At 63.5% G+C, this 110,543-nt stretch carries 120 protein-coding genes and 1 tRNA gene (2 of these 121 only partly in view); 80 read left to right on the top strand and 41 right to left on the bottom strand.

Features of this window, described 5'->3' with window-relative positions; all coding sequences use genetic code 11:
• The 16 genes from dnaG to ACNHGR_RS11175 form a co-directional block, all read left to right on the top strand.
• Positions 1-1,817, top strand: partial view of a DNA primase gene (gene dnaG / locus ACNHGR_RS11250; RefSeq protein ID WP_475286126.1) — the 3' portion only. It extends 1,408 nt beyond the left edge of the window; only the last 1,817 of its 3,225 coding nucleotides appear in the window; its start codon lies beyond the left edge, outside the window; it ends in the stop codon at positions 1,815-1,817.
• A 256-nt stretch (positions 1,818-2,073) separates the two neighbouring features.
• Complete coding sequence (locus ACNHGR_RS11245; protein WP_475286124.1) at positions 2,074-2,517, top strand: hypothetical protein; 444 nt, start codon at positions 2,074-2,076, stop codon at positions 2,515-2,517.
• A gap of 577 nt (positions 2,518-3,094) precedes the next feature.
• Positions 3,095-3,634, top strand: coding sequence for a hypothetical protein (locus ACNHGR_RS11240; protein WP_475286122.1), 540 nt, complete (start codon positions 3,095-3,097; stop codon positions 3,632-3,634).
• Positions 3,576-5,723 (top strand): terminase gpA endonuclease subunit, encoded by a 2,148-nt coding sequence (locus tag ACNHGR_RS11235; RefSeq protein WP_475286120.1) that lies wholly within the window; start codon positions 3,576-3,578, stop codon positions 5,721-5,723. Before ACNHGR_RS11240 ends, ACNHGR_RS11235 begins: the two co-directional genes overlap by 59 nt.
• A complete protein-coding gene (locus ACNHGR_RS11230; RefSeq protein ID WP_475286118.1) occupies positions 5,723-5,932 on the top strand; it encodes a hypothetical protein in 210 nt (69 codons plus the stop codon). Before ACNHGR_RS11235 ends, ACNHGR_RS11230 begins: the two co-directional genes overlap by 1 nt.
• Positions 5,929-7,428: a phage portal protein gene (locus ACNHGR_RS11225; RefSeq protein ID WP_475286116.1), complete on the top strand. Its 1,500-nt coding sequence runs from the start codon at positions 5,929-5,931 to the stop codon at positions 7,426-7,428. The genes ACNHGR_RS11230 and ACNHGR_RS11225 overlap by 4 nt, the downstream gene beginning before the upstream one ends.
• The gene (locus ACNHGR_RS11220; RefSeq protein ID WP_475286115.1) at positions 7,349-9,307 is read left to right on the top strand and encodes a prohead protease/major capsid protein fusion protein; all 1,959 of its coding nucleotides are present in this window, start codon (positions 7,349-7,351) and stop codon (positions 9,305-9,307) included. Before ACNHGR_RS11225 ends, ACNHGR_RS11220 begins: the two co-directional genes overlap by 80 nt.
• A 73-nt stretch (positions 9,308-9,380) precedes the next feature.
• A complete protein-coding gene (locus ACNHGR_RS11215) occupies positions 9,381-9,830 on the top strand; it encodes a hypothetical protein (protein WP_475286113.1) in 450 nt (149 codons plus the stop codon).
• A gap of 39 nt (positions 9,831-9,869) precedes the next feature.
• The gene (locus ACNHGR_RS11210; protein ID WP_475286112.1) at positions 9,870-10,196 is read left to right on the top strand and encodes a DUF2190 family protein; all 327 of its coding nucleotides are present in this window, start codon (positions 9,870-9,872) and stop codon (positions 10,194-10,196) included.
• Between the two features lie 2 nt (positions 10,197-10,198).
• Positions 10,199-10,555: a head-tail joining protein gene (locus ACNHGR_RS11205; RefSeq protein ID WP_475286110.1), complete on the top strand. Its 357-nt coding sequence runs from the start codon at positions 10,199-10,201 to the stop codon at positions 10,553-10,555.
• A complete protein-coding gene (locus tag ACNHGR_RS11200) occupies positions 10,552-11,235 on the top strand; it encodes a DUF6441 family protein (protein ID WP_475286109.1) in 684 nt (227 codons plus the stop codon). The genes ACNHGR_RS11205 and ACNHGR_RS11200 overlap by 4 nt, the downstream gene beginning before the upstream one ends.
• Positions 11,236-11,238: 3 nt before the next feature.
• On the top strand, positions 11,239-11,676 hold the full coding sequence (locus ACNHGR_RS11195; RefSeq protein WP_475286107.1) for a hypothetical protein: 438 nt from the start codon (positions 11,239-11,241) through the stop codon (positions 11,674-11,676).
• 12 nt (positions 11,677-11,688) lie between these two features.
• On the top strand, positions 11,689-12,624 hold the full coding sequence (locus ACNHGR_RS11190) for a phage tail tube protein (RefSeq protein WP_475286106.1): 936 nt from the start codon (positions 11,689-11,691) through the stop codon (positions 12,622-12,624).
• 12 nt (positions 12,625-12,636) lie between these two features.
• A complete protein-coding gene (locus ACNHGR_RS11185) occupies positions 12,637-12,978 on the top strand; it encodes a hypothetical protein (RefSeq protein WP_475286104.1) in 342 nt (113 codons plus the stop codon).
• Complete coding sequence (locus tag ACNHGR_RS11180; protein ID WP_475286103.1) at positions 12,978-13,562, top strand: hypothetical protein; 585 nt, start codon at positions 12,978-12,980, stop codon at positions 13,560-13,562. The genes ACNHGR_RS11185 and ACNHGR_RS11180 overlap by 1 nt, the downstream gene beginning before the upstream one ends.
• 53 nt (positions 13,563-13,615) lie before the next feature.
• Positions 13,616-13,750: a DUF7697 family protein gene (locus ACNHGR_RS11175; RefSeq protein ID WP_475286101.1), complete on the top strand. Its 135-nt coding sequence runs from the start codon at positions 13,616-13,618 to the stop codon at positions 13,748-13,750.
• Between the two features lie 3 nt (positions 13,751-13,753).
• Here the strand turns inward: ACNHGR_RS11175 and ACNHGR_RS11170 are convergent, their stop codons facing one another.
• Positions 13,754-14,089, bottom strand: a complete 336-nt coding sequence (locus tag ACNHGR_RS11170) for a hypothetical protein (protein ID WP_475286099.1) — start codon at positions 14,087-14,089, stop codon at positions 13,754-13,756.
• A gap of 36 nt (positions 14,090-14,125) precedes the next feature.
• Between ACNHGR_RS11170 and ACNHGR_RS11165 the strand changes: the two genes are divergently transcribed.
• From ACNHGR_RS11165 to ACNHGR_RS11120, 10 genes are all read left to right on the top strand, one after another.
• Entirely contained in the window at positions 14,126-17,311 is a 3,186-nt protein-coding gene (locus ACNHGR_RS11165) for a M23 family metallopeptidase (RefSeq protein ID WP_475286097.1), read from the top strand.
• A gap of 3 nt (positions 17,312-17,314) precedes the next feature.
• Entirely contained in the window at positions 17,315-18,019 is a 705-nt protein-coding gene (locus ACNHGR_RS11160; protein WP_475286096.1) for a hypothetical protein, read from the top strand.
• Entirely contained in the window at positions 18,016-18,627 is a 612-nt protein-coding gene (locus tag ACNHGR_RS11155; protein WP_475286095.1) for a hypothetical protein, read from the top strand. Before ACNHGR_RS11160 ends, ACNHGR_RS11155 begins: the two co-directional genes overlap by 4 nt.
• 2 nt (positions 18,628-18,629) lie before the next feature.
• Positions 18,630-19,031, top strand: a complete 402-nt coding sequence (locus tag ACNHGR_RS11150; protein ID WP_475286093.1) for a DUF6950 family protein — start codon at positions 18,630-18,632, stop codon at positions 19,029-19,031.
• Positions 19,031-22,159, top strand: coding sequence for a phage tail protein (locus ACNHGR_RS11145; RefSeq protein WP_475286091.1), 3,129 nt, complete (start codon positions 19,031-19,033; stop codon positions 22,157-22,159). The genes ACNHGR_RS11150 and ACNHGR_RS11145 overlap by 1 nt, the downstream gene beginning before the upstream one ends.
• A gap of 116 nt (positions 22,160-22,275) precedes the next feature.
• Entirely contained in the window at positions 22,276-24,864 is a 2,589-nt protein-coding gene (locus ACNHGR_RS11140; RefSeq protein ID WP_475286089.1) for a hypothetical protein, read from the top strand.
• 12 nt (positions 24,865-24,876) lie between these two features.
• Complete coding sequence (locus ACNHGR_RS11135; protein ID WP_475286087.1) at positions 24,877-25,701, top strand: hypothetical protein; 825 nt, start codon at positions 24,877-24,879, stop codon at positions 25,699-25,701.
• Positions 25,702-25,711: 10 nt separating this feature from the next.
• A complete protein-coding gene (locus ACNHGR_RS11130; protein ID WP_475286085.1) occupies positions 25,712-26,098 on the top strand; it encodes a hypothetical protein in 387 nt (128 codons plus the stop codon).
• A gap of 95 nt (positions 26,099-26,193) precedes the next feature.
• Positions 26,194-26,691: a hypothetical protein gene (locus ACNHGR_RS11125; RefSeq protein WP_475286084.1), complete on the top strand. Its 498-nt coding sequence runs from the start codon at positions 26,194-26,196 to the stop codon at positions 26,689-26,691.
• Positions 26,688-26,954, top strand: coding sequence for a hypothetical protein (locus ACNHGR_RS11120; protein WP_475286082.1), 267 nt, complete (start codon positions 26,688-26,690; stop codon positions 26,952-26,954). Before ACNHGR_RS11125 ends, ACNHGR_RS11120 begins: the two co-directional genes overlap by 4 nt.
• A gap of 114 nt (positions 26,955-27,068) precedes the next feature.
• Here the strand turns inward: ACNHGR_RS11120 and ACNHGR_RS11115 are convergent, their stop codons facing one another.
• Genes ACNHGR_RS11115 through ACNHGR_RS11100 form a run of 4 tightly spaced genes read right to left on the bottom strand, consistent with a single transcriptional unit; the run spans position 27,069 to position 28,015 of the window.
• On the bottom strand, positions 27,069-27,191 hold the full coding sequence (locus tag ACNHGR_RS11115) for a hypothetical protein (RefSeq protein WP_475286080.1): 123 nt from the start codon (positions 27,189-27,191) through the stop codon (positions 27,069-27,071).
• On the bottom strand, positions 27,191-27,496 hold the full coding sequence (locus tag ACNHGR_RS11110) for a hypothetical protein (protein ID WP_475286079.1): 306 nt from the start codon (positions 27,494-27,496) through the stop codon (positions 27,191-27,193). Before ACNHGR_RS11110 ends, ACNHGR_RS11115 begins: the two co-directional genes overlap by 1 nt.
• A gap of 19 nt (positions 27,497-27,515) precedes the next feature.
• Positions 27,516-27,686, bottom strand: a complete 171-nt coding sequence (locus tag ACNHGR_RS11105) for a hypothetical protein (RefSeq protein WP_475286077.1) — start codon at positions 27,684-27,686, stop codon at positions 27,516-27,518.
• A complete protein-coding gene (locus ACNHGR_RS11100; RefSeq protein ID WP_475286076.1) occupies positions 27,683-28,015 on the bottom strand; it encodes a hypothetical protein in 333 nt (110 codons plus the stop codon). Before ACNHGR_RS11100 ends, ACNHGR_RS11105 begins: the two co-directional genes overlap by 4 nt.
• 95 nt (positions 28,016-28,110) lie before the next feature.
• Between ACNHGR_RS11100 and ACNHGR_RS11095 the strand changes: the two genes are divergently transcribed.
• Positions 28,111-28,764 carry an SOS response-associated peptidase gene (locus tag ACNHGR_RS11095; protein WP_475286074.1) on the top strand — a complete coding sequence of 218 codons (654 nt, stop codon included), beginning with the start codon at positions 28,111-28,113 and terminating at the stop codon, positions 28,762-28,764.
• Here ACNHGR_RS11095 and ACNHGR_RS11090 read toward each other — a convergent pair.
• From ACNHGR_RS11090 to ACNHGR_RS11080, 3 genes are all read right to left on the bottom strand, one after another.
• Positions 28,761-28,892 (bottom strand): hypothetical protein, encoded by a 132-nt coding sequence (locus ACNHGR_RS11090; RefSeq protein ID WP_475286072.1) that lies wholly within the window; start codon positions 28,890-28,892, stop codon positions 28,761-28,763. The genes ACNHGR_RS11095 and ACNHGR_RS11090 overlap by 4 nt on opposite strands.
• A gap of 174 nt (positions 28,893-29,066) precedes the next feature.
• Positions 29,067-29,897, bottom strand: a complete 831-nt coding sequence (locus ACNHGR_RS11085; RefSeq protein WP_475286070.1) for an NYN domain-containing protein — start codon at positions 29,895-29,897, stop codon at positions 29,067-29,069.
• Between the two features lie 448 nt (positions 29,898-30,345).
• Positions 30,346-30,468, bottom strand: coding sequence for a hypothetical protein (locus tag ACNHGR_RS11080; RefSeq protein WP_475286068.1), 123 nt, complete (start codon positions 30,466-30,468; stop codon positions 30,346-30,348).
• A 1,038-nt stretch (positions 30,469-31,506) separates the two neighbouring features.
• Between ACNHGR_RS11080 and ACNHGR_RS11075 the strand changes: the two genes are divergently transcribed.
• Positions 31,507-33,624 carry a TonB-dependent siderophore receptor gene (locus ACNHGR_RS11075; RefSeq protein ID WP_475286067.1) on the top strand — a complete coding sequence of 706 codons (2,118 nt, stop codon included), beginning with the start codon at positions 31,507-31,509 and terminating at the stop codon, positions 33,622-33,624.
• Between the two features lie 2 nt (positions 33,625-33,626).
• On the opposite strand, the gene ACNHGR_RS11070 is transcribed toward ACNHGR_RS11075, so the two are convergent.
• The gene (locus tag ACNHGR_RS11070) at positions 33,627-34,622 is read right to left on the bottom strand and encodes a LacI family DNA-binding transcriptional regulator (RefSeq protein ID WP_184267259.1); all 996 of its coding nucleotides are present in this window, start codon (positions 34,620-34,622) and stop codon (positions 33,627-33,629) included.
• Positions 34,623-34,785: 163 nt separating this feature from the next.
• Here ACNHGR_RS11070 and ACNHGR_RS11065 point away from each other — a divergent pair, with 163 nt between their 5' ends.
• The 7 genes from ACNHGR_RS11065 to ACNHGR_RS11035 all read left to right on the top strand — a co-directional run bounded on the left by ACNHGR_RS11065 (position 34,786) and on the right by ACNHGR_RS11035 (position 41,612).
• Positions 34,786-34,974 (top strand): DUF4169 family protein, encoded by a 189-nt coding sequence (locus ACNHGR_RS11065; RefSeq protein ID WP_475286065.1) that lies wholly within the window; start codon positions 34,786-34,788, stop codon positions 34,972-34,974.
• 253 nt (positions 34,975-35,227) lie between these two features.
• Positions 35,228-36,229 carry a hypothetical protein gene (locus ACNHGR_RS11060; RefSeq protein WP_475286063.1) on the top strand — a complete coding sequence of 334 codons (1,002 nt, stop codon included), beginning with the start codon at positions 35,228-35,230 and terminating at the stop codon, positions 36,227-36,229.
• A 146-nt stretch (positions 36,230-36,375) separates the two neighbouring features.
• Entirely contained in the window at positions 36,376-37,593 is a 1,218-nt protein-coding gene (locus tag ACNHGR_RS11055) for an argininosuccinate synthase (protein WP_475286062.1), read from the top strand.
• Positions 37,594-37,848: 255 nt separating this feature from the next.
• Positions 37,849-38,502 carry a methyl-accepting chemotaxis protein gene (locus ACNHGR_RS11050; protein ID WP_475286060.1) on the top strand — a complete coding sequence of 218 codons (654 nt, stop codon included), beginning with the start codon at positions 37,849-37,851 and terminating at the stop codon, positions 38,500-38,502.
• A gap of 174 nt (positions 38,503-38,676) precedes the next feature.
• The gene (locus ACNHGR_RS11045) at positions 38,677-39,381 is read left to right on the top strand and encodes an EF-hand domain-containing protein (protein ID WP_475286058.1); all 705 of its coding nucleotides are present in this window, start codon (positions 38,677-38,679) and stop codon (positions 39,379-39,381) included.
• 117 nt (positions 39,382-39,498) lie between these two features.
• A complete protein-coding gene (locus tag ACNHGR_RS11040; protein WP_475286056.1) occupies positions 39,499-40,218 on the top strand; it encodes a response regulator in 720 nt (239 codons plus the stop codon).
• Positions 40,215-41,612 (top strand): sensor histidine kinase, encoded by a 1,398-nt coding sequence (locus tag ACNHGR_RS11035; protein ID WP_475286054.1) that lies wholly within the window; start codon positions 40,215-40,217, stop codon positions 41,610-41,612. Before ACNHGR_RS11040 ends, ACNHGR_RS11035 begins: the two co-directional genes overlap by 4 nt.
• 51 nt (positions 41,613-41,663) lie before the next feature.
• On the opposite strand, the gene ACNHGR_RS11030 is transcribed toward ACNHGR_RS11035, so the two are convergent.
• From ACNHGR_RS11030 to flgB, 14 genes are all read right to left on the bottom strand, one after another.
• Positions 41,664-42,599 (bottom strand): alpha/beta hydrolase family protein, encoded by a 936-nt coding sequence (locus ACNHGR_RS11030; protein WP_475286053.1) that lies wholly within the window; start codon positions 42,597-42,599, stop codon positions 41,664-41,666.
• A gap of 223 nt (positions 42,600-42,822) precedes the next feature.
• A complete protein-coding gene (locus ACNHGR_RS11025) occupies positions 42,823-43,872 on the bottom strand; it encodes a flagellar motor protein MotB (protein WP_184267252.1) in 1,050 nt (349 codons plus the stop codon).
• A 3-nt stretch (positions 43,873-43,875) separates the two neighbouring features.
• Entirely contained in the window at positions 43,876-44,739 is an 864-nt protein-coding gene (gene motA, locus ACNHGR_RS11020; protein ID WP_184267251.1) for a flagellar motor stator protein MotA, read from the bottom strand.
• 124 nt (positions 44,740-44,863) lie between these two features.
• Positions 44,864-45,706 (bottom strand): flagellin, encoded by an 843-nt coding sequence (locus ACNHGR_RS11015; protein ID WP_475286051.1) that lies wholly within the window; start codon positions 45,704-45,706, stop codon positions 44,864-44,866.
• Between the two features lie 14 nt (positions 45,707-45,720).
• Positions 45,721-47,055, bottom strand: coding sequence for a flagellar hook-associated protein FlgK (gene flgK, locus ACNHGR_RS11010; protein WP_184267249.1), 1,335 nt, complete (start codon positions 47,053-47,055; stop codon positions 45,721-45,723).
• A complete protein-coding gene (locus ACNHGR_RS11005; protein ID WP_475286049.1) occupies positions 47,052-47,378 on the bottom strand; it encodes a rod-binding protein in 327 nt (108 codons plus the stop codon). The genes flgK and ACNHGR_RS11005 overlap by 4 nt, the downstream gene beginning before the upstream one ends.
• A complete protein-coding gene (locus ACNHGR_RS11000) occupies positions 47,378-48,487 on the bottom strand; it encodes a flagellar basal body P-ring protein FlgI (protein ID WP_475286048.1) in 1,110 nt (369 codons plus the stop codon). The genes ACNHGR_RS11005 and ACNHGR_RS11000 overlap by 1 nt, the downstream gene beginning before the upstream one ends.
• Before the next feature lie 17 nt (positions 48,488-48,504).
• On the bottom strand, positions 48,505-49,182 hold the full coding sequence (locus tag ACNHGR_RS10995) for a flagellar basal body L-ring protein FlgH (protein ID WP_475286046.1): 678 nt from the start codon (positions 49,180-49,182) through the stop codon (positions 48,505-48,507).
• A gap of 9 nt (positions 49,183-49,191) precedes the next feature.
• Positions 49,192-49,980, bottom strand: coding sequence for a flagellar basal-body rod protein FlgG (gene flgG / locus ACNHGR_RS10990; protein WP_184267246.1), 789 nt, complete (start codon positions 49,978-49,980; stop codon positions 49,192-49,194).
• An 81-nt stretch (positions 49,981-50,061) separates the two neighbouring features.
• Complete coding sequence (locus ACNHGR_RS10985) at positions 50,062-50,805, bottom strand: flagellar basal body rod protein FlgF (RefSeq protein WP_475286044.1); 744 nt, start codon at positions 50,803-50,805, stop codon at positions 50,062-50,064.
• Positions 50,806-50,837: 32 nt separating this feature from the next.
• The gene (locus ACNHGR_RS10980) at positions 50,838-51,680 is read right to left on the bottom strand and encodes a flagellar hook-basal body complex protein (RefSeq protein ID WP_475286042.1); all 843 of its coding nucleotides are present in this window, start codon (positions 51,678-51,680) and stop codon (positions 50,838-50,840) included.
• Between the two features lie 48 nt (positions 51,681-51,728).
• Positions 51,729-52,388 (bottom strand): flagellar hook assembly protein FlgD, encoded by a 660-nt coding sequence (locus ACNHGR_RS10975; protein WP_475286040.1) that lies wholly within the window; start codon positions 52,386-52,388, stop codon positions 51,729-51,731.
• Positions 52,385-52,795: a flagellar basal body rod protein FlgC gene (gene flgC / locus ACNHGR_RS10970; protein WP_184267242.1), complete on the bottom strand. Its 411-nt coding sequence runs from the start codon at positions 52,793-52,795 to the stop codon at positions 52,385-52,387. The genes ACNHGR_RS10975 and flgC overlap by 4 nt, the downstream gene beginning before the upstream one ends.
• A 2-nt stretch (positions 52,796-52,797) precedes the next feature.
• Positions 52,798-53,166, bottom strand: coding sequence for a flagellar basal body rod protein FlgB (gene flgB, locus ACNHGR_RS10965; RefSeq protein WP_184272014.1), 369 nt, complete (start codon positions 53,164-53,166; stop codon positions 52,798-52,800).
• Between the two features lie 255 nt (positions 53,167-53,421).
• Between flgB and ACNHGR_RS10960 the strand changes: the two genes are divergently transcribed.
• From ACNHGR_RS10960 to ACNHGR_RS10925, 8 genes are all read left to right on the top strand, one after another.
• Positions 53,422-54,090, top strand: a complete 669-nt coding sequence (locus ACNHGR_RS10960) for a MotA/TolQ/ExbB proton channel family protein (RefSeq protein WP_475286038.1) — start codon at positions 53,422-53,424, stop codon at positions 54,088-54,090.
• Complete coding sequence (locus ACNHGR_RS10955) at positions 54,087-54,596, top strand: flagellar motor protein MotB (protein WP_475286036.1); 510 nt, start codon at positions 54,087-54,089, stop codon at positions 54,594-54,596. Before ACNHGR_RS10960 ends, ACNHGR_RS10955 begins: the two co-directional genes overlap by 4 nt.
• A gap of 63 nt (positions 54,597-54,659) precedes the next feature.
• Positions 54,660-55,250: a flagella basal body P-ring formation protein FlgA gene (locus ACNHGR_RS10950; RefSeq protein ID WP_475286034.1), complete on the top strand. Its 591-nt coding sequence runs from the start codon at positions 54,660-54,662 to the stop codon at positions 55,248-55,250.
• A gap of 43 nt (positions 55,251-55,293) precedes the next feature.
• The gene (gene flgM / locus ACNHGR_RS10945; protein ID WP_475286032.1) at positions 55,294-55,569 is read left to right on the top strand and encodes a flagellar biosynthesis anti-sigma factor FlgM; all 276 of its coding nucleotides are present in this window, start codon (positions 55,294-55,296) and stop codon (positions 55,567-55,569) included.
• Between the two features lie 15 nt (positions 55,570-55,584).
• On the top strand, positions 55,585-55,893 hold the full coding sequence (locus ACNHGR_RS10940; protein ID WP_184267236.1) for a hypothetical protein: 309 nt from the start codon (positions 55,585-55,587) through the stop codon (positions 55,891-55,893).
• 150 nt (positions 55,894-56,043) lie between these two features.
• Entirely contained in the window at positions 56,044-56,859 is an 816-nt protein-coding gene (locus ACNHGR_RS10935) for a lysozyme family protein (protein WP_475286030.1), read from the top strand.
• 9 nt (positions 56,860-56,868) lie between these two features.
• Positions 56,869-58,998 (top strand): flagellar biosynthesis protein FlhA, encoded by a 2,130-nt coding sequence (flhA, locus tag ACNHGR_RS10930; RefSeq protein WP_475286028.1) that lies wholly within the window; start codon positions 56,869-56,871, stop codon positions 58,996-58,998.
• Positions 58,999-59,012: 14 nt separating this feature from the next.
• Positions 59,013-59,744: a FliA/WhiG family RNA polymerase sigma factor gene (locus ACNHGR_RS10925; protein ID WP_184267230.1), complete on the top strand. Its 732-nt coding sequence runs from the start codon at positions 59,013-59,015 to the stop codon at positions 59,742-59,744.
• Between the two features lie 259 nt (positions 59,745-60,003).
• Here ACNHGR_RS10925 and mdoH read toward each other — a convergent pair whose 3' ends face one another.
• The 3 genes from mdoH to ACNHGR_RS10910 all read right to left on the bottom strand — a co-directional run bounded on the left by mdoH (position 60,004) and on the right by ACNHGR_RS10910 (position 64,463).
• On the bottom strand, positions 60,004-61,893 hold the full coding sequence (gene mdoH / locus ACNHGR_RS10920; RefSeq protein ID WP_475286026.1) for a glucans biosynthesis glucosyltransferase MdoH: 1,890 nt from the start codon (positions 61,891-61,893) through the stop codon (positions 60,004-60,006).
• 62 nt (positions 61,894-61,955) lie between these two features.
• Positions 61,956-63,443 carry an OpgD/OpgG family glucan biosynthesis protein gene (locus ACNHGR_RS10915; RefSeq protein ID WP_184267226.1) on the bottom strand — a complete coding sequence of 496 codons (1,488 nt, stop codon included), beginning with the start codon at positions 63,441-63,443 and terminating at the stop codon, positions 61,956-61,958.
• A gap of 210 nt (positions 63,444-63,653) precedes the next feature.
• The gene (locus ACNHGR_RS10910) at positions 63,654-64,463 is read right to left on the bottom strand and encodes a flagellin N-terminal helical domain-containing protein (protein WP_184267224.1); all 810 of its coding nucleotides are present in this window, start codon (positions 64,461-64,463) and stop codon (positions 63,654-63,656) included.
• 345 nt (positions 64,464-64,808) lie between these two features.
• Between ACNHGR_RS10910 and ACNHGR_RS10905 the strand changes: the two genes are divergently transcribed.
• From ACNHGR_RS10905 to queE, 26 genes are all read left to right on the top strand, one after another.
• Positions 64,809-66,083, top strand: a complete 1,275-nt coding sequence (locus ACNHGR_RS10905; RefSeq protein ID WP_184267221.1) for a sigma 54-interacting transcriptional regulator — start codon at positions 64,809-64,811, stop codon at positions 66,081-66,083.
• 20 nt (positions 66,084-66,103) lie between these two features.
• Positions 66,104-66,460, top strand: a complete 357-nt coding sequence (fliE, locus tag ACNHGR_RS10900; RefSeq protein WP_184272009.1) for a flagellar hook-basal body complex protein FliE — start codon at positions 66,104-66,106, stop codon at positions 66,458-66,460.
• A gap of 3 nt (positions 66,461-66,463) precedes the next feature.
• Positions 66,464-68,236 (top strand): flagellar basal-body MS-ring/collar protein FliF, encoded by a 1,773-nt coding sequence (gene fliF / locus ACNHGR_RS10895; protein ID WP_475286023.1) that lies wholly within the window; start codon positions 66,464-66,466, stop codon positions 68,234-68,236.
• Entirely contained in the window at positions 68,229-69,245 is a 1,017-nt protein-coding gene (gene fliG, locus ACNHGR_RS10890) for a flagellar motor switch protein FliG (RefSeq protein ID WP_184267217.1), read from the top strand. Before fliF ends, fliG begins: the two co-directional genes overlap by 8 nt.
• Complete coding sequence (locus ACNHGR_RS10885) at positions 69,238-69,930, top strand: FliH/SctL family protein (protein WP_475286021.1); 693 nt, start codon at positions 69,238-69,240, stop codon at positions 69,928-69,930. The genes fliG and ACNHGR_RS10885 overlap by 8 nt, the downstream gene beginning before the upstream one ends.
• A 13-nt stretch (positions 69,931-69,943) precedes the next feature.
• Positions 69,944-71,272 (top strand): FliI/YscN family ATPase, encoded by a 1,329-nt coding sequence (locus tag ACNHGR_RS10880; RefSeq protein WP_184267214.1) that lies wholly within the window; start codon positions 69,944-69,946, stop codon positions 71,270-71,272.
• Entirely contained in the window at positions 71,269-71,694 is a 426-nt protein-coding gene (locus ACNHGR_RS10875) for a hypothetical protein (protein ID WP_184267212.1), read from the top strand. The genes ACNHGR_RS10880 and ACNHGR_RS10875 overlap by 4 nt, the downstream gene beginning before the upstream one ends.
• A 2-nt stretch (positions 71,695-71,696) precedes the next feature.
• Positions 71,697-73,961, top strand: a complete 2,265-nt coding sequence (locus ACNHGR_RS10870) for a flagellar hook-length control protein FliK (protein ID WP_475286018.1) — start codon at positions 71,697-71,699, stop codon at positions 73,959-73,961.
• 28 nt (positions 73,962-73,989) lie between these two features.
• Positions 73,990-74,661: a flagellar basal body-associated FliL family protein gene (locus tag ACNHGR_RS10865; protein ID WP_184267208.1), complete on the top strand. Its 672-nt coding sequence runs from the start codon at positions 73,990-73,992 to the stop codon at positions 74,659-74,661.
• 149 nt (positions 74,662-74,810) lie between these two features.
• Positions 74,811-75,695: a flagellar motor switch protein FliM gene (locus ACNHGR_RS10860; RefSeq protein ID WP_184267206.1), complete on the top strand. Its 885-nt coding sequence runs from the start codon at positions 74,811-74,813 to the stop codon at positions 75,693-75,695.
• A complete protein-coding gene (gene fliN, locus ACNHGR_RS10855; RefSeq protein WP_056691458.1) occupies positions 75,692-76,027 on the top strand; it encodes a flagellar motor switch protein FliN in 336 nt (111 codons plus the stop codon). Before ACNHGR_RS10860 ends, fliN begins: the two co-directional genes overlap by 4 nt.
• Positions 76,028-76,114: 87 nt before the next feature.
• A complete protein-coding gene (locus ACNHGR_RS10850) occupies positions 76,115-76,378 on the top strand; it encodes a FliO/MopB family protein (protein ID WP_056691455.1) in 264 nt (87 codons plus the stop codon).
• Positions 76,362-77,192: a flagellar type III secretion system pore protein FliP gene (gene fliP, locus ACNHGR_RS10845; RefSeq protein WP_475286015.1), complete on the top strand. Its 831-nt coding sequence runs from the start codon at positions 76,362-76,364 to the stop codon at positions 77,190-77,192. The genes ACNHGR_RS10850 and fliP overlap by 17 nt, the downstream gene beginning before the upstream one ends.
• 29 nt (positions 77,193-77,221) lie before the next feature.
• The gene (gene fliQ, locus ACNHGR_RS10840; protein WP_056691450.1) at positions 77,222-77,494 is read left to right on the top strand and encodes a flagellar biosynthesis protein FliQ; all 273 of its coding nucleotides are present in this window, start codon (positions 77,222-77,224) and stop codon (positions 77,492-77,494) included.
• 28 nt (positions 77,495-77,522) lie between these two features.
• On the top strand, positions 77,523-78,305 hold the full coding sequence (fliR, locus tag ACNHGR_RS10835; protein ID WP_475286012.1) for a flagellar biosynthetic protein FliR: 783 nt from the start codon (positions 77,523-77,525) through the stop codon (positions 78,303-78,305).
• A gap of 5 nt (positions 78,306-78,310) precedes the next feature.
• The gene (gene flhB / locus ACNHGR_RS10830) at positions 78,311-79,447 is read left to right on the top strand and encodes a flagellar type III secretion system protein FlhB (protein WP_184267202.1); all 1,137 of its coding nucleotides are present in this window, start codon (positions 78,311-78,313) and stop codon (positions 79,445-79,447) included.
• 5 nt (positions 79,448-79,452) lie between these two features.
• Positions 79,453-80,625: a glycosyltransferase family 87 protein gene (locus tag ACNHGR_RS10825; RefSeq protein ID WP_475286010.1), complete on the top strand. Its 1,173-nt coding sequence runs from the start codon at positions 79,453-79,455 to the stop codon at positions 80,623-80,625.
• A 34-nt stretch (positions 80,626-80,659) separates the two neighbouring features.
• A complete protein-coding gene (locus tag ACNHGR_RS10820) occupies positions 80,660-81,127 on the top strand; it encodes a hypothetical protein (protein WP_475286008.1) in 468 nt (155 codons plus the stop codon).
• A 171-nt stretch (positions 81,128-81,298) separates the two neighbouring features.
• Positions 81,299-82,693: a flagellar filament capping protein FliD gene (gene fliD / locus ACNHGR_RS10815; protein WP_475286006.1), complete on the top strand. Its 1,395-nt coding sequence runs from the start codon at positions 81,299-81,301 to the stop codon at positions 82,691-82,693.
• 18 nt (positions 82,694-82,711) lie between these two features.
• Positions 82,712-83,110: a flagellar export chaperone FliS gene (locus ACNHGR_RS10810; protein WP_475286004.1), complete on the top strand. Its 399-nt coding sequence runs from the start codon at positions 82,712-82,714 to the stop codon at positions 83,108-83,110.
• A 153-nt stretch (positions 83,111-83,263) separates the two neighbouring features.
• Entirely contained in the window at positions 83,264-84,460 is a 1,197-nt protein-coding gene (locus tag ACNHGR_RS10805; protein WP_475286002.1) for an acetylornithine transaminase, read from the top strand.
• A gap of 113 nt (positions 84,461-84,573) precedes the next feature.
• Positions 84,574-85,500 (top strand): ornithine carbamoyltransferase, encoded by a 927-nt coding sequence (gene argF / locus ACNHGR_RS10800; RefSeq protein WP_475286001.1) that lies wholly within the window; start codon positions 84,574-84,576, stop codon positions 85,498-85,500.
• Positions 85,501-85,623: 123 nt separating this feature from the next.
• Positions 85,624-86,529: an Hsp33 family molecular chaperone HslO gene (hslO, locus tag ACNHGR_RS10795; protein ID WP_475285999.1), complete on the top strand. Its 906-nt coding sequence runs from the start codon at positions 85,624-85,626 to the stop codon at positions 86,527-86,529.
• Between the two features lie 144 nt (positions 86,530-86,673).
• Positions 86,674-87,099 (top strand): DUF3617 domain-containing protein, encoded by a 426-nt coding sequence (locus tag ACNHGR_RS10790; protein WP_475285997.1) that lies wholly within the window; start codon positions 86,674-86,676, stop codon positions 87,097-87,099.
• Between the two features lie 59 nt (positions 87,100-87,158).
• Positions 87,159-87,851 carry a 7-cyano-7-deazaguanine synthase QueC gene (queC, locus tag ACNHGR_RS10785; RefSeq protein WP_475285996.1) on the top strand — a complete coding sequence of 231 codons (693 nt, stop codon included), beginning with the start codon at positions 87,159-87,161 and terminating at the stop codon, positions 87,849-87,851.
• Positions 87,852-87,864: 13 nt separating this feature from the next.
• The gene (gene queE / locus ACNHGR_RS10780; protein ID WP_475285995.1) at positions 87,865-88,512 is read left to right on the top strand and encodes a 7-carboxy-7-deazaguanine synthase; all 648 of its coding nucleotides are present in this window, start codon (positions 87,865-87,867) and stop codon (positions 88,510-88,512) included.
• 6 nt (positions 88,513-88,518) lie between these two features.
• Here the strand turns inward: queE and ACNHGR_RS10775 are convergent, their stop codons facing one another.
• The 3 genes from ACNHGR_RS10775 to lipB form a co-directional block, all read right to left on the bottom strand.
• The gene (locus ACNHGR_RS10775; RefSeq protein WP_475285993.1) at positions 88,519-89,211 is read right to left on the bottom strand and encodes a hypothetical protein; all 693 of its coding nucleotides are present in this window, start codon (positions 89,209-89,211) and stop codon (positions 88,519-88,521) included.
• Positions 89,212-89,296: 85 nt separating this feature from the next.
• Positions 89,297-89,584 (bottom strand): hypothetical protein, encoded by a 288-nt coding sequence (locus ACNHGR_RS10770; RefSeq protein ID WP_184267178.1) that lies wholly within the window; start codon positions 89,582-89,584, stop codon positions 89,297-89,299.
• 59 nt (positions 89,585-89,643) lie between these two features.
• Entirely contained in the window at positions 89,644-90,354 is a 711-nt protein-coding gene (gene lipB / locus ACNHGR_RS10765) for a lipoyl(octanoyl) transferase LipB (RefSeq protein ID WP_475285991.1), read from the bottom strand.
• A gap of 96 nt (positions 90,355-90,450) precedes the next feature.
• Between lipB and ACNHGR_RS10760 the strand changes: the two genes are divergently transcribed.
• On the top strand, positions 90,451-91,266 hold the full coding sequence (locus tag ACNHGR_RS10760; RefSeq protein ID WP_184267174.1) for a DUF7847 domain-containing protein: 816 nt from the start codon (positions 90,451-90,453) through the stop codon (positions 91,264-91,266).
• Positions 91,267-91,270: 4 nt separating this feature from the next.
• Here ACNHGR_RS10760 and ACNHGR_RS10755 read toward each other — a convergent pair whose 3' ends face one another.
• Genes ACNHGR_RS10755 through ACNHGR_RS10745 form a run of 3 tightly spaced genes read right to left on the bottom strand, consistent with a single transcriptional unit; the run spans position 91,271 to position 93,218 of the window.
• Positions 91,271-91,861, bottom strand: a complete 591-nt coding sequence (locus ACNHGR_RS10755; protein ID WP_475285990.1) for a GNAT family N-acetyltransferase — start codon at positions 91,859-91,861, stop codon at positions 91,271-91,273.
• Positions 91,861-92,751 (bottom strand): oxygen-dependent coproporphyrinogen oxidase, encoded by an 891-nt coding sequence (gene hemF, locus ACNHGR_RS10750; protein WP_475285988.1) that lies wholly within the window; start codon positions 92,749-92,751, stop codon positions 91,861-91,863. Before hemF ends, ACNHGR_RS10755 begins: the two co-directional genes overlap by 1 nt.
• Positions 92,748-93,218, bottom strand: coding sequence for a tRNA (cytidine(34)-2'-O)-methyltransferase (locus ACNHGR_RS10745; protein ID WP_184267168.1), 471 nt, complete (start codon positions 93,216-93,218; stop codon positions 92,748-92,750). Before ACNHGR_RS10745 ends, hemF begins: the two co-directional genes overlap by 4 nt.
• A gap of 194 nt (positions 93,219-93,412) precedes the next feature.
• Here ACNHGR_RS10745 and petA point away from each other — a divergent pair, with 194 nt between their 5' ends.
• From petA to ACNHGR_RS10720, 5 genes are all read left to right on the top strand, one after another.
• Positions 93,413-93,979 carry a ubiquinol-cytochrome c reductase iron-sulfur subunit gene (petA, locus tag ACNHGR_RS10740; RefSeq protein ID WP_311266801.1) on the top strand — a complete coding sequence of 189 codons (567 nt, stop codon included), beginning with the start codon at positions 93,413-93,415 and terminating at the stop codon, positions 93,977-93,979.
• 11 nt (positions 93,980-93,990) lie between these two features.
• Positions 93,991-95,283, top strand: a complete 1,293-nt coding sequence (locus ACNHGR_RS10735; RefSeq protein ID WP_184267165.1) for a cytochrome b N-terminal domain-containing protein — start codon at positions 93,991-93,993, stop codon at positions 95,281-95,283.
• Positions 95,284-95,297: 14 nt separating this feature from the next.
• Positions 95,298-96,149 carry a cytochrome c1 gene (locus ACNHGR_RS10730; RefSeq protein WP_184267163.1) on the top strand — a complete coding sequence of 284 codons (852 nt, stop codon included), beginning with the start codon at positions 95,298-95,300 and terminating at the stop codon, positions 96,147-96,149.
• Positions 96,150-96,223: 74 nt separating this feature from the next.
• Positions 96,224-96,760 (top strand): adenine phosphoribosyltransferase, encoded by a 537-nt coding sequence (locus ACNHGR_RS10725; RefSeq protein ID WP_184267161.1) that lies wholly within the window; start codon positions 96,224-96,226, stop codon positions 96,758-96,760.
• A 44-nt stretch (positions 96,761-96,804) separates the two neighbouring features.
• Complete coding sequence (locus ACNHGR_RS10720) at positions 96,805-97,851, top strand: endonuclease/exonuclease/phosphatase family protein (RefSeq protein ID WP_475285985.1); 1,047 nt, start codon at positions 96,805-96,807, stop codon at positions 97,849-97,851.
• A gap of 4 nt (positions 97,852-97,855) precedes the next feature.
• Here the strand turns inward: ACNHGR_RS10720 and ACNHGR_RS10715 are convergent, their stop codons facing one another.
• Positions 97,856-98,485, bottom strand: a complete 630-nt coding sequence (locus ACNHGR_RS10715; protein WP_475285983.1) for a 5'-methylthioadenosine/S-adenosylhomocysteine nucleosidase — start codon at positions 98,483-98,485, stop codon at positions 97,856-97,858.
• Positions 98,486-98,593: 108 nt separating this feature from the next.
• On the opposite strand from ACNHGR_RS10715, the gene ACNHGR_RS10710 reads away from it, so the two are divergent.
• Complete coding sequence (locus ACNHGR_RS10710; RefSeq protein WP_184267155.1) at positions 98,594-98,746, top strand: hypothetical protein; 153 nt, start codon at positions 98,594-98,596, stop codon at positions 98,744-98,746.
• 66 nt (positions 98,747-98,812) lie between these two features.
• Here the strand turns inward: ACNHGR_RS10710 and ACNHGR_RS10705 are convergent.
• Positions 98,813-98,887: transfer RNA gene (locus ACNHGR_RS10705), tRNA-Val, on the bottom strand.
• Between the two features lie 129 nt (positions 98,888-99,016).
• On the opposite strand from ACNHGR_RS10705, the gene ACNHGR_RS10700 reads away from it, so the two are divergent.
• Entirely contained in the window at positions 99,017-100,348 is a 1,332-nt protein-coding gene (locus tag ACNHGR_RS10700; protein ID WP_475285981.1) for a dicarboxylate/amino acid:cation symporter, read from the top strand.
• 24 nt (positions 100,349-100,372) lie between these two features.
• Here the strand turns inward: ACNHGR_RS10700 and cpdR are convergent, their stop codons facing one another.
• Complete coding sequence (gene cpdR, locus ACNHGR_RS10695) at positions 100,373-100,759, bottom strand: cell cycle two-component system response regulator CpdR (RefSeq protein ID WP_184267151.1); 387 nt, start codon at positions 100,757-100,759, stop codon at positions 100,373-100,375.
• Between the two features lie 142 nt (positions 100,760-100,901).
• Between cpdR and ACNHGR_RS10690 the strand changes: the two genes are divergently transcribed.
• Entirely contained in the window at positions 100,902-101,795 is an 894-nt protein-coding gene (locus ACNHGR_RS10690) for an N-formylglutamate amidohydrolase (RefSeq protein WP_475285979.1), read from the top strand.
• Positions 101,796-101,798: 3 nt separating this feature from the next.
• Here ACNHGR_RS10690 and ACNHGR_RS10685 read toward each other — a convergent pair whose 3' ends face one another.
• The 3 genes from ACNHGR_RS10685 to ACNHGR_RS10675 all read right to left on the bottom strand — a co-directional run bounded on the left by ACNHGR_RS10685 (position 101,799) and on the right by ACNHGR_RS10675 (position 106,059).
• Positions 101,799-103,652: an acyltransferase family protein gene (locus ACNHGR_RS10685; protein ID WP_475285977.1), complete on the bottom strand. Its 1,854-nt coding sequence runs from the start codon at positions 103,650-103,652 to the stop codon at positions 101,799-101,801.
• A gap of 388 nt (positions 103,653-104,040) precedes the next feature.
• A complete protein-coding gene (locus ACNHGR_RS10680) occupies positions 104,041-105,060 on the bottom strand; it encodes a class 1 fructose-bisphosphatase (RefSeq protein ID WP_184267146.1) in 1,020 nt (339 codons plus the stop codon).
• 102 nt (positions 105,061-105,162) lie between these two features.
• Positions 105,163-106,059 (bottom strand): tetratricopeptide repeat protein, encoded by an 897-nt coding sequence (locus ACNHGR_RS10675; RefSeq protein ID WP_475285975.1) that lies wholly within the window; start codon positions 106,057-106,059, stop codon positions 105,163-105,165.
• Between the two features lie 142 nt (positions 106,060-106,201).
• On the opposite strand from ACNHGR_RS10675, the gene ACNHGR_RS10670 reads away from it, so the two are divergent.
• The gene (locus tag ACNHGR_RS10670) at positions 106,202-106,987 is read left to right on the top strand and encodes a TerC family protein (protein ID WP_475285973.1); all 786 of its coding nucleotides are present in this window, start codon (positions 106,202-106,204) and stop codon (positions 106,985-106,987) included.
• A gap of 66 nt (positions 106,988-107,053) precedes the next feature.
• Positions 107,054-107,386: a hypothetical protein gene (locus ACNHGR_RS10665; RefSeq protein ID WP_475285971.1), complete on the top strand. Its 333-nt coding sequence runs from the start codon at positions 107,054-107,056 to the stop codon at positions 107,384-107,386.
• Positions 107,387-107,507: 121 nt separating this feature from the next.
• On the opposite strand, the gene ACNHGR_RS10660 is transcribed toward ACNHGR_RS10665, so the two are convergent.
• The 3 genes from ACNHGR_RS10660 to ACNHGR_RS10650 all read right to left on the bottom strand — a co-directional run.
• The gene (locus ACNHGR_RS10660) at positions 107,508-108,878 is read right to left on the bottom strand and encodes a class II 3-deoxy-7-phosphoheptulonate synthase (protein ID WP_475285970.1); all 1,371 of its coding nucleotides are present in this window, start codon (positions 108,876-108,878) and stop codon (positions 107,508-107,510) included.
• Between the two features lie 129 nt (positions 108,879-109,007).
• Positions 109,008-109,355 (bottom strand): Rap1a/Tai family immunity protein, encoded by a 348-nt coding sequence (locus ACNHGR_RS10655; RefSeq protein WP_475285968.1) that lies wholly within the window; start codon positions 109,353-109,355, stop codon positions 109,008-109,010.
• A gap of 133 nt (positions 109,356-109,488) precedes the next feature.
• Positions 109,489-110,543, bottom strand: the 3' portion of a protein-coding gene (locus tag ACNHGR_RS10650; RefSeq protein WP_475285966.1) for a YceI family protein. 184 nt of this gene lie beyond the right edge of the window; the window shows 1,055 of its 1,239 coding nt (coding positions 185-1,239); its start codon lies beyond the right edge, outside the window — the gene reads right to left on this strand; the stop codon is at positions 109,489-109,491.

The raw sequence follows: 110,543 nt of genomic DNA, 5'->3' as shown, positions 1-110,543 counted from the left end.
TCGCCTGGGGCATGGGGCGGCGGGTCGGTGCCGGGATGCTCGATCGGGCGGTCGCGGACGATGCGATCGCCGTGGTGGCGCATGACGTCGACGATGTCACGGCCGAGGATATCGACAAGGCCTTCGACGCCGGCTTCGCGCGCGGTTTCGACGTTGCGCCGATGCTGCTCGACATGCGCTGCGCCGGATTCCAGCGGACCGACCTGGGCAATGCGGAGCGGTTCCAGGCGCGCTATGGCGATGCGTTTCGCTTCACCACGGCGAAGGGTTGGCTGGGATGGGACGGGCGCCGGTGGAAGGTGCTGGACCAGGACAAGGATACGTTGCCGGCGGAAGTGCAGGCGGCCGTGTTCGACACGGTGCGGGCGATCCAGCGCGAGAGCGATTTCGTGGCGGCGACGGGCTTTGTCGAGCCCGATGAGCCCTTGCCACTGGAGGGCAAGCCGCCGCTGATCCTGGTCATCCGCTGGCAGCTCTATCGCGAGAGCGGGGAACGCGCCTCGGCCATGGACCGGGTCACGGACCTGAAGAGTGGCCCGGTCATCCTGTCGGAGCAAATCGCGAAGTGGGGCAGGGCGTCGGAGGCATCCGGCAAGCTCGGCTGCATCGCGGGCCTCGCCAAGCGGTGGGTCACGGCGCCGATCGAGGATTTCGACCGTGACCCGTTCGCCATCAACGTGCTGAACGGCACGCTGCGCTTTCGGCGTGACAAGAAGAACGGGTCGACCGTGGCACTAGAGCCGCATCGGCGCGAGGATCTGAATACGAAGCTGGCACCGGTCACCTTTGATGAGGCGGCGACGTCGACCATCTATGACGGGTTTCTGGAGTGGGCGCAGCCCGACCCGGCGATGCGGCGATATCTGCACCAATGGGCCGGATATTCGGCCAGTGGCGACATTTCCGAGCAGAAACTGCATTTCTGGTACGGTTTAGGCGCGAACGGCAAGTCGACGACGATCGACCTGTGGGCGCATGTCCTGGGCGATTATAGCGGCACGATCGGCATCGAGACGTTTCTGGATCAGGGGATCAAGAAACGGGGCGAACAGGCATCGCCGGATCTGGCGCGCCTGGGTGGCGTGCGCATGTTGCGCGCGTCGGAGCCGGAGCGGGGAGCGAAGCTCAATGAGGCGCTGATAAAGGCGGCGACGGGTGGCGAGCCGATGGCCGTGCGTGCGTTGCACCGTGGCTTCTTCGACCTGATGCCGCTGTTCAAGCTGACGATCGGCGGCAATTACAAGCCGGACATTCCTGGCACGGATGAAGGGATATGGCGCCGCATGAAGCTGGTGCCGTGGAACGCGCATGTGGCCGACGGCGATCGCGATGAGCAGTTGCCCGCCAAATTGCGGGCGGAGGCCGCCGGCGTGCTGAACCATATTGTGCGCGGCCTGCTGGACTGGATGGATCATGGTCTGGTCGAGCCGGATGCGGTGCGGGAGGCCACGGCCGAATATCGCGATAGCAGCGATCCGCTCGGGCGATTCCTGCGGCTATGTACGGAGGTCGACCCGCAAGGCCGCATCCAGTCGTCGCGGCTGTACGATGTGTTCGTGGCGTGGTGCAAGGCGGCGGGCGAGCGGGACTGGAGCCAGAAGGGCTTCAGCAAGGCCATGGCCGACAAGGGCTTCAGCAAGAAACAGAGCGACGGGATGCAGTGGCTGGGCATGCGCCTGGTGCGCGAGGCGTCCGACTTCATCGATGAGCATGGGAAGGTGCGGCAGGACATGCCGGCGCCGCCGCCCGACGGCGATGGGCCTGCATCAGGCGAGCCGCCACCCGACATTGATCCGGATTGGGTGCCCGACTTCTGAGCGGCGGGTTGCGCGAAAGATTCGGATGCTTCCGGTTCGGAAGGGTGGCGGAAGCATCATTGGAAGGAAGAAAGCGCGGATTTCTGCGCCTTTGGAAGGGTTGGAAGGATTGGGCGCATATTATCATCACACATGCGTGCGCGCACATGCGCATGCGCGATGAAAATATACATATATGCTTCCAATCCTTCCGATCATTCCAACATAGAAGAATAAATAAGGCTTTTCAGTAGGTTAATAGATGGAAGGGTTGGCGATGATGGTTCCGGTGGCGGAAGGGTCGGTTTTCTGGACATTTGACGACGTCGAGGCGCGTCTGGTGGAGGCGATGCAGTTCCAATGGCGGACCGAGAGCGGGACGTGGGGCTTCGCCAGTGACGGGCCGTGGCATCTGATCGTGCGGGACTGGTGGGACTGGGCGGCGCATGAAGAGCGGCCTGTGCCTCGCATCCCTCTGTCGCGCGAGCAGTTGGCGCGGATGGAAGAAGCGTCGGCCTGGCTGGCGCATGCGCCTGAGCGCGATCGCAAGCTGGTCGTGCTGGCGGTCACGGCGCTGGCTGCGGGGCGTAAGGTGGTGCCGTGGCGGGCGCTGCTGCGGCCATTGGGGCTGAAGCGCGGTGCGGATGGGCTGCGCATGCGCTATGGCCGGGCTGTAAACCGCATCTGCGTGACGCTGAATGGCGCAGAAATGCGCGCATAGACACGGCGCAAGGGGTAGAATGTTGCGTCATGCGAATAAAGTTTGTTCGCCTTTTCCTTCAAATCGACTAGTTCAGACATACGCTGGTGGCGGGCCTGTGTTCGGGGCCAGCGTGGCGATCCTCTCCTATCCTGCAACGCCCCGCTTGGCCTCGGCCCGGCGGGGCGTTGCCGTTTCGGGCACGGTCGGTGCGGCGGTCCGGGCGGGCAGGGGGTGACCCCACCCCCGAACGGGTCCTTACCCGGCCCGGCCCCCTAGTGCGGTGGGGCGAGGCGCTGGGTTTTGGGGTTCATGCGGCCCCGATCGTTTTGAACTGCGTGAACTGAACCGCGAGCCGGTGGGTCGAGCGGGCGGTCGCCTGCGCACGGCCGGATGAGGGCCGAGAGGGCCGGGCACCCCCGCCCCCCTTGGGTCCTTCCCCGGAATAGGGGCAGTACGGAGGCCAAAGGCGCAGGACACGCGACTATGCTGAATTTTTACTTAGGCTCTTGTTTTTCTTTGGGTTTCGGTGATGCGCGGGTCTCTTTCTGAGCTTGCATCCCTTGCCGGGATGCCGTCCGAACCGACGCTTCGGAAGATGATCGGGAGCGATCCCGATTTTCCGGGGATTGTGAAGTTCGGCAAGAATGGCGACGCCTATGAGATCGATCTGGATGTGGCGGCGCGCTACATCCAGTCGCTCGACCAGGCCAAGCGCGACGCGGCCCGATCGCGGCGCGAAGAGCTGGACCTGTTCGCGGCCGATATGGGCCTGTCGGTCGCGACGACCGAACCCGGCCTGACGATCGCCGACCGAAAGGCGCTGCTGGAAGAGGAAATCGTCGCCATCAAGCTTTCGCGTCTGCGCGGCGAGATGGTCGACAAGGCCAGCGTTGAAGCCGCGATCGGGCAGGTGCTGGTCTGGTTTCAACAGACGGGCGCAAGCTTTTCGGCGCGTCTGGCCAAGCGGGCGGACGTTTCACGGGAACTACAGATCGAAATTGATACGCTGATGGCGGCCGACCAGACCGCTTTGAGCAACAGGATGAAGGAACTTGCGGAGAAGTTAGCAGGCGGCGATGGCGACGATGGTTCCGACATCCCTGCCGGCCCCGCGCTGGACGCTACCGCCCCGTGAAACCGGCGCGCATATTTTCGCCCGCTTGTCGCACCTCTATGCACCGCGCGAAAGGCTGACGGTCAGCAACTGGGCGCGGAGAAATACGGACTTCGATCTGGACGCCTTGCCTTGGCATCCGGTGGTGATGGATGCACTGGGCGCGCCGCAGACCGGCGAGGTCGGGCTGTTAGGTCCGTCGCAGGGCGGTAAATCGACCATAGGGCTGTGCTGGCTGGGATCGCTGATCGATCAGGATCCATCCGATTTCATGATGGTCCAGCCTGACCGCATTGCGACGCAGACCTTTGTCGTGACGCGGATACAGCCGTTCGTGGACAAGGTGTCGGCTCTGCGGCGCAAGCTGCTGCAGACGGCCAGCGCCAACAACATCTTCCTGAAGCAATTTCAGGGGATGTTCGTGATGTCTATCTGGCCGGTGCCGAGCCAGTTCGCCCAGCGCCCCGTGCGCTGCGGTTGGCTGGACGATTATGACCAGATGGATAGCGACATCGGCGGTACCGCCGATGAAGCGGGCCAAGGGTCCGCGATCAAGCTGCTCAGCGGCCGACAGACGACATTCGAAGGGCGCGACACGAAGTTCGTGTCGTCGTCGCCGGCGGACGAGACGGGCGGGAAAACGGAAGCGTTCGTAGAGAGCGGGACTGACGAGAGCCTGCACCCGGAATGTCCGTCGTGCGGCGACCGGTGGAAAATAGATATACGCCGCGATCTGCAGTTCGATCGCAGCGGCGGGCCTGAGCTTGCCGAGAAGACGGCGACCGTCGTCTGTTCGAACGGATGTGCCCTGCAGCCGAGCGATCGGCGCAAACTACTGAACAGTCTGAAGGTGTTGCCTGAAGCGGGCTTTGTCGCTGCCAAGCCGGAGGCCGGGCCGTGGCGCAGGACATTCCGGATTGATGGCCTGATGGCCTTCACCAGTTGGCCGACGTTGGCGCGCGAACTGCGTGACGCGGAGATCGCTTGGCAGGACCGGCAGGATGAAGGCCCGCTGCGGACCTTCTGGAATACGAAGGGGGGCAAGAATTATCGCTCGATCCTGTCGGGCGAAAAGCCGCTGAAGTCGGCCGAGCTGGCCAAGCGGCGGGAGGCCGGGTTCGCCCTGGGGACTGTACCTGCTGGCGTGAAGGTCATCGTGATCGTGGTCGATGCGCAGGCGTCGAGCTTTCAGTGCGCAGCGATCGGCTTCGGCGAGAAGCTGGAAAGCTGGATCATCGACCGCTGGTCGATCGATGTGCTGGAGGATGGGACGCCCATTCGGCCTTTCCATGAACCGGCGCATGCCGACGCGCTCTTGCCGCTGTGGCGCAAGACATGGCCGCTGGCAGATGGGTCAGGGGAAAGTCCGCCAGCGCTGTCGGTGGCGATCGACACGGGTGGCGGCGGCACGAAGGAGGATAGCTGGACGAAGTCCGCCCAGGCGCTGTGGCACAAGGCCACCGCGCCCAGCACGCGCGACGGATGGGGAATCGAGCGGCGGCGGGTGACGCTGGTGAAGGGCGGCAGCAATCCGCTGTCACCACGCCTGATGCCGCAGGGTGAGTTTGCGGACAAGAAGGTGTCGGGCGGTGCGAAACGCAATTCGCCCGACCTGTGGCTGCCCAATGTCCATCGGATCAAGAACATCATCGACGTCCGATTGCGCAAGGCGGAGCCGGGGCCGGGATATATCCATATTCCGGGTGCCGATCGGCCCGGTAGTCCGGCGCGGCACGTGTCGGAGGGTGAGCCGGGGCTGGCCGATGAATATCTGGACGAGATCACAGCCGAAGAGCTGAAAGACGGCAAGTGGAAAAAGCTGCGAGCGCGCAACGAGACGCTGGATCATCTGGTCTACGCCTATGCGTCGATCCTGAAGCCGCCATTCGCGCAGAGCCGCGATCACATGCGGTGGGTGCCGAAAGCCTATCGGGTACCGGACCAGGCGATGGGTGTGCTGCCCGCCAATGATGCACCCGCCGCGATCGTGGTGGTGAAGAAGTCTGTGGACATGACCGCACCGGGCCGACCGCGCCCGAAGCCGGCACCGGTGCCTCGCAGGGACTGGCTGACGTCAACGCGGTCGGACTGGTTACAACGGAGACGATAATGGCTTGGACCCGCGCCGATCTGGACAAGATTGATCAGGCGATCCTGGACCCGACGAAGAAGGTCACCTTCTCCGACGGGCGCAGCAGCGAGAAGCACAGCTTGGACGAACTGCGCCGGCTCCGCACGGAGATGAAGGCCGAGGTAATCGCGGATGAAAACCGCGCGATGCCCAAGAAGGGTTTCACTATCGGGCGGATCGGCCGGTGAACTTCATCGACCGCGCCATAGCTGCGGTGTCGCCGTCGCGCGCACTCAAGCGCAGCGTCGTGCGCGCCCAGCTGGAGCGGGTCGAGCAGGTCCGCGCTGTGCAGAATCGCCGGCAGAAGCGCCGCGGGGATGGCTGGGCGGTGAATGATCCGGCGTCTCGGCCGACCCATAGTGCGATCGGCGGCACGTCGATCATGGACCGGCAGAAGCTGCGCCGGATATTTCGCCTGAACCCGTTCGCGCGGAAGATGAAGGCGAACCTGCTCAACAATCTGGTGGCCTACGGAATCACGGCTACGCCGAAGGGGTCGAAGAAGCTGCAGCGCGAGTGGCGCGAGTGGATTGCGCTTGCCGATCATGACGGCGTGCAGGACCTTTACGGTCAACAAGAACTGGTCACTTGGGCCATGCTGCTGGATGGCGAAGTGTTCATCCTGCGCCGACTGATAGCCGGAGCAGGCCACCCGCTCCGCCTGCAGGTGCTTCGCGTCGATCAGCTGGACGGCGCGGTAGCGGGCCAGCGTGTTCGGGACGGTATCGAATATGGCGAGGATGGCAAGCCAACCTTCTATCACTTCCGCAGATCGCTCGATCCTATGTTCGGCACCGGTAGCGAACGAGTTCCGGCGTCCGATGTGATCCACCTGTTCCGGCGCGAGGAGCCGGGTCAGTGGCGCGGTCGCAGCCATTTCGAGTCCGTGGTCGAAGGCCTGGACGATGTCGATGACTATATCGAGGCCGAGGGCGTTCGGAAGAAAATCGAGAGTTGCTTCGCGGCCTTCGTGACCACGTCGGTCGATGCCGATCCGTCATCGGTCGGCGCGGTCGATGGTGAAGTTGATGGCCGATCGGGTCAGCCGTTCGAGTCCTTGTATCCCGGCATGATCAGCTATCTGGATCAGGGGCAGACGGTCAGCTTCGGTGAGCCGAAGGCTGCAGGCGGTTTCAGCGATTTCCTGCGCTGGGGCAACCTGCGCGTCGCTGCGGGCGGCGAAGTCACTTACGAAGGAATGACGGGTGACCTGTCAAACGTCAATTTCTCCAGCTTCAAAGCCGGGTCGAATGAGTTCGAGACCGGTATGGGGCGCATCCAGTGGTTGACGATCATTCCGCAGTTCTGCGTTCGCGTCGTCGACTGGTGGCTGGAGGCATCCTTCGCCACGGGCCGGATCGGCCCGCGCGACCTGAAGGCCGAGTTCAAGCATACGCCACCGCGCGTGAAAACTATCGACCGTGCCGGCGACGCCAAGGCGGCCCTGCTGGAAATGCAGGCAGGGATCGAGAGCCGCCGCAACCTGATCGGCGAACGCGGCAACGACCATGACGAACTGATGGACGAGATTGCGACCGATCGGGACGCCAATGCCAAACGCAGAATCGCCTTCATGGGCGACCCTAGCACGCCAGGAGCCAATAATGCCTCACAGTCCGGAAGCGGCGCAGACAGTAGCGCCGATGATGTATCGAGCGGCAGCGACGCAACCGTCGTCGTATGACGAAGCTGATAACTCTATCGAAATCTGCTGGACCACGGGTGCTGCCGGCCTGCGCTTCGACTGGTGGGACGGCGAATATTATGTCGAGGAACTGAGCCTTGACCGATCCGCCGTTCGCCTTGATCGGCTGAATAACGGTGCCTGCCTGCTCGATAGTCATAATGACTACAGCCTGCGTAATGTGCTGGGCTCGGTCGTTCCCGGATCGGTCCGGATCGGTGATGGTGAAGGCGTCGCACGGGTCCGGCTCGCCAAAACGGCTGATGTTGCCGATACCAATCAGAAAATCATCGACGGTCATATCCGCAGTGTGAGCGTCGGGTACATGGTCCATACTTATCTGCGCACCGAAAAGCAGGGCGAAAAGCCTCACATGCTTGCCACGGACTGGGAGCCGATCGAGCTTTCCATGGTGGCGGTGCCATTTGATGCCGGGTCGCAAGTCCGCGCCCGCAAAGCCGAGCAGGGCGGCCACCCCTGCATCATTCGCGGTGCGCCCGCGATATCCGAGGAAGTTATCATGCCCGAACCGATCGCCCCGGCGCCGGCGCCCGTCCCGGCACCGGTTGCCACGCCTCCCGCTCCGGTCGTGCCGGAAACGGAAATCCGCGCCGGCGAAGTCACGCTGAAGCGGATGATGGACCTGTTCACCCGTTCGTCGCTGAGCGATGCGCAGCGCACAGCTATCCTGTCCCGCCACGCTGAAAGCCCGATGACGGAAGAGCAACTGACCGACGCAATCACCGACGCCTATGTCGCCGATCGATCGCAGCCGCAGATTACCGGTACCATCACGATCAGCGCCGACGAACAGGATAAGTATCGCAATGCTATGCGCGGTGCGTTCGTCGTCCGCATGGCCAATAGCTTCGATGCGCCGGAAGACGGCGGCGAACTGTTCGGTCATATGGGGACACTGGAAATCGCGCGCCAATATCTGGAACGCTCCGGTGTGCGGACTGCGAGCTACAGCCCCTATCAATTGTGCCAGGAAGCGCTGGGTTTCCGCCATGGCGCCATGACCACCAGCGATTTCGCAATTGCTCTCCAACAGGCCGGCAATCTCGTCATCATGACCGAATATGAGGCTGCGTCGGACAACTGGAAGCTGCTATCGAAGGAGACGAGCGCCAACGATTTCCGTCCCACACCGATCGTCGGCCTGGTCGGCGCGTCCGAGTTTCAGGTCGTCGCGGAAAACGGCGAATACACCTACGGGTCGTTCCAGGACATCGGCGACAGCTACAAGCTGTGGACCGCTGGCAAGATCTACTCGCTGTCGCGTCAGTTGATCATCAACGATCAGCTGGGACTGTTCAGCGATATCTCCTCCAAGCTGGGTACGGGTGCCGCGCTGCATGAATCGAATGCTGCCTGGGCCAACATCATTGGCAACCCCTTGCTTACGGATGGCTTTGCGCTGTTTTCCTCGCAGCACGGCAATCTTGCAGGTTCAGGATCGGCGATCACCACGGCGAGCCTGGGCGTGGCACGTGCGTCGATGCGCAAGCAAAAGGACCGTGACGGTTCCACGGTGATCAACATCGTGCCGAAATATCTCGTTGTCGGCCCCGACAAGGAAACGGAGGCAGAGGCTGTATTGACGGCCGTCGCGGCGACCCAGAGCAGCAACGTCAATTTGTTTGCAAATAAGCTGACGCTGGTCGTGGAGCCTCGCATTACGGACAACAGGTGGATGTTGTTCGCCGATCCGAAGCGTGCAGCCGTCGTGCAGCATGCCTATTTGAAGGGCCAGCGCGGAGTCTACACGGAAACCCGCGTCGGTTTCGAGGTGGATGGCGTCGAATATAAGGGGCGCACGGACTTCAATGCGAAGGCGATCGACTATCGCGGCGCCTACATGAACCCCGGCGCCTGACACCCTCCCCATTCATGATGATTTCGACATGGGCGGCTTCGGCCGCCCATGTCGTTTCCGAAAGGTGAAAGACATGAAGATCGTAGCTTTGCAGCGCACCGTGATGATCGGTGGCTTGCCAAAGGGCCCGAACGACGGCCCGCAGACTGTCACGAACGCACAGGCCATCCATTTCGTTGATAATGGCGACGTGCTGCCGGAGGATGTGCTGGATACCGACATCGATAATCCCGCAGAAACCGACGGTGATTTTGACGTCAAGGCTTTCGACAAGGCCGTCAGCAAGGCCGTCAAGGCACAGCTGAAAGAATTGCGTTCCGCCGACGAAAAGGCAGTGCGTGAGCAGCTGGAGAAGCAGAAGTCGGACGGCGATGCCGCCCTGGACGCGGAAATGATCCGCATCCGCGAGGAAGGCGACAAGCTTCTGAGCGAAGCGCTCGAAAGCCAGCAGGCCGAGCAGGATGCCGCTTTTGATCAGCGCGTCGCCGATGCGGTTGCCGCTGCCGCTGCCGCTGCCGGTTAACGCCGGCCAATCCACCCCGCTTCAATTTAGGAGGTCAGAATGAAAAACTTCATCCAACGCGGTGACAATGTCGATTGCATTGCGCCCTATGCCGTCAAATCCGGCGACGGCTTCCTGGACGGCGCCGAATTCGCCGTTGCGTCGACGGACGCTGCGAGCGGTGCTGCCGTAGTCGGCGTCACTCGCGGCGTTTTCAGCTTGCCCAAGGCGGCGGTGACGGTCACGCGCAAGACGGTCGCGTATTGGGACAACGCGGCCAAGGTTGTCACCAATGTCGCCAGCGGCAATACCAAGATCGGCATCTTCCAGGCTGCCGCAGCGAGCGGCGTAGCAACCATTGCTGTAAAACTGATCGCGGCGATCTGATCGTGGTCGATCCGTTTGCCTCGGCGCTCGATGCGATCTTCAATGCGCCGGGATCCGAGGCTGCGGAGCATATATCGACAACCGGCAAATGGACGCGCGACGTGCGGATCATTCGGAGCCACAGGGACAGTGAAACCCGCTTTTCCGGCGGTGGTCGGATCGAGATGATCCGCGAGATGCAAATTCGCCAGTCTCAGCTGGAGATGATAGACGAAGGCGACACGGTGCTTGTCGGCAAGACCGACGAATCTGGCGATTTCCATCCGTCAGAAGAGCTTGTTCTGACAGGTGAGCCGCTGTCGGATGTGGAAGGACTCACATGGACGGTCGGCTATGAGCCGGTCGATGTCTCGCGGTGAAACTGAAGTCGCAGATCATATCATCTTCGCTCACCAGCCAGTTGGATGCGGTTGAGGGCGACCTAGCTCAAGACATCACCGCAGTCATGCGAGAAGAGACGGCGTCATTGAAAGATGATCTGCGGGATCAGATAATTTCAGCGGGTCTGGGATCACGCCTGTCTAAAACATGGCGCGGCGAAATCTACCCTAAAGGGTCGAGATCACTTAACCCTGCTGGCTATGTGTATTCGGCCGCACCCTTAATTGTGCAGTCCTACATCAATGGCGCCACAATCCGGCCTATGAACGGGGCTAAGTGGCTCTGGATACCGTCCAAGAATGTGCCGCCGCGTCGTCGGTCGGGAAGCTATGCGTCGTCGCTTGGGCGGCGCGCCGGCGGATCGAAAATGACGCCGGAAGAGGTGGAACTGCATTTCAACGCTGAACTCGATGTCGCGATCGAGCGTGGCAAGGGCTTCGCCTTTATCGATGTCGTGTCCGGCCTGTCGGGCGGACATCGTCAGGCGACAAAGGGCCGGGTCGCGGGCCGCCGGGGCATGGCCCCACGCAAAGCGAAGCCGGTGCTGATGTTCACGCTGGTCAAGTCGGTCCGCAAGCCGAAGCTGCTGGACCTTGACGGGCCGGCCCAGCGCGCCGCCAACCGGGTCGCGCGCCGGCTGCAAGCGAAGTGGGGCTGAGCCATGTCAAAACGGAATGATGTCGACCGCGCGATCCTCAAGCTCGTGCAGCGTGCGTTGGCCGGTCATGCGGTGATAGGCCTGGAGGATGGGGCGGAACGTCCGAAGCGGACACATAATCTGGATACCGTGCTGGTGCGGGACGGCGAACTGGATGAACCGGACATCGACCTATCGCCGCCTACCTGGCACTGGACCCATCGCGTACCGGTCGAGCTGCGGGCCTTCAAACAGGCCCGGTCCCTACGGTCGGTGCTGGACGACATGGCTGGCAAGGTGGGCGCGGCCGTGGCGGCCGACCCCTTTCTGGGCGGGCTTGTCAGCTTTCTCGACGTCAGCGGCCTTGATGTCGAACCGCTGAGCAGCTTTGGCACGCGCACCGAACTGGGCGCAAGCTTCGACATCATCGCTACCTATTCGACCATCACCCCCCTTAACTGACGGAGAACGATCATGGGTTTCGGCATGGGCATCAACGCCGTGCTGCACGCGGTCGATGAAGCGACCTACGGCACCACGCCCGCCACCGGTTTCAAAAAATTGCCGTTCGTCAGCTCGACGCTCGGCGAAGAGCGGCCGCTGATCGAAGATGATCAGCTCGGCTTCGGTCGTGAGGGACTAGATCCTGTGCAGGACGTTGCCACCAATGACGGTGACATTGTCGTTCCCGTCGACGTCGCGGCAATCGGCTTCTGGCTCAAAGGGTTTTTCGGTGCCGCAGCGGTGACCGGAACGGGCCCGTACACCCACACATTCCAGTCCGGCGCGGCGGCGCTTCCGTCTCGATCGATCGAGGTCGGCCATCCGGATGTTCCCGCCTACTCCGTCCACTATGGCGCCGTGCTCAATCAAATTCGGATTGGGATGGCGCGATCTGGCATGCTGAACGCCACATTGTCGATGATCGCGCAGGGCGAAACGACGCCGGTTGCGGCCTCTGTGGCCGGCACGCCAACGGCGCAGCAGGGTGTCCGCTTCGCCCACGCGACGGGTGTCATCAAGCGGGACGGCGTCGCCCTAGGCAACATCGTATCCGCCGATATCTCCATGTCCAACAGCCTGGAGAAAATCGAGGTTATCCGGTCCGACGGTCGCATCGGCGGCGTGGTGCCCGGTGTTGTGCAGGCCGCCTTGCGCTTCACGGCAAGATTCGACAGCCTTGCGCTGTTGACGGCCGCGACCGATGGAACGCCCGTCAATCTGGATGAAATCGGGTGGGCCAACGGGACGAACAGCCTGAAGTTCGCGCTTCCGCGCGTATTCCTCCCGCGCACCAAGCGTCCGATCACCGGACCGGGTGGCGTGATGGCAGAATTTAATTGCCAGGCCAGCGGCGCCGGCGGCCACAAGATCACGGCCAAGCTGATCAACGCCATTGCCAGCTATTGAAGGAGGTTCGTGATGACGAAGCCTAAAACCCCGGTGCCTTCGGCGGATGTCGCCGCCGAAATCGCGGCGCCGGCTGCCGCCCAAGCACCGTCCGTTAAGGAAGATGCCCCGCCCCTCTATGCCAAGCTGGGCGTCACCCCTAGCGTTGTATGTGCGCGACTGCGCATCATCGACGTCGAGACGGGCGACCGCATCGACAAGGTGATCGAAGCGGACGTCGAAAATGGCCGCGTCGTGCGCTATGCCGTCGAAAATGGCGCGCTGGTGCGGGATGGCGACCGGTTCCAGACGATCGAGGAAGAACGGAAAATCCGGATAGAATGGTCGACCGGCAATCAGAAGGACAGCTTCTGATGCTCAATCTGGATGCCGAGCGCCTGGCGCGTGAGCCATGGTGGGTCACCGTAGTGGATGCCGTGGTCGGCGAAAGCCCGGAGGACAGCAGCCCCGCGATCCGCGTTCAGTTTGCGCCGATCGGCAGGATCGCTCTGCGCGCTGCCAAGCGGGCGGCAAGCGCCTGCTACGCTGGTCTGTCCCTTGATGATAATCAGCCCTTGCCGACCGATGTCATCGAGCAGGCGGGTGACGCCCTTTCGGACAGCCTGCTGCGGTCTGGCATCATAGGCTGGGAGGGTGTTGGCGACCAGAATGGCGAGCCGGCTCCCTTGACGCCGGAAAATCTGGACCTGTTCCTCTCCGATCCTTCCCGCTGGGAAATGCTGGACAATGCCTATGTGCGTCCGTTCATGCTGCGAGAGCTGGAAAAAAACGTATCATCGCTCTCGCGGAATGGCATTTCAGCGGGGGCGATGCCGGCAAGGGATACTGCCAATCGGTCTGTCAGGCGCAGCGGGAAGGCCGATGCCAAGCGAAACCGAAAGAGGGCCGCAAAGCCTGCCCCTATGTCGAAAACGAGCCGACAACCGACGCAGGACTAGGCGTCTGGGACATTATTGCCGGATGCAATCGCCAGCTGCGCGCTGGAATCGGCATGCCGTTCGGGCTGGATTTTGGTGCAGCGCTGGCGCTGGGGCGTGCCCGGAATGTGGACATGGATTTGCTTGCGCAAGCTCTCCCTCGCGTCGAGGGCATATTGCTGGATGAATTGTCCGCTGATGCGGATTGATCATCATGCAGGGGCGCAGCCTGTAACCTGCTTCGCGCCGAACCAGGATGTGATTTTCGTTCCGTCCGCCTGGCGGTGAAGATCGACGCGGCCCAGGGTCAGACCCATGCCGCCGCGCCAAAGCAAGGTGACGTGATCGGGGCGATCAGGCTGACGATATATGGATGGCGGGAACAACCCATCCATGTCGATCAGGCATCGCTCGATATCTTCCAGCTTTCGGCTGGACAGATAGGCGGCCTCCGGCGCCTTCGCGTCGAATTTTGAAATAGGCCCTTCGGCCATCGCCGGGACGGCGGCGGCGCACATGAGCATCAATGCGATCGGAATGGCTCTCATGATCCGATCTGTAACCCGAACCGAGCGAGGCTGATAGTGGCACAACCCAAAGTTGCGATCCGCCTCGGCACCGAGGGCCGGCAAGAAGTCGTCAGCGACTTCAAGGCAGTGGGCGATGCCGGCGATGCCGCCGCCAATCGTGCATCTCGCGCATTCGACAAGGCCGCCAGCGATTTCGAGTCGGCCGAGCGCCGGATGGCAGCTGCATCGCAGAAGATCGCCGCGATCATGCCGAAAAGTGCCCTGCAAATGCAGATCGAGGCATCGAGCGGATCGGTCGCGACCGGCGGGGCAACCGAGCGCCTTCCCGGTGCCTCTTCGCTATCCTCATTGCAGGAAGGGTCGGCTAGGCTCAGCGCCGCCGCATTCCGCGAGCTGATCGCTGAACAGGAGCGCTACGAGGCGTCAGCGCAGCGTTTGCGTGCTGCGATCGACCCGGTTGGGAGTGCCCAGCAGCGCTTCAACAGCGAGATGTCTGGTGCCAAGGCCCTGATCGCCAACGGTTCCATCACGCTTGACGAATATTGCGCCAAGCTTCGCATGGAGAAAGCTGCGCTGGACGAAGTGACCAGTGCCAACGGGCGGCTTGGCTTGTCGCGCGGAGCCTTCCGCGACCAGATTGCCGAACAGGAGCGTTACGAGTCGTCGGCGATGCGCTTGCGCGCGGCGATCGACCCGGCATGGGCGGCGCAACAGCATTTCAATCAGGAGATGGCAGAGGCGCGGACGCTGATCGCCAACGGCTCCATCACGCTTGACGAATATTGCGCGAAGCTGCGCCTGGAGCGGGCGGCGCTGGACGAGGTGACGGGCGCGCATGGCCGCATAGGTGTGTCCCAAGGTGCCATGCGCAGCGGGCTGCAACAGGCCGGGTTTCAGGTGCAGGATTTTTTCGTCCAGGTGAATGGCGGGACTGACGCGCTGCGCGCCTTTTCGATGCAGGCGCCCCAGCTGATCGGCAATCTGCAAATGATGACATATGGCGCGGAAGCAGGCGCTGGCCGCTTTGCGACCTTCGCGCGCCTCTTGGGAGGGCCGTGGGGCGTAGCGCTGGGCGTCGCGATCCCGGCGGCCGCCCTGCTCGCTGAAAAGCTGATGGGCGATGCGGAAGCCAGCAAGGCGGCCGAGGAAGCGACGAAAAAGCATCGTAATGCGGTCGAAGCGCTGAACCGCGAAATGCGGCAGTCGATCCAGACGGCGGAGGACAAGGCAAGGGCCAACTACATTTTTCTGGAGTCTGAACGGCTAGCGACGATCCAGACCGAAAAGCGCCTACAGGCCGAGTTGGCGACAGCGAAGGCCGCGGCGGAACGTAAAGCGGCCGATGTGAAGATGTCGGCGCGCGGCGACCTGATCAATCCGGGTTATGTCGCGGCGATGCGTGAAGTCGAGCGGCTGGAGGCTGCGCTTGCCAAATCACGCGACGCGGTCGCGGAGCAGGAGACGGCCGCGACAACGGCGATGGGCCTGTATCAGCGCACGATCATCGACCAGATGTCGTCGCCTGCGGGCCGGGTCAAGCGCGACTATGATCAGCGCATCAATGACGCGGTAGGTCGGGGCGATGCAGAGGCCATTGCAAAACTGACGCGCGCCCGAGACGATGAGTTGAAGAAGATCGCCGAGAGTGAAAAGGCCCTGCGCGCCGGGACACAGGCCCTGACGCAATTCATATTGCCCGTGGAAGGCAAGATCACGTCCGGTTTCGGCGCCAGGACGCCGCCCAAGCCCGGCGCCAGCAGTTTCCATCCGGCCATCGATATTGCTGCACCGGTAGGCACGGCGGTCAAGGCTCCGCAGATCGGCGTTGTAGAGGCCCTCGGTTATAGCGAAAGTCTGGGCAAGTTCGTCGTCATCAATCATGGCGGCGGCACGAAGACACGCTATGGTCACCTGTCCGACAATAGCATCGTCGCCAAGGGCGATACGGTGCAGCAAGGCGAGGTCATCGCCCGGACCGGCAATACTGGCCGCAGCACGGGTCCGCATCTGGACTATCAGGTCATGGTCAACGGCAAAGCCGTCGACCCGCGCAAGGGTCTGTTCCCCACCGATGGCGCCGGCGTTGAGATCACAAAGTCGGTTCGCAGCGCCGCCGAAGCCCAACGCGATCTGGAAAGCAGCCTGGCTTCGCTCCAGCAACGGTTCGACCCGGTGGCCGAGGCAGCCCGGCGCTACCGCGAGCAAATCGACCAGATTGACGCGCTGCGCGAGAAGAAGCTGATCACGGACGATCAGGCGGCTGACTGGAAGGCGCAGGCGCGGGCCAGCGCATTTCTGCCCGGTTTTCTGGATGCGGTGAAGCCCGAGGCGGACAGCGAAAGGAAGAAGGCCGAGGACGATACGCGCCTGAACGAAGCCGTCGAGGGGGAACGATCGAGACTGTCTGCCGGGACGGCCTTGCTGCAACTGGAATGGCAGCTGCGCGGGCGCAACCGCGACGAGGCCGAGCGGCTGCTGGAGGTTGAGCGCTATCGGCTGGATATCATGCGGCAGTATCCGGCCCTGACCGCCGATCAGGTCAATGAGCTGGTCAAGGCCAAGGAGGCGCAGGACGAACTCAACCGCATGATCGAGGAATATCGCCGACAACAGGAAGAGTTTCAGCGGCTTGGCGAAAATGCAATCGACCGGCTGTTCGATCCGACCAGCGCTGAAAGCTGGGGTGACCGGGTGAAGGGCGTTCTGAGCGACATCCTTGCGGAGATGTTCAGGATGGCGGCGCTCAATCCGCTCAAAAACCTGTTGTTCGGAAGCGGGCTGACGACATCGGGCGGCGGCGGCTTCTTCGGAAGTCTGGTCAGCGGCCTTGTCGGATCGATCGGCGGCGGCGGCCTTGGCGGGGTGAGTGCATCGTCCATGTCCTACCTTAACGGTGTGGCCTCCCAACTGGGGACACCCCGCGCGCTGATAGGGTCCGCGATCGGCAATGAATACACGCCCGCCGGCGCAATGCTGGTCGGCGAGAATGGCGCCGAAATCGTCAATATGCCGCAAGGCGCCAAAGTCATGACGGCCAGCGACACGCGCCGCGCCATGGCTGGCACCGGGCAAAGCATGACCTATGCCCCGGTGTATCAGATCGATGCGACCGGGGCCGACCAGGCAGCGCTATCTCGCGTCGAGGCAAAGCTGGATGAAATCGACCGGAATTTCTCAAGCCGGACGCTCAATACCGTTCAGGAGGCGAACGATCGCCTCTACCTTCGTTTTGGGGGCTGATGCATGGCGCTGACCTATCCGATCGGAATGCCGACGCAGGGCTTTGCACAGGATTATTTCGAGCTGCTGCGCTTCGATTACGGCGCGCCGGAAGATAATGGCCGGATCGGCGGCATCACCGGGGCGCCGCCGAAATGGGAAGCGGAATGGACTATCTCCAAGACGCTGACCCCGGACTGGTCGGATGAAATTCGGGCCTGGTATACGGGCCTTCGCGGCATGCAGCGACTGTTCTTCGCCCGCGATCTGGAGCGTCCCTATCCCAAGGCTTACCGCGCCGGCTTTGCCGGGATGACGCGCGCGGGCGGGGGCAGTTTCAACGGGGCGGCGACCAGCTGGTCGCAGACGATTGCCAGCAACGGCGACGCGGACGTGGAATTGCAGGGTCTGCCCAGCGGCTTCATCCTTGGGAAGGGCGATTATGTCGGGCTGCGCTGGACCAATGCCACCGCGCCCGGCGGGACCAATAATCGGCGTGCTCTGGCGCGGGTAACGACCGGCGGGACCGCCAATGGCAGTGGTGTGTCCACCGTCACGGTCGAGCCGCCGATCGACATGCGGGTCGTACCAGGCGGCGCGGTGGCCTATTTCGACAATCCGGTCTGCCTGATGAAGGTGCGCGCGGACAAAAGCCAGCTCGCGCCCAAGGATCGGATGGGCATCATGCGTGGCGGTACGATATCGGCCGTGCAGGTCATGTTGCCATGAAATCCTATAGTGCGGCGGCGCTGGCCGCCTATGCTGACGGGACCGCCATGTCGATCGGCGCGATCGAGATCCATGGCGACACGCCCTTCTTCGCCGTGGGCGGGGATGGCATCTTGTCCATGGTCGCATCGGATGGGGTGACGCATGATTTTATCGGTCTGGGCGCCAATGCCCTCATCGAGATTGGCGGCGGTGCGCTGGGCGGCGCTGCGCAGAATATCACCCTGACCCTGTCTGGCGCCGATGCGGATGTTGTCGCTGCGGTCGACACTGCGGCGATACGCGGCGCGCCCGTAGTGGTGTGGGAACTGACATTCGACGGCAGTGGACAGGCCCTGCTGGACGGTCATATCTTTGCGCGAGGATCGGCCGACAGGCTGCCCAGAAGCGAACAGCCCGGCGGCACGGCATCAATCAAGGTAATGGTGGAAACGGCCGCCAACGGCCTGGGCCGACGGGGGTCACGGATGCGGACGGACGCGGACCAGCGGATGATCAAATCCAATGATGGCGGCTGCAAGCATGTCAGCTTTGCGGGTGAAAAGACGCTCTATTGGGGCGGCAAGCGTAGTTCGGCCAGTTCGTCGCTGACCAGCGGGCGAGGGTAAAAATGTTGAGATATGATGTCTGCGCAGCCCTCGCGGAAATCGAGGGCCGGATCGCCATGCCCTTCATCTGGGGGAGCGATGCGAATGACTGTGTCAGTGCCACGGCAGCGGTGATCCGCGCGCACACCGGGCATGATCCGATCGACGGGCTGGTCTGGGCGGACGAGGCGCAGGCCCGCGCGGTCATCGCCAGCCTGGGAGGCTTCGAAGCGGCGATATCGTCGCGTCTTACGCCGATCGAGTCCGCCATGGCGCAGCGGTTTGACGCCGCCATGGTGATGATGCCTGACGGGCCGCTGCTGGCGATCGTAGAAGGCGACAGGCTGGTCGGTCCGGGGATGGTGAGGCAGATGCGATTGCCGCGCAGCCGAATGACCCGCGCCTGGACCGTCAGGGGCTGCTGATGGCGATTACACGCCGCCTGCGTCGCCGTCTGCTGGCCGGCGCGCTGATAACCGGGCTGATGTTCCAGCCCTCGCCCGCGCGTGCAGACCCGATTACAGCAGCGGTGTTCGGATCGGCTTTCGCCGCGACCTTCGCCGGGACGGTCGTTTCATTCGTCATCACGACCGCAATCACGATCGGCCTCAACAAGCTGCTGGCCCCCGGAATCAAGTCAAACCGTCAGGCGCAGGTGGCGACGCTGCAAATCGGCGAACAGCCACGAAATGCGCTGATCGGCGAGGTTGCGCATGCGGGATCGCTGCTCGATGGGTTCAACTACGGCGGAAAGAACGGCACCGACTGGGAAATGGTGATCATCGCGGTTGCCGATCATCGTTGCCATTCGCTGTCCGGCTATTTCGTCAATGACAAATATGTCAGCCACGCGGGCAATGGCACTGTGTCGGGCTATAATGGCCAGTTGAAGGTGTGGTTCCTGCCCGGCACCGAAACGCAATCCTTGCCGTCGGAACTGCTGTTGAATTGCCCCATGCTGTCCGATGGCGTGACGCGCAGCTGGACGGCCGATGATAATTGCGCTGGGATCGCGCTGTTCATAGCCGCGTACAAGGCGGACAAGAGCAGCGCGAAAAAGCCGGTCTGGTCGGCGGGGCGGCCTCAATTCCTGCCCGTCGTCAAGGGCGCCTATCTGTACGATCCGCGCAAGGATGGCACGGTGGCCGGCGGTTTGGGCGTGCATCGTTGGGCAGACCCATCGACCTGGGAATGGTCCGATAATCTGGTCGTGGGCCGCTATAACTGGCTACGTGGCTTCTACGCCTGCGACCGGGTCGGGCAGGCCGACATGCTGCTGGTGGGGCGCGGTCTGTCTGCGGTTGAGGCGCCGCCCGAGCGCATGTTCGCCGCTGCAAATCTGTGCGATGAAATCGCTGAGGATGGCCAGAGGCGCTGGCGCTGCGACGCGGTCATCTATGCGACCGACCGGTTCATCGACACAGAAGAGACGTTCGCTGCGGCCTGTGCCGGCCAGATCGTCCAGCGCGAAGGGGGGATCGAAGTCGTACCGGGCCATGCGCAAAGTGTGGTGATGGAAATCAGCGATGCCGACCTGCTGATCGATGCGCCGGTCGAATATGAATTGCAGCGAGGTGATCGCGATGAAGAGTGGGTAAATACAGTCGTCGGCCGCTACATCGAGCCGTCGATGAAATGGGGGGATCATGCGGCGCCAGTGCGCCGCGATGTCGCCGACGTCATGGCGGACAAGAAGCCGCGAGAGGCGACGCTTTCGCTGCAATTTGTCAGCCGGGTCAACCAGGCGCAATATGTCGCTGAATATAAGCGCCGGCTTGGCCGCCTGCTGGCAACCGCGACTATCCCGCTTGGGCCGCGTTTCATGGAGCTGGAGGAAGGCGACTGGATCGGCTGGACGTCCGATCGCCGCTTTGGCGGCCGGAAGATATTCAGGATCGACAGCTGGTCGTTCGATCGAACACGCAAGAGCAAACGGGTACTGAGAGAGATTGCGGCAGACGTCTACGCACCCGTGACGCTGTATGTTGACCAGTCGGTCGCCAATCAGCCGCTGGCACCTGATCTGGATACGGCGCCCGATGCTGGCGCATGGACTTTGACCGGCGAGATCGTGACCAGCAATGGCACGCAGGTTCCCACGCTGCGCTTTGCCGGCGCGGTCGAGGATGATGGTGCTTCGGCGGTTATCTTCGACTATGCGGCCGGCGCGACGGCCCCTGATGCGGACAACGACGCGCTGTGGATCAACGGCGGCAGCGGCTATACGTCCACTACCGAATTTGTCGTTCGGGGGCTTGTTGCCGCAAATACCTATTGGGGTGCCGTATCCTATCTGGTGGGGTCGACGCGAACCGACCGGCGGGTGCTGGGGCCAGTAACGTTCGATAGCGCCGCCGTCCAACCGTCGCCGCCCACGGCGCTCACGAAGGTTTCGCAGACCGATAGTTCTGTCACCATATCGGCGCGCGCGCCCGAATATGCGCCGTTCGAACATATGCGCTTCTATGCCGGTTCCACATCGGACTTCAGCAGTGCCGTTCAGGTCGGCGGCAACCACGTCTCGTCCCTCGGTGAAACCGTCCAGATCACAGAGTCCGGGATCAGCGCCGGGCCGCGCTATTATTGGGCGGTTGCCTATAGTGCCACGGGGGTGGCTTCCGACCCGACCGGGCCGCTGGCACTGAACGTCGGCGGCTTCGACTTCTCGGGCGGTGCCATGGCGCCCGGCGCGGCACTAACGCGATCCTCGTCCGGCACACGCACCAACGCCAGCGGCACGCTGGTCACGGAAACGACCGACGCTGCCCGGTTCGACTATGACCGAACCTCCCATGCTCTGCGCGGCCTGCTGATCGAACCGGCGGCAACAAACCAGATCGCAAACAGCGTGCTTGCCGGCGGCACGGTAGGCACCATCGGCACCGGCAGCGGCGTGGTTCCGACCGGGATCGGCGTCGGCGGCAATGGCGGCCTGACGCGCGAAGTGGTGGCGCTGGCTTCGATCGACGGCATCGATTACTTCACGATCCGCTATCACGGGATCGCCAATACCGCCGGCTCGATCACGTTGGCGCTGGAGCCCGCCGTATCGGCGGCCGGCACTGAGACATGGACAGCAAGCGCCTATCTGGCGTTGGTCGCGGGCGCCCTAACCGGCGTGAACACGACCAATATGGTTATCCGCGTTGGCGGGCAGACCGGAACCGTGCTGAGCGGCCTGGATGCCACTCCGCGCCGATATTCAGCTTCCGCGACCGTATCGTCCGGCACCAATGTCACGGCCACCCTGCGCTGGAACTATCTGGCGGTGGGTGCGGGCGTCGACTTCACGCTTCTGGTCGGCATTCCCCAGCGAGAAAGTGGCGGCAAGGCAACCTCGGCAATCAGGACGAGCGGGGCTGCGGCCACGCGTGCGGCCGATCAGTTGACGTTGAATTGGGGCGCGCGCGGCGTGCCGGATGGCACGATGACCGTGCGCTACACCTTTGACGACGGATCGACGCAGGATGTTGCCACCACCGTTTCCGGCGGAATGGCAACCGTGCCGACAAACCTCAACCGATCCACATTGATGCTCGCCCAGCGGCTGTGACCGCTTCGGGCAGGATCGCCTGACCATAAGAGGATGATGATCATGAATGACAGGGGCTTTCCGCCCGCTGGCGCGCTGTGCGTCAGCGGCTCCGTCTGCATGTCGGGAGGTGCTGCATGACTGTCTTCCGGGCACTGTCTGCCGCCCTGACGATTTGGGCATCAAGCCCTCGCGCTGTTCGCTTCCTGCTCGCGCCTGGGGGCGTCGCGCAGGATCTCACGGGGCGCAGCTTCGTGCTGGTTGTGCGCCGCGCCACGATGCAGGAGCCGATCATCTTGATTAGCGGCGTGCTGAGCGTTGACGGCATGGTCTATCTGTTTCTGCTGACATCGGGGCAGTGCGATGCCATCTATGAGGAGGCACGCCACGCGTCGCTGGTCTATGAGGTTATCGAGACGACCTATGGCGGCTCGACAAGCCGCTGGTCCGGGCCCGTCGATGCCCAGATCAGCAGCTCGCTGCCACCGGGTGAGATTGCGCCGGCGGTCATCGATCTGCCTGCGGCTGACATAGTTGCCGAAACGACCAATCTGCTGATCAGCGAGCGGGGTGCGACTGGCGACGGGGTCGAGAAGCGCTTTGCCGATAAAGGCCTGATCCCCCGCGCAGACACCGACCTCATGATCGACAAGATCAAAGAATGGGGCGGCGAAGGGGGCGTGCCGTTTGCTGAAGCCGCTCAGGACGCCGCGCAGGTGGCGCAGGAGAAGGCCGCCAGCGCAACCGGTGACCGTCAGCGCGCGGAGCAGGCGGCCATATCTGCCGACGCACTGCGCGGTCAGGTGGCGGTGATTGCAGCGGGCGCGGCGGCCTATGGCACGTACAAGACGGTGGCGGAAGCGCAGGCGGATGCGGCGCTGCCGGTCGGCCGTCAGTTCTACGTGCCATCCGCTGATGGTCTGGGGCTGGACCTTTACACCAAGGGCGCCAGCAGCGCGACGAAGGAGGCGCTACAGGTTCCCGGCGCGCAGGTCGTCGGCGCTGTTAAGGAGCGGACAGGGTTCAAGGTGCCCAAGATCGGGCGCGTCGACCGCAGCGTCATCGCCTCGGGCGGGCAGCTATTCACGGACCTGACGCCCAAATTCTATGCCGTGCCCAAGATCGGGCGCGGCGCGGCGGCTGTTTCCGGAGGGCGCGTGACGCGCATTGCGGACGCGGCGTTGCTCCGCTTTGGCCCGACCGACAATTTTCTGGCTGGCGTCCCTGTTACCGTTTCTGTCGCCGGCACCATTACAGGGCTGGTCCGCTCGCAGGTATGGGTTCAGCGGAGCACCGCGATCATGGCCCCGATCACAGGCGGCCCCTATGCGTCGACGCTCATCGCGGGTGGCAATGGTTTTGCCTATGTTATGTCCCGAGGTGAAGTGCAGCGTAGGAAGTGGCGGACCACCACTCTGTTCGCCAACGCAGGGCTTCAGATGATTCTGACGCTCTTCATCGGCCAGAGCCTCCCTAATGGATACGCCGAGAGCAACGCCGCGCGCGTGGGCCCGCTGTGGCGCGATCTGGTTTGCGAACGGGCCTGGCAGTTCGATGGCAGCGCGATCGATGGTGCTGAGCGCGGGCCGCGTCCGCTGCAACTCATGCCAGAGGCCGCGAACAAAGATAATGTCATCGACCCGATCCAGCTTCAGCGGATCGTTCCGCTTCGTGGTGCTGGTCACATGGGAAATCGCGTATTCGCGCAGACCTTTGTCGAAAGCTGTGCACTGGCCCTTGTCGGGGAGCATTTGCATCCCCTGTCTCATGTGCTGGGCGTCGTCGTTGGAACGGGCGGCACCCCTATCGTGGACTTCTCGCCGGCTGAGTATCAGCTGGACGGAGACGGTAACCTTGCCCTCGACGGCAACGGCAATCCGATCCTCATCCGGGCGGCCAGTGAACATTACCAGTCGATGGAAGCGGTCATCGATGCAGCCAAGGTGCAGGCCGATCTGCGGGGGCTGTCGCTCAACGTAGTGGTCATCACCAACCAGGGTGAGGCTGATAACGGTATCGGCACCACGGCCGAGACGTGGAAAGTCCGCTGGCGCGCGATCATGGCCGGCCTCCAGGCGAAGACGGCCGGCATCGGGGCATCGTGGATCGGTTCGATCATCCACCAGTGCGGACAGCGGCCGAACGGCAATACAGGCATGGCCACGCTGGCGCAGGCTGACCTCATCCGAAATGGCGAAGCGGTGGGCCTGCCGATCAATGTGATGGCGCCGGGCTATGATGGCCCGACGCACTTGCTTCAGGAAACAAATTTCGTGCTCGGTTCGGCTACGGCCTACGCCATAGCCCGGCTGATCGAAACCGGCGGCACCTATCGCGAACCGCAAGTCGCTAACGGAGCCGCCGCCCTAACGACCGCGACCAGTACGACGGTGACGATATCTGGCGGCACCGGCTCGATGACGACCGATACCGATCAGGTTCCCGATATGCTCGACGGGCTCAAGGGCGCATCGATGGTAGATGATATGGGGGATGTGCCCATCACCAGCATGTCGCTGACAGGCAACATTCTGACCATCAATCATGCCGCCACAGAGTTGGCCCGCCACCCACTTTTCCGGCTCGGGCTGGTGGGCGGTGTCAACCCGCCGCCTGATCCCGCTGGCGCACGCGTCAACCTGCGCGACGATAGCGCATGGCCATGCGCTGTGACCGGAAAAATCGTCTCCGGCTGGATGATCCAGCAGCAAGTTGCCCTCGTTTAAGGACTTATCTCTATGGCCTTCGACCTTGCCCATATCGAAACCGTGCTGGCTGGCGGCGTTGCCGTCCCCGGAACTCCTGCCCTTCCACAGACGGCATTTGCGCTGGAGGAGGCCATTTGCGCGGCTCGGGCCGACTTGCTGTACATGTGGGCGCAGCCAGGCCGTCGCCCGCTCGGGGTCGCTGGCGACCCGATCGCGGATCAGGACGGGTTGGACGATCGGAAATATTACGTCCTACCCGCTTCCAGCGCCACGACAACCCGCGTAGATTCGACGACCTCTAAGCTCGGCTACTGGAACTGCAGTCGCGCCGGTACTGGCCACCTCAAGGAAGGTCTACAAATGGTGGCGCCGGCGAACGGCGACCTGTTGAATGCGCCGGGCTACAGCTTCCTAACGATCTTTCGCGCCACTGACCTCACTGCCCCCAATGGTATCTTCGGACAAGGGACGACGGCGAGCAGCCGCACTGGCCTTTACCAGAATACCAGCGGACAGCTCGGCATTCAGCATGGCTCTGGCGTTATCATGGTGGGGGCCAACTCTGTCGCGCAAGTGGGTTCCTGGGCGGCAGCCATGTTCTGCAATCGAGCTTCCGACCGTAAATCGCAGATATTCTGTAACAGCCTAGTGCCGACTGACGAGTTTACGATGCCGGCAGGCGTGGTTTCGCAGTCGCCCAACTTCCGTATCGGAGGTTTCCCGGATGACGGCTATTCGGCGAACGCCGACATCGCCCTTATCGTCGGCTGGCTGGGCTACCTGCCCGACACGCCCGGCGCCTGTGAAGCCATCATGAACGCCGCGATGGCCATGCGCGCACTCTGTCCGCAGTGACGGGAAAAGGATGATGCCGCTCTCTGATCCGGCGACCGCTGCGCAGGTCAAGATCATGGCCGAGCAGGCGGCGGCAATGGCGCTTGCTGAGTATGCACCCCAGCTCGGGCAACTGGAGCGCGCTGTAGCGCGCCTGAATGGGGCGGTCCCGGAAGATGGAGACAAGGTGAACAGCCCTACCCTCAAATGGCTTGCCGGCATCGCCGCCAGTTGCGCCGCCGTCATCATCACGGGGGCGATGTTCTGGGTGGCGAGCAGTGTGACCGACATGCAGCAGACCCTTGCCCGGATCGATGAGCGCCAGAAGGCTCAGACGGAAGCGCAGGACACCCGGTTCGCCGACTATGACCGCCGGATTACCCGGCTTGAACGATACCACGCGAAGGGGGGCGAGTGATGGCAACCATATCTGACGACGATTTTGTGCGGCTGTTTCAGGAGCGGACCGGCCTATCCCCTGTAGACGGCTGGGCAGGCCGCGACACGATCGCAATGCTGGACAAGCTGGCGCCGCCAAAGGCTGCTCCCGCGACAGGCCTGCCCGATGACTATTGGCCAATGCTCTCCAAGATCGAGAGCGGTGACCGGCCCTATATCAAGGCGGCTTCGTCCAGCGCGTCGGGCCTCTATCAGTTTATCAAATCGACTTGGTTGGGTGAAGGCGGCGCGTGGGGCGCTGACATGTCAAAGGCGTTCGGCGGCCTTATGCCATCGACCGATGAACAACTGACGCGTGCTAAGACCTTCACGGCCAAGAACGCGGCCTATCTTCGCGGAAAGAGCATCCCGATCAACCGCGCCTCTCTATATGCAGCGCATTTCCTTGGAGCGTTGACGGCCGGCGCAGTGATTGGTGCGCCCTTAACTGCCAGCGCTGAGGCACTGGCCGGTACGGCGGCAACCAAGGCCAACCCGACGATCCTGAAAGGGAAAACCGTTGGCCAGTTCATCGACTGGCTGGAGAAGAAGACGGGAGCGCGAGCGAAATGAACAACCGCCACAACGTCATCGCCTATCTGGCGACCCTCTCAGCCATCGTCATCATGTCGATTGTCGCAGCCATCATCTGCATCGTCGTGGAGCCGGATACGCATCTGGCCCAGATTGTCGCGGCGCTGGGTTTCATCGGTGCGGCGGTGACCGGCCTCATCGGCGTGATCGGCACCTTCAAAGCGCGCGATAGCGGCGAGGCGATGAATGAGCAGCTGATCGCCAAGCTGCCGCCTGCCGCGCCACCGGAGGAGAAGCCATGACCCGCCTCCTCCCCCTCCTCCTGCTCACCGGCTGCGCGCACAACCTCGCCACCTGCGACAACGCCCGCGCGGCTGCTCAGGCGGCTACGATGGTCATGGCGCGGATTTGTCCGATCAGTCCACAATAGCCGACCACAGCCCCCACAGCACCAGCGCGCCAAGTACGACGATCGCCAACGTGTGCCACCGCTGCGGCTGGCGAGGTTCAGGATCGCGGTCGGTCCATTCGTTCAGCATTATCCGCCTCTCATCAGCCTGATCATATTCTTCCACTCACGTTCGCCCGGAACCGGAAGGTCAATGATTGCAGGCGACGATGTGCGGCCGACGTGATTCGGCCTCACGCGACTGCCGGTCATCTTGAGGCAATATGTGCAGTAAAAGAACGGCCGCATTTCCGTGTAACGGTACGGCCACCGCTTGCGATAAAAACGCCACCACAGCCCGTTTGGATAGAACAGGCCAACCTTGCCGCAGACGCACCGCACCTCGATCGTATCATCATGCATGACCGCCTCGAAAAGGTCAGTCGTATAGATCATGTTGCCTTCACTGCGCACGTCACTCTGCCGGCGTCAGAGCCTGCACCTGTGCCAATATCAGCGCGCCGACCATAAACGGCGTATCGTCGCGACGCCCATCCCGAATGTCCTGGCGAAAGGATGGCAGTCCGATATCACGCTGCTCCAGCCCGTCCGCAACCGCTGCGCGAATATCCGTGATGTCCATCACCGATGCACCCCGAAATCTTCCGGGAAGAGAGGGCCGGTCAGCATCGAAGCATAGACCTCCGGTTGCTTGGCTTTCAGATTAAAGCCGTTGCATTCAGCGTCCGTCAGCATCGCTTCACGAGTGCGCAGGGATGCGATCACGAATTCGCGTTGATGATCCTGAAAGCGAGCCACAAACTGATCCAGGGCTGGGTTGTCAGCCGTGCCAAGGCGCAGCAGACTGATGCCCTGTTCCGCATCCTCTTCGGTGAAATGGATACGGTTCAATACCTTACAGGCGTCCTTCCATTCTGCGTAATTGGTGCCCTTCGGCAGCAGTTCATAACCCATGTTTCGTCTCCACGATTCGATGCCATGCTATAGAACGAAATGAGAACAAACGGGAGTCGGTTGACTCTCTTCTGGGTGTGAACCACCTTCCAATCATGTGTAATCGGGCAGAGCGCGGGCAGACCGACAGGGTGCTGAACCTCTTTGGTGCTCGACGTGGTGCGCGGTTCAATGAAGGCCCGATGGAAACACATCCAGCGCAGCCGGGAACGGTCATCCGCCTGGACGATGGCGCGCGTGTGCTGGAGCAGATGACCTGGGGTTTTCCGCTGCCACAGAAGAGCAAGAAGACGGGAAAGGCGCTGAAACCGAAGCCGGTCAATAATGCGCGGTTCGATAAGCTGGGCAGCTACTGGAAGCGGTGGGCGGTCGATCCCCGTAACCGCTGCCTGATCCCGACGGCGCGCTATGCCGAGGCGGTGGGGGAGCCGGGGCATATGACGGAGACGTGGCTGTCAGTTCGGGATCAGCCGATCTTCGCCTGGGCAGGGCTATGGTCGGTCAGCGATGAATGGGGTTCGGTCTATACCGGCGTGATGACGGACAATGCGCCGGAGCTGGCCGACATTCACGACCGTTCGCCGGTGATACTGGACCCGTCGGATTGGGACACATGGCTGCATGCGCCGCTGGAGGATCTGTATCGGTTCGACCGGCCCTATCCCGCAGACCGCATCATTGTGGACCACACAGACGCGCCCTGGTTCCGGAAGAAAGGCGCGCCATCGGCCGGGCCGGCGCTCCTTTAGAAGTCGAGTTGGCGGCGCTCCATTTCGGCGATCACGGCCTGCTCGTATTCCGTGAGGTTTTCCGGATCGGAAACGGCGTTCCAGATATCGATAAGGCTCTTGTCGTCCAGATCTTCGACGTCGGGCATCATATCCTCCTGTAAGGAGGAAACTCGCATGGCCGGGGTTCCGTTGCCACCAACACAAAGGGGAATCCGGTTTACAGCGCCAGCCTAAGCTATTGATCGTGAAAGGGCGCAATCTGGGCCGTTTTACACCATGGCGCCCGGAAATGCTGGATTATGCAGAGCTTGGAAGGCTGGTTAGTCTGGGACGGTTAGTCCCAAATTATGCTTGGCCCAAGCCCCGAGTGTCTGTCGATCTGGACAGGTAATTTCTAGGCCGTCCGTACTTACGGGCATGGACACGTTGGTCAGCACCATCCATCGCTCAGAAAGCTCAAACAGCTGACACGGGCCATACTTTTCGTCCGTCCAACTTGATCGGCAAGAATCTTGCAGCCCGCGCAAAATGTTTCCCGGCATCCGGCTGTAATGCGACATATTTGGCAAGGACACTTTGTTTATCGCCGTGTCGAGCCAAGCAGCGATTTGCTGGTCGTCAAGTGGTGAAGCGACGTCAGCCGCTGCGATCAGTTCCTCGTTGGTCACGCCATTCGGATAGAGCAGGTGAACGTCAATTCCGATCTCTACTAATGCCGCAATCAGCGGTCGAAAATCTAGGTCTCCAGTGACTATTGTAACTGAATTAAAAAGCCCCCTTGCTGCCATCAAAAGGGCGTCAACCGCTAAGTGCACATCGACCATTTTCTGTTCGTTTCCACGCTTCCGCCGATGGCGAACATCTCCAGTCCGAACGTGGAAACCTGGCATATGCTCGATAAACTTCAGTTCAGCGCGTTTGGGGGCAACGCGGGCTAGATAATCAACATCATTTTCATCGGCCAGCTGAACCGGAATAGCATCGTAGTAGAAAACTTTCCTGTTGGTAGCTCTTAGATTGTGCCAGGCTAGCGCGATGCTTCCGTCGTTGAAGTACCGTTCTCCGAAAAGCTTTATCTCAGCATTTAAGCTGCCGGCGTCGACGAACATATAGCTGGTAGATGCGGCATTGAGCCTGCTGTTCCCGATCATGACACCGTCCCGATAGATTGCGTTGCAATTCATTTACCGAATGAACTCAAACTGTCCAATTTCGTTACTTGGGTCAAAAAGCAAAGCTTCCAAAACGTCGCTATCGCCCAATGTCGTGAAAATCATGGCAAAGCTTGGAAGGCTGATGGAAAATCGGGCACGCTTCAGCAAAACGTGCCCGATCTGTGGCCTTCAGAAATTTGGGTGCGCCACCTGGGCCGCCCACATTTGTTTCACTTGCCCGTTTTGACGCGCTCGCGCTCGGTAGTACGCGGATGCGTCTCAGCGAAGCGCTTCGTCACGAATTGCCTGCTCTCAGAGCTGCGATGAACTGTCTTCTTTGGTTCACTGGACTTAGGCATTTTAGTTCCTTTCACGTTAGCGGTAATCAGCCTTGCCTTCCAGATGCACCAGCCACCGGATGGTGGCTGGTGCGGAAGAAGTTCGGTTAACCGTCAATCAGGATCGGAAAGGCGCGCTTGCCATATGCTTTCGCATAGACACGCTTGCCCTTGATCGTGACGTAAGGACGGAAAACCAACTTCTTCCCAGGAGGGATGTCGATCATCATGTCGAACGCCTTTCAAGGCAGGCGGCCGCTACAGAGTTGCGCGTGAATGGAGTTGTGGTATTCCCACTTGTGCAACGGTTCTCCATCAACGCGCATCCCCACCACAGGGGCCGCATTCTGTGGCGAGAATCTACTTAAGGGGCGTGCGGCATGGCTGTGCGCCCCTCTTTTTGATTGCTGCCGAACAGGGCCGGCATGGCTGATCCTATCAACTCTTAACTCCGATGCTGTGAGAGGCAGGCGCGCAGGGTCAGGGACCGCAAGCGGCCCGTCTCATCACAATTTGTTGGGTGACCCCCGTTGACCCGATACCACAGATAGTGCCTCCAACTATTGACCGGATCAAGAGCCGAATCATCGCGTCATGACAGGATGGTGAAACCTTCCGTCGACAAAATGACTCGTCTCGCCGACGGGGTATGGGCGACGCGCGGACTTGCCTTGCCCCCCCAAAAGGCAAGTGGGGTGATGTCAGACAAAAAATAAATTTCTCTTGCCACGAAATATCAACATTTCCGCGTCGCCGCTCGACTTGCGTGGGCGAAAATAGGGTGATTCGCTAAGGGTGCGTCCTCATCGGCGAGACATTGCTAGCATGGATGTCGGCGAATGATCCCCGCTCCCCGCTCAAGCGTTGACGATGGGCCTGGCATCAAAGCCTGCGGTAACGGTGCGGTAAAGCTGCCAGATGTTTTCTGATTGTTTTCGGTATGATCCGGGAATGTGCCAGCAGGCCAAACAGAAAAACCGCGTAAATCCGCGACTTCACACGCCTTCCAAGCTTGTGATGCGGGTTCGATCCCCGCTACCCGCTCCAGCAATTCCAGAATTCATCACAGATTTGCGCGCTCGGTGGCTTCCATCGGAGCGCAATGTGCGAATCTTGCCCGTCTGGCTTGATGCGGCGATCGCTGTTTGGCGCCTCCCGCTATCTTGTCCGGCGGCAATATCCGGCAATATTTGAAATATGATATTGCGAGTCATAATCATTCCTATTAGGTCCGCCCCGATTTCATCCATCTGCAAAAGGGGGCAGGCATGAACCGCTTTTCCACACTCTCCGTCAGCATGGTCGCGCTGTTGTCGATGCCGTTGGCCGGTCGCGCGGTGGCCGCGGAAGACGCTGCGCCGGTGGCAGCGCGTGACGACATCACCGTAACGGCGCAACTGCTGGACGCGCCCGTCGCGGCGAAGGCGGACATTGCGCCCCTGGAAAGCAGCCAGGCCATTTCGGTGGTGCCCCAGCAATTGCTGGAGGCGCAAGGCGTTCGCCGGATTGCCGATGCGCTGTTCAATGTCGCGGGCGTCTCGCGCAGCAACAATTACGGCTTTTTCGATGGGTTCAACATCCGGGGTTTCAATGCGTCGAGCGGTGCGACCTATCTGGATGGCCTGCTCGACGATACCGGCTATGGCACCACGGAAATGACAGCCCTGGAACGGGTGGAGGTCATCAAGGGGCCGGCGTCGGGCCTGTTCGGGCAGGGGCCGATCTCCGGCCTCGTCAATCTGGTGAGCAAGCGGCCGCAGGACGACGCCTTTCTCGACATCGGCCTTGCCGGTGGTTCCTATGACTTCAAGGAAATCACCCTTGATGCCAATGGCCCGCTTGATGAGGCCGGCACAATGCTCGCCCGCCTGCCGCTGGTCTGGCGCGATCAGGACTTCTTCGTCCATGGATCGGGCCAGCGCCGCATCTTCCTGGCGCCGTCGCTGACATGGAAGCCGGATGCCGACACGTCGCTGACCCTGCTTGGGCGTTATGTCGACGATCATATCAATCCCTGGTCGCCGACCACCGCCTATGGCACCGCGTTGCCCAATCCCAACGGCAAGATCAGCCGCCGCCTGTCGATCAACGACACTGAGTATCCGGCCGTCCAGAACAATGACTATTGGAGCCTGGGCTATGTGTTCGACCACAAGTTCAGCGATGCGGTCGCGGTGCACCAGGCGCTGCGCTATCAGGATTTCCACAATAGCTGGGACAATTGGCTGTTCATCACCGGCATCTCGTCGGATTATCGCACGGTGACCCGCGCCTTTTACGGCCCCTATGACCAGCATGGCACCTATTTCCGGGTCGATACCAATGCCAGCCTGCGGTTCGATACCGGCCCGCTCAACCATTATGTGCTGCTGGGTGTGGATTATGGCCGCCGGTCGGCGCACGATATCAATCTCTACGACAGCAGCATGCCCTATGCGCTCGACCTATATGATCCGGTCTATGGCACGGTCAGCACCCACAATCCCCTGCTGACGCCCAACAGCAATGCGGCGCGGACGCGCCAGCGCGGCTTTTATGTTCAGGATCATATCAAGATCGGGGAGCGGATCGCACTGACGATCGGCGGCCGCTGGGACAAGGCGACCAGTCGCACTGTTACTAACGGCACGGTCGGTGCGCAGGTGGAGGATAACGCCTTCAGCCCGCGAGCCGGCGCCACCTTCCAGGTCACCGACTGGGCGTCGCTTTATGTGAATTACGCCAAATCCTTCAACCCGCAGGGCAGCTACCGGTCAGCGGACGGATCGCCATTGCCGCCCGAGCGCGGGGTCAATTATGAAGGCGGGGTCAAGCTGGCGCGTGCCGATGGCAGCTTGACCGGCATGGTCACTATCTTCCAACTGACGCGCGCCAATGTCGCGACCGCCGACGCCGTGCTGCCCAACGTCTATGTGCTGACCGGCGAACAGCGGACGCGCGGCGTGGAGGCGGAAGCGGCCTGGCGGCCTGCGCCTGGCATCGAACTGACCGGGGCGTTCACCTATCTGGACGCGGTCGTCACGGCCGACAACCGGCTGCGCGTCGGGTCGCGTCTGGGCTCCATCCCGCGCACCATCGCCAATCTCTGGGCCCGTTACACGATCCAGAATGGCGCGCTGGCCAATCTGGGCGCCGGGATGGGCGTCCATCGGGAAGGCAATCGCATGGCCAGCACGGCCTCCGCGGTCACCGGCGCGACGGCGCCCTTCCTGCTCAAGGCGTATACATTGCTGGACGGCGCGCTGTTCTACAGCATGGACGACTGGTCGATTCAGGCCAATGTCCGCAACATCCTCAATGCCCGCTATTTCCCGACGGGATCGCTGACACGGACGACGCCGGGTGAACCGCGCACCTTCATGATCAGCGTCAACCGACGCTTCTGACCCTATGTCTGGGATGCGGGCGGTCCCGAACTGCCCCGTTCCACCAGCGTGAAGAGAAATTCCGGCGCATCGACCGGCCCCTTGGCCAGCGCATCAATGACGCAGCGGCCCATATCTTCGAGCGGCTGCCGCACCGTGGTCAATGGTGGCCAGGATGTCAGGCTGGCGCTGGTATCGTCAAAGCCGGTGACCGACAAATCCTCGGGCACGCGCAGGCCCACCCGGTGCGCCAGCGTCAGCACGCCCAGCGCCATTTCATCATTGGTGGCAAAGACCGCACTGGGTGGCTGGGGCAAGGCCAGCAGCTTTTCGCCGGCCTCTATGCCGGACGCGAAATCGAACTTCCCTTCCACGAACAGGCTGTCTTCGACCGCAATGTCGGCCGCCGCCAGCCCGTCGCGAAACCCCTCGACCCGGCGCAGTGCTGCCCGGTGGGTGGGCGGCGGGGTGATGACGCCGATGCGGCGATGGCCAAGGCCGATGAGATGGTCGGCGACCATACGGCCGGCGGCCCGCTCGGGCGTGTGGATGGTGAAACTGGCCGCGACCGTCGACCCGGCGATCCGGGCGCAGGGCAGATTCATCTCTGCCAATTGGGCCAGCAACCCTTCATCATCCGACAGCGGCGGCACCAGCAGCACACCGTCCGGCCGCAGCGCGCCCACCAGCCGTTCCAGCACTTCGAACCGTTCTTCCCCGCCGATGGAGATCGGTTCCACCACCAGATGATAGCCCAGTTCCCGGCAACGCCATGCCGCGCCGATCTGGATGCGGCTGACATAGCCGGGGGCAGGGTTGTTGTAGAGGAAGGCGATCATGAAGGACTTGCCGCCCGCCAGCCGCCGTGCCGACTGGTTAGGTCGATAGCCCAGTTGCTTGATCGCAGCATCCACCCGTGCCTGCAATTCGGGGCTGACATTGGGCGCCTTGTTGACGACGCGCGACACTGTCTTGATCGATACCTGGGCGAGCGCTGCGACGTCGTGAATGCTGGTCATCGGAATGTGGCCGGAGATTGAAGGGAGGGAAAGCGCCGACCATGGCGACAGCCGATGCCGGTTGGCAAGGGGCGGGGGTGAAGATTATGACGAGATTGCGGTCGTTTCGGTTCGGCCGATACGGGTCGGCCGATGTGGGTCAGACAGCCGCGAAGGAATGGGCATGAGCAACATCATTAACCTGCGTCAGGCGCGCAAGGCAAAGGCGCGAACCGACAAGATGAAGGCGGCCGAGGAAAATCGCGCGCGCTTCGGCCGGACCAAGACGCAGCGGATGGCCGATACCGCCGAAGAAGAGCGTCGTGCCGCCCTTCTGGCGGGCGCCAAACGCGATCGCGAAGATCAACAATAAATCTCGAAGTCCATTATCCTTGACTTGAACATGTTGTGGCAGATTCTATAAATGCATTGTTCATGTTAAGATGAACATCTGTTCAGCATATTCATCTTGACGCTCAACTGTAACAATTCGTCGTGATTTGGCGTCGGGCATTGCGTTGATTTTTGCAGTGGGTCGTTGACCTCCTGCTATGACTGGAAATATTCGCTCAAACCGCCCCGCCAGGGCCGCGATTGCCGCTGTTCTGGCTTTGACTGCAACCCCGTTGCTGGCCCAGACTGTCGACGTGCCTGCTGCGCCGCCGACCGCCGTTGCCCCTGCGGCACCGGTCACCGTTCCTGATGCCGCGCCGGTAACGGCACCGGCTACCGCCGCGCCGTCCATGGCTGCCCCGGCAGCCCCGGCCGCGCAGGCACCCGCAATGGAATTCACTCCCAGCCAGCCGGTCGTGCAAGCCACGCCGCCGATTGACGAGCGCATTGCTGCCGCGAAGGCTGCCGCTGAGGCGGAAAAGGCGTCCGCACCTGTCGCCGCCCCTCGTGTTGCGGCCCGCACGGCTGCCCGCACGGCTGAGCGTGTCACGCCGGCAGCCGATTCGGTACGCACCGCCGAACGGACGGCGACCCCACAAGCGGCCGCAGCCCCGGCTGCGCCGGTCGTTGCTCCTGCACCCGCGCCCGTAGCGCCGATGACGCAACCGGCACCGGAAGCAGCGCCTGCTGCCACGGAAGCGCCAGCCGATATGGCGGTGCGTACCGATCAGGCGATGCTGTGGGCTTTGGGCGGCGGCGCGCTTCTGCTGCTGGGCCTGGGTGGCGCAGCCCTTGTGCGCCGTCGTCGCAGGGATGAAGACAGCGTTGACGACCTGAACGTTGCTCCGGCTTATGAACCCGCGCTCGCACCTGCCGCGCCGATGCCAGCGATGGCCCAGCCGGCCCTGTCGCCCGCCCCGGCGCCCGTCATGTCGGCCGAATCCCGCCCCGCCATGGCCCCGGCCAGCCCGCGCCTCGCCGAGGACGCCACGCTGGAAGCGATGGTCGCCGCCGCGCCCAGTGCGGACAATCCGTTCCGGACCCGCACGAAGCGCCTGCGCCGCGCAAAATATCTGATCGCGCAGCGTGACATGGCATCGGTTGCCGCGCCGGCGCCGCAGACGATGCATGCCGAACCTGCCTCGGTGCCTGCGGTCGATCGCAGCCAGACCGTCTATCGCTTCGGCAGCCAGCGGGCGTCTTCGGGCTTCCTGCGCCCGCGTCCTGCCAAGTAAGGCAGGACCATATCCCTGATGGGGGCGGAGGATCAGCCGATCCTCCGTCCCTTTTCCCGTGCGGCTTTTGTTGCGCTTTGCTGCCTTGGCTGTTACCGGCGCGCCGGTCATTACCGCGCCCTGTTAACGGAAGAATCGCCCAGCCCATGTCAGACAAGATCAACCGCATCGTCCTCGCCTTTTCCGGTGGTCTAGACACCAGCGTGATCCTGAAATGGCTTCAGCAGACCTATCAGTGCGAAGTGGTGACCTTCACCGCCGACCTGGGGCAGGGCGAAGAGCTGGAACCCGCGCGTGCCAAGGCCCGCCTGATGGGCGTCAAGGAAGAGCATATCTTCATTGATGACCTTCGCGAGGAGTTCGTGAAGGATTATGTCTTCCCGATGATGCGCTCCAACGCGCTCTATGAAGGCCTGTATCTGCTCGGCACCTCGATCGCGCGCCCGCTGATCGCCAAGCGCCAGATCGAGATCGCCAAGATGGTCGGTGCTGACGCGGTCAGCCACGGCGCAACCGGCAAGGGCAACGACCAGGTCCGCTTCGAACTCGGCTATTATGGCCTCGCCCCCGACATCAAGGTGATCGCGCCGTGGCGCGAATGGGATCTGGCCAGCCGCACCAAGCTGATCGAGTTCGCCGAAAAGCACCAGATTCCGATCCCGCGCGACAAGCGTGGCGAAAGCCCCTTCTCGACCGACGCGAACATGCTGCACACCTCGTCGGAAGGTAAGGTTCTGGAAGATCCGTGGGAAGAAACCCCGGACTATGTCTATTCGCGCACGGTAAACCCGGAAGACGCGCCTGACGCGCCGGAATATATCACCATCGATTTCGAGCGCGGCGATGGCGTGGCGATCAACGGCGTGGGCATGTCGCCCGCGACCCTGCTCGAAACGCTGAACGAATATGGCCGCAAGCATGGCATCGGCCGCCTCGATCTGGTCGAAAACCGCTTCGTCGGCATGAAGTCGCGCGGCATGTATGAAACGCCGGGCGGCACCATCTATCACCTCGCCCATCGCGGCATAGAGCAGCTGACGCTCGACCGGGGCGCCGCGCATCTGAAGGACGAGCTGGCCCCCAAATATGCCGAGCTGATCTATAACGGCTTCTGGTTCTCGCCCGAGCGCGAGATGCTCCAGGCTGCGATTGACTATAGCCAGGAAAAGGTGACGGGGACCGTCCGCCTGAAGCTCTACAAGGGCGGCGTCTATGTCGTCGGCCGCAAGTCGCCTTACTCGCTCTACAGCGAAAAGGTCGTGACGTTCGAGGACGATGCCGGCGCCTATGACCAGCGCGACGCGGCCGGCTTCATCAAGCTCAACGCGCTTCGGCTTCGTCTGCTGGGACGGCGCGACCGCTAAGAGTCTGTTTGGAAATGCGCCTCTGGCGCATCCGCACCGGCTCACGCCCCCACCCGACCGCCCAGACATGCTATCCTGATGGGCGGTCGGTGGGGTTCAAACGAATCACGTGCCTCGTTTGACGGCCGGTGCCGCATCGAAAATGCGCTCTTTCGCGCATGTTCCAAACAGGCTCTATTCACGCCGCAGCTTCCCTTTTGGGGTTAGCGACAGTTTAACCTTTGCACGGCATATGCTCCGCAATGGAGATATTCTGTGCATGGGCTTGAACTGGAAGCGGCCACGATCTTTCGGGCGATGGATCGCTCGACGGCGATCGTGACCTTCGATCGCGACTGCCGCGTGACCGGCGCCAACGACAATTTTCTGGCGCTGTTCGGCTATCGCTTTGACGAGGTGCAGGGCCGCCACCACAGCATGTTCTGCGATGCCGCCTATGCCCGCTCGCAGGATTATGCCCGTTTCTGGCAGCACCTCCTGTCCGGCCATTTCGACACCGGCGCCTATTGCCGCCTGGACGCGCGCGGGCAACAGGTCTGGATCAGGGGCAGCTACAACCCCATCATCGGCCCGGATGGCACCCAGACTGGCGTCATCAAATTCGCCAACGATATCAGCGCAGAACACCGCGCCATTGCCGCCCGTGAAGAGGCCGAGCAACGCCTGCGTCAGCAGGAAAGCGATCGTCGCAACGTCGTGGAACATGTGCTGGGCGAAGTCAGCGGTATCGTCGATGCGATCGACGGCATTGCCCGCCAGACCAATTTGCTTGCCCTTAACGCCTCGATCGAGGCTGCCCGCGCCGGCGATGCGGGCCGCGGCTTCTCCGTCGTCGCGGCGGAAGTGAAGAAACTGGCGGTCGATACGCAGGCCGCAACCGGCCGCGCGCGCGCCATCATCGCTGGCTGAAGCCCTCTGCCGCTGGAACAGCCGACGGCGCGCAGAAGGCAAACATCAGAAAGCAGAATACAAATTGCGACATTTCTCCGCCTGACCTGACATATCTGCGGGACAAATGGCCTTCATAAACGGTTTCAAGGACGGCGCATTGCCGTCCAGCAAGACGCTCAAGAAGGACATGACATGCTTGGCAAATTCTTCACTTCGGTCGCGGTCGGATCGCTGTTCGTCGGCGGCCTCGCGGCTACGCATCTAGCCTATGCCCAGCCCGGCGCCGATGGTGGCCCCGGCCCGCGTGGCGGCCTGATCGCAATGGCCGACACCAACAAGGACGGCAAGATCAGCAAGGCGGAACTGACCGCCGCGCTCGAAGCCCGCTTCGCGAAGATGGACGTCGATCATGACGGCCAGCTGACGCAGAAGGATCGCGATCTCAAGCGCCAGCAGCGTCTGGACGAACGCTTTGCCGCGCTCGATACCGACAAAAATGGCCAGATCAGCAAGGCCGAATTCACCGCCGGTCATCAGGCCCGTGCCGAAAAGCGCGACGAGCGCCTTGCCGAGGCGGGCAAGCCTGGCGAACGCGACGGGCGCGGCTGGGGCAGGGGCGGTCATCGCGGTCCCGGTCGGGGCGGCATGATGATGCGCGGTGGCCCCGGTGGTCCCGGCTTCGGCGACGCGAACAAGGACGGCACCGTCACCAAGGCGGAATTTATGGCCGGCCCGCTCGCCATGTTCGACAAGGCCGACACCAACAAGGACGGCTTCGTCACCGCCGACGAACTCAAGGCAGCCCGTCCGCAGATGCGCGGCCCGATGGGCCATCGTGATCCGGGGCAGCGTGGTCCTGGTCATGACGGCCCGCCGCCGCCCCCGCCGGCCGACTGATAACGGCTTTCCGGCCCGGCGTTCCTCCCCTGGCGCCGGGCCGACACCTTGGAAGGGCTAAGGTTTTCCCCTGCCTTCGCCCTTCCAACCTTTCTCCAGCCATGACAGACAGGCAAGATGAGCGAACGACCCCATCTCCTGCTCGTCGATGACGAGCGCTCGATCCGCGAACCGCTGGCGCAATATCTGTCGCGCAACGGTTTTCGCGTTACCGCCGTGGAAAGCGCTGCCGAAGCGCGGCTGCGGCTCAACGCCAATGCAATCGACCTTGTCATCCTCGATATCATGATGCCGGGGGAGGACGGCCTGTCCCTCTGCCGCCACATCCGCGAGACGAGCGAGATCCCCGTCATCCTGCTTACCGCCCGCACGGAGGAAACGGATCGGATCGTCGGCCTCGAAATGGGTGCCGACGATTATGTGCTCAAACCTTTTTCGCCGCGCGAACTGGTCGCCCGGATCAAGGTGATCTTCCGCCGCGTCGCCACCGGCGGCCAGCGCGTCACCGCGCCCGACGGCGCCAATTACAGCTTCGCCGGCTGGTTGCTCAAAACGCAGGAACGCACTTTGGTCGACAGCGAAGGCGTGTCTCTGCCGCTCTCCACCGCCGAATATAATCTGATGCTGGCCTTCACCACCCGTCCCAATCAGGTGCTCAGCCGCGACCAGCTGCTCGACATCACCCAGGGCCGCGAAGCCAATGCCTTCGATCGGGCGATCGACAATCAGATCAGCCGGTTGCGCAAGAAGATCGAGCCGGACCCCAAAAATCCCACGCTCATCAAGACGGTATGGGGCGGGGGCTACACCCTCTCGGCGGAAGTCCGCAAACTGTGAGGCGTCTGCGCCTCTGGCCGCAAAGCCTGGTCGGCCAGATCATCATCCTGGTCGCCATCGCCCTGTTCGTGGCGCAGGCGATCAATTTCGGCCTGCTGCTGCGCGAACGCAACCGGGTCGATCTGACGGCGCAGACGGCGCCGGTCGTCTACCGCGTCATCAACGCGCTCGATACGCATGTCGATCGCAGGTCGGATCGCCCTGACCGGTCCCTCAACCCGGATCGACGCGAAGAAGATCGCGAACGGCCCGAACGGCGCAATGTCGAATTTTCCGCCACCCGCCCGGTTCTGGACGGCAAGCCGCGCCCGGACGTGCAGGCGCGTGCGGAGGCCATGTTCGAGGATATCGGCCTGACCGTCCACTCGATCGTCGCGGCGGAGGATAGCCGCATCGCGCCGTTGCGCCGCTGGGAGCAGATCCGCAGCCGCGCCACCGGTGAAGCGCCGGGCGACCGGCGCATAGGCAGGCTGCGCCTTGCGGTCGAATATGAACCCGGCAAATGGGTGACGACGGAGGCGCGCATCGGCAATCGCCCCGCGCGCTTTGGCGGCTGGCTGATCGGCCAGACGCTGATTCTCTACGTCATCGTCCTGCTGCCCTTGCTCTGGGTCGGCAGCCGTCTCGCCCGGCCGCTCAAGCAGCTCACCGGCTCTGCCCAGCAATTCGCCCGCACCGGTGCCGCCGATCCGGTGGATGAACGCGGCCCCGGTGATGTGCGCGACCTCACCATGGCCTTCAACGCCATGCGGTCGCGCATCATCGCGATGCTGGACGAAAAGGACCGGATGCTCGGTGCGATCGGCCATGACCTGCGCACTCCGCTCGCTTCGCTCCGCGTCCGCACCGAATCGGTCGAGGATGACGGCGAACGCGCGCGTATGTCCGAAACGATCGACGAGATGAACCGGATGCTGGAGGATATCCTCTCGCTCGCCCGTGCCGGGCGCAGCACGGAAAGCCCGCAGAAGGTCGATCTCGCCGCGCTGGCCGACGCCGTCGTGGAGGATTTCATCGAACTGGGATCGCCCGTCGACCTGTCCGACAGCGACCGCGCCGTGGCCTTCGTGCGCCCGCAACAGATCCGTCGCGCGCTGCGCAACCTCATAGAAAACGCCATCGTCTATGGCGACCGCGCCCATGTGACGGTGCTGCACGAAGCGGGCACGATCCGCATCGCCGTCGCCGACGAAGGGCCGGGCATCGCGCAGGACCGCATGGCCGAAATGCTCGAACCCTTCACCCGCCTCGAAGGATCGCGCAACCGCGAGACGGGTGGGGCTGGCCTTGGCCTTGCGCTCGTGCGCGCCATCATGGCGGAGCATCAGGGCGAATTGCGGCTGGCGAACCGGCCGGAAGGCGGGCTGGAAGCGAGCCTGGTCCTGCCAGCCTGAAATGGAGCATAGGCCGTCAGTTGGCGCAGGCTCTCCATCGCGATCGGCCTCCTATTGAAAGAGGAAGGCCTTATATTTCGAGTGACTTAATCCCTTGTGCACCGCGGGCAGGGCGCTCGCGTCGTCCGTCGCCAGCAGCAGGCTGATGGATTTGATCAGCACCTGTTTGGGCGGCGGCTTGTGGCCACCCGGCCAATGGCCCTGAATATGGAGAAGATTCGGCCCGAACAGGCCAAATGCGGGGGCCGGTTCGGCAAGGCCATGGGCGGTGCCATAGGCCTCCAGAAACGGCCCGGCATGGTTGCGTACATGCATGGTGTCGGGGCCATTTTGGAAATAGATGATCCGGTTGCCGCGCGGCTGGCTATAGAGATCGCAGAGATTGCTGTGCCGGGCGGCCTTCACCGCTGGGTCGATGGCACCGAAATCGGCATGATCGAAACATGCCCGCGCATAATGCGCGACGGCTTTCTCATGATAGAGTGCGATGTCCGTTTGCGGGTTCCAGACCAGCGCCGTGGAACCGGGCAGGAAAGCGGACGCACGCAGCGCCGCAAAGCCGCCGCCCGATCCCCCGATCAGGATGACGCGGTCATAACCGGCGGCAACCCTGGCAATGAGCGCCTGGATCGCGGCGAATACGTTGTAGGCCGCACTGCCGGAAAACCAGCCAAGTTTCAGATTGTCATCGGACAGGGACAAGGTCGCATCGCTGATGAGTAGGCGGTCGGCATCCGCATTGTCGGCAATCTTGACCCCGGAAAAGACCGGCAGCGTATAGCTTTCCATGATGTCGTCGGGCATCGCCCCATGGAAGAAGATCATCAGGTTGCGCGACTGCTTGTCGCGGAACAGGATGTGGAGCCGTTGGCCCCCATCGGCGATTTCGTGAATACCCTCGGCGATCCGGTCGAGCGTCTGAAATGCGCCGATATCGGCATGATGAAAGACCGGGTCCGACCAAGCGCTGAAATCCCATCTCGCCATGCGTGTCGACACCCTTCAAGCCGCTGCCATGTTTCTAGCTGCCTGTCTTCCTAAAGGGCAAGGACGCGGTTGGGGAAGGCCCCGGCTGGCAATATCCGCCGACCAAGGCCTTCCTCCAGAGCATTTTGAAGTCATCTGGACCAGATGACGGCTCGCAAAATACGGAAAACAAAAGACTCTTAGGGCATGATGTAGTTCAATCCGAAAACATCCTGCTCCAGGATCAATGCTTGCCGGGCTTGTTCGACGTCCCCGGCGCGGTCGGGTTGATCAGCGCGGCGCCCGTCGGCAGGCCGGTGCCGCCCATGTCCAGCTTCTGTGCCTGTTCCCTGGCGACGCGCTGCGGATTGTCGCGCTCCTTGATCGCCGCCTGGGTTTCGGGGTCCTGTTCCTCGTCGTCATCCTTGCTGCTGCCGCGGGTCCAACCCAGGATGATCGACATGCGCCGGTTGCGCGGGTCATAGGCATCATCCTTGATGAACGGTTCGCGATCGGCCACGCCCTCGATCCGGGCGAAGCGGTCATTGCCGATGCCGCTCTCGGCCAGCGCCCGGCGCGTCGATTCGGCGCGGTTGGACGACAGCATCCAGTTGCTCATGGTCCGGCCCGATGCATAGGGCAGGCCGTCGGTATGACCGCGCACGATCACCGGATTGGGCATGGTCTGCAATACGGTTGCGACTTCGCCGATCAGCGTGCGGGCCTGCGGGACCAGACGGTCCGTACCCATGGCGAACATCGCGAAATCGGCCTCGTCGATCAGGTCGATGCGCAATCCTTCGCGCGTTTCGGTGAAGCGCACATTCTTGCGCAGCTTGCCCAGCCCCTTGCGCATCATGCGCTCTTCCAGGCTCTTCTTGATCGACTCGAACTTCTGCCGGTCCTGCGCCCGCATCGCCTTGCCGCCCTGGTCCTTGGTACCGGTGGCGTCGCGCGGGATGGTGATCGACAGATTGCCGACGCCGCCCGTGGTCGGGTAATTTTCCTTGCCGGTCATGCTGTCGCCGCCCATCAGGCCGGTCGACCCGGCCGACGCCATCTTCAGTTCGACCAGAGTCGGCGTGAAATAGTCGGCCAGCGCCTTGCGCTGCTTTTCGGTGGTCGCACCCAGCAGCCACATCAGCAGGAAGAAGGCCATCATCGCCGTCACGAAGTCGGCATAGGCGACCTTCCAGGCGCCGCCATGATGGCCGCCATGCCCTTCGACGATGATCTTCTTGACGATGATGGGCCGCGGTTCCGGCTCGTTCGCGCCGCGCTTCTTCTCGGCCATGGCTTATTTGCCCCGCATGCCGTCGAACACCTCGGCAAAGCCGGGCTGGTTGGCATGGGTCAGGCCCGAACGGGCGGCTTCGATGACCAGCGGCTGCGGATGGCCGTGCAGCGAGGCGATGATGATCTGCTTGACGACATGATAGATGGCGCCATCCGCCTCGATCACTGCGCGGCAGCGATTGGCGAAGGGATTGACCATGCCATAGGCAAGCAGAATGCCGAGGAAGGTGCCGACCAGCGCCGAACCGATCATCGCGCCCAGGATGGCGGGCGGCTGGTCGATCGAGCCCATGGTCTTCACCACGCCCAGAACCGCCGCGACGATACCCAGCGCGGGCAGCGCGTCGGCTAGCCCTTGCAGGTTGTCGGCGGGCTTGATCGCTTCATGGTGATGGGTCTTGAGTGCATTGTCCATGACATCCTCGACCGCGTGCGGGTCGAGCGTGCCGGATGAAATGACGACCAGGCGCAGCGTGTCGCTGATGAGGTGGACCAACGCCTTGTCCTTCATCAGCTTGGGATATTCGGTGAAGATGGTGGAACTGGACGGGTCTTCGATATGGGGTTCCAGCGCGACCGGCCCTTCGACGCGCAGCGTCTTCATCAGCTTCGACACCAGGAAGATGCAGTCCAGAAAATCCTGCTTCTTGTATTTGGCACCCTTGAATACCTTGCCCAGGCCACCACCCAGCGCCTTCAGGTCCGCGCCGCTATTGCCGATGACGAGCGCGCCGACGGCGGCGCCGCCGATGATGAGCATTTCATGGGGCAGGGCATGCAGCACCGGACCAAGGTCGCCGCCGGTGAAGGCAAAGCCGCCAAACACCATGACGAGCAGAATGACGAGGCCGATGGCTGCGAACATGATTATCCCCGATTGAAACGCCCCGCAGGCGGTAGTCCGATGGCATCTTTGGCGATGCCGTTCTTAAGGTTAATACGGACTGGTTAGCGTCCGGTTTAGGACCGTGGCGCCTTTTTACGGCGGATCATTTGATGAGGTCGAACAGCGTCTGCTGATTGATGCGCGCGAAGGTCGTCTGCGCTGCATCCAGTTGCAACAGCCCCGACTTCACCTTGGCGATGACCTCTTCCAGCTTGGTGGATTCCAGGTTCGATCGCTTTTCCGTCAGGCTCAGGTCCACATCGGTCAGGCGGGTGCCGATCACTTCCAGCCGATCGCTGCGCACGCCCTGCTTGGCCTGTTCGACGGTGATATGCCCCTGCGCCGTCTGCACGGTCGTGACCGCAGCCGCCATGGCGCTGTCGTCTCCGCTTTCCACGGCGGCGATGCCCTGCGCCAATATATCGTCGATCGACATGGATGTGCCGTCGACGTCGACAGTCGTCACGTCCTGCTTCGTGCCCACGACGGCCAGGTTGAGGCCGCGGCTGACCGGCACCAGCACGCTTTGTCCGTCATCGAACACGGATACGCCCTGATAATCCTTCTGGTTCATCAGTTCGTTGATGGTGGTGCGGATGGTCGACATTTCCTCGACGATCGCGGCACGATTGGTTTCGTTCGTCGAACCATTGCGCGCCGACGTCACCAGTTCCTGTGCGCGCGTCAGCAGATTGTCGATTTCCGACAGATTGGCTTCGGCATTGCCGGACCGGGCCTGACCATAGCTGACATTGGTCTGCCAGGCGGCCTGCTGCGCCTGCGCCCGGCCGACGTCGGATACCTGCACCCAGGCCAGCGCATCGTCCGACGGCTTGTTCAGCGTCACGCCGGTCGAGATCGCGGTCTGGCCGGCGACCAGTTCCTGCGACAATTTCTGCTGCCGGCGGATTTCGGCGAGCATGATTTTGTTGGTGATGCCTACCATGACTCAGTCCTCCGTCAGATGATGTTCATGATGGAATCGAGGGTTTCCTTGGCGACCTGCAATATCTTGGCAGATGCCGAATAGGCCTGCTGCAATCGCAGCAGATCGGCTGCCTCCATGTCCAGATCGACGCCGCTTACCGCTTCGCGCGCCGCGACCGCCTGGTCGTTGCGGCTCGACGCGGTTTCCGCTTCCGCCTTGGTCGATGACAGCAATGTCGCCTGCTGGGCGATCAGGGACGTCCAGTTCTGCTCCACGCTGCCATTGCCGCGCAGGGCGGTGCTGACCGTCAGCAGATTGCCGTTGGCCGTCCCGTCGGATGATTTGAGCGCCAACTGGGCCGGGTCGGTGACCAGCGCGGTCAGGCTCGCGGCGGTCGTGCCGGACAGCAGGGCGCCGCCTGCGGCGCCGCCATCGGTCAGGCCCTGGGCATGCCAGTCGTTCAGGTCGGTGACGAACTGTGCCGCCAGCGTGTCCAGGCTTTCGCGTCGGTCCGCGACGGTATCGGCGGCCGAAAAAAGGCCGCCCAGCGTACCGCTGGCCGGCGCGCTCAGCGCCGTGCCATCCGCCAGCCCCAGCGACAGCGTACCATCGTCATTGGCGGTCATCGTCAGGCTGGTCGCGCTGTTGCCGCTGACCAGCGTCTGCCCATTGAAGCTGACCTCGGCACTGTCGTTCGCGCCGAAGCTGATCGTGATGTTCATATTCTCCGACAGCGTCTGCAACGCGGAATCGCGGCTGTCGAGCAACTGCGCATAGGCAGACGTGCCCGGCTGCGCGCGCAGCAGGCTGTTGTTGATGTCGGCCAGCGCGTCGAGCGACTGGTTGATCGTGGCGACGGAGGCCTGGCCTTCCGTGGCGATGCCCTCGGACACGGTCTTCAAGTCGGCGGCGGTCTGGTTGAAACTCTGTGCGACCCGGCTGATGCTGTCCAGAGTCGTCACGCGCAGCGACGTGTCGGTCGGGCTGGCGGCCAGCTTCTCCATATTCTGGAACATGCTGGTCATCAGTTGGCCGACACCGGTGCTGGTATCGTTCATCGCGGTTTCGGAATCGCTCAGCCAGCGCAGGCGCGCATTCGCACTGCCCAGCGCCATGCCGGTATTGCGGACCGTGGCATCCAGATAGGGATCGGACGCGCGATTGACGCCGGCTACCTGCGTGCCGCCGAAATTGGCGCGGGCGATATAGAGCGACATGGTCGCCGTCGATGCGCCGGACTCGATGGTTGTCACCGACCGGCGGGCATAGCCTTCCGTGCTCGCGTTGGAGATATTCTCCGCGATCGCGGCCATCGCCGTGCGATAGGCCTTGGTGCCCGATGCGCCGATGACGAACAGGTCGCTCATGCGCCGGTCGCCTTGCTGGCGGTGGCGTCAGTCGTAGCTGGCGTGTCGCTGACGCGGGCGCCGAACTGCTTCATGAGCAGTTCGGCGATGCCCATCGCGCCCTTGCCGGCCATTGCGTCGGCGGTGCGGGCGTCGGCCATGTCCTGAAATTGCTGGGTCGCGCTGGAATCGGTGATGCCCTCGGCGAGGCTCGCCGAGCGCATCGCGCCGATCATCTGGCGCAGGAAGACGGCCTCGAACTGCTGCGCCGCTTTCTGAAGCTGCGCCTTCTGCGAGGATGTGGCGCCCGTTGCGGCGGCATTGCCTGTCGTCGTTACCTGCATCACAGCACCACCAGTTCCGCTTTCATCGCGCCCGCCTGTTTCAAGGCTTCGAGGATCGCGACCATATCCGCCGGGGACGCCCCGATCGCATTGACCGCCTTCACTATATCGGCCAGCGACGCTCCACCTTTAAAATTAATCATCGGTTTCTTTTCCTGGTCGATGCTGATGCTGCTCGACGGCTCCAGCGCGGTCTGGCCCTGGCTGAAGGGGGCGGGCTGCACGACGCGCGGGCTTTCATTGACGCTGACGGTCAGTTTTCCGTGCGCCACGGCGGCCGGATGGATCTTCACCGCGCCGTTGATGACGACCGTGCCGGTGCGGGCGTTGACGATCACCTTGGCGGGCGCATCGGCGGGCGAAATCTCGATATTCTCGATCATGCCCATCATCAGGATGCGGTCTTCGGCGCCCGGCGTGGCGTCGATATTGACCGATACGGCGTCGGTCGCGCGGGCGCGGCGATCGCCGAAGGTCTTGTTGATGCCGTCGGCCACGCGCAGCGCCGTGGTCAGGTCGGCTTCGGCCAGGTTGAAGGTCAGGGTCGGCGCGGTATCGAAACCGGTCGCGACCGCCCGTTCCACCGTAGCGCCGCCGGGAATACGGCCGGCCGACGGGATGTTGACCGATACCTGGCTGCCATCGGCGCCGGATACGCCGAGGCCACCGACGGCCAGGTTGCCCTGCGCCATGCCATAGATTTCATTATCCGCACCGCGCAGCGGCGTCATGATCAGCGTACCGCCGCGCAGCGACTTGGCCTTGCCCAGCGCCGAAACGGTAACGTCCAGCCGCTGACCGGGCTTCGCAAAGGCCGGCAGATCGGCCGTGACCAGCACGGCGGCCGCATTCTTGAGCGCCGGATTGACGTTCGACGGCAGCGTCAGACCGAAGCGCGATACGACGCCCTTCATACCCTCGGTTGCATATTGGATGCTGTCGTCGCCGGTCCCGGCCAGACCCACGACGATGCCATAGCCTGTCAGCTGGTTGGGACGGACGCCCTGAAACGTGCCCAGATCCTTGATCCGCTCGGCATGGGCCGGCACGGCCCCGCCGCCAAAGGCCAGCGCGAAGATCGGCAGAAACAGGCGAAGAAGGCGGATCATGGTCGTTCCGGTTTCCATCAGAAGGGGCTGATTGCGGAGAAGAAGCGCTGGAACCAGCCCTGACGGCTGGCATTGGCGATCTCGCCCTTGCCCTTGTAGATAATCTTGGCGTCGGCGACGCGGGTCGATGCGATGCGGTTGTCGGGCGCGATATCGGCCTGGCGGACGAGGCCGCTGATCTGGATGAACTCGTCGCCGCGATTGAGCGTCAGCGCCTTCTCACCCTTCACCAGCATCGTGCCGTTGGGATAGACCGCCGCGATCGTCACGGTAATCTCACCGGTCAGCGCGTTCGACTGGCTGGCATTGCCCTTGCCGGTAAACGTATTCTGGCCGCTGGCGCCGATATCGGTGGGCGAAATCAGCTTGGACAGGATGCCGGTGCTCGGCGGCGTCAGGCCAACAGAGCCGTTGCGGGCGGTGTCGGCGCTGGTGGTCTTGCTCGCCTGCGTCCGTTCGACCAGCACGATGGTGATGATATCGCCCACCGTGGTGGCGCGCGCGCCGCTGGTCAGCGGGGTATAGCCCATCGACGCCTGAAAGATGGAGCCGTTCGCGGCGGGCGCGACCGGCTGTGCCACCGTCGGCTGATAATAGTCGCGTTCGATCTCGCGCTTCTTCTTGCCCGCGTCGGCGGGCGAGGCGGCAAGCGCGATCAGCGAGGCGGCGGCGAGGACGGCGTGGGACAGGCGCATCATTCAGCCTTAGATATTCTGGTTGACGTACTGGAGCATCTCGTCGGTCGCCTTGATCATCTTCGAATTGACCTCATAGGCGCGCTGCGTCTCGATCATGTCGACCAGCTCCTCGACGATGTTGACGTTCGACGTTTCCAGATAACCCGACCGCATCAGGCCGCGGCCTTCCAGACCCGCCACACCGACCTGCGGCACGCCGCTCGCGGCGCTTTCGGTCAGCAGGTTGCCGCCGATGGACGTCAGGCCCGCCGGGTTCATGAAAGTGGCGATCTCGATCTGGCCCAGATTGCTCGGTTCGCTTTCGCCCTGAAGCGTAGCGGTAACCGTGCCGTCATTGCCGATCGCGACCGACGTCGCGCCCTGCGGCACGGTGATCTGCGGGATCAGCGGCAGGCCGTCGCTGGTGACGACGGTGCCTTCGGCGGTGACGCTGAAATTGCCGGCGCGTGTATAGGCGATGGAGCCGTCGGGCTGCTGCACCTGAAAATAGCCCGACCCTTCGATTGCGATATCCAGAACATTGTTGGTCTGGTTCAGCGTACCCTGGGTGTTGATCTTGCTGGTGCCCTGAAGCGCCACGCCCGATCCCAGATTCAAACCGTTGGCGAACTTGTTCTCGCTGTCCGAATTGGAACCGGCCTGGATGATCTGCTGGTACGCCAGCGTCTCGAAATCGGCGCGGTCCTTCTTGAACCCGGTCGTGTTGACGTTCGCCAGATTGTTGGCGATCACGCGCATCTTCGTGTTCTGCGCGTCAAGGCCGGTGCGGGCGACATGAAGGGCGGCGTTGCTCATCGTTGTATCTCCGTGGCGGCATCCCGGAGGATGCTCATGCAGTCATCACAGCAAGATGCGTGCCAAAATTAACTATATGCCTCAGCTGTCGAGGCGCATCAGCGAGGCGCCGCCATCGTCCAGCTGCTTGGCGGTATCGATCATCTTCACCTGGGTTTCCCAGGCGCGGCTCGCCTCGATCATCTGAATCAGGGCCTGGGTCGCGTTGACGTTCGATCCTTCCAGCGATCCCGACGTGACGGTGGCCAGCGGATCGGATGGCAAGGCGCCGCCATTCACTTCGCGAAACAGGCCGTCGGTGCCCTTGGCGATGCTGGACCCGGCGGCATTGACCAGCTTCAGCTTGTCGACCTGCGCCGGATTGGCGGGGTCGCCGCCCTGCGGCACGCCCCAGATGCTGCCATCCTTGGCGATCGACACGCTGTCCATCTGGGGCAGGGTGATCGGGCCGCCTTCGCCCAGCACGGCCAGGCCGTCGCCGGTGGTCAGCAGGCCGCTGTCTGTGACCTTCAGGTCGCCACGGCGCGTATAGGCTTCGCTGCCGTCCGCAGCCTGAACGGCGAGCAAAGCATCGCCGTTCATGGCCACGTCCAGCGTGTTGCCGGTTTCGGTCATCGCGCCTTGCGCCATGTCGGCGGCGATGACCTGTTCGGATGCCTGGGCACGGGTGTCGAACGTGTCGCCCTGGATCCAGCGCGTCTCGGCATTGGCGATTTCGGCGCGAAAGCCGACGGTGTTGACGTTCGCGAGGTTGTTCGCGACCGACGCCTGCCGCGCCATCGCGCCGCGCATCGCGGTAAGGGCCGTGTTGACGAGCCGATCCATGGGCTAAACCTTCTGTCCCGTGCCTGAAGCGATTAGGTGCGCAGGTTGACGATGGTGGTGGTCAGCGTGTTCGCTGCCTCGATCGCCTTGCTGTTCGCCTGGAAGTTGCGCTGCGCCGCGATCAGGTTGACCAGTTCGTCGGTGATGTCGACGTTCGAGCGTTCCAGGAAGCCCGAGTTGACGGCGCCGAACAGGCCCTGATTGGCGGTGCCCAGCGTCGGGGTGCCGCTCGCGACGGTCGAGGTCCAGTGGGCGTCGCCCTCCTGACGCAGGCCTTCCTGGCTGTTGAACGAAGCCATGGCGACCTGGCCCAGATAGACGGTGCTGCCATCGGCGTAGACCGCCGAAACCAGGCCTTCCTTCGACACCGCGACGCTGTTGAGCTGCGCGCCGTCGGCCGCGCCGTTCAGCGTGGTCGGGATCTGAAGGTCGGTCAGGTCGGCCGGCGTGGCGCCCGTGGTAGTGCCGGTGATGTCGCCGGTTTCGGGATCGACCGCGAACACCTGGATGCGCGAACCGGTGGTGTCGACGGCATAACGGTCTTCATCGACCGAGAAGGCGCCGTTGCGAGTATAGCTGACGGTGCCGTCCTCGCCCTTCACGGTGAAGAAGCCTTCGCCGGTGATGGCAAGGTCGAGCGTCTTGTCGGTGCCTTCGATCGTGCCCTGCGTGAACTGCTGGGCAACGTCCTGCACGCGCACGCCCTGGCCGGCGACCTGGTTGGTGGTCTGCATCGGCGCGGCGGCGAAGATGTCGCCGAACTGCGCCTTGCTCTTCTTGAACGCGGTCGAGCTGACATTGGCGACGTTGTTGGACGTGGTGGCGAGGTCGATCTGGGCGGCTTTCAGGCCCGACAGGGAGATGTAGAAGGACATGGCGTTGCTCCTTGGGTGAAAAGGATTTGGGGGTGAGGGTGAGAGAGATTACATCAGGCTGATCGCGTCGGACGGGCTGTAGCTGCCGAGCGCGGTGATGAGTTTCGAGGATGATCCGTCGGCGGGCGACTGGACGGCGGCAATGGTGGCCCAGGTCGCGACCTGGCTGGTCGTGGCGCCGCTGACCTTGACCTGAAGGGCGGAGGTCGAAACCGTCTCGCCCGCGTCATTCTTGCCGTCCCAGTAGAAGGTCAGGTCGCCGGCCGGCTGCGCGCCGGTTTCGATCGACTTGACGACATTGCCGGCGGAATCGACCAGGTCGATGGTCGCGCCTTCGGTGGCGGCGGACAGGGTAATCTGCCCGGCATAGGTGCCGGTGGCGTCGGGCGCGGCGATATTGCTCTGCACCAGCATCGACTTGCCGATCCAGCTGGCTGCATCGCCCAGCCGCGTGCCGGTCAGCTCGCTCGCCATATTCTTCAGCGTCTGGTTCATTTCCGCGATGCCGGACGAATTGGTGATGGTCGCCATCTGCGACACCATCTGCGCGTTATCGACCGGTTCGAACGGGTCCTGATACTGCATCTGCGCGGTCAGCAGCGTCAGGAAGCTGGACTGGTCCATCGTCGCGCTGCCCGTGCCGATCGTGGCATTGGGGTTATAGACCGAAAGGCCCGCGCTGTCGGTGACCGTGGATGTGGTCGTCATTTGCCGATCCTTATGGTTTCCATCATCAGGGACTTGGCTGTGTTCAAGACCTGGACGTTGTTCTGGTACATGCGGGCGGTCTCGATCATGTCGACCAGCTCGGCATTGCCGTCCACGGCCGCTTCCCACACATCGCCATTGGCATCGGCCAGCGGATGATTGGGGTCGTGGCGCTTGGTCGGCTCCGCATTGGTGGTGACGACATTCTTGACCTTCACCGTCGACACGCCGGGCGTGTCGGTGACGCTTTCGAACACCGGCTTGATCGCGCGATAGGCTTCGCCGGCGGTGCCGGTGACGTTGCCGGCATTGGCCATGTTCGATGCGGTGGCGTTCAGGCGCACCAGCTGGGCGCTCATGGCGCGGCCGGCGATGTCGAAGATGTTCATGGGCGTATTGCTGCTCATGCTCATTCTCCCTTCAGGGCGCGGTTGATGGTGTTGATGCGGCCCTCAAGGAAGGAGAGGGTCGTGCGATATTTGACCGCATTTTCGGCGAACAAAGTCTGTTCGGTGCTCAGTTCGACCGTATTGCCGTCGAGGCTGGGTTGCAGCGGCACGCGATAGCCCATCGCGTCATCGACGGCCTTGGACACGTCGGTCGCGCTGTTGCCGGCCTGCGTCGTGGCTTCCTTGAGCGCGGACTCGAAATCGATGTCGCGCGCCTTGTAGTTGGGCGTCGAGGCATTGGCGATGTTGGACGCGAGCAGGGACAGGCGCTGCGAACGAAGCGCCAGCGCCTTTCCGTGTATCCCGAACAGATTGTCATCCACCGACATGGTCAAATTCGCTCTAAAAGTTTCTGGTCCCCCGCCGTTCTGACACCTGATGGCGTCTCCTCCGGGTGATCCCGTCGGAGATCAGCAAGAGCCGTGCCAATTTGCGTGGGTGACGCATCGGCAGCACGGAAAACCCCGGCAAACGGGGTGTTTGCGGGGGGAGGCGGCAAGGGTGGCAATTTTTTGCCGGCCGGCGGCAGGGCGTTGCCGCCAGCCGATGAGAAGAGTCGATGAGATGATGGGAACAGCAGGTTCATGATCGCGATAATCAGCCATTTGTTCGATCCGCTGACACTGGCCGCGATGCTGGCCGGGATCGCGGCGGTGGCTCTGTTCCAGAATGGCGTCGGCGCGATGGGGCGTGCCATGGCCGCCCTGCGTCCGCTGCTGACCGCCGATCCCGCGCGGGATCGCGATGCCGCCCGCGCGGCGATGCTCAAGATCGATCAGGTGGCGCAATTGCGCGGCCTGTCCTGCACCGACCGGGTGAAGACCGCCAATCCCTTCCTGACCGAAGCCGCGCGCAAGCTTGCCAATAGCGAGCGCACCGACCTGTTCGAACTCTGGGCGGCGCAATCGCTGGCCGATCGGGCGCAGCGCCATGGCTCCGTGCACAAGGTCTGGCTGTCGATCGCCGACGCCGCGCCGGCGCTTGGCATGGCCGGCACCATCATCGGTCTGGTCGGCATGTTCGCCGCGATGGACGATCCCGCGAGGCTTGGCCCGTCCATGGCGCTGGCTTTGCTCACCACCTTCTACGGCGTCGTCATCGCCAATATCCTCGCCGCGCCCGTCGCCGCGCGTCTGGCCGACCTGTCGGAGCGCGAACTGGCCTGGCAGCGCGAAGTGGCGGACCGGATGCTAAGCATAGCCCGGCGCGAAAATGCGCCGCTGCGCCGCGCCACGATCCGCGAAGTCGCATGACCGCGCCTTCTGCCACGGCATCGGCTTCCACCGCCCGGCGCAATCGCTGGGCGGTCAGCTTTGCCGATCTGCTCCTCCTCCTGCTTGCCTTCTTCGTGCTGTTGCAGGCCAGCGGATCGCGCCGCGACGCCATGCTTTCTCAGGTTAGCCAGCAATTTGGCGGGCGGGCGATGCAGCAGGGCGTGGACCTGCGCGCCGCCGACCTGTTCCTGCCGGGCGAAGCCCTGCTCAGCGATGCCGGCCGCGCACGCCTGTCCGCCGTAGCCAAGCGTTTCGCGCAGGCGCCGGGCGGGGTTGAAGTCCGCAGCGACGGGTCGGACCATGGCCGCCAGCGCTTCGACGACTGGGATTTGGCCGCCGCCCGTCTGGGTGCGGTCGCCCGTGCGCTGCGCATGGATGGCATCGCGCAGGATCGCCTGCGCATTCGCGGCCTCGACCAGGGCGATGGTCAAAGCACGGGGCAAGCCGGGCAGGGGCAGATCATCAACATCGCACCCGGCCGTTAATCATATTTGGCACGAAAATTGCTGAAATCCTGACAAGACCGTATTTCCGTCAGGAGACATGCCGTGTTCCGATTTTCCTCCCTCCTCCTCGCCGCCGCCTCGCTGACCAGCGTGTCGCCCGCGATGGCCCAGGTACAGGGCAGCCAGAAATTCGAGAATCTCGACCGTATCGATAGTCTGGTGGCGATGACTGTCGGCGCGAATCTGGGCGAACCGGGCGGCCCCGCCGCGCCGGTGGATCGGCGTTTGCGCCTTGCCGCCTGCCCGACCACGCCCAGCGTCGAAGGCCCTATCTTCGGCGCCGCGATGGTGAAGTGCGATGCCCTGAATTGGCGCATCCGCGTGCCGCTGGTTGCCGGATCGGCCGCCGCCGCGTCGGGGCCGCTGCCCCGCACCGCCGCCACCTATGGCGCCGTCAACCGCTTCACGCGCCCGGCGCCTGCCGTCGCGAAGGAAGCGGTCGTGCGCAAGGGCGATCCGGTGCAACTGATGGCCGGCAACGCCGCTTTCAGCGTGTCGCGCATGATGGTAGCGGACGAGGACGGCGCCCTGGGCGAGACGATTCGCGTGCGTGAAGACAAGAAAAGCGCGCCTATTTTCGCCCAGGTCGTAGAAATGGGCGTTGTGCGCGTTCCGGGATTTAATGATTTTTGAACTTGTCCGTTATAGTCAGTAGGGACGAGTGAAGGATTATCCAATGATCAAGTCAGTGGGCCAGAATATCAGCGCTGCCATCGAGGCTTCCCGCCTGCGGGAAGGGACCAAGACGCGCGCGACTGCCACCACCGGATCGACCACGGCCGCGTCCGCCGCCGCATCCAGCAGCCCTGCCGCGCGCATGGCCGCCGAAGGCGCACCGGTCGACATGGACCGTATCGCCGCCATCAAATCGGCCATTGCCTCGGGCAATTACCCGGTTAACCCGTCCGCCATTGCCGAACGCATGATCGCGCTCGACCTGTCGGCGGCCTGATAGAGGAATAAAGCCATGCCGCTGGGTCTTGCCGCGTTGGATGATCTGTTCGACGCGTTCGAGGATCTGCGCGATGTGCTTGACGGCAATGATGCCGCCGCGATCGAAATCGCCAGCAATCGTGTCAGCCGCGCGGCCTCGTCCGTCCGCGCGATTGGCGCCTGGCGGTCCGATCCCGCGGTGGTGGAACGGCTGAGCGTCATGATGCCGCTGCTCGACAGCGCCCGTATTCGTGTGAAGCTGCTCGCCGATCATGCGCAGCAGCGCCTCGCCATCCTCGCCGCCCATGGCGCGCAGACCGCGCCGCTGACCTACGGCCGGTAAAAGCTGACGAAAAATATTTCGACTTTCGGCTAAAGCGGCGCCTTCGGGCGCCGTTTTACGTTTTGGGGACACGAATCCCTTACCCGCGTTAACCAAATCTTGGCACAAACATTGCTCTAATGTCCTCGCTAGCAAGTGAGGATTTTAGTCGTGTCCGCTTTCGCAGACATATCAGCAACCGGGACTTCGACGGGTAATCGCGTGACCAACGCGATTGCGATGGCGAGCCGCCGTACTGGTGTCGACTTTTCCTATTTGCTGGGTCAGGCCAAGATCGAATCTAGCCTGAATCCCACGGCCCGCGCGTCGACCTCGTCCGCGACCGGCCTCTATCAGTTCATCGACCAGAGCTGGCTCGCCGTCATCGACAAGCATGGCAGCGAATATGGGCTGGGCTGGGCCGCCAATGCGATCCAGCAGAGCGGCGGCCGTTACTATGTGGCCGACCCGGACCTGCGCCAGCAGATACTCGACCTGCGCAAGCATCCCGAAACCGCCTCGGTCATGGCGGCGGAACATGCCGCCGACAACAAGGCCTATCTGGAATCGAAGCTGGGCCGCGAGGCCGAGCCGGTCGATCTCTACCTCGCCCATTTCCTCGGCGTCGGCGGGGCCTCCAAATTCCTGTCGGTGCATGATCGCGCGCCCGGCGCCACGGCCGCCTCGCTCTTCCCGTCCGCCGCCCGCGCCAACCGCTCGATCTTCTACGACAAGCAGGGCAATGCCCGCAGCTTCGCCGAGATCCGCGATCGCTTCGCGTCCAAGCTGCAAAAGGGCGTCGATAGCATCGGCGGCGATGTCCAATATGCCTCCGCCGGCCTGCCTTCGGGCAGCAAGACGGTCCAGCCCGCCGACTATGTGCGGATCGAAACCCAGCGCCTCGCCGAGCAGCCTGACATCATGGTCAAGCCGCAACCGCAGACGGCGCGCCTCGCCTATCTCATGCTCGCCACCCTCGGAAGGTAATCGGCCGCAATGTCCCCTGCCCAAGTCAAAGCGAAGATCTGGATGAGCGCCGCCAAGGGGGCCGTGCTCCCCTTTGCGACGCTGATGGTCGTGCTGTTCATGATGGTGCCGGTCCCGGCGGTCATGCTGGACATCGGTTTCATCACCAACATCATGATCTCGCTGGCCGTGCTGATGGTGGCGCTGAACGCCGCCAAGCCGCTCGATTTCTCCAGTTTCCCGACCGTGCTGCTGTTCGCCACGCTGCTGCGCCTTGCGCTCAATGTCGCGTCCACCCGCGTCGTGCTGGTGTCGGGGCATGAAGGGTCGGATGCAGCGGGACAGGTGATCGAGGCGTTCGGCCACTTCCTGATCGGCGGCGACTATGTCGTGGGCATCTTCGTCTTCGCCATCCTGATGATTATCAACCTGGTCGTCATCACCAAGGGCGCGGGCCGCGTGTCCGAAGTGTCGGCGCGTTTCACCCTGGACGCCTTGCCGGGCAAGCAGATGGCGATCGACGCCGACCTCAATGCCGGCCTGATGACGCCCGAAGAAGCCAAGCTCCGCCGCGCCGAAGTCGCGACCGAGGCTGACTTTTACGGCTCGATGGACGGTGCCAGCAAGTTCGTGAAGGGTGACGCGGTCGCCGGCATCCTGATCCTCGTCATCAACATCGTCGGCGGCATCATCCTGGGCGTGGTCAGCCACAAGCTGCCGATCGGCGAAGCGGCGCAGACCTATGTCATCCTCGCCATCGGCGACGCGCTGGTCGCGCAGATCCCGGCGCTGCTGCTCTCCATTGCCGCGGCGTCCATCGTCACCCGCGTCAAGAGCGAGCAGGATCTGTCGGGGCAGGTCGCCAACCAGTTCGGTTCGGGCAAGGCCTGGGTGCCGGTCGCCGCGATCCTGGGTTTCCTTGGCATCCTGCCGGGCATGCCCCACATCATCATCCTGACCGCCGCCGCCATTGCCGGCGGCATCGCCTGGCAGTTGCGCAAGAACAGCCAGAAAAAGGCCGCCGAACCCGCGCCCGTGGCGCCGCCGCCCAATCCTGCCATCATCGAATGGGATGATGTTTCGGACGGCGCGATCCTCGGCCTCGAAATCGGCTATGGCCTCATCAGCCTGGTCGACGAACGCAAGGGCGCGCCGCTCATGGCCCGCATCACTGGCATCCGCCGCCAGCTGTCGAAGGAACTGGGCTTTGTCGTGCCGATGGTCCGCGTGAAGGACAATCTGGCGCTGGAACCGAACCAGTATCGCATCACCATCGCTGGCGTGGTCGTGGGCGAAGACGAAATCTGGCCCGAAGACCTGCTCGCCCTCGACAGCGGCGCGCTGGAAGGCACCGTCACCGGCCGTCCGGCGAAAGACCCGACCTTCGGCCTCGACGCCGTATGGATTCCGCAAGGGCGCCGCAGCGAAGCGGTGGTCGCCGGCTATACCGTGGTCGATCCGCCGACGGTCGTGGCGACGCACCTCAACCAGCTGATCGCGATGAATGCATCCGAAATGTTCGGTCTGGACGAAGCGCGCAAGCTGCTCGACAACCTCAAGGACGCCGCGCCGCAGCTGGTCGACGGTCTGACGCCCGGCACGCTCAGCCTGACGCAGATCAGCGCGCTCTGCCGCGCGCTCCTGTCGGAAGGCATCGCGCTCAAGGATTTCCGCCGCATCTGCGAAGCCATGGTCGATGCCGCCCGCCCCGATATGAGCCACGAACAACTGGTCGAAGCCGTGCGTCAGCGGATCGGCGCGCTCATCATCCAGGGCCTCGTGCCCGTGAAGATGCCGCTGCCGGTCATCACTCTCGACGGCGATCTGGAAGGCTTGCTGGCACAGGCGATGCGCGTTGCCGGCGATGCCAAGCATCCGATCGAACCCGCCCTCGCCAACCGCATCGTCGAAGCGGTGGTCCATGCCGCCCGTCCGCTGATGGGGCAGGCGCGGCCCTTCGCCATCGTCACCTCTCCGGTGGCGCGCCGCGCGCTCTCGCGCCTGTTCAAACCGCATTTGCCGGAGACGCCGGTGCTGTCTTTCCTCGAAATTCCCGACGGCAAGGGCGTCGAAGTGGTGGCCGTGGTCGGCAACGAACGCCCCGCGCCGCGTCACGATCCGTTGCCGCGCCAAGACCAGATGCGCGAACGGGTCGCCTGAAAGGAGGCTGAGCCATGTATATGAACAAGATAACGGCCGGCGCCCATACTTATGGTAAACCCGGCGAAAACAGTCCCGAACGCCTCGCCCGCCAATATATGCCGCTGGTGCGCAAGATCGCCTGGCATGTCCATGGCCGCGTCTCGACCGCGATTGAGGTGGAGGATCTGCTCCAGATCGGCATGGTCGCGCTGGTCGAGGCCGCCAACAGTTTCGAGGATCGCGGGCTTGGCTTCGCCGCTTATGCACAGCTCCGCGTGCGCGGCGCGATGATCGACCATCTGCGGCGGCAGGCAACTTTGTGCCGGTCGGCAATGGCGAAGCGGAAAGAACTTGCCGGGGTCCGCAACCGGCTGGAGCAGAAGCTTGGTCGCCTGCCGACCGAGGCGGAAATGTCCGCCGATATGGGGCTGGAACCTGCCGCCTATCGCGAGATCGCCGACAGCGTGGAAATGGTCCAGCATACCAGCATGGACGAAGTCTATTCCGACCAGTCCATGTGGTTTGCCGATGTGGAGGACCGCGCCGACGACATTATGGAGCGGGAATCGCTGAAGAAGGCGCTGGCCGCCTGTATCGGCGAACTGCCCCAGCGCGAGGCGCTGGTGCTGCAACTCTATTTCGTCGAGGAAATGAATCTGGAGGAGATCGGCCAGACGCTCGACATCGGCGCCGCGCGGGTCTGCCAGATCAAGAAGGCCGCACTCGACAAGCTGCGCGAAAAACTGCGCGACTGGGACGATTGAGGCGCGACGACATCAGATTGCCTTACTCGGTCATTGCTTCGCTACGCGCGCAATGACGATTGCTGTCCTACAGCATGGTCCTGTGCGATAATGCGCGATGCCGGCGCGGTCCCGTCGGCCCCATGTTGGAAAGATAATTTCCGTCCGGTGACATGAAATGTCGAAACCAGCGGAAAATGTGCGAAGTTAACGGCAATCGCCTGCACAAAAGCCCGTTCGGCCTGAGCCTGTCGAAGGCCCTTGCTCCGTTTACGATGCCTTATTCGTCATTCGCCGCGAGCGGTCCCACATCCTTCTTGTCGCCATTGGGCCAGCGGAACCGCAGCGGGCGATAGCTTTGCGTCCGCCACCACGGATCGGCGACCTGAAACAGGCCGCTTTCCTCGGCCCGGCGGCCCAGATCCTTGCGCGCGGTCACCGCCGCCAATATCGGCGCGGCGAACAGGCCCGCCAGCACTGGCGACATCCACGCGACGCTGCCGGCCTTCACCGCCATCGCGGTCAGCGCGACGCCCAGCAGCAAATGCCATTTGAACAGCCAGATCGCACTGGTGATGGCCATGCCGTCGCGGTCGCGGGTCTGTCCGTTCCAACTCGCCTTCTTGCCCATCAATATACCGAACAGGTTGATCGTCTGGGTCAGCATCGCCACCGGCGCCATCAGGATCGACAGCAGGATGTCGGCAATCACGCCGCGCGTCATCCGCGCCGCGCCGCCAAAGCCGATGCGCCGGGCCGGATCGGCCATGGCCCACAATATCGCCAATATCTTCGGCCCGAACAGCAGCACCACCGTCAGTGCCAGCAACCCGCCCGAAGGCAGCACCGCCGTCGGCGGCCACAGCCCGCTGATCGCGCCGCCCAGCACGACCAGCATCAGCAACAGCCATAAAGGCGATGTGCAATAGGCCGACGCGCCGACCAGCAGCTGGAACCGGCTGACCGGATGCAGCCCCTTGATCTTCACCAGCAACGGCACATGCTGGATATTGCCCTGGCACCAGCGCCGGTCGCGGGTGAACAGGTCTGGCATGGACGGCGGGAATTCCTCGAAACTATCGTCGGCCGTGACCATATGCACGTCCCAGCCGCGCCGGCGCAGCAGCGCGGCCTCCAGCATGTCGTGGCTCAATATATGGCCGCCAAAGGGCGCGCGTCCCGGCAGTTCGGGCAGGCCGCAACTCTGCGCAAAGGCGTTGACCCGCACGATCGCATTATGGCCCCAGAACATGCCTTCCGATCCCGCCCACCAGATCATGCCGGCGGCGGAGGTTGGTCCGAACAGGCGGCTGGCAAATTGCTGCCAGCGGGCGAACAGCGTGGCGGCGCCCATCACCGTGGGCACGGTCTGTATGAGGCCGACATGCGGATGCCGCTCCATGTCGGCGGCCAGCCGCGCCATGGTCTGTCCGCTGACCACGCTGTCCGCGTCCAGCACGACCATATAGTCATAGGCTCCGCCGAACCGCTGCACCCATTCGGCGATATTGCCGGGCTTGCGCCCGATATTGAGCGCCCGGCGGCGATAATGGACCGGGCGAGAAAAGGAGGCGCGCATTTCCTGATAGGCGCGCCGTTCCGTCTCGCCGCTTTCGACGTTGGAATCGGACAGGATGAAAAATTCGAACCGTTCGCCGCCCATCACCTGCGCCAGCGATCGCTCCATGATCGACAGCCGGCCCAGCACGCCCAGAAAATCCTCGTTGCACACCGGCAGCAGGATCGCGGTCTTGCCCTTCAGCGGCGTTGCGGCATTGAGCGGTCGGGGGGTGACGCTGCGGCCCTTGCCCACGGTCAGCAACAGAAAACCGATCATCGCGGTGGCAAAGCCGAAGGCGATCCAGGCGAACAGGGGAATGAACAGGGCCAGATAAACGCCCTCCATCAGGTCGATGCCATCCAGGCCGATCGACTGGCGCATCTCATGCCCGGCCATGGCAGCGGGCAACAGCGCCAGCAGCACAACCAGCAAGCGCCGTGCCCATATGTCGATATTGAACGGGCGACGCATGGTCAGGTCCGGCTTCCCGCCGAAATCCTGTTCCGGCATCGCCAGTGGGCTCTCCGCCGGTACTTGTTCAAAGGCGCGTGCCAAAGGCTTGCCCTCCGCATCGCCATGCGGCGCTTGCACGCCCCCGTTCCCCGTCATCTGCAAGCCCTATCGCGATTGACCCAAGTTAGGGGAACCGCTCACCAAGCCGACGGTTCCCTTCACGCGCCGAGCGGATAATGGACATATTCGCTGATGGCACGATCACCGGACCGCAATTGCAGCCGGATATCCGCTGCTTTACCCGCTGGACGCACGACATCAAGCACCGTGCGGAACAGCCCGTCCTGCCCCAGCACCGGATAGCCCGCCTGCTTGGCGATCGTGCCGCCGCTGACATCGACCCAGATGTCGGGCTTGGGATCGGCGGGGACGCCGGCAAAGTCGATCACCAGCTTTTCCGCCCCCTTCTGCTCGCTATGCCCGCGCCAGACATTCTGGACGATGGCCAGCCCGGCCGACGCCGGCGCGCGGGCCGCCGACCAGTCGAGATGATAGCTGGCATCGATCCGCTTGCCCGGCTGCGCCGCGCCATCGGGCGTCCAATAGGCGCAGACATTGTCGGTATATTCGCTGTCGGTGGGAAAGGCGTAGAGCCGTACCTGCCCCTTGCCCCAGGGCGTGTTGGGTGTGGCCCAGAGCGAAGGGCGGCGATCATAGAAGACGCCGTCATCCTGATAATGGCTGAAATCGCGGTCGCGCTGCAACAGGCCGAACCCCTTGGGGCTGACCTCGGTGAAGGCGCTGAAATGCGGGGCGGACGGATTGACGATCGGGCGGACATGGGCGGTTCCGTCGGCACCGGCGATCGACAGCATGTCATTGTCATGCACGGCCGGGCGCCAGTCGGTGCCCTGCGTCCGGTTCGCCTGATTATACCAGAACATGCTGGTCATCGGCATCAGGCCCAATTCCTGAATCGGGCGGCGGGGGAAGAGCGCGGCGGTCACATCCTGCTTCACGCCGTCCGGCCCCAGGCTGCTGACGAAGCGATAGGCGCCGGTGATCGATGCGCCGTCGAGCAGCGCATAGATGGTGACGCTACTATTGCCGGTGCGCTCAAGCCAGAAATGGGTGAAGGCGGGAAATTCCTCCTTGCCCGGCAGGCTGGTGTTGATTGCGATGCCGCGCGCGGACATGCCGAACTGTTTCTGCGGGCTGGGCGCGCGGAAATAGCTGGCGCCCAGGAAGGACAGCCAGTCGCCGTCGCGCTTGGCATTCATGACACGGAAACCGGCAAAGCCGGCATCCGGCCCCAGCTTCGCCACCGCATTGTCGGCTGGCATGTCGAACATGGTCGGATCATAGCGTAGCGGCGTGGCGCGCCCTTTCTCGACGGTCGCGATCTGCACCGGCTGGGTCGAATATTGCGACAGCGGAAAGAAGCGTATGCCGGTGTCGCCGGGCAGGTCGTTCCACAGGGTCCGTTCGTCGCGGAACCGTGCCTCATGCTGCGCGATATAGTCGACCTTCGCCGCGCCGGGATGGCGGGGCACTTCCTTATATGGGGCGCGCGACAGGCGCTGCGCCGACGCGATGAGCTTTTCCCAGGAAAAGGCGGCGCCTTTTGTTTGTGCCAGCAGCGTGTCGGGCAGGAGAAAGGCGGCGGCGGAGGCGGCGATCATCGCGCGCCGGTCGATCTGTGTCATGGCGTTCATCATGGACCGGGAAAACGACCGAGCCAAGATTTGTATCCATGTCGTAATGAAGAAGCCTCCGCCCGGGGGGACGGAGGCTTCTAATTTCTGGCCGTTCGATCGAAGGTGTGATCCCGGCACGGTGGGGACTGTTGATGTGCCGGGACCACCATGGTCGGCTGGCGGTGACCAATACCTCAGCCGACCAATCTGGTGTCGGGTTTAGCCGATCAGCTTCAGCACGCCCTGCTGGCTCTGGTTGGCCTGTGCCAGCATCGCGGTCGAAGCCTGGCTCAGGATCTGCTGCTTGGCGAGAGCGGTCGTTTCGGCCGAGAAGTCGGCGTCTTCGATGCGGCTGCGGGCGTCCGTCAGGTTGGTGATGTTGTTGGTCAGGTTGGCGACCGTCGATTCGAGGCGGTTCTGCACCGCACCGAGGTTGGCGCGGGTCGTCGCCACCGAAGCCAGAGCCGTGTCGAACGTGTCGAGGTCAGCCGTGGTCGCGGTCGTGGCGTCGATCGCCAGAGCGGCGGTCATCGCGGTGGTCACGTCGTCCAGCGTGATGTCGACGGTGTCCGAAGCGTTGGCACCGGCCTGGATCGTCACGGTGCCGGTCGAACCGTCGAACAGCTTGGTGCCGTTGAATTCGGTGTTGGCCAGCGTGTCGGTGATCTGGGTCTGCAGCTGGGTGACTTCCGCCTGGATGTTCGCCTTGGCGTCGGTGTCGTTGGTGCCGTTCAGCGCCTGGACGGTCAGTTCACGCATACGCTGCAGCATGTTGCTGACTTCGGCCAGGCCGCCTTCCGCGGTCTGCGCCAGGCTGATACCGTCGTTGGCGTTGCGGACGCCCTGGGTCATGCCGCGGATCTGGGCGGTCATCGCCGACGAAATGGCGAGGCCGGCGGCGTCGTCCTTCGCGCTGTTGATGCGCTTGCCGGTCGACAGGCGTTCCATTGCGGTGCCCAGAGCCTTGCTAGCCGACGAAGAAGCGTTGGCCGAGCGCAGAGCGGCGGTGTTGGTTGCGATAACAGTCATGGTGTTCCCTTTCCATTCATCAATCAGGTCGCTGCCATCAGTCAGAGCGCTTGCGGCCTCGAAAGGGGATAACGGCGGGGTACAGGAAGCTTTTAGCGCCGATGTCGATTTTTTTCGGAATGGGTGCGAATCGGGTGGCTCGAAAACCCCTTACGCGGGCGCAACGCGCGCGGATTAGACTTAGGTCGAAAAAATTGCCGCTTTTGCCGGAAAAAACCTGCCGGTCTGCGGCAAGCCGCCTTGCCGCGTTAACTATCTGATAACCACAGAACGGGTATTTATTAACCATCGAAGGGGACTGGGGCGTGCGGGGGCACAAACCAGCCAAAAACATGGGGTCTGTTCATGTCTATGCTTGACGTGAGCCGTGGGGTCTGCGCGCTCCTTCCGGGGCTGCAGCACTGGCTTGAAAATGCCTATTACACCGTCCGTATCGTCGACGCCGCCAGCCCCCGTGAACGGGACGATCGGCGCATCCTGCTGGCGACCGAAATCGGTCATGCCACGCATCGCGATATACTCATCAACGTCGTCGATGGCGCACCGTCACTGGTCGCTGCCGCCAACGGCCTGCCGGCCCGCGTCGCGTTCGGCATCGCCGACATGGGCTTTGCCTTTGCCCTGATCGCTGAACTCGTGCGTCCCGCATCGGTTCCGGCGGTCGGCGACAGCGGCAGCGCACGTCTGATGACACTGGCCGGCCGCGTCGCCCGCAGCGACGCCACCGTCCTGATCCAGGGCGACACCGGCACCGGCAAGGAAGGCATGGCGCGCTTTCTCCACGCCCAGTCCGGCCGCACCGCCCATGACTTTATCGCTGTCAACTGCGCTGCGCTGCCTGAAACCATGATGGAAGCGATGCTGTTTGGCCATAAGAAGGGCAGCTTCACCGGCGCGTCCAACGCGTCGGAGGGCCTGTTCCTGGCCGCTGACGGTGGCACGCTGTTCCTTGACGAAATTGCCGAACTGCCGCTGACGCTCCAGTCCAAGCTGCTGCGCGCGTTGCAGGAAGGCGAAGTGTTGCCGGTCGGCGCCACCCATCCGGTGCCGGTCAATGTCCGCATCATCGCCGCCTGCAACCGCAATCTGGTCGACGAAGTCGCCGCCGGTCGCTTCCGCGAGGATCTTTACTGGCGCCTCAATGTCATGCCGCTGGAACTGCGTCCGCTGGCCGAGCGTCCCGGTGACGTCGCCGCGATCGCCGCCGCCATGCTCCTGCGTCAGCAGGACATGGGCAAGGCCGGCTTTGTCTGGCCGACCGCCGAGGCCATGGACAAGCTCAGCGCCCACAACTGGCGCGGCAATGCCCGCGAACTGGGCAATGTGCTCCAGCGCGCGCTGGTCCTGCGCGATGGCGCGATGATCGAGGCGGACGACCTGCACCTGACCGGTGCGCCGCAGCCGCTGCGTGTCGTCGCACCGGCCGCCGCCGCGCCCGTCCTCGCCCCGGCCGAACCAATCCGCCTGCGTGATGTCGCCCATCACAGCAAGCTGGAAGCGATCCGCATCGCCCTGCGCGAAACCGACGGCCACCGCGCCGCCGCCGCCCGCAAGCTGGGTATTTCCGAACGCACGCTCCGCTATCGGCTCGCCGAAATGCGCGAGCTGGCCGCGGCATAAGGGAGGGTTGAACCATGGCGATCAACGGCGTTTCCCCGACTGACAGCGTGATGGCGATCCGCAACGCCATCCTGCAAAAGAATGCGGCCCTGCGCGACGTTGCCTCGACCGGCACGGTCGGCGCGCCCGGCGTCAGCGGTACGCAGGGCACCGCGCCCGGCGGCTTTACCGAAGCGCTCAACAGCGCGCTGCAACAGGTCAACGGCCTCCAGAACCAGGCGGGCGAGGCTGCGGCTTCGTTCGAACGGGGCGAAACCACCGATATCGCCGCCGTCATGCTGGCCAAGCAGCAGGCGTCGGTCAGCTTCGAAGCGACCCTTCAGGTCCGCAACAAACTCCTGTCCGCTTACAAGGACATCATGAGCATGCCGGTATAATCCATGAGCGAGAACGCACTCAGCACCACTGTCGGCGGCGCGGCCCCCGCTCTCCCGGCTTCCTCTGCCTCCTTCTCCGGCGGCAACGGCGCCAAGGGCATGGATGCCCTCAAGGCCCGCTTCACCGGCTTCATCAAGCAGCCCGCCGTGGCGAAGAGCCTGCCGCTGCTCGGCCTGCTCGGCACCGTCGCGGTGGCCGGCGCGGCCTGGCTGGCGCTGCGCGAACCGCCCCAGCGCGACCTGTTCCGCGCCCTGCCCGACAGCGACAAGTCCGCCGTCGCGCAGGTGCTGGACCAGAATGGCATCAAGTATGACTTCGACAATAGCGGCGGCATGACCGTCGGCGAAGGCGACTATTTCAAGGCGAAGATGATGCTCGCCGCCCAGGGCCTGCCCAAGAGCGCGCCCGACGGCAACAGCATGATCGACAGCCTGCCGATGGGCGCCAGCCGCGCCGTCGAAGGCGAAAAGCTGCGCTCGGCCCGCGAAATGGATCTGGCCCGCACGATCGAGGCGATCGACAGCGTCGAAACCGCCAAGGTGCATCTCGCCGTCGAACCGCCCAGCGTCTTCCTGCGCGAACGGTCCAAGCCCTCGGCCTCGGTCATGCTGCGCCTCGCCAACGGCCGCACGCTCACCGACCAGCAGGTCAGCGCTATCGTCCATCTTGTCGCTTCGTCGATCCCGGAACTCAATCCAGACGATATCTCGGTGGTCGACCAGAATGGCCGCCTGCTCAGCGACAATGACAGCAATGCCGCCGACGACCGCCAGCTGGCCGTGCAGGGCAAGATCGAGGATCGCTATCGCCAGTCGGTGATCGCGCTGCTGACCCCGATCCTGGGGCAGGGCAATTTCTCGACCGAGGTTCATGCCGAACTGAACTTTGCCGAGCGTCAGGCAACCCGCGAAACCTATCCGCAGGATGAAGCGCGCCTGCGCACCGAGCAGGGCACCTGGGCCTCCGACCCGCGCGGTCAGGGCACGGGCGAAGCCTCGGGTATCCCCGGCGCGCTCAGCAATCAGGCGCCGGTCAACCCCACCGTCACACAGACCAATCCCAATGGTCAGGCCGTGGCGCAGGGTCAGACGGCGCAGGGCGCACAGGCTGCCCAGCCCGGCACGCCGCCCAACCCGCTGATGAAGACGGAAGAAACCTTCAACCGCAGCTTCGAGCTTGGCCGTGAAGTGTCCGTTACCCGCGACGCCATCGGCACCGTCAAGCGCCTCTCGGTTGCCGTCGCGCTCGACAATGCCCCCGATGGCAAGGCCCGCACGCCGCAGGAAATCGCCGCTTTGGAAGCACTGGTGAAGGGCGCGGTCGGCTTCGACCAGACCCGTGGCGACGTGGTGGCCCTGTCCTCGCGCAGCTTCCTCAAGACCGAAGACGCCGTCGCCCCCTGGTATGAGGCCGACTGGGTTTCGCCGCTGGTGCGCAACGTCTCGGCCCTGCTGGTCGCGCTGCTGGTCATCTTCGGTATCGGCCGCCCGCTGCTCAAGCGCCGCGCCGCGCCGCAGGAAGCGCTGGCCGCCCCGACGCCCGAGCAAGGTCAGCGTATCGGTCGCGAGATTTCGAGCGAAATCACCAAGCAGGCCGCCGTCGTCACTGCCGAAGGTGGGGAGCCCAAGGTCACGCTCGACATGATCTCTTCCACCTACGACTATGCCCAGCGGGCCGACCTGATCCGCAATTTCGTGAAGCAGGACCCTGATCGCGCCGCTCTGGTGGTCCGCGATCTGCTGAAGGACGCCAAGAAGGAAAAGGAAAATGCCTGAGATCGTCCCCGGCCGTCCCGAGGCGCTGAAAGGCAGCGCCGCTGCCGCCGTCCTGCTGATGCTGTTCGATGAAGACGAAGCTGCCCAGATCCTGTCGCGTCTGGAGCCCGACGAAGTGCGTCAGCTTGGTTACGCCATGTATGACGTACAGGATGTCGATCCGGAGGAAGTGAACGAGGCGCTCGACCATTTCGTCACCAAGGCCAAGAAGCGCACCACCATCGGCTATGGCGCGACCCGCCATATCCGCGGCGCGATGACCAAGGCTCTGGGCGAGGAACGGGCGGAAACCATCCTGGCCCGCATCACCCCGCCGACCCGCTCCACCCAGCTGGAAATGCTGAAATGGATGGATGCCAAGGAAATCGGTACCCTGATCGAAGCGGAGCATCCGCAGATCATGGCGATCGTGCTCGCCCATCTGGAGGCGCCGGTGGCTGCCGACGTGCTGCAGCTTCTGCCGGCCGAATATCAGGAAGAGATCGTCTATCGTATCGCCACGCTCGGGCCGGTGTCGAACGAAGCGCTGGAAGATCTGGAGCAATTGCTGCTGCGCGGCCCGGTGAACAAGCAGGGCGCGGCGTCGCAGCGCGGCGGCACGGTCGAAGCGGCTGCGATGATGAACAATGTCCGCAAGGACAATGAGCAGCGCATCATGAAGGCGCTCACCAAGCGCGACAAGATGATCGCCCAGACGATCGAGGAGGAGATGTTCGTCTTCGACAACCTCATCGACATGGACGACAAGAATCTGGGCACGCTGATGCGCACCGTCGACAGTCAGGTGCTGGTCGTGGCGCTCAAGGGCGCGAACGACATGCTCAAGGCGAAGATCTTCAGCTGCATGTCCGCGCGCGCGGCCCAGTCGATCGCGGACGAGATCGAAGAACGCGGCCCCATTCGCCTCGCCGAAGTGATCGATGCGCAGAAACTCATCATCGCCACCGCGCGCCGCATGGCCGACGCCGGCACCATCATGCTGGGTGGCAAGGGGAACGACTTTGTCTGAAGCATTTTCAAGTCGGCATTTTGCCGACGACTCGGAAAATGCGCCCACCGGAAGGGTCTGGGGTGCGCAGGCTGTTCAGGACGCCGCGCCGGTCGCGGTTGCGGGTTTCCGGCCCGCCACCGGCGGCTTCCGCACGCTCTATGCTTCGCCCGAAGCCCCGGTCGCGGCGACGATGCGCAATGGCGTGATCGAACCCGAACCGGAAATCGACCTGCTGGAAGAGGCCCGCATGGAGGCCTTCACCCAGGGGTTCGACGAAGGTTGCCGCGTCACCACCCAGACTTTCGGGGACGAGGCCGATGCTCGCACCCGCCTGACCGAGGCGCTGGAAATGCTGGCGCCCGCGCCCAGCGGCATGCTGTCCACCATGCTCTCCGCCACCGTCGTCCGTCTGGTCGAACAGATTGTCGGCGAGGTCGAGATCGATATCGAACGTCTCGTCCAGCGCTGCGACACCGTCGCCGCCTTTATCGAGGATAATACGGGCAAGAGCGCCCTGCACCTCAACCCCGATGATGTCGCCATGCTGGAGGGCGAGGAGATTGGCGTGAAGCTGGTCGCGGACAAAGGCATGCAGCGCGGTTGCGTCCGTCTCGAAACCGCCGATGGCTGGGTCGAGGATGGCCCGGACGTCCGCCTGTCGCGCCTGCGCGCGCTGATGGACGATATGGAAGGCCGTTCATGAAAGGAATTTGGGCATGATCCGCGCCCAGATCGCTCAGGCCGAAACCCTGTTCGACCATTTGCAGGTCCAGAACCGGGCGCCGCGCCATGTCGGCCGTCTGGTCAGCCATGATGCCGGTATGCTGGAAGTCACCGGCTTTCGCCGTCCGATCGGTTCGGGCGCACGCGTCCTTGCCAGCGACGGATCGGTCTGCCGCGCCGAAGTCGTCGGCTTTCGCGGCGATCGCACCCTGCTGGTGCCGCTCGATGCCGACGCGCCGCTGGAAAATGGCATTCGCGTCGAACCGGACAGTCAGGCGAACATGGTGCAGGTCGGCGATGGCCTGATCGGCCGCGTCATCGACGCCATGGGCCAGCCGCTCGACCGCAAGGGGCCGATCATCGCCGGCGGTGTCTGGCCGCTCAACGGTGTGAAGGGCAATGTGCTCGATCGCGGCCGCGTTACCGAGCCGTTCGACCTGGGCGTACGTGCCGTCAACGCGCTGCTCACTGCCGGGCGTGGTCAGCGCATCGCCATCATCGCCGGCTCGGGCGTCGGTAAATCCGTGCTGATGGGCCAGATGATCGCTGGCGCCGAAGCCGATATCGTCGTTACCGGCCTGATCGGTGAACGCGGCCGCGAAGTCAGCGACTTTCTCGAAACCAAGCTCAAAAATTCGATGCACAAGAGCATCGTCGTCGCCGTGCCGGCCGACCATCCCCCGGTGCTGCGCCTGCGCGCCGCCGCCCGCGCGACCGCCATCGCCGAATATTTCCGCGCCCGTGGCAAGAAGGTGCTGCTGCTGATCGACAGCCTGACCCGCTGCGCCCATGCCCAGCGCGAAATCGGTCTGGCTCTGGGCGAACCGCCCGCGATGAAGGGCTATCCCCCCTCGGCGCTCGCGCTCATCCCCCGTCTGGTCGAACGCGCTGGCGTTGACGCGCGCACCGGCGGCTCGATTACTGCGCTCTACACCGTGCTGGCCGATGGCGACGATACCGACGATCCGATCGTCGACGCCGCCCGCGCGATCGTCGACGGCCACTTTGTCCTGTCGCGTCAGTTGTCGGAACAGGCGATCTTCCCCGCCATCGACATCGGCAAGTCGCTTTCCCGCGTCATGGCCGATGTCGTACCGGACGAACATCGCATGGCGGCCGCCGTCTATCGCCGCCTCTGGGCCGCCTATGAGGAAAATCGCGATCTCATCCTGATGGGTGCCTACCGTCCCGGTAATGATCCGGTGATCGATGAGGCTGTCCGCCGTCGTCAGGAAATTCTCGATTTCATTCGGCAGGACCAGAAAAGCCGCATCGACCTCGATACCAGCGCCAACGCGCTCATCGCCGGGTTCGGCGCATGAAGGGGCTGGTCGGCCGTCGCCAGCGCGTCCTGCGCGTCCGTCATGTCCAGCATGCCATGGCGGTCGCCGAAACCGCCCGCGCCCGCGACGAAGCCAATGCGCTCGCCCATAATATCGAGCGCCTGAACAAGGTGCGCAGCGAATTGTTCGAAACGGAAGGCATGGCCAGCGGCGCCTCCTTCGCCGCGATGCAGGAACTGGCGACCCGCCTCGAACAGGCCGGTCGCCAGCTTGATGGCGCCCTTTATGACGCCCGCCGCAATGTCGAGGCGAAAGAAGGCATGACTCTTGCAGCGAACCGCGAGAAGGAAATCGCCACCCGCCTCAAGGATCGCGCCCGCGCAGACCTGGAGGAGTGGCGCGAGAACAAGCTCGCGGCCTTGCCGCGCTATCGCCGCATGCAGCGGACCGGGGACGTTTGACGATGACCATGTTGACCAGCCTCAAGGCTTTGCTGTTCCCTACGCCGGCACAGACGGGCGTGAAGGGGGATGCTGCGCCGACCGAAGGCAGCGCCGGCTTCGCGCAATTGTTGAACAGCATGGGCACGACGCCTGCCCCCGTAGCCCAGCCGATTACGCCTGCACCCGTCATCGAAAATGGCGTTGATGGAGCAGATAATAATGTTGAATATCAACATGTTGATGAAAATTCCTGGCGTCCCGCTTTCGCCGGAACGTCCTCTCCGACCGTGTCCGCAGACCCTGTATCGGACATCGAAAAACCGCAATCAGCTGTCCAACTCGCTGTCGCACGTCCCGAGTCCGAAGCAAGTCCGGCCGTCGCCATATCCGCCCCGGCATCGACGGACACTGTCATTGCAAAGGATGTTGCCAGGCCGAGCGATCTCGTCCCGGTCAACGACATCGATGGTCCAGCTGACCGCGCTCCCGTTGCTGCTGACGCAAAGGTAGAGGCTGCCATCCCCTGTCCGGAACAGTTAGGAGGGCTAGAACCATTGGAAGGGCCGGAACCGTTGGAAGGGGAGGGGACTGTACCGTCGCCGACCGTCTCCGTGCAGCCCGCCGACGCTCCGGTTGCGCCCGACGCCGCCGAACAGCAATCTGCGCCATCGCCGGTCAAGCTCCATCCTGTTCGCCCGCACGAAGCTGCGCCGCTGGACATCCCCGTCCAGTCGCGGCCAGCCGAGACGTGGGATGCGCCGGAAGCCAAGGAAGCCGCCAGCGATGACGCCAAGCTGGCCGGACAGGACGATAGTCAGGCACCCGTGCAGCCGACCGTCACCGTCATGGCACCGCCCGCGCCGGTCGCGGCGCCCGCAACTGTGCCGACCGAACCGGTCGAGGTCGCTGCCAAGCAGGTGGACGTCGCCACCCCGTCCGCTGTATCGCGCCCGGCCGTTGCCCCGACCGTCAAGGCGCAGCCTGCATCCGACACCCCGGTCGATGGCGTCAATGTCGCGGCTCGTTCTACGCCGAATACACCCGCATCACCGACGCCTGCCGCATCACCGACGCCTGCCACATCGACGCGATCGTCGGTCGCGTCAGGCGATGCAACATCGTCGCTTGCCGAGGCTGCGCCGCTTCCCCTTGATACAAAAGCGCCGGAGGCGAGCGCCATGCCGCCGCCATCGGTCAAGCCGGTTCCGATACCCGTGGCGCAACCGTCCACGGGCGAACCTGCACCTGATGCCACGCGCCTGACTGCGCAGGCCTCCATGGCGGCTCCCATGCCGGCTGCGAGTCCTGCTTCCGCCTCAGCCCCGGTCCCGGTGGCCGCTGTGACACCCTCTGTCGCGGTCGCTGCCGCGCCAATGGCGGAGACTGCCACAACCGCCGCGGGTGCGACCGTCGCACCCGATGCACCGGAGTCAGCGGAAGCGCCGGACCAGGCTCCTGACCTTGCACAAGCCGCTATGCCGGCCGCACTTGCCAAGCCGCGCGCGGAAGCCGTGTCGCTGCTGCAGCTGGTCCGCGACCATATGAGCCTGCGCGCGCCGCGCCGGACCGAAGCTGCGGCGCCTGTCAGCGATGCTACTCCCGATGCCGCGCCCGTGAACCTGCCCACGGACGTGACCGACAGCGCCACGCCGCTTGCGCCGCTGGTTCAGCCAGCCGCGCAAGCGCTTGCTGTCGCCGCACCCGCCATGCCGACGGTCGACCTGTCCGCCAGCCTTGGCGCGCAGGTGGTAGACATGGGCGTGTCGGGCCAATGGATCGACGGGCTGGCGCGCGACATCGTCGGGCTTTCGGCCAATGGCGCGCAGGGTCGATTCCAGATCAATGCGACCGAACTCGGCCCCATTCAGGTCGATATCCGTCAGGGCGACGATGGCGCCGCCATCAGCTTGACTGTGGCGACCGAAGCGGCCGAACAGGCATTGCGGCAGGACAGCGACCGGCTGAAGCTGGATGCTGGCCTGTCCGCCGTGCGCATCAGCGATGTGAAGATCGAACGGGCGCCCCAGCCTGCCGATGTCGCACGCAGCGACAGCGCGAGCGGCCAGAGCACAGCGCAACATCAGTCCGGTGGCAGCAGCCAGAATCCGGGTCAGGCGGCAGGTCAGAATATGGGCCAGTCGTCGGCCCAGTCGCATATGCAGGGCCGTGGCCAGCAACGCGAAAATATCGCCTTTGGGCATAAAGCGGGGAATGACGGAGCCGTTCTTAACCATATGGACGCCGGCGACACCGCAGGCGGGGCTGCGCGGGCGCGTTATGCGTGACCGGCTCTAATCCCAGGGGACAGATCAGATGAGCGACGAACCAAAGGCCAAGAAGAAAAAAGGCGGGGGCATGAAAATGATCCTGCTGCTGGTCGTGGGCGTCGTCGTGGGTGGTGCCGGCGCAGCGGGCGGCCTTTATGCTGCAGGCTTCTTCAGTCCCAAGGCCGAAGGGCCGAAGGAAGATCCCAACAAGCCCGTCCTGGTCTTGGCCGGTGAAGATGCGCAGGCCGTCGCGACTGCCCATGGCTGGGCCGGCGAGGGCGGTGGCGGCGGTGGTGAAGGCGGCGGCCATGAGGGCGGCGGTGGCGAAAGCCATGCCGTCTCCACCGGTCACGCGCCCGGCAAGGGCATCGACCTGCCATCCCCGGCTAATCCGGCGGCCTATCAGGCCACCTATTTCCAGCTTCAGGCGCCCTTCACGTCCAACATGTCGGATACGGATGCCTTCGCCCAGATCACCGTCGCCGTATCGACCTATTATGACTATCGCGTCATCGCCGCGATCAAGCAGCATGAAATGCCGATCCGCAGTTCCGTGCTGATGATGCTGGCCGAACAGCCGCAGGAAGTGCTCGACACGCCCAAGGGCAAGCAGATGCTCCAGGGCAAGATCAAGGGCATTATCAACGACATATTGAAGCAGAAGACGGGCTATGGCGGTGTCGACAACGTCTATTTCACCAATTTCGTGATTCAGTAGAAATCTGTTCCGGCAGAGGCTCGCACCCGCGATCGACGCGGCGGCGGGGCTTCGCCCTATTAACCCCAATTTTACCATTTTCGTTATTAATGGGCCTTGCGCCAAAGGATCGGGATGGCCCCTGATCCGTCATGGCGCAGGGGATCAAGATGGACGACGTACAAACCTACGCCTTTGGGCGCGGGGATTCTCAGGCGCCGATCATGCTGTCGGGGCTGGACCGGCTGGGCGAAAAGCTCGGCCGGCGCATGCGCGCCCTGATCGAGCCGATCGCCGGCGTACGCCCGATGGTCGAGGCGCAGGATACGCGCGTGCTCGACTTCGGTGCCTGGTCGGCCGAAATTCCGGCCTTTTGCAGCCTGTCGATCTATCGCCTGCTCCCGTTGAAGGGGCAGATGCTGCTGCGCATGGACGCAGCGATGATCTCCACCATGGTGGATTGCTTCTATGGCGGCATCGGCAATCGGCCACTGCCCGCGCGCGGTGAATTCACGCCGACCGAAGATCGGTTGATCGCCCGCCTCTCCGACACGATCGTCACCCGCCTGGTCGAAACCTGGGCCGATATCCTGCCGCTGGAACAGGGATTGATCCTGCGTGAAAGCGCGGTCGGCTATGCCGCCGCGGCGCAGCCCGGCGATCAGATGGTGTTGCAACGCTTCATGGTGTCCATCACCCGCGAACAGGAATGGCCGATCGATCTCCTCTTCCCGCTGGCGGCGCTGCGCGGCGTCGAAGCGCTGATGGGCAGCAATCTGCCCGCTGATGAAGAACATCGCGACCCTGTCTGGCAGACCCGGATCGCCCGGCGGATGCGCGACATCCGCTTGCCCGCCCGCACCGTGCTGGCGCGCCCCAATCTCTCGCTGGCCGAGCTGATGCAGCTCAAGGCCGGCGACGTCATCCCCGTGACCATCGGCCGATCGCTGCCGCTGATCGTCGGAAACCGCATCGTCGCGCATGGCACGATCGGCGAACAGGAAGGCCGCGCCGCCTTCCAGATTGAAAAGCTTGCACAGGAACCCGACCAATGAGCGACATGAGCGAAGCCCCCCGCATGGAGCGTGGCGAAGATCCGCTGAGCCGCATGACCAATAACCGCCAGTTCAAGCTGCTGGCCGACATTCCGGTCCGCATGTCGGTAGAGGTCGGCTCGACCTCTCTGCGTCTGGCCGAAGTCATGGACCTGGCCGAAGGCAGCATCGTCGAACTGGACCGCCAGGCCGACGATCTGCTCGACATCATGGTCAATGGCGCGCTGATCGCGAAGGGCGAAGTCGTCACGGTCAACGGCCGCTATGGCATCCGCATCGTGGACATCGCCGCGACCGAAAATCGCCTCGCCGGTATCGAACGGCGCGGCTGACGGTAATCAGCTGATTTTAAGCTTGCCTTCCGCCGCGAAACTGCGGATCGCAGGCGTGGTTAACCATGACTGCGGGCAGGCCATTTCATGTTCTGGTATTTCGTCAAACTGCTGATCCTGCTGCCGCTGGTGGGCGGCATGGCCTTTGGCGCGTTGTGGCTGTGGCGCAAATATCAGCCCGGCATGATCGCGGGGCAGGGCGACCGGTCGCTCAAGCTGCTCGAAGCGTTGCCCATGGGCGCCTTCGGCAAGCTCGCGGTGGTCGAGTTCGAGGGCAAGAAGATCCTGCTGTCCGTCACCCGCAGCCGGATCGAAAAGATCGCGGAAGGCGATCATGTCCGCCTGCGCTGACCCCGGCCTTGCTGCAAGGGCAGGGTACCACCGCCTGATTGCCGCGGCCATCGCGATCCTGGTGCTGGCTGCCCTGTTCTTTACCGTGCCGGCCTTCGCGCAGGCCGCACCCGCTGCCGCGCCGCCAGCGGACAATGGCGGTGCGCTGAGCCGCGCCATGGGCCAGATTTCCGGCGACGGTCGCTCGCTCTCGCTCAGCCTCCAGATCCTTGTCCTGATGAGCCTGCTGACGGTGCTGCCGTCGCTCGTGCTCATGATGACCAGCTTCACCCGCATCATCATCGTCCTGTCGCTGCTGCGTCAGGCACTTGGCCTGCAACAGACGCCCCCCAATCAGGTGCTGGTGGGCCTGACCCTGTTCCTCTCCCTGTTCGTGATGCGCCCGGCGATCGACGCGATCAATGCGCAGGCCTTCGACCCCTATGGCAAGGGGCAGATCAGCATAGAGGAAGCGGTCGGCCGTTCGGGCAAGGTGCTGCACGGCTTCATGGCCAAGCAGACCCGCGAAAGCGACCTCAAGCTGTTCCAGAATCTCGCCAAGGCGCCAGCGTTCAACACGCCGGACGACATTCCCTTCACCATCCTGCTGCCGGCCTTCGTCACCAGCGAGTTGAAGACCGCGTTCCAGATCGGCTTCATGATCTTCCTGCCCTTCCTCATCATCGACCTTGTCGTCGCGTCCACGCTGATGGCGCTCGGCATGATGATGTTGTCGCCAACCATCATATCCATGCCGTTCAAGCTGCTGCTGTTCGTGCTGGTCGATGGCTGGGCGCTGACCATGGGTTCGCTCGCGGGGTCGTTCGCGACATGACCCGACTTCTGCGATCAAGCATCTAAAGCATGGAAAACGCCGATTTCTTCATGGGATTGGCCCAGCAGGCGCTGTGGATCACGGCGCTTGCCGCCGCGCCCGTGCTTATTCCGGCGCTGATTGCCGGCGTCATCATCGGCATGGTGCAGGCCGCGACTTCCATCAACGAACAAACGCTCAGCTTCATTCCCAAGATCATCGTCGTGGGCGGCATGCTGGCATTGTTCGGCGGGTCGATCATGGTGCTGATCGCCGACTTCACCCGCGAAATCTTCGAACGTATCCCGGACCTGCTGCAATGACGTGTCCGTTCGCCAGGGTGACCGGGCCATGATCGCCCCCGGCTTCACCGGCGTCGAAACGCAGCTTTGGATCTGGCTGATCGCGATGATCCGACCGGGCGCTGCCTTCATCGCCGCGCCGGTCTTCGGTGCGCCCGCCGTGCCGCTGCAACTGCGCCTGATCCTCAGCCTGGCGCTTGGCCTCGCCGCGCTCAACAGCGTCACCATCACCCTGCCGCACGATGGCGTCGCCAGTTTCGAAGGGGTGATGATGGTCGCGGGCGAAGTGCTAGCCGGCCTCGCCCTCGGCTTCGCGGTCCAGATCGGCTATGCCGCTGCCTTCGTCGCGGGGGAAACGATCGGCAACGCCATGGGCCTCAACTTCGCGGCGATGGTCGATCCGTCGTCTGGTCAGTCGACGCAGGTGCTCGGTACCTTTCTCTCTGTCCTCGCCACCTTCCTCCTGCTTGGCATGGACGGCCATCTCCTGCTCGCCAGCTTCGTCGTGCAAAGCTATCAGGCGATCCCGCCGGGTGGAGCGATCCTGCCCAATGACACGGTCTGGCGCCTCGTCACCTTCGGCGGATCGTTGCTGGGGGCGGGCGTCACCGTGGCGCTGCCGGTCGGCTTCGCGCTGGTGCTGGTTCAGATCATCATGGGCATGCTGGCCCGCGCCGCGCCTTCGCTCAACCTGTTTGCGGTCGGCATGCCGGTGGCGATGATGGCGGGCATCGTCCTGCTGGCCATCGCCGCGCCGATCATGGCCGAAGGCATTACGGCATCGCTCAAAGCCGGCCTGGAAGAGGCCCAGTCGATTGCGGAAGGACGGTAGGCCCCATGGCAGACAGTCCCGGCGGCGGCGAAAAGACCGAAAAACCGACACAGAAGAAACTGAACGATGCCGCCAAGAAGGGCGACATCCTCCAGTCGCGCGAATTGGGCACGGCGCTGGTTGTCATGGCCGGCATCGCCTGGCTGGCGATCACTGGCCCGTCGCTGATCGACGCGCTGTCGGACATGCTGGCCGATGCGCTGCGCTTCCGGCGGGAGGATATTGTCGATTTCTCGCCGGCTGCGCGCGGCGCAGCGCTGCTCGGCGCAATCGCGCTCCCGGCCGCCGGCGTGATGCTCGCCACATTCATCGCCGCGATTGCGGCGCCTGCCTTGCTGGGTTCGCTCGGCTTCCGCCCCGGCGCCTTCGCGCCCAAGGCGTCGAAGATGAATCCGGCGGCCGGCATCAAGAAGATTTTCGGCACGCAGGGTCTGATCGAACTGGTCAAGTCGATGGCCAAGGTCGGTTTGCTTGGCAGCATCGGCGTCTGGCTGATCTGGGATCGGCTGACGGAGATCACCGCGCTCGGCAAGATGGGCGTCGCGCCGGCCATGGCGGACCTCGGCAACATCTTCATCCTGACTTGCCTCGTCATGGCGGGCGGGCTGTTCCTGATCGCGGGAATCGACGTGCCGGCGCAGATCATGCAGCGCGCCAAGCGGCTCGGCATGAGCAAGCAGGAAATCAAGGACGAGCATAAGGAAAGCGAAGGCTCACCCGAACTCAAGGGGCAAATTCGTCGCCGCCAGTTCGAGGTGCTCAATGGCTCAACTCGACAGGCCGTGGCCGAAGCCAGCGTCATCATCACCAACCCGACCCATTTTGCGGTCGCGCTCCGCTACAAGCCGGGCGTCGACGCCGCCCCGGTCGTGGTCGCCCGCGGCTGTGATGCGATCGCTGCATCGATCCGTGACCTGGCGGATCAGAATGGCGTGGCCGTGCTGCAATATCCCGACCTCGCCCGCGCCATCTACTTCACCTCGCGCGCCGGGCAGATCGTCAATGAAGGCCTCTTCATGGCGGTGGCCACCGTGCTGGCCTTCGTCTTCCGGGTCGAAAACAAGATGGCGACGGAAATGGATCGCCCCTTCATCACCGTGCCGGAAGATATGCGCTTCGACGCGAACGGGCAGAAGCAATAACGGCGATGGCCGACCGGCTGCGCTTATTGTGGGGCGGAGCGGGCCTGCTGCTGCTGGTCTTCGTGCCGGCCTATCTCCTTACTCTGACGCCCGGTCAGGGCATCCCGCGCGACGGCACCTCGCTGGTGGTGGGGCGCGACTTCCTCAACATCTGGATGTATGGGCGCGCCGCCTGGGAAGTCGGTCCCGAACGCTATTACGACATGGCCACCTATCTCGCGGCGTTGGGGCCGATCGTAGGGCAGGGCTATCCGGGCCAGCTCTGGTCTTATCCACCAGTCGCGATGCTGGTGGCTGCACCGTTTGGGCTGATGCCCTATCTACCGGCGCTGGCACTGTGGACCCTGTGCGGCGCTGTCTGCTTCGCTGCCTCGCTCCGGCTATGGATACGTGACTATCGGCCGGTCGCGCTGCTGCTGGCCTCGCCCGCCGCGTTGCTCGGCATCATGTCCGGTCAGTTCGCGCTGTTTGCCGCCGCCATCATCCTGGCGGTCCTGCGCTGGCGTGAGGAGCGACCCTGGCTCGCCGGTGCGCTGGTCGGCCTGTTGCTGGTCAAGCCGCAACTCGCCTTGCTACTGCCTCTTCTGTTCATCGCAACGCGCAACTGGCGGGCCTTCGGCGCTGCCGCTCTCTCCAGCCTGACGCTGGTCGCCCTCGTCGCCCTGCTCTGGGGTGTCGACATCTGGCGCATCTATGTCCAGACGGGGATCGCCAATCAGTCGCTGGTGCTGAGCGATCCGGATCATCTCGCCGGCCCGTTCATGGCGACTTTGTTCATGAACCTGCGCGTGATCGGGGTAGCCGTGCCATGGGCAAGCGGGCTTCAGATGGCGCTGGCTCTGCTCGCGGCCATGCTTGTCTGGCTGCGCTTCCGTCATCACCCGGATGCGGGTGATCTGTCGGCCAATCTCCTCTTCCTCGCCTGCGCCATGTCCGCAACACCCTATATGCTGTCGTACGATACGTTGTCGCTGGCCGCGATGGCGGTGCTGGCGCTGGCTGCCGGAGAGGGACGGATCGCACCCATATTGGCATTCTTCCTGCCCCTGTTTCAGCTGGTTGCTGGCATGGCGGGATTGCCGGGACCAGGTCTCGTCCCGATCGCCATCGCGCTTTATTTGGGGCTGCGTGAAAAATATTTGCGCCATCCATTAAAGTTTAACCGCAACTGGCCGTAATGGCTCTTGTGGGGATGCATTCTGGTGGTGCGTCATGAACGACTATGTATCTAGGAGCGAACTGCCGCCGGTAGACCGTGTGGTTTCGCGTGCGCCGTCGCCCGTCCAGACCGTGCAGTCTGTGGCGACCAGTCGTTCTGCCCGGGCATCGGTGCGCGAAAGCGAAAGTGCCCAGCCGTCTGTTGCACCTCAGCTCGATACGGTCGCGATCGATGACGATCTGGCCAGTGTCGCCGAATATGTCGAAGTTCATGCGCGGATCGCGGACATTCTTGCCGGATTGGAATCGGGCGGTGGCAGTGTGGACGATGCCGCCGGCGCTATCCAGGCGATGATCCCGCGGCCGATGGTGCTGGTGCCTCTCCCGCCTGCCAGCAAGGAGGCGGTCGAACATGCTGCCGTGCTGGCCAAGCGGATCGTCGAGCGTGCCTCCTATTCGCATGGCGCCCATGCCCAGGTTTCGCGCGGCACCGTGGAGCAGATCGCGACATCCACCAACTGATACTCACCGCACCACCGGTTTGAAGAGGCATGATCCGTTTCGTACGGATCGTGCCTTTTACCATATATGGCAGGCCGGAAGGGGCGTCTGTGCCGCGCACAAGCCTCTCGCGAAAATCTTTCCTAAAGGTCTTGCCGCTACCGCCGTTCTATCCCCCTGAAAGGAAAGCGCATGACCACGGTAGGCAGCAGCATTTTGACCGCGCTCAACGCAGGGTCGGGTATTGATACCTCCGCATTGGTATCCAGCCTGGTCAGCGCGACCCGCGAGCCGAAACAGACCGCGATCACCAATCAGCAAACGCTGAATACCTCGCGCATTTCTGCTCTCGCTTCCGCCATCAGCTCGCTCGATACCTTTGCCGATGCGCTCAGCGAAGTTCTGTCCGGTGCGGATTATACCGGGACTGCCTCGTCCAACGATGCCAGCATCGCGTCGGTCACGATGCTCAGCGGCGGCAGCCCCAGCGGCCTGCCGGCCCAGTTGACCGTCGAGCAACTCGCGACGGCCCGCGTCTATTCCTCGACCACCAGCAGCGGCGCGACCGGCAGCACGGCAATCGGTACCGGCAGCTTCACCATCACCAATGCGGCCGGTGAAGCGACCACGATCACGATCGATTCGACCAACAACAGCTTTGCCGGCCTGGCCTCGGCGATCAATGCCGCCAACACCGGCGTCACGGCTCGCGTCGTTACCGACACGCAGGGCACGCGCCTCGTGTTCAAGGGCGAAACCGGCGCCGACAATGATTTCACGATCACCACCAGCGCCGACGACAGCAGCAGCATATTGGGCGGCATGAGCTTCACCAGCTCGTCCACGCCGCAAAATGCGCAGATCACGCTTGACGGCGTCGCCTATGAATATGCCAGCAACACCATCGACGACGCGATCCCCTATCTGCGGATCGACCTCAACAAGGCATCGCCCGGCACCAGCGTGACCCTTTCGATGAGCCAGCCGACGGCCGGCCTGTCCGACCTGCTCAAGGAATTTGTCGACGCCTATAATACGTTGATGAAGGCGTTGAACACCGCCACGGCGACCGGTGCGGACTCGTCCAGCTCCGGCGTGCTGAACGGGGTGGCCGGGGTACGGGACATGAAGCGTCAGCTGTCCGCCATCACCTCGACCCAGCTGGCGTCGACCGGCACTTACAAGACGCTGGCCGATATCGGCGTGTCGACCAATCGCGACGGCACACTCAGCCTCGATACCACGCGGCTCGCCGCTGCGATGGAAGCCGATCCGGAAGGTGTCACCAACATGGTGAACCCCAAAGTGTCGACCACCGCCAATCCGGGCCTGTCGGCGCTGATGGACACAGTGCGCGACAATATCGAGAAGGATGATGGTCCGCTCAAGACGGCGCAGAAGCGCTACGATGCGCTGGCCGAGGAATTTACCAAGCAGCTTGAAGACCTGGACGAGAAGATGGCCAATTATGAGGAGCATCTGAGCAAGGTCTACGCGGCGATGGAGACGCGGCTTTCCGCGCTCAAGGCGACACAAAGCTACCTCGAACAGCAGATCGAGGTCTGGAACAACAGCAGCAATAATTAATCGGGGACGTAGCAGACGATGTTTTACAATCAGGGTTATGCAGGCGCCAGCGCAGCACGTCGTTACGCAGCGGTCCATTCGGGCAGCCGTACCGAGGGCGCCACGCCGCACGCATTGGTGAAGATCCTTTTCGACGAGTTGCTGCTCGCGCTGGAAGCGGCGGCGCTGGCCGAACGCAATGGCGATCGCGTCAAGGTGTCGGACAAGCAGGCACGCGCCATGTCGATCCTTTTCGCGCTCGAATCGAGCCTCGATTTCGACAAGGGCGGCGACATTTCCGTCGGCCTCGCCCAGATCTATCGCGAAGCCCGCCGCCTGCTTCTCGTTGGTGCGAAAGACCGTTCGGCCGAGCCGGTTGAGCAGGCGCGTGACATCATCGCCGAAATCGCCGAAGCCTGGAACCAGATCGGCCGCTAAGGCAGAGCGCGAGCGCCCGTCCGGGCGGGGTTGCGCCCCCAACATGCCGCCTGTATAGGCGATGCTCGCGAAGGGCGGCCCGGCGGGGGCCGCCTTTTTGCGTTCTACCCAATGCGCACAGGACGCGCAGCATCACCCAGAAAGGGAAGGCTCATGTCGATTACGCCGCTCATGCCCGTTTACCCCCGGTGCGATGTTCGTCCGGTGCGAGGCGAGGGCTGCTATCTGATCGGGGAGCGCGGCGAACGCTATCTCGACTTTGCCAGCGGCATTGCCGTCAACCTGCTGGGCCATGGTCATCCCAAGCTGGTGAAGACCATCGCCGATCAGGCCGCAACACTGATGCACATTTCCAACCTCTACGGATCGCCGCTGGGGGAGCAGTTCGCGCAGAAGCTGGTCGATAACAGCTTTGCCGACACTGTCTTCTTCACCAATTCCGGTGCGGAAGCGGTGGAGTGCGCGATCAAGACCGCGCGCCGCTATCATTTCGCCAACGGCGAAGCGCATCGGCACAAGATCATCAGCTTCGACAACGCCTTCCATGGCCGGACGCTGGGTACCATTTCGGCGACCAGCCAGCCCAAGATGCGTGACGGCTTCGAGCCGCTCTTGCCGGGCTTCCAGGTCGTGCCCTTCAACGATCTCGACGCGGCGCTGGCGGCGATCGACGACAACACCGCCGGCTTCCTGCTGGAGCCGGTGCAGGGCGAAGGCGGCGTGACTCCGGCGACCAAGGCGTTCCTGACCGGTCTGCGCAAGGCATGCGACGAGCATGGCCTGCTGCTGATTCTGGACGAAGTGCAGTGCGGTTATGCCCGGACCGGTACCTTTTTCGCCCATGAACAATATGGCATCACGCCGGACGTCATGGCCGTCGCCAAGGGGATCGGCGCGGGTTTTCCGCTCGGCGCCTGCCTTGCCACCGAAGAAGCGGCCAAGGGCATGGTTTTCGGCACCCATGGTTCCACCTATGGCGGCAACCCGCTCGCCATGGCGGTCGGCATCACTGTGCTGGAAGAAGTCCTGGCCGAAGGCTTTCTGGACAAGGTGACCGCCATGGGCGCACGCCTGCGTTCGGCGCTGGAGCAACTCATTCCCAATCATGACGACATGTTCGAGGATGTGCGCGGCATGGGCCTGATGCTGGGCGTCAAGATGAAGGACAGCTATGATGCGCGCGCCTTCGTTGGCCATCTGCGCGACCATCATGGCCTGCTGGCCGTGTCGGCCGGCCAGAATGTGCTGCGCATCCTGCCGCCCCTCGTCATCGAGGAAAGCCACATCGCCGAGTGCATCGAGAAGATTTCCGCCGGCGCGCGGACCTTCGCCGAAGCCAAGGCGGCCTGACACCAATCTTCCCCTTCCGTTCGGTCCGAGCAGCTTCGAGCTTGTCGAGAAGCGTCGTCGAGAACAGTTCTCGACAAGCTCGAACCGAACGGGGAGTGGGCGAAGGGGGTATAATGACCAAGCATTTCCTGAATCTCACCGACGCGGGCGGCGATGCCATTGCCGCGATGATCGCCGACGCCATCGACCGGAAGGCTGCGCGCCAGGGCAAGCCTAAGGGCGCTGTCGATGCCGATGCGCCGCTGGGGGGTCACACGCTGGCGATGATCTTCGAAAAGAACAGCACCCGTACCCGTGTCAGCTTCGACATGGCGATCCGCCAGTTGGGCGGCACATCGCTGATTCTGGAGGGGGCGACCAGCCAGATTGGCCGTGGTGAAACCATCGCCGACACGGCGCGCGTGCTCAGCCGCATGTGCGATGTCATCATGATCCGCACCGATGACCATGCCAAGATCGAGGAAATGGCTGAATATGCCACCGTCCCGGTCATCAACGGTCTGACGGACCTGTCCCATCCGTGCCAGATCGTCGCCGATCTGCTGACCGTGGTCGAACATGGGCTGGCGCTGCCCGGTAGCCAATGGGCCTGGCTTGGCGACGGCAACAATGTCCTCCACTCGATCGTGGAGGCGGCCGGTCTGCTCAAGTTCGACGTGCGCATGGGCATTCCCGAGGGCTATGACCCCGATCCGACCTTCGCTGATGCGGCCCGTGCGGCTGGATCGATCATTACCCTGACCCGCGATGCGGCGCAGGCCGTGGCGGGTGCCGACGTGGTCGTGACCGACACCTGGATATCCATGGGTCAGGCGCATGCCGACGCCAAACTGGCGGCGATGATGCCCTATCAGGTAACGGCGGACCTCATGTCCGGCGCGAAGGCGGACGCGAAATTCCTCCACTGCCTGCCGGCCCATCGCGGCGAGGAAGTGACGGAAGCTGTGATCGACGGCCCGCAGTCGCTGATCTGGGACGAAGCGGAAAACCGCATTCATGCCCAGAAGTCGGTCCTGCTCTGGGCGCTTGGAAAGCTGTAAGCGGACCCTATATTCGGGCGAAATTTCCCGTTCGCCCTCGAAATCGTCGGGGCCCGTCCTGCGCTGGGGAGCGAAGGGCGGGCCCTCGCGGCTTTCGGGGCGGAGGGAGCAGAAGGAAATATCGTGACCAGTCCCCATATCGACCAGGCCCTTGGTTTCACTATCCCGTCGCGCCATGCGCGCGGCCGCCTTGTGCGACTGGGGCCTGTGCTCGACCAGGTGCTTGCCGCTCACGCCTATCCGCCCGCGATTGAGCGTCTTCTGGCCTCTGCACTGGTGCTGGCGGCACTGCTGGGCAGTACGTTGAAGCAGGCCAATGGTCAGCTGACGCTTCAGGCGCAGACCGAAAATGGCGTCGTCAGCCTGCTGGTCGCCGACTACAAGGATGGCGACCTGCGCGGCTATGTGAAGTTCGATGCGGATCGGCTGGCGGAGCAGGGCGCGGACCCGACCCTGTTCGGCCTGTTCGGCAAGGGCTATCTCGCCATCACCTTCGATCAGGCCGTATCGGGTGAGCGCTATCAGGGGATCGTCCCGCTGGAGGGGCAGTCGCTGGCGCAGGCGGCCGAACATTATTTCTTCCAGTCCGAACAGATTCCCAGCATCATCCAGATTGACACGCGCCATGATGCCGGTGAGGGCTGCATCGCCGCCGGCCTGCTGCTCCAGCATTTGCCGGAAGGAGAGGTCGGGCGCGAGCGGCTGCATGTGCGCCACGACCATCCGGAATGGGAACATGTGCAGGCGCTGGCCCAGACGCTGAAGGCGGAGGAACTGACCGACGATGCGTTGCCGCTGACCGACATTCTCTGGCGCCTCTTCCATGAGGAGGACGAGGTGCGTGTGTCCGAAACCTTGCCGCTCGCCAAGGGCTGCCGCTGCGACCTTGGCCATATTCGCGATGTGATCGGCCGTTTTCCCGCCAGCGAACGGGCGGAAATGGCGGATGAGAAGGGCATTATCGGCGTGGATTGCGCATTCTGCTCGCGCCTGTTTCCGCTGGCGCTGGACAGCTTCGCCACCCATTGAAGGCAATCGTTTCGCTAACGATATTTGTAATTGGGGCAGTTTCCGTCGCGCGCGCTATGAAAATGCCGCAATTGGACGGCATGGCGCAGATGGCGATGAGCGCTGCGAACGGCTTGGAAGCTAATAACGGGATCGGGCGGAATCATGAAGAGGGCGGAATGGCACGCACTCGGCGTGCTTGCGATGACTATGGCGGCGGCGACCGCATCATGGGCCGGCGCTGGGGCGGCGACGGCTGGCCTGCCCGCGCCCCAGGCGCTTCAGGGTCTTGAAACCGGCGAATGGGAATTGCGCGGTCGCGGCGAGGGGGCAGAGACGCGCAAGCTCTGTGTCAGCGACCTGCGCCAGTTGCTCCAGGTGCAGCATGGCCGGACATTGTGCCGCAGCTTTACCGTCAGCGACAGTGCTCATTCGGTTACGGTAACCTACGACTGCGCGGCGGCGGGCAATGGCCGCACCGACCTGCGCGTCGAAACCACGCGACTGATACAGATTCGCTCGCAGGGCGTGGCCGATGGCGCGCCCTTCGCCTTTGCGGCTGAAGGCCGTCGGATCGGCGCCTGTTCATGATGGCAGGTGCCGGTCGCCTCATGCTTGCACTGCGACGCAACGAGGCGTAGCGCGGGGCCATGGTTGCCAATGAAGGAAAATTCGCTGTCGTCCTGCTCTCGGGCGGGCTCGATTCCATGGTCGCGGGTGGGCTCGCGCGTGAAGCCGGCTATCGCATCTTCGCGCTGTCGATCGACTATAATCAGCGTCATCGCGTCGAACTGCGCGCCGCTGCGCGCATCGCCGAATCGCTCAATGCCATCCGTCACATCGTCCTGCCGCTGGACCTGACCGCCTTTGGCGGATCGGCGCTCACCGCCGATATCGCCGTGCCTAAGGGCGGCGTCGGGGAAGAGATTCCGGTCACCTATGTACCGGCCCGCAACACCATCTTCCTGTCTCTGACGCTGGGCCTCGCCGAAGTGGCCGGCGCCAGCGACATTTTCATCGGCGTCAATGCCCTCGACTATTCGGGCTACCCCGACTGCCGGCCGGAGTTCATCGAGGCGTTTCAGAAGATGGCCACGCTGGCGACCAAGGCCGGGGTGGAAGGCCATCCGATCCGTATCCAGACCCCGCTTCAATATATGAGCAAGGCGGACATCGCCCGCGAGGCGTATCGTCTGGGTCTGGACGCCGGCCTCAGCTGGTCCTGCTACGACCCCACGCCCGACAACAAGCATTGCGGCCTGTGCGACAGTTGTCGCCTGCGATCGAAGGGGTATCAGGAAGCCGGCCTGCCCGATCCCACCATCTACGCTGCGCGGCCCTGAAAGGCGGACGACGATGGCTTATGCGGTCAAGGAAATGTTCCTGACCCTGCAGGGGGAAGGGGTGCAGGCAGGGCGACGCGCGGTCTTCCTCCGCTTTGCAGGCTGCAACCTGTGGAGCGGTCGGGAGCAGGACAGGCGCGATGCTGTCTGCCGCTTTTGCGATACCGATTTCGTCGGGACGGACGGGCTTGGCGGCGGCAAGTTTGCGGATGCCGACGCGCTGGCCGATGCTGCGCTCGCTTTCTGGGGTGAGGGTGTCGCAGGTCATTATATCGTGCTGACCGGCGGGGAGCCGATGCTTCAGGTCGATGATGCGCTGGTCGACGCACTGCATGCGCGCGGTTTCACCATCGCGATCGAGAGCAACGGGACCATAGCCGCGCATCCCGGCATCGACTGGGTCTGCATCAGCCCCAAGGCGGGCAGCGACATAGTGCAGCGGTCCGGCAATGAGTTGAAGCTGGTCTGGCCGCAGCCTGATGGCGGCCATGATCTGTCAGAGGTCGCGGCCATGGAAGCATGGGCGTTCGACCATCATTTGCTGCAACCGCTGGACGACTCCCACGCAGCCGACAATGCCCGCGCAGCCGTCGCGCTGGTCATGGACCGGCCGCACTGGCGGCTGACGGTGCAGGCCCATAAATATCTGGGCCTGCGCTGAAAGGAATCAGGGCTTCACGCCGGTCTTGTCATTCCATGCCTGATGGCAGACCGGCAACAGCACGCCCTTCTTCCAGCATTTGGGTTCGAAGGATGGCAGGGTGACGACATAGTCATAACCTGGCGTGCCATAAAATTGTTCGCCCACCGCGACGAGCGACTTCTTGATCGCCCCCAGACCGGTGCGCCCGACTTCGTTGAGGGTGCCGCGGTCGGCGAAAATGGCCTGACGCCCGACCTCCGCAGTGGCCTGACAAAATCCCTTCTGGGCCTGTACGGTGGAATAGCCGGAATAGATGCGGGTATTATACATGTCGGATGCGGACTGGCCGGCCCTGCCCTTGCCCACGGTGCGCTGGAAATATCCCAGCAGCGCCGCCTGCGCCACGTCTAGTTCGGCATCATGATGCGCGATCATGGCGTTATAGTTGCTGGTCGACAGCAGGGTCGGCTCAAACTGGCATTGCAGCGCTGCGACGTTGAGCGCCGCCCGCAGGTTCCAGGCGAGGCCCGCCTTGATTTCCGCCGGGGTGGCGCCGGGCAGCCCGAGTGCCGTGGCTGCCGCCGCATCGGTTAGCGGCGGCGCGCTCATGTCGGGCGGCGTCCAGAAAAATTGGGCCGATGCCGGCTGCGCCATCATGGGTGTGATCGCCAGGGCCAAACCGGCCAGCGCACGGCGCATCGGGAAACGCGAAGTCATTATGTCCTGCCTCTCTGGAAGAGCGCCGCAGCCGACGCCCCCTCTGTCCAGTCCCTTCTATCAGCCCGGACGGATCGCGCCAGCCTTACTGGTCGGACAGGACTTCAGCTTCCTCTGCCGGGGCCTTTTCCGGCTCAGGCTTCGTCGGGGCGCTACTGTTGGCTGCGCTGTTGTTGTCGGGCAGGGACACGGCGGTACCTTCGCTTTGTACGCCGTCCAGGTCGGTCATGGCGTCGGTCGCGGTGCCATCGACCACTTCCATGTCCTTCATCTGGACCTTGTTGCCGCCTTCGTCCTTGCTGCCGCAGGCTGCCAGCGGCAGGGTCGCTGCGATCAGGGTCAGGGTAAAGAACGTCTTTGCGCCAAAACGCATCCGGGTCTCCTTAAACGATGGGTGCCCGGCAATTCCCCCGCCCGGCGAAAGCGGCAAACCTAACGGCCTATGTCACATTCCTCAACCCCCGTGCCACAGCGCTTGAGGTTGGCCAGAAAAGCCGGAAAATGGCCCTGGAGCGCTACATCCAGCGCTGCCATCGAGGCATTGCCGTTGAGGGCGGCGATGCTGGTGACGGGATATTCGCTGATGCCGCACGGCACGATGCCCCCGAAATGCGACAGGTCGGGATCGACGTTGATCGAAAAGCCGTGCAGCGTGACCCAGCGCCGCACCCGGATGCCCAGCGCGCCGATCTTCGCTTCCCGCCCTTCAGGATCGTCGGTCCAGATGCCGATCCGTCCTTCTGCCCGGCGCGCCGCGATGCCGAGGTCGCCGAGCGCTGCGATCATCCATCCTTCCAGATGATGCACGAAGTTCCGGACATCCTTGCCCCGTTCGCGCAGGTCGATGTTGAGATAGCCGATCCGCTGCCCCGGGCCGTGATAGGTATAGCGGCCGCCGCGCCCTGCATCATGCACCGGAAAACGCGGGTCCAGCAGTTCGGCCGGATCGGCGCTGGTCCCGGCGGTGTAGAGCGGCGGATGTTCCAGCAGCCATACCCGTTCCTGCGCGCCGCCTTCGTAAATCGCGGCCGCGCGCGCCTCCATTTCCGCCAGCGCACCCGGATAATCGACCAGACAAGGATCGACCCGCCATTCGACAGGGGTGGGGAGGGGCGGCGGAAGATCGGAAGAAACATCGGACATGGGGCGCTTCCTTGACTTGGGCTGGCCGAGCGATCAAGTCTCGCGCCGCATTTTCAGCATCACGCATTCAGGCATCACAGGGCAGGCAGCATAGATATGGCGACAATGTCGATCGGCAAGGCGTGGGAGGAGGCGGTGGCCTTCGTCGCGCGCGAGGCGACCTTGCTCTTCCCGGTGGCATTGCTGTTCGTGGCACTGCCCGGCCTCATCCTCCAGGAAATGATGCCGCCTGAATTGCAGGCCTGGTTTGCCGAGCCCAAGGCCGACACGATTCCGGCCATGCCGCCGGGCTTCGGTCTGGCGATGCTGCTGACCATCATTCTCATCTGGTTTGGGTCGCTTGCCCTGTTCGCGCTGGCGCTGCGCCCCGGCATCAGCGTGGGCGAGGCATTGAGACTGAGTTTTGCGCGCCTGCCGGTTCTGATCGGGACGGCGCTGGTGGTGGTTGGCATCGTGGCGGGCATATTCGTTGCCGCGGCGCTGGTCGGCGTCGTCTTTTCTCTGGCGTCGAAACAATTGGCGGCCGCCACCGGCCTGCTGGTCGGATTTGGGGCGGCTGGCCTCATCTTCTTTGCCAGCATCCGGCTGGTTCTGCTCAATCCGGTGGTGATTGACACGCGTCTGGGCGTGATGGATTCGCTCCGGCACGCCTGGGCGTTGACGCGGGGCTATTTCTGGCGGCTGTTCGGATTTCTCATCATCGTCATGCTGCTGTCCACCATCGCCGGGTCGGCGGCGCAGGTCATACTCGGTTCGCTGGGCGGGCTGGTTGGCGGCCCGGATGGTGCGCGGCTGGCCGGTGGCCTCGCCGGTGCCGCGGTGTCGAGCATCGTGCAGGTCTACATGCTGGTCATGCTGGCGCGGCTCTATCGCCAAGCACAGCCGCAGGATGTCGGCGAAGTCTTTCGTTGAGCGGCTACCCAGCGTCCAGCAACGGTATGTGAGGGGCTGCCTCGCGCGGCAATATGCCGGCCAGCCGGGGGTCAACGAAGGTTTCGATCTCCCGCCCATAGGGGGTAAAGCCCGACCGGACGTAAAAACCCAGCGCTGCCGGGCTGTCGAGCGTGCAGGTGTGGACCCAGAAACGCTCCACCCCCTTGCGCCAGGCAAGCGATTTGGCCTGCGCCATCAGCCATCGGCCCAACCCCTTGCCGTTCAGTTCAGGCACCAGCCCGAAGAAGCTCAGCTCACAATTGGGCAGGGACCGGAAATCCAGTTCCAGCAGGCCGACCTCAGTCCCGCGCGGGTCGGTAACCGCATAGACCTCGACCGCCGGGTCATGCAGGATCGCTGCCAGGTCGCAATCCGCCATCACCAGTCGTGAAAACCATAGCCAGGGCGCGCCAACCCGTCGGAACAGGGTGCGATAGGCGTTCAGGTCCGGCTGTCTCCACGGCATCAGCCGCAAAGGTGCGGGCGGTACGGGGGCCGGTTTCGGTCGCTCCAGCATCTCCAGATGGGTGACGACCGTCGCCACCATGCCGGGTTCGACCGGAATGAAGGGCATCAGTTCCAACTCGCCATTGGCGGCAGGCTCATCAGGATCGCGTCGATATTGCCGCCGGTCTTGAGGCCGAACAATGTGCCGCGATCATGAACGAGATTGAACTCGGCATAACGCCCGCGCCATTCCAACATGGTGCGATACGCCTCATCGCTCCATGATTCGTGCATGCGCCGCCGCACGATCGGCGGGAAGGCGTTCAGGAAAGCGTCGCCCACTGCGCGGGTGAAGGCGAAATGCGCGTCGAAGGCTGCGTCATCGGCACATTCGAGATGATCGTAGAAGATGCCGCCCACGCCGCGATGTACATTGCGGTGCGGGATGAAGAAATATTCGTCCGCCCATGTCTTGAAGCGCGGATAATGATTCGGGTCATGGGCGTCGCAGGCGGCCTTCAGCACTTCGTGAAAATAGGCCGTATCCTCTGCGCGCGGCAAGGGAGGGTTGAGATCTGCGCCGCCGCCGAACCAGCTCTTCGTGGTCACCAGATAGCGGGTATTCATATGGACGGCCGGCACATGCGGATTGGCCATATGGGCGACCAGGCTGATGCCGGTGGCGAAGAAGGCGGGATTATCGGCTGCGCCATGGATGGTCTGGGCAAAGCCGGGGGCGAACTCGCCGCCCACCGTCGATATATTGACGCCGACCTTCTCGAAGACCCTGCCCTTCATCACGCCGCGCACGCCGCCGCCACCTTCGCCGGGAGACTGACCCTCGGCTTCGCGATCCCATGCAGTGAAATCGAAGCGCGCATCACTGCCCGCTTCCCGCTCGATCGCCTCGAACTCGGCGCAAATCCGGTCCCGCAGCGATTCGAACCAGCTACGCGCCGCCTGCTGCCGGGTGTCGAGGGCGAAAGGCACGGTCGGGATCGGATTGCTGACGGTCATTCGGGGAACTTTCCGGTCTGGCGGAGGGCTTCGGCGACGGCGATGCCCGTGGAAACGGCGATGTTCAAGGATCGAAAGCCCGGCGCCATCGGAATACGGATGCGTATATCGGCCAGATCGCGCACATCGGTCGGCACGCCGGCGCTTTCCGATCCCATCAGCAGCACGTCGTCGGCCTGAAACCGCACCTCCGGCAATTTCTGCGAGGCATGGGCACTCATCAGCAGCAGGCGGCGCCCCTGGGCACGCCGCTCCGCGTCGAAGGCCGCGAAATTGGCATGGCGGGTGACATCGGCCGATTCCCCATAATCCATCGCCGCGCGCTTCAGGCGAGTGTCGGAAAAGGCAAAGCCTGTGGGCATGATGATGTCGACTGGCACCTGAAAACAGGCGGCCAGGCGCAATATGGCGCCGACATTGCCCGCAATCTCGGGTTGGTAAAGGGCGATACGCATGGGCTGCGCCATAGTCGATCGAGAGCATTTGCAACAGACTAGGTGATATTGCGACTGGCAAAGCGGGCGCAGTGCGGTTATCACGCCCGTCGAACCACGCCGGGGGGAGGCGGGTCGACCCTTGGTCGAGTGCCCAAAACCCTTGATAATCAGCGCCGGTAACGGCATTCCGGTGTGACAGGGAAGTCTTGCAAGGGTAGAGGTGCATGGCGAGCGTTGAACAGATAGACGGTACGGGTCCATCCGGCGAAGATGGCGTACGCCGCCGGGATTTCATCAACATCGCTGCGGTCAGCTTCGCCGGGGTCGGCGCGGTCGCCGTGGTCCTCCCGCTCGTCGACCAGATGAACCCCAGCGCAGACGTGCTGGCGCTCGCGTCGACCGAAGTCGATCTTTCGGCGATCCAGCCGGGCCAGGCGATCAAGACCACTTTCCGTAGTCAGCCGCTGTTCGTGCGCCAGCTGACGCCCAAGGAAATTGCCGAAGCCGACAAGGTGGACCCCTCCACGCTGCGCGACCCGCAGACGCTGGAAGAGCGGACCGTCGACGGCAAGAAGCAGTGGCTGGTGACGATGGGCGTCTGCACCCATCTGGGCTGCGTCCCGCTCGGTGCAGGCGAAGGCGAAAATCGTGGTGAGTTTGGCGGCTATTTCTGCCCCTGCCACGGTTCGTCCTACGACACCGCCGCCCGTATTCGTAAGGGGCCCGCCCCCAAGAACCTGGAAGTGCCGAAGTATAGCTTCACTTCCGACACTGCCATTCTCGTGGGTTGAGGGGGACCGACATGAGCTTTCCTTGGGCTGAGCAATATACCCCCAAGCATCCTGTGATGCAGTGGGTCGATGAGAAGCTGCCGCTGCCGCGTCTCGTCTACAATGCGGTTGGTGCCGGCTATCCGGTCCCGCGCAACCTGAACTATTTCTGGAACTTCGGTGTCCTCGCCGGCCTCGCGCTGGTGATCCAGATCGTCACCGGCGTCATCATGGCGATGCATTATGGCGCCAATGACCTGGTCGCCTTCGGCACCGTCGAACAGACGATGCGCGACGTGAATGCGGGCTGGCTGATGCGCTACGCCCATGCGAACGGCGCCAGCTTCTTCTTCATCGTGGTCTATCTCCACATCTTCCGCGGCCTTTATTTCGGTTCCTACAAGGCGCCCCGCGAAATGGTGTGGCTGCTCGGCCTCGTCATCTTCCTCCTCATGATGGCGACCGCCTTCATGGGCTATGTTCTCCCCTGGGGGCAGATGTCCTACTGGGGCGCGAAGGTGATCACCGGCTTGTTCGGTGCGATCCCGGTCGTGGGTGAGCCGATCCAGACATGGCTGCTGGGCGGCTTTGCCCCCGGCAATGCCTCGCTGAACCGCTTCTTCTCGCTGCACTTCCTGCTGCCCTTCGTGATTGCCGGCGTCATCATCCTGCACATCTGGGCGCTCCACATTCCGGGTTCCTCGAACCCGACCGGCGTGGAAGTGAAGGGGCCGCAGGATACGGTGCCGTTCCATCCCTATTACACCGCCAAGGATGGCTTCGGCGCTGGCGTCTTCCTGATCGCCTTCTCGATCCTGCTGTTCTTCGCGCCCAACTTCCTGGGCCACCCGGACAATTATATCGAGGCGAACCCGCTTTCGACCCCCGCGCATATCGTGCCGGAATGGTATTTCTGGCCCTTCTACGCGATCCTGCGCGCCTTCACCGTGGACTTCTTCTTCGTCCCCGCGAAGCTGTTGGGCGTGCTGGCGATGTTCGCATCGATCCTGCTGCTGTTCTTCCTGCCCTGGCTGGATACCTCGCCGGTGCGGTCGGGCCGTTATCGCCCGATGTTCCGGAAGTTCTGGTGGATCCTGCTCGCGGACGTGGCCGTGCTGGGCTATTGCGGTGGTGCGCCGGCGGCGGAGCCCTTCGTGATGATCTCGCAGATCGCGGCGGCTTATTATTTCGCCCACTTCCTCATCATCCTTCCGCTGATCGCGCGCTTTGAAAAGCCGCTGCCACTGCCCGGTTCGATCACCGAATCCGTGCTGGCGAAATATGGCAAGTCCGACGGCGAATCCGCCGCGGTTCCGGCCGAATAAGGGGGTAGACAGATATGGTTCGCATCGGCGCATTTCTCGTCGGCCTCTTCTTTGCCGGCTGGCTGTTCATCTCCTTCCTCGTAGGGGCCTATTCCTACGTGACGGAGCCGCCGGCAGCCACGGTGGAGCATGAATTCCATCTGGCCCCCAAGCACGTCGCCTTCTCGTTCGACGGGCCTTTCGGCAAATATGACAAGCAGCAGCTCCAGCGCGGCTTCCAGGTGTTCAAGGAAGTCTGCTCGGCCTGCCACAGCCTGAAGTTCGTCGCTTTCCGCGATCTCGAGGCGCTCGGCTATAACGAAGCCGAAGTGAAGGCGATCGCGAAGCAATGGGCGATCAAGACGCCGTCGGTCGATCCCGCCACCGGCGAAGCCTCGACCCGCGATCCGGTCCCGGCCGATCACTTCCCCAAGCCCTTCGCGAACAATGTCGCGGCGGCGGCGGCGAACAACAATGCGATCCCGCCGGATTTGTCGCTGATGACCAAGGCCCGCCACCATGGCAGCGCCTATGTCTATTCGCTGCTGACGGGGTTCCAGGAACAGCCGGCTGAACTGCTCAAGCATTTCCCGGACGCCAAGACGCCGGAGGGGCTGCACTACAACCCCTATTTCGCCAACCTGAACCTCGCCATGGCGCCGCCGCTGTCGGCCGAAGGTCAGGTAACCTATGGCGACGGCACCAAGGCGACCGTGGACCAGATGGCGCAGGACGTAGCGGCCTTCCTGACCTGGACTGCCGAACCCAAGCTGGAAAACCGCCATCGCGCGGGTCTGGCGGCGATCATCTTCCTGCTGATCGCCACGGGCCTGGCCTATATGTCCTATCAGAATATCTGGGCGGACAAGAAAAAGGCCGCTGCCTGACGATCTGAGGTCTGGGACAAAATGACAGGGCGCGGTTCCTTGAGGGGGCCGCGCCCTTTCTCTATGGAGGCGGCATGAGCATCGACAGCCTGACGGCCCTGATCCGCACCATTCCCGACTTCCCCAAGCCGGGCATCATGTTCCGTGACGTGACGACATTGCTGGCTGACGGCCCCGGCTTTGCCGAACTGGTCGACCGGCTGGTCACTGTCGCCCGACCGCTGGACGCCGACCTGATCGTCGGAATCGAGGCGCGCGGCTTCATCCTCGGCGCGGCACTTGCCCATGCGCTTGGCAAGGGCTTCGTGCCGGTGCGCAAGAAGGGCAAGCTGCCCGGCAAGGTCGTGGGTATCGACTATGTTCTGGAATATGGCACCGACCGGCTGGAACTGCATGAAGGGCAGGTGCCGCAGGGCGCCCGCGTGATCTTGGTAGACGATCTGATTGCGACCGGCGGGACGGCGCTCGCCGCGGCGCAACTGTTGCGTGAACAGGGCGCCAGCGTGCTCATGGCGCTGTTCGCGGTCGACCTGCCTGACCTTGGTGGCAAGGCGGCATTGGAGGCCGACGGCGTAGCGTCTCAGGCGCTGATTGCCTTCGAGGGCGAATAGGCCGGGCGAGGCCCATGGCAGCGCTACAGCGATGGATGAGCGGCATGCAGAGGGCGGCGCTGGCGTTGGCCCTGCTGACGACCGGTTGTGCCACGCCGCTTCCACGCCACGCCCTGAGTTGCGCGGAGGCAACGCCGCCCATCCTCGCCGCGCCTGACAGGGAGCGTGTCACCACGACCCTGACGGTCCTCACCTATAATATCGAGGGTCTGGGCTGGCCCGCGCGATCGGGCCGCGCCTCGTCCCTGCGTGCCATCGGCGAACGGCTGGCGGCCATGCGCGCGGAGGGGCGAGCGCCCGATATCATCCTGTTCCAGGAAATGTTCAGCGGCGCGGCCAAGCAGGCGATCGCCGCCACCGGCTATCCCGCTATCGTCACCGGCCCGCGCCGGACCACTCGTGCGCAGGGCGTGACGAAGGAATCGCTGCCCGGTCGCTCTCACATCAAGCGTGGCGAAGTCGGCCTGCATCTGACCGGCAGCGGCCTTGCCATCGCCTCGCGCTATCCCATCGTCCATGTCGATATGCATGCCTATGGCCGCCGCTCCTGCGCGGGGATCGATTGCCTCGCCAACAAGGGGATCATGCTGGCGCGCATCGCCATCCCCGGCGTACCGACGCCGATCGACATATACGACACTCATATGAACAGTCGCGGCGCTTCCCGTGCACCCGCGCATCGCAATCTTGCCGCGCATGATCGCCAGTCGCTCGAAGCCTCGGCCTTCATCGATCGCAGCCATGAGGACGCCTATCCGCTGATCTTCGGCGGCGACTTCAACATGCGCCACTCCGAATCGCGCTGGGAAAATTTTTCGCGCTACCAGTCGCTCAATCTGGTCCATCGCGTCTGCGCCGATCCCGCATCGGGCTGCGACGTGCGCATGTCCTGGGATGGTGATGAACCCTGGATGGACACGCAGGATCTGCAATTTTTCTGGCCGGGAGAGACGGTGTCCGTCCGCCCGATTCGCGTCGAGGCGATGTTCGACGGCGGGCCCAGCGGTCCCGAACTGTCGGATCATGACGGTTTTCTGGTCACCTATCAGCTATCCTGGCCTCGAAAGGCCCCCATGGCCGGTGGCTGCTGACGGTTCAGGCGGTCGTGCGCCCCAGCGCATCAGGAAGCATGTCTACCACCTTTGCCAGCCGCTCGTCGATCAGGCCCAGTAACTCCATCCAGCCATGGATATGATCGAGTTCACCCGGTCCATCCGATACGCCCCTTAGCCCCGTCAGTGGCACGCCGAACCGCTCGCAGGCCCGCGCCACCGCGAATGTCTCCATATCCACCATGTCCGCGTCGATTGCGGCATAGTCCTCGCCCCCCACGACATTGGCGCCGGTCGACAGCCTTACTGCTGGCAGGGCGAGCGGCGTCACCAGCGGCACATCGACCGGATGATCGGTCAACGGCGTGACGCCCTTGGTAAAGCCCAGGCGTGAGGCGTCCATGTCGCGCCATGACACGCTGGCGATCTGGAAAATCTCGCCGAGCGGGCAACGGCGCGATCCGGCCGATCCCAGGCAAACGACCAGATCGGGCAGTGCTTGCTGGCGCTCCAGTTCCTGCAGCGCCATACCGGTCGCCAACGCTGCTTCGACGGGGCCGACGCCGGTCAGCAACGGCCTGAAGCGTGCGCGCAGGTGCGGGCCATATTCCGCCTCCACCGCCATCACGAACAGCAGTCGCTGCCCGCCGATCATTTCGCACGCTATCGCCATGTCCGCTCCGATCCTTCGCATTGCCAGTCTGTAATGTTCGGGTCACCCCCGTGACATCCGCAAGGCTTATAGTCGAGCCCGTGTTTGTCTCTTGAGTTGATCCTGCCCATGTCCGTCCTGCTTTCTCTTCCCGTCCGGTCCTTCGATGACGAAACCATTACCGCCGCCGACATCGTCGCCTGGGCGAAGGTCGAGCGCGCCCTGTCGGCCAAGCGCGAAGCGTGCCGGAAATTGGGCGAGGGCAAGGTCGCCTCGCGCTGATCGGGGGGCTGGTAAGGCCAGAAAAGAGAAAGCCCGCCGCTTCGAAAGAAGCGACGGGCTTTGTCATGGTGGGCGTGGCAAGGATTGAACTTGCGACCCCTGCGATGTCAACACAGTGCTCTACCACTGAGCTACACGCCCGCCGTGGAGGGGGCCAATAACGAGGGTCTGTGACTCGCGCAAGCAGGAAATTGAAACAGGTCGATATTCTTCTGGACAGGGCAGGGGCCGCCCATATGCTGCGAGGCAAACAGGGGGACGCCGACCATCATGCTGCCATCGCCAACTTCGCCGGTTCAGGCGTCGCCACGGCTGCCTTTCTACCGCCAGCTTTATGTTCAGGTTCTGGCCGCGATCGCGCTGGGCGTACTGATCGGCCATGTCTGGCCCGATGCCGGCCAGCAACTGAAGCCGCTGGGCGAAGCCTTCATCAAGCTGGTGAAGATGGTGATTGCCCCGGTTATCTTCCTGACCATCGTCACCGGCATTGCCGGCATGAAGGAACTGGGCGCGATCGGCCGGGTGGCGGCCAAGGCTTTCGCCTATTTTCTGACCTTTTCCACGCTGGCGCTGGTTGTCGGGTTGATCGTCGCCAATCTCATTCAGCCGGGCGCGGGCCTCAACATCGATCCCGCGACGCTTGATGCTGGCAAAGTCGCGGATTACGCCCATCAGGCGCATGAGCGGACGCTCACGGGCTTTCTGATGAGCATCATCCCCTCGACCATGGTGTCCGCCGTAGCGGACGGCAATATCCTCCAGGTTCTGTTCGTCGCCATCCTCTTCGGGATCGCGCTGACCCTGATCGGGGACAAGGCGCAACCGCTGATGACCGTGCTCGAAGCGGCCAGCCATGCGGTGTTCAAACTGGTGTCGATCCTGATGAAGGCGGCGCCGATCGGGGCCTTTGGCGCCATGGCCTTCACCATTGCCGAATATGGCGTCGGCACCCTTGCCAATCTGGCCGGGCTGGTCGCGACCTTCTACCTGACCTCCTTGCTGTTCGTGCTGGTAGTGCTGGGCACGGTCGCCTGGGCGGTGGGCTTCAACATCCTTCATCTGATCCGCTATCTGAAGGCGGAACTGCTGCTCGTCCTGGGCACATCCTCGTCCGAAGCAGCGCTGCCCAGCCTGATCGAGAAGATGGAGCGTGCCGGTTGCCGCAAGTCGGTGGTCGGACTGGTCGTGCCGACCGGCTACAGCTTCAACCTCGACGGCACTAATATCTACATGACGCTGGCGGCGCTGTTCATCGCCCAGGCATGCAATGTGCATCTGAGCCTGGAGCAACAGATCTTGCTGCTGCTGGTGGCGATGATTTCGTCCAAGGGAGCGGCGGGCGTGACCGGGGCGGGTTTCATAACCCTGGCGGCGACGCTGTCGATCGTCCCGTCGGTGCCGGTGGCGGGAATGACCCTGATTCTGGGCGTCGATCGCTTCATGAGCGAGGTGCGCGCGCTGACCAACTTCGTCGGCAATGCCGTGGCGACGGTGGTGGTATCGGTATGGGAAAAGGGGCTGGACCGCGAACGGTTCAGTGCCGCCATGGCCGGTGTTCCGCTCGACCCGACGCCCGACATGCAGGAAGTCGTGCCCGACTAAAGCCAGGCATCGTTTCCCGGCAAATCAGGGCGTGTCGGTCGATGCCGGCACGCTCTCGCTGCCGAACATGCGTTCGACCTCCAGTACCAGGTCGCGCAGGTGGAAGGGTTTGGACAGTACCTTGGCCTGCGGCACCGCCTTGCCAGCCTTCAGCGTGACCGCGGCGAAGCCGGTGATGAACATGATCCGCATGTCGGGTGCGACCGATGCGGCATGCTGCGCCAGTTCGATCCCGTCCATTTCGGGCATGACGATGTCGGTCAACAAGAGGTCGAACCGGTCCGATTCGATATGCGGCACGGCATCCCGCCCGGTCGCTACCGATATGACCTCATAGCCTGACCGTTCCAGCGCACGGGCCAGATAGACCCGCATGCTTTCGTCATCTTCGGCCAATAAAATGCGAATCATTGCCCCCAACATTCCAATACGGCCGTCCCACGGCGCTTGGCGCCGATCCGACAGGGTGGCGCGAAGCCCGCTTATATGCGACAAGGTTTAAATATTTGCCAGCCGGGTAACCTTTTTTGGCGGGCCGGTGAAAGGAGCCGCATTGGATCATCCCGCGCCGTGTTGCCCGACCCTTAGCGAGACAGCTTTCGACCTTTATGGTCCGGCTCTGCCTGACCGACCGATCATCCTGTCGGTTCCCCATGCCGGGCGGGCCTATGATGAGGATCTGCTCGCCGCGGCCCGCGTCCAGCCGCCCATCTTGCGCCGGCTGGAGGATCGCTGGGTCGACCTCCTTGCCCACCCGCTGATCGCGCGCGGTTTTTCGGTCCTCGTCGCCCGCACGCCACGCGCCATGATCGACCTGAACCGGCATGAGCGCGAGATCGATCCCGGCATGATTGCCGACCTGCCGCGCGATGCCACTTTGCAGAGCAGCGCCAAGCTGCGCGGCGGCCTCGGCCTTTTTCCGCGCCGCCTGCCTGGCGCGCATGACTTGTGGCGCGGGCCGATGCGCTGGGCAGAAGCGTGCCGCCGGATCGAGAAGCTGCACCGGCCCTATCATGCCCGACTGGCAGACATGCTGGTCGCCGCGCGGCAGGCGCACGGTCATGCGATCCTGCTCGACCTCCATTCCATGCCGCCGCTGGCGCCACCCGCCGCCGGCCAGCCGGCCCCGAACATGGTGCTGGGTGACCGGTTCGGACGTAGCGCTTCGACCCGGTTGATGACGCTGGCGGCCGACGTTGCGACCGGGCATGGCCTTATCGTCGCGCAAAATCATCCCTATGCCGGCGATCATATGGTCGATCGGCATGGCCGGCCGGAACAGGCTATTCACGCGCTTCAGGTGGAGATCGACCGGGCGCTTTATCTGGATGTCATGCTGGATCGGCCGGGGCCGGGGGTCGCGCGGATGCAGACGGTCGTGACGCGCATGGTCGAGGCGCTGGCGGCGGAACTGCCGCGTGCTGGCTATGCTCTCGCCGCTGAATAGGATTTAGCGTGCCGCGATTATCAGGCGCGCGCCCGCCACGCTCAGATGGTGCGAATCGAAATAGAGCGGTTTACCGCCTTGTTCGATCAGGCACTTGCCGCTGGAACAAAGGGCGGCGACCGGATCGATCAGCCCGACGCCCTTCGCCAGCCAGCGGGCGAACAAAGCACGCAAATGCACGGTCCGCGCCTCCACCCAGGTCCGATCGACGCCGCGTGCCTCCTGCAATCGTCCCGCCCGCGCCAGATGGGCGAGGTGACGCGGCACATCGAAGGATTGCGGCGGCACCGGTCCGATCAGCACGACCTGCCGCCCCTCGGCGCGGAGGTCGGCGATGGTGCGATCCAACCTGTTTACGAAGGCAGGATCGTCATATGCGCCGTTGGCCCAGAAGGCCGCGAGATAGACGCGCCTGATGGCCGGATTGGCACGGATTGCGGCGAAGGTGGCGCGGTTGGCGGCGGCACAGCGCGGGTCCCTCGCCTCAAATTCCAGCACGGGCGGACAGCTCGATGTCGTACTCTCGATCAGCGAGTGGTTTTCGGCCCGAGCTGTCAGCGACAGGGCATAGGCCAGTTCGACGCCATGGCTGTCCCCCCACAATAGCGCGTCGGGCGGGACCGCGGCGCCCAGGGTGCAGGGCGTCGCGCCCCGCATATAGCTGTCATGACATTGCTTGCGCGTGGGTGCGAAATCCCGCTGCCCGGCCATCTGCGCCAGCACTTGCGGCGTAAAGCGCGACGACCAGCCGCCCATGGCCATCAGCGCCAGTGACAGCATGCAGAGGATTGCCATGGCTGCGGCGGTAAACCGGAAAATGATCTTCGCAGGCATGCGCTGCGCATCGCGGAAGGGGCGCTCGACAAAGCGCCAGGATGCCGTCCCGGCGAGCAGCGCTGCGCCGATGACCGCAAACCGTGTCCCGCCGGACAGCGGAGCGTCGGTCGCATATTCGGTGAAGACGATCAGCGGCCAGTGCCACAGATAGAGCGAGTAGGAGATGAGGCCGACCCCCACCATCGGTCCCCAGCCGAGCAGCTTGCCGACGGACGTGCCCGGCGCCGCGTGGATCAGCGCCGCGGCACCCAGAACCGGGGCGAGCGCCGTGACGCCGGGAAAGACGGTGTTGCGATCATAAAGGGTGACGGAGAGCGCAACCGCTACGAGGCCACTCCACGCAACGAGTTCGCGCAGCCAGCGCGGTCGCAGTGCAGGCACGGCGCCCAGCGCCAGCAGCGCGCCAGCGAACAATTCCCAGGCGCGGGTGGGCAGCAGGTAGAAGGTGAAGCCACTGGTATCGCGCTGCATGACGATGGCGATCGCCAGCGACAGGGCAGTGATTCCCGCCACCACTGCGGTCCGCCGGCGCGGTGCGAAGCGGGCGAGCAGCATCAGCAGGATGGGGAAGCCAATATAATATTGTTCTTCCACCGCCAGCGACCATGTGTGGAGCAGCGGCTTCACATCCGCGCCGCCGGAAAAATAGCCGGTGTCGGTAAAGAACCAGAGGTTCGATGCGAACAAGGTTGCGGCCAGCGCGGACCGGGGCACGCCCTCCAGATCGCCGGGCAGATATAGCCAGGCTGCCGCCGCCAATACTGTCAGGATCATCAGCGCCAGGGCGGGCATGATCCGGCGGAAACGGCGTTCGTAGAAGCGGGCGAGGGAGAAGCGGCCTTCATCGACTTCGCGGGCGATGATGCCGGTAATCAGATAGCCCGAAATGACGAAGAAGATGTCCACGCCGACATAGCCGCCGGAAAAGCCGGGGACATGGGCATGGAACAGCAGCACCGGCAGGATAGCGAGCGCGCGCAGCCCGTCAATGTCGCGGCGATAGCGAATCGCGCTGGTCATATGGGGAGCCGGGCCGTGCATCGGTGCGGCCTAGCAGCCAAGCCCTGACATTTGCTTATCGTCGCGACTCGGGAATGAACGGCGCCTGACGCTTCGATCGGCAATGGATTGCATTTGATGCAACCATGGTTTCGCCCTTCGCATTTGCGAAAATCCAGCCGGGAAGACAAAAGGGCTGTGCCTTTCAGGCATCCTCTCCTAAAAACTTTCAGGCTGATCTTGCGATCAGCCTTTTTTTTGTCACCCGCTTAGGGTAGAGCCAGATCGCTGTCTGGCGCGCCATATAAAAAGTTTCTGGAGAGGAGCCGCCGGTTAAGACCGGCAAGGCGAGCCGAAGCAAGGGGGATTGAGCGGAAACGCTCTCCCCCTTTTTTCTTGCCTGCTGGGCTCAGGCCGCCGCGGCTTCCTCGACGCCATAGGCCACGACCGCTTCCACCTCGGCCTTGTCGCCCAGCACCACGCCGACGCGCTGGTGCAGCCCCTTGGCGGGCACGTCCATGATCGGCATGAAGCCGTCGCTCGCCGCGCCGCCGGCCTGCTCGATCAGATAGCTCATCGGATTGGCTTCGTACATCAGGCGCAGCTTGGCCTTGCCGGGGGTGCGATCGTCATAGGGGTACATGAAGATGCCGCCGCGCTTCAGGATGCGATGCACGTCCGCCACCATCGAAGCGGTCCAGCGCATGTTGTAATCCTTGCCGCACGGCCCGGCGCCCCCGGCGACGCGCTCGTCGACATAACGGGTGATGGCGGGCGACCATTGGCGGCGGTTCGACATGTTGATGGCGAATTCGCACTTGCCCTGCGGCATCTTCATGTCGGGATCGGTCATGACCCAGCTGCCGACTTCGCGGTCCAGCGTGAATTCATAGACGCCGGTGCCGACGCTGAGCACCAGCAAGGTCTGCGGACCATAGATGGCATAGCCGGCGGCGACCTGCTGGCGGCCGTCTTGGAGGAAATCTTCCTCGGTGACGTCGCGGCCGGCGCAGCCTTCGGGGGCTTTCAGCACGGAGAAGATGGTACCGACCGACAGGTCGACGTCGATATTGCTGGACCCGTCGATCGGATCGAACAGCATCAGATATTCGCCCTTGGGATAGCGGTTGGGGATGGGATAGATGGTTTCCATCTCTTCCGACGCCATCGCGGCGAGGTGGCCACCCCATTCATTCGCGTCGAGCAGCAATTCGTTGGCGATCACGTCCAGCTTCTTCTGCACTTCGCCCTGCACATTTTCGCTGTCCAGGCTGCCCAGCACTTCGCCCAGCGCGCCCTTGCTGACCGAATGGCTGATCGTCTTGCACGCGCGGGCGACGGTTTCGATCAGCAGGCGCAGTTCACCGGGCAGGGCATTGGCGTTGCGTTGCTGTTCGATCAGGAAACGGGTCAGGGTGGTCCGGGACATATGCCGCCTTTCGCAAGGGTTGGGTTGCGGCTGCACGCCGCGGCAATGGGGGAAGAACGGCCCGTCGCTACGGCACCCGTCCGATCAAGTCCAGCCGAAGCATCAGCCGCCGGCCGCACGCCGTTTCGCGTCGTCGCGGCCGACGGTCAGGTCGCGCACTCGCGTCGCATCCTCCTGCGCGCCGCCGGCCTGGCCATAGAAACGCTCGGCCCGGACATAGTCGCCGGTCCGTTCCGCACACAGGCCAAGGTTGAACAGCAGGGATGGATGGCCCGGCAGGGTCCGGTCCATCTCTGCCCATGTGGTACAGGCGGCGACGGGATCGCGCTGCGACAGGCGGATACTGTCCTTGAATGCCTGTCCAACCGCCTTGTCCATGCCCTCGCGCCCTTCGCGCAGGCGGATGCGATAATCCTCATGGCGCGGCATGATGTCGTCGACAAAACGGTCGGCGGCGGTCCGTACCATCCTGGCGATACGGTCCTTGGGGCTGGGCTTGCCCTTTTCGCCGGGGCAGGTGGTGATGATGTCGGTCTGCGGCCGGGTCTGGGTGTAGAGGATGCGTCCATCGTCGCTGCGCGCGATTCGCAGGGTAGAAGAAAAGCTGATCGTTTCCTGCAGGCAGACGGCCTCCACCTTTTCCCTGCGCACGCATTTGTCGCCCTGCTTTTCCGCGCATTGCTCGACCTTGCGCTTGACGTCGCTTTCCCGGACCGATGCATCGGCCATGCCCGACACCAGCGCATCGGCCTCCGGCCCACGCCGCGACAGGGCAATGAGGTCATAATAGGGTTGCCCGTCGGGACCGCGCCGGCTGAGGTCCGCTTCGATCGCCAGCCCTAATGCCATGCCGTCGCGACCGGTGATCCGGTCGATGCCGATGCTGCGGGCCAGGCTGACGTCGTGATAGGCGGCGGGAAAATGGCCATTCATTTCGAAGACTTCGGCATGAACCGGTGCGGCAACAGCCAGTGCCGCCAGAAAAAGCGCGATACGCATGGATGATCCCCCAAGATCCAACGGTCCAGCATTAGAAACTGCGCCGCCGGGCATCAAGCAGCAACAAAGGAACGCTAGTCCTTTTCTGCCGTTTCGTTACGCTGCCGGATAGTCGTGACGACCGGGCGCAATAGAGGATGATATGGACAGTCTGATTACCGCCTTCACCGACCCAACCGCTCTGGCCGCGCTCATTGCGCTGGTGGTTATGGAGGTGGTGCTGGGCATCGACAATCTGGTCTTCATTTCCATCCTGACCAACAAGCTGCCCGAAGCGCAGCGACCCAAGGCGCGCAAGATCGGCATCGGGCTGGCGCTGGCGATGCGCCTCGTCCTGCTGTCGATGATCGCCTGGATCGTGGGGCTGACGCAGCCGGTGTTCGATCTCGGCATTTCCGGTCCGCTCGACCAGCATGGCGCGCCGACATTCGAAACCGAATTTTCCTGGCGCGACATGATCCTGATCGGCGGCGGCCTGTTCCTGATCTGGAAGGCTACCAAGGAAATCCATCATAGCGTCGATCCGGCGCCGGCCGACGGCGTGCTGGACAAGAAGGGGCTGGCGACGATCACGTTCGGCGCGGCCATCACCCAGATCATCCTGCTCGACATGATCTTCTCGCTCGACTCGATCCTGACGGCGGTGGGCATGACGGACAATCTGGCGGTCATGTATATTGCCGTGATCGTGGCGGTGACGGTGATGCTGATCGCGGCCGATCCGCTCGCCAATTTCATCGCGAAGAACCCGACCGTGGTGATGCTGGCGCTGGGCTTCCTGCTGATGATCGGCGCGGTGCTGATCGCCGACGGCTTCGGCGTGCATGTGCCCAAGGGCTATATCTACGCTGCCATGGCCTTTTCGACGCTGGTGGAATGTCTCAATATCTTTGCCCGCAAGGCGCAGAAACGGCGCGGCGCAGAATAGGGGCGACGGCAGGATGTGGACTGGCGACCATTTGCAGAAATTCGGTCACATGATCATAAAGCCGTGATGCAGAAATTCAGCCGTTATATGACCTTGGTGCTGATCACGCTGCTCATTGCCGCTGGATTGATGATAGCAAGGCTCTATCCACTAGCGAATGCTACTGCCATCCAACCGGGTGATCAGCCTGTCGTGAGCGACGCTTTGAACGACGCGCAAAAACTATTCCGCTCGGAAGCCATTAATAACGCTACCAGATTGCCCGTGGTCATGCGGATGTCTGATCGCACATGCGTCGAGTTACGCCCATATTCAAAGGCTCCCGCTGGCACCTACTTGGCTTGCTACGATAATCGCAACGGTCACCTTATCGAGGAAAAGGCAACCGGTGGCCATTGAACGTCCGAAAGCGACGAAAAATCGCGAAAATCGGACATTCCACTACCACCCTAATTTGCCCGGTGCCCGGCGCCTAAAAGCAAACGGGGCCGGATCTTGCGATCCGGCCCCGTTTTTTCCATCAGGCCGCGGCGCGGCGTTCCTTCAGTTCCTCGTTCAGCATTTCCGCGAGCAGGAAAGCGAGTTCGAGGCTCTGCGCCGCGTTCAAACGCGGGTCGCAATGAGTGTGGTAGCGATCGGCCAGCCCTTCGTCGGTGATGGCGATGGCGCCGCCGGTGCACTCCGTCACATTCTGCCCGGTCATTTCAGCGTGGATGCCACCGCCGAAGCTGCCTTCGGCGCGGTGCACGGCGAAGAAGCCGCGCACTTCGGCCAGGATGCGATCGAACGGCCGCGTCTTGTAGCCGTTGGCCGCCTTGATGACATTGCCGTGCATCGGGTCGCAGGACCAGATGACCGAATGACCTTCGCGCAGCACGGCGCGCACCAGCTTGGGCAGGCCGGCCTCGATCTTGTCATGGCCATAGCGGGTGATGAGCGTGATGCGCCCGGCTTCCCGTTTCGGGTTCAGCGTGTCGAGCAGGCGTAGCAGGGCGTCTGGCTCCAGCGACGGACCGCATTTCAGGCCGATCGGATTGCCGATGCCGCGCAGATATTCGACATGGGCCGATCCTTCGAACCGGGTGCGGTCGCCGATCCACAGCATATGCGCCGACGTGTCGTACCAGTCGCCGGTCAGGCTGTCCTGACGGGTCAGCGCCTGCTCGAACGGCAGCAGCAGCGCTTCATGGCTGGTGTAGAAGCTCGTCCCGCCAAGCTGCGGCACGGTTTCCGCGTCCAGACCACAGGCGCGCATGAAGTCGAGCGCCTGACCGATCTGGTCGGCCATCGCCTCGAACTTCGCGGCCCAGGGGCTGCGGCCCATGAAATCGAGCATCCAGCCATGGACGCGATCCAGCGACGCATAGCCGCCGGTCGAGAAGGCGCGCACCAGATTGAGCGTCGCCGCCGACTGGTTGTACGCCTGCACCATCCGCTGCGGATTCGGTTCGCGGGCTTCGGGCGTGAAGGCGATGTCGTTGACATTGTCGCCGCGATAGCTGGGCAGTTCTACGCCATTGATCGTCTCGGTATCGGCCGAGCGGGGCTTGGCGAACTGGCCCGCCATCCGGCCGACCTTCACCACCGGCAGCTTCGACGCGAAGGTCAGCACTACCGCCATCTGGAGCAGCACGCGGAAGGTGTCGCGGATATTGTTCGGGTGGAACTCCGCGAAGCTTTCGGCGCAGTCGCCGCCCTGCAACAGGAAGGCGTCGCCGGTCACGACCTTCGCCAGGTCCGCCTTCAAATTCCGTGCCTCGCCCGCAAAGACGAGGGGCGGAAACTGGCCAAGCTGGGCCTCTACCGACGCCAGGGCGTCTGCATCCCGATAAAAGGGCATCTGGATGCCCTTATGCTCCCGCCAGCTTTCCGGCGTCCACTTCGCCGCCACGTCGAGTCTCCTTCACACAAGATAAAATAGGCGCCGCCACTACGCTTGTCTGGGTGGCAAGGCAAGAATGTACCAGTTAGGCCATGGGCGCGCGCAATGAATTGTCGCGATCAGGCTAATCGGCTCGCTCTATTTCGTGCAGGGCCAGCGTTCGTTCAAGGCCACGCTGACGAGGACCGAGGCGGGCGCCTTGCGCTGGTCGGGCCAGCGTTCGAGATAGGCGATGACGGTCCTGCGCGCATCCTCCGCGCTCATCCGGTCGGGCCAGCAGACCGGGCGCGTGCGGCCGATGAACATGTCCTTGCGAATGCCATCGACCACGCCGACGATATAGGCTGTGCAGGCGAGCGCATATTCGGGCGCCTTGGTGCGGCATTTGGCCAGCAAAGTGGTGCCGGTTTCGAACATGAACGTCTGCGCCCCGACCGGGGTGGGCGACGCGGCGATCATAACGGCGGAAAGGCAGAGAAAACGCATCAAATTTATCCACCATCACCGCCGGGCCACAGCCTTCTACCATAGTGCTCCTGCGAAAGCAGGAGCCCAGGATACAGGGCGATGCGTTCGACACTGGGCTCCTGCTTTCGCAGGAGCACCTTGTTCGCCGGATTCATTCCTTCCGCTTCGCCATGAAGTCGAACGTGACCGCCACCTGAGGGGCGAGGCCGCCGCTGCTGTCGCCATTGCCCACGCCAAAGGGCGCGCGGGCGATGGTGGCGCTGCCGGAGACTTTCCGGCTGGCATCCTTGCCCGACAGGGTGAAGCGGATCGTCTGCGGCTTGGACACGCCCTTGAGCGTCAGCGTGCCGCGGGCGCGGTAGCTGTTCGGGCCGGTCGCTTCAGCACCCTTGGCCGTGAAGGTCGCAGTCGGGTGAGCGGCGACGCCGAAAAATTCGTCGCCTGGTAACATGCCGTCCTTATAGGCATCGCCCACGCTGGCCGACGCCATGTCGATCGTCACCTTGATGTCGGCGCTGTCGGGATGATCCGGGTCCATGACGATGGCGGCGGTCCATTTGGCGAAGCTGCCGCTGATCGTGTCGCCATCATTGCCGACCGAAAAGCCGATGCGGCCGCCGGGCTGCACTGTCCAGGCGGGCGGCGGGCTGGCGGGTTCTTCGGTGGCGGCCGCGCTATCGTTGGCGGCCGCATTGTCGGCCGGACCGGCAGCGTTGACCGCTTCCGCGACGTTGGTTTCTTCCTCGACGGCATTAACCGCTTCCGCAACGACGGGCGCGGGCGCAGCGACTTGCGGGGCAGGCAGGATCGCGCGACCGATGACGAAGCCGGCGACGATGAGGGCCGGCAGGCCGACCAGCAGGACCGGGGAGCGGCCCGGTATCATGCGCCAGATCAGGCCATCGCGCATCAGCGCATGATGGCGCAGCGCCCCTGCGACATGGAGCAGGAACAAGGCGATGCCAAGCCAGGCGAGCAGGCCGTGGCCGTTTTCGGCCAGCGCGTGACTCGTTGCTGGCAGCGGCAGGTGGGGCAGGGGGAGCAGGCCAAAGAGCAGCGTCGGCACCTTGACCTTGGCGGTTGATACCAGCGCCCAGCCGGTCAGCGGCGCGCCGAGCATGAAGGCATAGAGGCCGACATGCACGGCCGAGGCGAGCGCGCCCTGCCAGCCACCCTCCAGCTTGGCCGGGCGCGGTTTCCAGTAAC

It is taken from the genome of Sphingobium sp. RS1, assembly GCF_056156825.1.
Note: the sequence above shows the minus strand (reverse complement) of the source record. Positions and strands in the feature narration are given on the sequence as shown.

Bases quoted from the DNA above. Each gene is read 5' to 3' on its own strand.
- ACNHGR_RS10720 (WP_475285985.1), top strand. From the start codon at position 96,805: ATGCAGAGGGCGGCGCTGGCGTTGGCCCTGCTGACGACCGGTTGTGCC.
- ACNHGR_RS10755 (WP_475285990.1), bottom strand. From the start codon at position 91,861: ATGCCCTTCATTCCGGTCGAACCCGGCATGGTGGCGACGGTCGTCACC.
- ACNHGR_RS10905 (WP_184267221.1), top strand. From the start codon at position 64,809: ATGTCTATGCTTGACGTGAGCCGTGGGGTCTGCGCGCTCCTTCCGGGG.
- ACNHGR_RS10860 (WP_184267206.1), top strand. From the start codon at position 74,811: ATGGACGACGTACAAACCTACGCCTTTGGGCGCGGGGATTCTCAGGCG.
- motA (WP_184267251.1), bottom strand. From the start codon at position 44,739: ATGTTCGCAGCCATCGGCCTCGTCATTCTGCTCGTCATGGTGTTTGGC.
- ACNHGR_RS10980 (WP_475286042.1), bottom strand. From the start codon at position 51,680: ATGTCCTTCTACATCTCCCTGTCGGGCCTGAAAGCCGCCCAGATCGAC.
- ACNHGR_RS10925 (WP_184267230.1), top strand. From the start codon at position 59,013: ATGTATATGAACAAGATAACGGCCGGCGCCCATACTTATGGTAAACCC.
- fliQ (WP_056691450.1), top strand. From the start codon at position 77,222: ATGGAAAACGCCGATTTCTTCATGGGATTGGCCCAGCAGGCGCTGTGG.
- ACNHGR_RS10910 (WP_184267224.1), bottom strand. From the start codon at position 64,463: ATGACTGTTATCGCAACCAACACCGCCGCTCTGCGCTCGGCCAACGCT.
- queC (WP_475285996.1), top strand. From the start codon at position 87,159: ATGGTTGCCAATGAAGGAAAATTCGCTGTCGTCCTGCTCTCGGGCGGG.
- ACNHGR_RS10680 (WP_184267146.1), bottom strand. From the start codon at position 105,060: ATGTCCCGGACCACCCTGACCCGTTTCCTGATCGAACAGCAACGCAAC.
- ACNHGR_RS11185 (WP_475286104.1), top strand. From the start codon at position 12,637: ATGACGAAGCCTAAAACCCCGGTGCCTTCGGCGGATGTCGCCGCCGAA.
- ACNHGR_RS10865 (WP_184267208.1), top strand. From the start codon at position 73,990: ATGAGCGACGAACCAAAGGCCAAGAAGAAAAAAGGCGGGGGCATGAAA.
- ACNHGR_RS10995 (WP_475286046.1), bottom strand. From the start codon at position 49,182: ATGCGCCTGTCCCACGCCGTCCTCGCCGCCGCCTCGCTGATCGCGCTT.
- ACNHGR_RS11220 (WP_475286115.1), top strand. From the start codon at position 7,349: ATGCCTCACAGTCCGGAAGCGGCGCAGACAGTAGCGCCGATGATGTAT.
- ACNHGR_RS11180 (WP_475286103.1), top strand. From the start codon at position 12,978: ATGCTCAATCTGGATGCCGAGCGCCTGGCGCGTGAGCCATGGTGGGTC.
- ACNHGR_RS11150 (WP_475286093.1), top strand. From the start codon at position 18,630: ATGTTGAGATATGATGTCTGCGCAGCCCTCGCGGAAATCGAGGGCCGG.
- ACNHGR_RS10880 (WP_184267214.1), top strand. From the start codon at position 69,944: ATGATCCGCGCCCAGATCGCTCAGGCCGAAACCCTGTTCGACCATTTG.
- ACNHGR_RS11170 (WP_475286099.1), bottom strand. From the start codon at position 14,089: ATGAGAGCCATTCCGATCGCATTGATGCTCATGTGCGCCGCCGCCGTC.
- ACNHGR_RS11135 (WP_475286087.1), top strand. From the start codon at position 24,877: ATGGCCTTCGACCTTGCCCATATCGAAACCGTGCTGGCTGGCGGCGTT.
- ACNHGR_RS10665 (WP_475285971.1), top strand. From the start codon at position 107,054: ATGCAGAAATTCAGCCGTTATATGACCTTGGTGCTGATCACGCTGCTC.
- ACNHGR_RS10825 (WP_475286010.1), top strand. From the start codon at position 79,453: ATGGCCGACCGGCTGCGCTTATTGTGGGGCGGAGCGGGCCTGCTGCTG.
- flgC (WP_184267242.1), bottom strand. From the start codon at position 52,795: ATGAGCAGCAATACGCCCATGAACATCTTCGACATCGCCGGCCGCGCC.
- argF (WP_475286001.1), top strand. From the start codon at position 84,574: ATGACCAAGCATTTCCTGAATCTCACCGACGCGGGCGGCGATGCCATT.
- ACNHGR_RS11190 (WP_475286106.1), top strand. From the start codon at position 11,689: ATGGGTTTCGGCATGGGCATCAACGCCGTGCTGCACGCGGTCGATGAA.
- ACNHGR_RS10675 (WP_475285975.1), bottom strand. From the start codon at position 106,059: ATGCGTATCGCGCTTTTTCTGGCGGCACTGGCTGTTGCCGCACCGGTT.
- ACNHGR_RS11000 (WP_475286048.1), bottom strand. From the start codon at position 48,487: ATGATCCGCCTTCTTCGCCTGTTTCTGCCGATCTTCGCGCTGGCCTTT.
- ACNHGR_RS11145 (WP_475286091.1), top strand. From the start codon at position 19,031: ATGGCGATTACACGCCGCCTGCGTCGCCGTCTGCTGGCCGGCGCGCTG.
- cpdR (WP_184267151.1), bottom strand. From the start codon at position 100,759: ATGATTCGCATTTTATTGGCCGAAGATGACGAAAGCATGCGGGTCTAT.
- ACNHGR_RS10760 (WP_184267174.1), top strand. From the start codon at position 90,451: ATGGCGACAATGTCGATCGGCAAGGCGTGGGAGGAGGCGGTGGCCTTC.
- ACNHGR_RS11155 (WP_475286095.1), top strand. From the start codon at position 18,016: ATGAAATCCTATAGTGCGGCGGCGCTGGCCGCCTATGCTGACGGGACC.
- ACNHGR_RS11070 (WP_184267259.1), bottom strand. From the start codon at position 34,622: ATGACCAGCATTCACGACGTCGCAGCGCTCGCCCAGGTATCGATCAAG.
- ACNHGR_RS11075 (WP_475286067.1), top strand. From the start codon at position 31,507: ATGAACCGCTTTTCCACACTCTCCGTCAGCATGGTCGCGCTGTTGTCG.
- flgG (WP_184267246.1), bottom strand. From the start codon at position 49,980: ATGAGCAACGCCGCCCTTCATGTCGCCCGCACCGGCCTTGACGCGCAG.
- ACNHGR_RS10770 (WP_184267178.1), bottom strand. From the start codon at position 89,584: ATGCGTTTTGGCGCAAAGACGTTCTTTACCCTGACCCTGATCGCAGCG.
- ACNHGR_RS11120 (WP_475286082.1), top strand. From the start codon at position 26,688: ATGAACAACCGCCACAACGTCATCGCCTATCTGGCGACCCTCTCAGCC.
- ACNHGR_RS11240 (WP_475286122.1), top strand. From the start codon at position 3,095: ATGATCGGGAGCGATCCCGATTTTCCGGGGATTGTGAAGTTCGGCAAG.
- petA (WP_311266801.1), top strand. From the start codon at position 93,413: ATGGCGAGCGTTGAACAGATAGACGGTACGGGTCCATCCGGCGAAGAT.
- ACNHGR_RS11210 (WP_475286112.1), top strand. From the start codon at position 9,870: ATGAAAAACTTCATCCAACGCGGTGACAATGTCGATTGCATTGCGCCC.
- ACNHGR_RS11065 (WP_475286065.1), top strand. From the start codon at position 34,786: ATGAGCAACATCATTAACCTGCGTCAGGCGCGCAAGGCAAAGGCGCGA.
- ACNHGR_RS10655 (WP_475285968.1), bottom strand. From the start codon at position 109,355: ATGCGTTTTCTCTGCCTTTCCGCCGTTATGATCGCCGCGTCGCCCACC.
- ACNHGR_RS11130 (WP_475286085.1), top strand. From the start codon at position 25,712: ATGATGCCGCTCTCTGATCCGGCGACCGCTGCGCAGGTCAAGATCATG.
- ACNHGR_RS10810 (WP_475286004.1), top strand. From the start codon at position 82,712: ATGTTTTACAATCAGGGTTATGCAGGCGCCAGCGCAGCACGTCGTTAC.
- fliN (WP_056691458.1), top strand. From the start codon at position 75,692: ATGAGCGACATGAGCGAAGCCCCCCGCATGGAGCGTGGCGAAGATCCG.
- ACNHGR_RS10710 (WP_184267155.1), top strand. From the start codon at position 98,594: ATGTCCGTCCTGCTTTCTCTTCCCGTCCGGTCCTTCGATGACGAAACC.
- fliG (WP_184267217.1), top strand. From the start codon at position 68,229: ATGCCTGAGATCGTCCCCGGCCGTCCCGAGGCGCTGAAAGGCAGCGCC.
- hemF (WP_475285988.1), bottom strand. From the start codon at position 92,751: ATGACCGTCAGCAATCCGATCCCGACCGTGCCTTTCGCCCTCGACACC.
- ACNHGR_RS10870 (WP_475286018.1), top strand. From the start codon at position 71,697: ATGACCATGTTGACCAGCCTCAAGGCTTTGCTGTTCCCTACGCCGGCA.
- fliD (WP_475286006.1), top strand. From the start codon at position 81,299: ATGACCACGGTAGGCAGCAGCATTTTGACCGCGCTCAACGCAGGGTCG.
- ACNHGR_RS11045 (WP_475286058.1), top strand. From the start codon at position 38,677: ATGCTTGGCAAATTCTTCACTTCGGTCGCGGTCGGATCGCTGTTCGTC.
- ACNHGR_RS10960 (WP_475286038.1), top strand. From the start codon at position 53,422: ATGATCGCGATAATCAGCCATTTGTTCGATCCGCTGACACTGGCCGCG.
- fliF (WP_475286023.1), top strand. From the start codon at position 66,464: ATGAGCGAGAACGCACTCAGCACCACTGTCGGCGGCGCGGCCCCCGCT.
- ACNHGR_RS11125 (WP_475286084.1), top strand. From the start codon at position 26,194: ATGCTGGACAAGCTGGCGCCGCCAAAGGCTGCTCCCGCGACAGGCCTG.
- fliR (WP_475286012.1), top strand. From the start codon at position 77,523: ATGATCGCCCCCGGCTTCACCGGCGTCGAAACGCAGCTTTGGATCTGG.
- ACNHGR_RS11080 (WP_475286068.1), bottom strand. From the start codon at position 30,468: ATGATGATCGACATCCCTCCTGGGAAGAAGTTGGTTTTCCGTCCTTAC.
- ACNHGR_RS11235 (WP_475286120.1), top strand. From the start codon at position 3,576: ATGGCGACGATGGTTCCGACATCCCTGCCGGCCCCGCGCTGGACGCTA.
- ACNHGR_RS11230 (WP_475286118.1), top strand. From the start codon at position 5,723: ATGGCTTGGACCCGCGCCGATCTGGACAAGATTGATCAGGCGATCCTG.
- ACNHGR_RS11055 (WP_475286062.1), top strand. From the start codon at position 36,376: ATGTCAGACAAGATCAACCGCATCGTCCTCGCCTTTTCCGGTGGTCTA.
- ACNHGR_RS11095 (WP_475286074.1), top strand. From the start codon at position 28,111: ATGTGTAATCGGGCAGAGCGCGGGCAGACCGACAGGGTGCTGAACCTC.
- ACNHGR_RS10820 (WP_475286008.1), top strand. From the start codon at position 80,660: ATGAACGACTATGTATCTAGGAGCGAACTGCCGCCGGTAGACCGTGTG.
- ACNHGR_RS11100 (WP_475286076.1), bottom strand. From the start codon at position 28,015: ATGGGTTATGAACTGCTGCCGAAGGGCACCAATTACGCAGAATGGAAG.
- ACNHGR_RS11175 (WP_475286101.1), top strand. From the start codon at position 13,616: ATGCCGTTCGGGCTGGATTTTGGTGCAGCGCTGGCGCTGGGGCGTGCC.
- ACNHGR_RS10915 (WP_184267226.1), bottom strand. From the start codon at position 63,443: ATGACACAGATCGACCGGCGCGCGATGATCGCCGCCTCCGCCGCCGCC.
- ACNHGR_RS11005 (WP_475286049.1), bottom strand. From the start codon at position 47,378: ATGCAGGTAACGACGACAGGCAATGCCGCCGCAACGGGCGCCACATCC.
- ACNHGR_RS10745 (WP_184267168.1), bottom strand. From the start codon at position 93,218: ATGGCGCAGCCCATGCGTATCGCCCTTTACCAACCCGAGATTGCGGGC.
- ACNHGR_RS10685 (WP_475285977.1), bottom strand. From the start codon at position 103,652: ATGACCAGCGCGATTCGCTATCGCCGCGACATTGACGGGCTGCGCGCG.
- ACNHGR_RS10725 (WP_184267161.1), top strand. From the start codon at position 96,224: ATGAGCATCGACAGCCTGACGGCCCTGATCCGCACCATTCCCGACTTC.
- ACNHGR_RS11110 (WP_475286079.1), bottom strand. From the start codon at position 27,496: ATGATCTATACGACTGACCTTTTCGAGGCGGTCATGCATGATGATACG.
- ACNHGR_RS11040 (WP_475286056.1), top strand. From the start codon at position 39,499: ATGAGCGAACGACCCCATCTCCTGCTCGTCGATGACGAGCGCTCGATC.
- ACNHGR_RS11195 (WP_475286107.1), top strand. From the start codon at position 11,239: ATGTCAAAACGGAATGATGTCGACCGCGCGATCCTCAAGCTCGTGCAG.
- lipB (WP_475285991.1), bottom strand. From the start codon at position 90,354: ATGTCCGATGTTTCTTCCGATCTTCCGCCGCCCCTCCCCACCCCTGTC.
- ACNHGR_RS11025 (WP_184267252.1), bottom strand. From the start codon at position 43,872: ATGGCCGAGAAGAAGCGCGGCGCGAACGAGCCGGAACCGCGGCCCATC.
- ACNHGR_RS10775 (WP_475285993.1), bottom strand. From the start codon at position 89,211: ATGACTTCGCGTTTCCCGATGCGCCGTGCGCTGGCCGGTTTGGCCCTG.
- ACNHGR_RS10875 (WP_184267212.1), top strand. From the start codon at position 71,269: ATGAAGGGGCTGGTCGGCCGTCGCCAGCGCGTCCTGCGCGTCCGTCAT.
- ACNHGR_RS10670 (WP_475285973.1), top strand. From the start codon at position 106,202: ATGGACAGTCTGATTACCGCCTTCACCGACCCAACCGCTCTGGCCGCG.
- ACNHGR_RS10985 (WP_475286044.1), bottom strand. From the start codon at position 50,805: ATGGATCGGCTCGTCAACACGGCCCTTACCGCGATGCGCGGCGCGATG.
- ACNHGR_RS11115 (WP_475286080.1), bottom strand. From the start codon at position 27,191: ATGCTGAACGAATGGACCGACCGCGATCCTGAACCTCGCCAGCCGCAG.
- ACNHGR_RS10975 (WP_475286040.1), bottom strand. From the start codon at position 52,388: ATGACGACCACATCCACGGTCACCGACAGCGCGGGCCTTTCGGTCTAT.
- flgM (WP_475286032.1), top strand. From the start codon at position 55,294: ATGATCAAGTCAGTGGGCCAGAATATCAGCGCTGCCATCGAGGCTTCC.
- ACNHGR_RS10735 (WP_184267165.1), top strand. From the start codon at position 93,991: ATGAGCTTTCCTTGGGCTGAGCAATATACCCCCAAGCATCCTGTGATG.
- ACNHGR_RS11215 (WP_475286113.1), top strand. From the start codon at position 9,381: ATGAAGATCGTAGCTTTGCAGCGCACCGTGATGATCGGTGGCTTGCCA.
- ACNHGR_RS10790 (WP_475285997.1), top strand. From the start codon at position 86,674: ATGAAGAGGGCGGAATGGCACGCACTCGGCGTGCTTGCGATGACTATG.
- ACNHGR_RS11090 (WP_475286072.1), bottom strand. From the start codon at position 28,892: ATGCCCGACGTCGAAGATCTGGACGACAAGAGCCTTATCGATATCTGG.
- flhB (WP_184267202.1), top strand. From the start codon at position 78,311: ATGGCAGACAGTCCCGGCGGCGGCGAAAAGACCGAAAAACCGACACAG.
- fliP (WP_475286015.1), top strand. From the start codon at position 76,362: ATGTCCGCCTGCGCTGACCCCGGCCTTGCTGCAAGGGCAGGGTACCAC.
- ACNHGR_RS11140 (WP_475286089.1), top strand. From the start codon at position 22,276: ATGACTGTCTTCCGGGCACTGTCTGCCGCCCTGACGATTTGGGCATCA.
- ACNHGR_RS10805 (WP_475286002.1), top strand. From the start codon at position 83,264: ATGTCGATTACGCCGCTCATGCCCGTTTACCCCCGGTGCGATGTTCGT.
- mdoH (WP_475286026.1), bottom strand. From the start codon at position 61,893: ATGACGGGGAACGGGGGCGTGCAAGCGCCGCATGGCGATGCGGAGGGC.
- queE (WP_475285995.1), top strand. From the start codon at position 87,865: ATGGCTTATGCGGTCAAGGAAATGTTCCTGACCCTGCAGGGGGAAGGG.
- ACNHGR_RS10955 (WP_475286036.1), top strand. From the start codon at position 54,087: ATGACCGCGCCTTCTGCCACGGCATCGGCTTCCACCGCCCGGCGCAAT.
- ACNHGR_RS10940 (WP_184267236.1), top strand. From the start codon at position 55,585: ATGCCGCTGGGTCTTGCCGCGTTGGATGATCTGTTCGACGCGTTCGAG.
- ACNHGR_RS11015 (WP_475286051.1), bottom strand. From the start codon at position 45,706: ATGGTAGGCATCACCAACAAAATCATGCTCGCCGAAATCCGCCGGCAG.
- flgB (WP_184272014.1), bottom strand. From the start codon at position 53,166: ATGTCGGTGGATGACAATCTGTTCGGGATACACGGAAAGGCGCTGGCG.
- ACNHGR_RS11030 (WP_475286053.1), bottom strand. From the start codon at position 42,599: ATGGCGAGATGGGATTTCAGCGCTTGGTCGGACCCGGTCTTTCATCAT.
- flgK (WP_184267249.1), bottom strand. From the start codon at position 47,055: ATGAGCGACCTGTTCGTCATCGGCGCATCGGGCACCAAGGCCTATCGC.
- flhA (WP_475286028.1), top strand. From the start codon at position 56,869: ATGTCCCCTGCCCAAGTCAAAGCGAAGATCTGGATGAGCGCCGCCAAG.
- ACNHGR_RS10730 (WP_184267163.1), top strand. From the start codon at position 95,298: ATGGTTCGCATCGGCGCATTTCTCGTCGGCCTCTTCTTTGCCGGCTGG.
- ACNHGR_RS10700 (WP_475285981.1), top strand. From the start codon at position 99,017: ATGCTGCCATCGCCAACTTCGCCGGTTCAGGCGTCGCCACGGCTGCCT.
- ACNHGR_RS11085 (WP_475286070.1), bottom strand. From the start codon at position 29,897: ATGATCGGGAACAGCAGGCTCAATGCCGCATCTACCAGCTATATGTTC.
- ACNHGR_RS10715 (WP_475285983.1), bottom strand. From the start codon at position 98,485: ATGGCGATAGCGTGCGAAATGATCGGCGGGCAGCGACTGCTGTTCGTG.
- ACNHGR_RS11245 (WP_475286124.1), top strand. From the start codon at position 2,074: ATGATGGTTCCGGTGGCGGAAGGGTCGGTTTTCTGGACATTTGACGAC.
- ACNHGR_RS11160 (WP_475286096.1), top strand. From the start codon at position 17,315: ATGGCGCTGACCTATCCGATCGGAATGCCGACGCAGGGCTTTGCACAG.
- ACNHGR_RS10850 (WP_056691455.1), top strand. From the start codon at position 76,115: ATGTTCTGGTATTTCGTCAAACTGCTGATCCTGCTGCCGCTGGTGGGC.